The organism is Streptomyces sp. NPDC088554, assembly GCF_044752945.1.
GTDB lineage: Bacteria > Actinomycetota > Actinomycetes > Streptomycetales > Streptomycetaceae > Streptomyces.
Genome location: NZ_JBIVMF010000002.1, coordinates 300,108 through 415,450, shown reverse-complemented (window position 1 = coordinate 415,450; position 115,343 = coordinate 300,108). Strand labels below are relative to the sequence as shown.

Below are 115,343 nucleotides of genomic sequence, written 5' to 3'. Positions count from 1 at the left end.
CCCTCGCACCCCCGCCCTCCCGCGCTGAGCGCAGCGTTCCGTGCGGAAACGGGGCCGATGCGGACGGGGAACAGCCGCCGCCCAGGCTTTCGCCCGGCGCTACAGATCACGGCGTCGTCCGGCAGCGCCTCCGGCCCCAGCGCCTTGAGCGCGCCCGCCGCTTCGAGCACGCGGCAAGGACTTCGGTGTCATCGCCACGGCCACCGGCTGGAACCTGTACGTGGGCGGCGACGGCGGCGCGGACCCGCGCCACGCGGAGCTGCTGGCCCAGGACCTGTCCGACGCCGAACTGGTGCGATTGATTGACCGGTTCTTGATGTTCTCCATACGTACCGCAGACCGGCTGGAGCGCACTTCCGCCTGGCTGGAACACATCGAGGGCGGGCTCGACCACGTACGCGAGGCGGTCGTCCATGACTCCCTGGAGGCTCTGCGCGGAGCTGGAACAGCTGATGGCCGCGCATGTGGACGGATATCGCGACGAGTGGGCGGAGGCCATGAACGACCCCGAACGGCTGCGGCGTTTCGTCTCCTTCGCGAACGCGCCGGACGCGCCGGACCCGTCGGTGAAGTTCGTACCGGAACGCGATCAGGTGAAGCCGGATCTCGCATTCCTCGGCCTGGACAGCCTGGAAGGACGAATTCCCGATGAACGATCCTATGACCGCGCCTATGGGCGAGTCCATGAACCCGTCAATGAACGAGTGGAATGTCCTCGAACTCTGGTTGAACGACCAATGTTCGCGGTCTGTGAGCTGTCCGCGCTCACCCCCGGACGCGGGGTGGCGGCGCCGCTCCCGGACGGCCTGCGGGCCGCGCTGTTCCTGGACCGGTCGGGCCGGGCGTACGCGATCGGCAACCGCGATCCGTTCTCGGGCGCGTACGTCCTCTCGCGCCGGCCGACCGGCAGCCACGAGGAGCGGCCGTTCGTCGCCTCCCCGCTGCTCGGGCAGCGCTTCGACCTGACGACGGACCGGTGCCTGGACGACGACGAGGTCGCCGTCCAGGCGTACGACGTACGGGTACGGGTCCCCGCCGCCGCGTGACCGCCGCAGCCGTCGGCGGTCACGCCGTGGTGCAGGCCGTCCCGTTGAGGGTGAAGGCACTCGGCGCCGTATTGCTGCCGTTCCAGGTTCCGTTGAACCCGAAGGTGGCCGAACCTCCCGCCGGTATCGCCGCGTTGTGACTGGCATTGACGGCGGTGGCCTGCGTACCCGACTGGGTGACCGTGGCGTTCCAGGCCGAGGTCACGCTCTGCCCGGCGGGCCAACTCCACTTCAAGGTCCAGCTGTTGATGGGAGCCGAGCCGGTGTTCCTGACCGTCACCCCGGCGGTGAAGCCGCTGCTCCACTGGCTCTGCACCGCGTAGGTCACGGCACAGGTACCGGTCGGCCCGGGGTTCTCGCCCCCGCTGTCACCACTCCACCCGAGCGCCTCGGCGATACCGTAGTACGCGGGCTTGGGCTGGTAGCCCTCGTTGTACGGCGTGGCCGCGCCCTGCCCGGGGAAGACGTCCGGCACCCAGGACACCGCGTCGCTGAAGCCCCAGACCGTGACGCCCTTGCAGCGGGCGACGGCGAGGCAGACATTGGTGACCGCCTTGAAGTCGGCCTTCTGCTGGGCGAGTTTGGCGTCGGTGGTGGGCAGTGTCATCCGGATGTCGAGTTCGGTGATCGCGACATCGAGACCCAGATCGGCGAAGCGCTGAAGGTTGGCCTGGAAGGTGGACGGCACCTGGCCGATGATGAGGTGCGTCTGGAATCCGACACCGTCGATCGGTACGCCCTGCGCCTTGAGCCGCTGGACCAGGGAGTAGAGACCGTTGCTCTTGGCGCCCGTGGCGTCGGTGTTGTAGTCGTTGATGTACAGCTTGGCGGCGGGGTCGGCGGCGCGGGCGGCCCGGAAGGCGTCGGCGATGTAGGACTCGCCGAGCTGGGTGTAGAACTTGCTGGCCCGCAGCGTCCCGTCCTCGTTGAACGCCTCGTTGACCACGTCCCACTGGTCGATGCGCCCCTTGTAGCGGGCGGTCTGGGTGGTGACGTGGTCGGTCATGATCGTGCGCAGCTCGTCGTTGCCGAAGCTGCCGTTGGCCAGCCAGTTGGGCATCTGGCTGTGCCAGACCAGCGTATGGCCGCGCACCTTCTGCCCGTTGGCCGCGGCGAAGTTCATGATCTGGTCGGCGCCGGTCCAGTTGAAGCTGCCCCTGGTCGGCTCGACCGAGCCCCACTTCATCTCGTTCTCGGCGGTGAGGGAGTCGAACTGGGCCGCGGCGACGGATCCATGGGTCCCGGTCAGCCTCCCGGCGGGGATGGCGGTGCCGTAGTACTTCCCCTTGGCGGCGGCGAGATCCCGCAGGACGGGGTCGGCGGCATGGGCGGGGCTCGCCAGACCGACCACGGCGACGGCCACGGCGGTCAGGGCGGAGACGACTGCCGCGGTTCTGGCGGTCATGGCTCTGGACAAGGTGCGGAGGTGCGCGGCTCTCATGGCGACTCCAGAGGTTTCGGAAATTTCCCTGAAAGTTTCGGAGATGCTGCTCGGAAAATAGAGGCGTGGCCGGCGTACGTCAACGGAATCGGCGCACCTCTCCGGGTACGCCGAGCACAGGCGTACCTCTCCGGGGCGCGGCACAGCCGGGCGTACCTCTCCGGGGCGCGCCCGGCACCGGCGTACCCTCTCCGGCGCGCACAGGAAGAGGCGCTCGACACCCGGCCGGGTGTCGAGCGCCTCGAAGACCGCCACGCGCTACCGCGCCTCGCCCGCCGACGCGTCCGCGTCCGGCACGGATCTCGTCGCCGTCGGGGGCGCCGTGCGCGTCATGCCCGCGCCCGCTCCCGCGAGCACACCCGACGAGCCGCCGCGCAGCAGGGCCGCGCCCAGCGGTGTCAGGGTGTGCAGGACGGCGTTCCCGTACCGCAGAGTGGCGACCAGCCCCGCTTCGCGCAGGACGCAGGCGTGCTGGCTGGCGGAGGCGAGGGACACCTCGGTCCTGCGGGCCAGCTCACTGGTCGTACAGCCGTATTCGATGGCCCGCAGGACGGCCGAGCGGGTGTGGCCGACGAGCCGGCCGAGCGACGGGCCCACCCGCTCCCTGAAGGTGGGGGCGTCCGAGTGCGTGACGGGGTAGACGAGGACGGGCGGCAGCGACGGATCGCGGTAGACGACCGGGGTGGTGCGACAGAAGAAGGACGGCTGGAGCAGCAGCCCCCGGCCATCCAGGCGCAGTTCGCGATCGACCGGGTAGTCGGCCTCCAGCACCGGGCCGCGCCAGCGGAGCATCGGCGGAAGGCTGGCGAGGAGTTCGTCCGCACCGCCGTCCAGCAGGGCCCGGCCGCGCAGCGCGCGCTCCGCCTCGACCCTGGTCCGGACGTAGGGCCAGTACGGCTCGACGGCGGCCCGGTGGTAGGCCCGGAGCGCCTCCACGAGCCGTCCGAGCGTGCCGGGAACACTATCGGCGAGCAGGGCGAGCCGCCTTGCCGGATCGTTTCTCCCGATCCGCCCCGCGCCCTCCGGCCGCCCCGGCCGCTCCTGCCTCCCGGGCCCGCTCGCCCGTTCCTCCCGCTCCGCCTTCTCCGACCGGCCCGACTTCTCCGACCGGTCCGAGCGGTCCGACCGGTCCGACCGGTCCGAGCGGTCCGACCGGTCCGAGCGATCCGACCGGTCCGGACGCGCCCTGCCGACCGCCAACAGGGCCAACTCCGCCCGTACCCGCTCGGGCGCGGTGGCATTCAGCGCCTCAAGTCCCGCTTCCAGACCGGGCCGTCCGGTGGCCGGGGTCAGGAAATCCGGGAAATAACCGTGCTGCGGAACTAGCGCCGAGAGAATATTTGTTTCACTATTCAACCGACTCCGTGCTTCTCTGCGCCATTCCCCATAAGCGAGCGGAGCACGCCGGTCCCTCATTCGATGAAAGCTGAGAATCGTTTCCCACAGCGGATCGGGCCCGGGTGCCATCCGGACCCGTCCAAGGTCCTTCTCCGAGAAATGAATATGCAGCATGAAAAAATCCCCACCTGTTGCATCCGCAAGCGCCCCAGCACTGAGTATGCATGCAATCACCAGCTGTTACCACGGTGTTTCAGCCACACTTGAAAGGCTTCGCGGCAGGCGGCTCCCGGAGTAAATGCTGTACCTCGTCGGGCATGAAACCTGAACGACCGAATAGGCGCAGCGAAGGCCGTGGGGGGCTTCGCTCGCTCGGCGGCGGTCGGCCAGGTGCGGCTCCATGCCCGGCTCGCGTAATGGGGTGCGGTCGACGGGTGGGGATCCGGCGGCCGCACTCCGCCAACTGTCTACTGTCTACCGTTCAATTCCACACGGGCAATGAATCTTTTGGCCTCACGACGGTTGAGCCTCACGAGGGCTTGAGCCTCACGAGGTCGAAGAGACCGCCCCCGGTACGGCGAACGAAGGGGCGGGCACCTCCGCACGAGGTGCCCGCCCGCTCTGTGCCCGGGGCCGTCCGCCGATCCGGTGAGGGTCAGGGCTTGAACCCGCGAACGGCCCCGGTGTCCCAAGTGACCCGCCGCTAGCGCGAGTCGCTGCCCGCCGAGCCCGCCGCCGCGCGCCCCGCCTCCAGGCGCGCCACCGGGATGCGGAACGGCGAGCAGGAGACGTAGTCCAGCCCCACTTCGTGGAAGAAGTGCACCGACTCCGGGTCGCCGCCGTGTTCGCCGCAGATGCCCAGCTTCAGCCCCGGCCGGGTGGCGCGGCCCGCCTCGACGGCGCTGCGGACGAGCGCGCCGACGCCGTCGCGGTCGATGGTCTCGAACGGCGAGACCCCGAAGATGCCCTTCTCCAGGTACGCGGTGAAGAAGCTCGCCTCCACGTCGTCGCGGGAGAAGCCCCAGACGGTCTGGGTGAGGTCGTTCGTACCGAACGAGAAGAACTCGGCGGCCTCCGCGATCTGACCGGCGGTCAGCGCGGCGCGCGGCAGCTCGATCATCGTGCCGAGCGCCAGCCCGAGTTCGACACCGGTGGCCCGCTCGACCTCCGCGATGACCTGCTCGGCCTCGTCGCGGACGATCTCCAGCTCCTGGACCGTGCCGACCAGCGGGATCATGATCTCGGCGCGCGGGTCGCCCTTGGCGTTCTTGCGCTCGGCGGACGCCTCGGCGATGGCCCGTACCTGCATGGCGAAGAGGCCGGGGATGACCAGCCCGAGCCGTACCCCGCGCAGACCGAGCATCGGGTTCTGCTCGTGGAGCTTGTGGACGGCCTGGAGGAGCCGCAGATCGTTCTCGTTGTGGTCCTTGCGGGCCTCCGCGAGGGCCACCCGTACCGACAGTTCGGTGATGTCGGGCAGGAACTCGTGCAGCGGCGGATCGAGGAGCCGGACCGTCACCGGCAGGCCGTCCATCGCCTCGAACAGCTCGATGAAGTCCTTCTTCTGGAGCGGCAGCAGCTCCCCGAGCGCCTGTTCGCGCTCCTCGTCGGTGTCCGCGAGGATCAGCCGCTCGACCATGGTGCGCCGCTCGCCGAGGAACATGTGTTCCGTACGGCAGAGTCCGATGCCCTGGGCCCCGAAGCGGCGGGCGCGCAGGGCGTCCTCGGCGTTGTCGGCGTTGGCGCGCACCCGCAGCCTGCGGCGGCGGTCGGCGTACGCCATCATCCGGTGGACGGCCTCGACGAGTTCGTCGGCCTCCTCGGCGCCCGCGTGCATCCGGCCCTCGAAGTACTCGACGACGGGCGACGGTACGACGGGGACCTCGCCCAGGTAGACCTTGCCGGTCGAGCCGTCGATGGAGAGGACGTCGCCCTCCTCGATGACCCGCGAACCCACCGTCAGCCGGCGCGCCTTGGTGTCGACCTCCAGCTCCTCGGCGCCGCAGACACAGGTCTTGCCCATGCCGCGCGCGACGACGGCGGCGTGCGAGGTCTTGCCGCCGCGCGAGGTCAGGATGGCCTCGGCGGCGATCATGCCGTCCAGGTCGTCGGGGTTGGTCTCGCGGCGGACGAGGATGACCTTCTCGCCGGAGCGGGACCACTTGATCGCGGTGTACGAGTCGAAGACGGCCTTGCCGACGGCGGCGCCCGGCGAGGCGGCGATCCCGCGCCCGAGCAGCTCCCGCTTGGTGTCCTCGTCGAAGCGCGGGAACATCAGCTGGGCGAGCTGGGCGCCGTTGACGCGCTGGAGCGCCTCGGCCTCGTCGATCAGCCCCTGGTCGACGAGTTGCGTGGCGATCCGGAAGGCGGCGCCCGCCGTGCGCTTGCCGACGCGGGTCTGGAGCATCCACAGCCTGCCGCGCTCGATGGTGAACTCGATGTCGCACAGGTCCCGGTAGTGCGTCTCCAGGGTCTCCATGATGCTCAGCAGCTGGTCGTACGACTGCTTGTCGATGCTCTCCAGTTCGGCGAGCGCCACGGTGTTGCGGATGCCCGCGACCACATCCTCGCCCTGCGCGTTCTGGAGGTAGTCGCCGTACACGCCCTGGTGGCCACTGGCGGGGTCGCGGGTGAAGGCGACGCCGGTGCCGGAACCGGGGCCGAGGTTGCCGAAGACCATGGAGCAGATGGTGACGGCCGTACCGAGGTCGCCGGGGATGCGCTCCTGGCGGCGGTAGAGCTTGGCGCGGTCGGTGTTCCACGACTCGAAGACGGAGCGGATCGCGAGATCCATCTGCGCGCGCGGATCCTGCGGGAAGTCGCGGCCCGCCTCCCGGGAGACGATCTTCTTGTACCGCTCGACCAGCTTCTTGAGGTCCGCGACATCGAGGTCCACATCGGTGGCGGCCTTCCGCGCCCGCTTGGCCTCCTCCAACGCGTCCTCGAAGAGGTCCCCGTCGACGCCGAGGACCGTCCTGCCGAACATCTGGATGAGTCTGCGGTACGAGTCCCAGGCGAAGCGTTCGTCACCGGACTGGGTGGCGAGGCCGGCGACGGAGGCGTCGGAGAGCCCGACGTTGAGGACGGTGTCCATCATGCCGGGCATGGAGAACTTGGCGCCGGAACGTACGGAGACGAGCAGCGGGTCGTCCGCCTGGCCGAGCTTCTTGCCCATCCGCTGTTCGAGGGCGTCGAGGTGCGCGCTCACCTCGTCGCGCAGGGCGGCCGGCTCCGTACCGCTGTCGAGGTAGATGTTGCATGCCTCGGTGGTGATCGTGAAGCCCGGGGGAACGGGCAGGCCCAGATTGGTCATCTCCGCGAGGTTGGCACCCTTGCCGCCGAGAAGGTCCTTCAGGTCCTTGTTGCCCTCGGTGAAGTCATAGACGAATTTCACGGCTTCACGCTTCCCGGCCTTCGTGGCCTCCGCGCGCTTCACGGCATTACTCGTCACACCATTTTTTTCCGACACGGGTCTCGACTCCTCGAAGACGCGGTGGCTGCCCTGACGGCCAGGAACATACCCAGATCGAAGGGGCAGCGGTACGGCCACTTGCCTGTCGTACGGCATTCACCACCCGTCCGCCCAGGATCCAAAGCCGCACGTGGCGGGCGGAATGAGCGAGCGGAGACTTCACGCTTCGAAGCGGCCATGACCCGGACATGACCAATGGCGCTCATATGAGCCATGACATCGACGTCTGAGTTCACTACTTGAACAAAGAAGGGGTGGCACCCAGTGCCACCCCTTCCAGAGATGCAGCCGTGTCGCAGCCACTCACGATCCGCTCATCTGAGCCGCACCCACATCAAACGTGGCGAGGATCACGCGCCTCCGGCCCGTCCGCCGCCCGGTGAATCCCCCGCCCGGTGAACCCCCGAGGGCCTCAGCCGCCCGAGGTGTCCAGCTCCGCGTCCGCGCCGATGCCCGCGCAGTCGTACGGGTCCTTCAGCCAGCCGTCCGGCAGCACGACCCGGTTGTTCCCCGACGTACGCCCGCGCGGCCCGTCCGCGCCGTCCGGCCACGGCTGGTCCAGGTCGAGGCCGCCCATCAGCTCGTCCAGCTGGGCGAGCGAGGAGGTGATCGCCAGCTCCTTGCGGAGCGTCGAGCCGACCGCGAAGCCCTTCAGGTACCAGGCCACGTGCTTGCGGAAGTCGATCACCCCGCGCGCCTCGTCGCCGATCCACTCCCCCAGCAGCTGCGCGTGCCGCCGCATCACACCCGCGACCTCGCGCAGGGTGGGCGCCGCCACCGTCCCCGTACCCTCGAAGGCCGCCACCAGATCGCCGAAGAGCCACGGCCTGCCGAGACAGCCGCGCCCGACGACCACGCCGTCGCAGCCGGTCTCGCGCACCATCCGCAGGGCGTCCGCCGCCGACCAGATGTCGCCGTTGCCGAGCACCGGGATCTCCGGGACGTGCTCCTTGAGCCGTGCGATGGCGTCCCAGTCGGCGGTGCCGCCGTAGTGCTGTGCGGCGGTCCTGCCGTGCAGCGCGATGGCGGTCACCCCGGCGTCCACCGCGATCCGTCCGGCGTCCAGATAGGTGAGATGGTCGTCGTCGATGCCCTTGCGCATCTTCATCGTGACCGGCAGCCCCCCGGCGTTCGACACCGCCTCGTGCAGGATCGCCCGCAGCAGCGGCCGCTTGTACGGAAGGGCCGAGCCGCCGCCCCTGCGGGTCACCTTGGGGACCGGGCAGCCGAAGTTCAGGTCGATGTGGTCGGCGAGGTCCTCGTCCACGATCATCCGGACCGCTTTGCCGACGGTGACCGGGTCCACTCCGTACAGCTGGATCGAGCGCGGGGTCTCCGTCGCGTCGAAGTGGATGAGCTGCATGGTCTTCTCGTTGCGCTCGACCAGCGCCCGCGTGGTGATCATCTCGCTGACGAAAAGCCCCTTGCCGCCGCCGGGGGTGTCCGCCGGAGGACGCCCCCCGAACCCCCGGGCCCCCTCGGCGAACTCCCTGCACAGGGTGCGGAAGGGAGCGTTGGTGATCCCGGCCATCGGCGCGAGCACCACCGGCGGCCGGACGGTGTGCGGGCCGATGGTGAGCGGGGTGACGGCCGCGCGAGGGGCGGGCGTGGCGAGCTGAGCGGTCATGCCCCCATTGTCACCTACGGGATTACTTGTTAGTTAGCCGTACTATCCACGTATGCCCGAGCTGACCCAACGGCGGAAAACGCTGGTGCTGGCGATCTGCTGTATGAGTCTGCTGATCGTCAGCCTGGACAACACCATCCTCAATGTCGCGCTGCCCTCCATGCAGAGAGAGCTGCACACCTCTGTCTCCGGGCTCCAGTGGACGATCGACGCCTACACCCTCGTCCTCGCCTCCCTGCTGATGCTCGCGGGCTCGACGGCCGACCGGATCGGTCGTCGCCGGGTCTTCAAGGCGGGTCTCGTCCTCTTCACGCTCGGCTCGCTGCTCTGCTCCCTCGCGCCGAACCTCGAATCGCTCGTCGCCTTCCGCATGATCCAGGCGGTCGGCGGGTCGATGCTCAACCCCGTCGCGATGTCGATCATCACCAACACCTTCACGGGCCCGCGCGAACGCGCCCGCGCCATCGGTGTCTGGGGCGGTGTGGTGGGCATCTCGATGGCGGCGGGCCCGCTGGTCGGCGGGTTGCTGGTGGACTCCGTGGGCTGGCGGTCGATCTTCTGGATCAACCTCCCGATCGGCATCGCCGCCTACCTGCTGACCTGGCGGTACGTCCCCGAATCCCGCGCGCCCGAGCCCCGCCGCCCCGACCCGGTGGGCCAGCTCCTGGTCATCGGCGTACTCGGCGCGCTGACCTACGCGATCATCGAGGCGCCCTCGGCGGGCCTCACCTCGCCGCTGATCCTGTCCTTCGCGACGGTCGCCGCCCTCTGTCTGGCGGGGCTGCTGTGGTACGAACGGAGGCGCCCCGAACCCCTCATCGACCTGCGGTTCTTCCGTAGCGCGCCCTTCAGCGGGGCGACCGTCATCGCGGTGAGCGGCTTCGCCGCGCTCGGCGGGTTCCTCTTCCTGAACACGCTCTACCTGCAGAACGTCCGGGGCCTGTCCGCCCTGCACGCCGGGCTCTACATGCTCCCGATGGCCGCCATGACCTTCGTCTGCGCCCCGCTCTCGGGCCGGCTGGTCGGCAGCCGGGGGCCACGGCTGCCGCTGCTGATCGCCGGGGTCGGGATGACCGCGAGCGGGCTGCTGTTCGCGGTGTTCGACGCGGAGGCCACGAACGCGCTGCTGTTCCCCGGGTACGTGCTCTTCGGCCTCGGCTTCGGCATGGTCAACGCGCCCATCACCAACACCGCCGTCTCCGGCATGCCCCGCTCCCAGGCGGGCGTGGCGGCGGCCGTCGCCTCGACCAGCCGCCAGATCGGCCAGACGCTGGGCGTCGCGGTGATCGGGGCGGTCCTGGCGGGCGGGGTGGCGGGCGCCTCGTACCGGACGGGGTTCACGGACGCGAGCCGGCCCGCCTGGTGGATCATCACCGCCTGCGGTGTGTCGGTGCTGCTGGTGGGCGCGCTGACGAGCGGCGCCTGGGCACGGGAGACGGCCCGGCGGACGGCGGAGCGCCTGGAACCGGCGCCGGACCCGGCCGTTCGGAAGTCACCCGGCAGACGCTGAGGGCGGCCCGGGGAAGCGGCTCACGTAGCGGCGCTGCCAGGGGGTCTCCACGGCGTGCCGGGAGTAGTGCTCGCGTACGTACGCGACGGCTTCGCCGCCGGGGACGCCGTCGAGCACGGCCAGGCAGGCCAGCGCCGTACCGGTCCTGCCCCGGCCACCGCCACAGGCCAGCTCCACGCGCTCGCCGCCCGACCGCTCCAGAGCCTCGCGCAGGGCACCCGCCGCCGCCGCGCGGTCGGACGGCAGCCGGAAATCGGGCCAGCGCACCCAGCGGGCCTCCCACGCGGTCGCGGGCGGTTCCTTGCCCAGCAGATACAACGCGAAGGTCGGCGGCTGCCCCTCGGGAAGGGGGTGGCGCAGCCCCCGTCCGCGTACGAGCCGCCCCGAGGGCAGACGCAGGAGGCCGGGGGTCGCGGGGTCCCAGGAGTTGGTCACGGGGCGACCCTAGGGCGGTCCCGCGGAGGCCGGAATTCCGCCGGGCTCCATGGGCCGGCTCGGGTGTACCGGCTCGGGTGTGCGCCGGATATCCCGCCGAGGTCCACCGCGTCGGCTCGGGTGTGCGCCGGATATCCGCTGGACCGGCCGGATATCCGCTGGTGAAGTGGCCGTCATGACGACGACAACAACGCAACAGGACAGAGCCGCCCTCCTCCGCTCCCTGCACATCCCCGGCACACCCCTCGTCCTGCCCAACGCCTGGGACGGTGCCTCCGCCCGGCTGGCCGCGGACGCCGGAGCTGCCGTCATCGCCACGACCAGCGCGGGGGTGGCCTGGTCCCTGGGGTTCGGGGACGGCGGGCGGCTGGACCGGACCGACGCGCTGGGGGCGGTCGCGCGGATCGTGGGGGCGGTCGGTGTCCCGGTCACCGCCGACATCGAGGGCGGATACGGCTCCACCGCCGAGGACGTGGCCGAGACGGTCCGGGGCGTGCTCGCGGCCGGAGCCGTCGGCGTCAACCTGGAGGACGCGCCGGGACCGGGCGCCGATCCGCTGCGGCCGGTGGCCGAACAGGCCGCCCGGATCACGGCGGCACGGCAGGCCGCCGACGCGGCGGGCGTACCGCTGTTCGTCAACGCCCGGATCGACACGCACCGGCTGCGGGCCGCCCCGGACGTCTGGCTGAAGGAGACCCTGGCCAGGGCCGCCGCCTACGCGCACGCGGGGGCCGACGGTGTGTTCGTCCTCGGCGCCCTGGACCGGGCGGCCGTATCGGCCCTGGTGGACGGCGTGCCGGTGCCCCTGAACGTACAGGCGGAGCCCGGCACGCTGCCCGTGTCCGTACTGGCGGAGCTGGGGGTCGCCCGGATCAGCGCGGGTTCGTCGATCGCCGAGGCGGCGTACGGCCTGGCGGCACGCGGCGCGCGCGAGCTGCTGACCTCCGGTACGACCACGGCGCTCGACGGCAAGCTCGCGTACCGCGCGCTCAACTCGCTGATGACCGGGCCCGCCTGAAGACACCCTGCCTGAGAAACGCCTCGTCCGAGAACGCCTCGTCCGAGAACGCCCGCCGGGTCGGGCCGCCGCGGGTCAGGCCGCCGCGAGTCAGGGCCGCGGGTCAGACCGCCGCCGGGTCAGGGCCGCGGGTCAGGCCGCCGCCGGGTCAGGGCCGCGGGTCAGGCCGCCGCCAGGTCAGGGCCGCGGGTCAGGCCGCCGCCGGGTCAGGGCCGCGGGTCAGGCCGCCGCCAGGTCAGGCCGCCGCCGAACTTCCCCTGACGATCAGCTCGGGCGCCAGCAGTACGTGTTCCGGCTCGGCCTCCGGTGTCTTGATCCGGGCGAGGAGCAGCCGTACACACTCACGGGCCGCCCCGGCCAGCGGCTGGCGCAGGCTGCTCAGGCCGGGCGAGAGCAGCGGGGCGGCGGCGGAGTCGTCGAAGCCGACGACGGCGATGTCCCGGCCGGGCGTCCGGCCGGAGTCCAGCAGCGCGCGGTAGCAGCCGAGGGCGAGGGTGTCGCTGGCCGCGACCACGGCGGTGGCGCCCGCCGGGAGGAGTCCGGCGGCGGCGTCCCGCGCGGCGTCGACGCCGTCGTCCGGGGAGCTACCCCGCAGATTGCGTACGGACAGTCCGTGCCGGCGCATCGCCGCCCGCCAGCCCTCGGCCCGGTCGTCGTCGGCGACGGCTCCCCTGGGCCGGCCGAGGAAGGCGATCCTGCGGTGCCCGAGGGCGACGAGGTGGTCGACGGCCGCCGCCGTGCCGTGCGCGCCGTCGACGTCGACCCAGTCCCCGAGGTCGCGGGCGGACCGGGGACGCCCGAACGACACGAAGGGGATGCCGCGTTCGCGCAGCCAGTCGAAGCGCCGGTCACCACGGTGGGCTCCGCTCAGGACGAAGGCGTCCACCGACCGTTCGCGTAACAGCTCGGCGTAGGACTCCGGTTCGCCCTCGGCCCCGGCGGGCACGGCGAAGAGGAGTATGCGGTACCCGGCCCGGTTGGCCGAGTCGGAGAGCGCGTGCAGGAAGTGGTCCATCACCGGCCCGGAAACCCCCTCGCGCGCGGCCCTGACCCCGTACCCGATCAGCAGGCTCGACTGGGTACGCAGCAGCCGCGCCGCCTGGTGGGGACGGTAGTCCAGCTCGTCGATCGCCCTGCGCACACGCTCCAGGGTCGCCGGGGCCAGCAGCTCGGGCGCGTTGAGCGCGTTGGACACCGTCTGGGGCGACACCCCCGCCCGCTGGGCGACCAGGGCCAGCGTGGCCGGCCTGTCCTTGTGTCCGCCGGCCATGGTCGTACGTGCCATCTGGTCGCCTCCGTCGCGCGCGATTCCGCGTTGTGCAGTGCCGTTGCGTGGTGCCGTTGTGCAGTGCCGTTGCGTGGTGTGCGTTGTGTGGTGTGCCGCCCCCGTTGTCTTTCAAGGAACGATAAGATCATCTCCGCTCGGACGGCGAAGGGATTCCCGGCCGGATCGGCCGAGCGCGCGGACCACTCACAAACACGCTCATGGGCACACAAGAGGGGCCCGGATCATCGATTCACCGATGATCCGGGCCCCTCATTCGCGCGGCTACGCTGCTACGTGCCTGCGCGTCTATGCGTCTATGCGTCTATGCGACGGTTACGCGCCAACTCCTGCGTGTACGCGTCAGCCGCGTATCAGTCCTGCGCGGTGCCGCTCGACTCCGTCGACTGGTCGGCCGACTGGTCCGCGCTGTCGGTGCTGTCCTGCTTATTCCCCTGCCCGGCGGCGCGCTCGCGCATCTTGCGCAGCAGCTCCTGCTTCTGGTCGGCGGACGCCTTGCGATTGGCGTCACGCGCGGGGGCGGCGGACTGCGGGTCGGTACGGGCCAGCTTCGTACGCTGCCCGCCCACACCGAGAAGGTTGTTGCGGCTCTTTGCCACGGGGTTCTCCCGAAGTGATGAGAAGTGATCTGCGGATTCGTCGGTGGGGGGCGGGCTGTCGCCGCCGCGCTCTCACTCGTAGATCTGGAAGAACATGCCCATGACGCTACCACCGGCCGGGACCGGGACGTAACGCGTTTTTCGCGGGGCGGCCGACGGGCGCCGCGCGAGGGTCATGGAGGAGACCCCACGAAAGAGTGAATGACAGATGTTGAAATCTGTCATCCGTCATGCCAACCTTGTCTCATCGGGGCTGCGGCACCCCATATCCATCCCCTCCGCTCCCCCATCCCTCATATCCCCCATATCCCTGGTATCCCTCATATCCCTCTCACCCCGATCGGAGACCTCGCCATGGACCCGACCACACTCCCCGCCCCCGACTTCCCCACCCGCCCCCTCGGCGCCTCGGGGCCGCGCTCCTCCGCGATCGGCCTCGGCTGCATGGGCATGTCCGCGCTGTACGGGGAAGGGGTCGACCGGGCGGAATCCATCGCCACCATCCACGCGGCGCTGGACGCGGGCATCACCCTGCTCGACACCGGCGACTTCTACGGCATGGGGCACAACGAACTGCTGATCAACGAAGCGCTGCGGACGGCCCCCGCCGAGGCCCGCGAGCGCGCCCTCACCAGCGTCAAGTTCGGCGCCCTGCGCGGCCCCGACAACAGCTGGGGAGGGTACGACGGCAGTCCGGCCGCCGTGCGGAACTTCGTCGCGTACTCCCTCCAGCGCCTCGGCACCGACCACATCGACATCTACCGGATCGCCAGGGTCGACCCCGATGTCCCGATCGAGGAGACGGTCGGCGCCATCGCCGAGCTGGTCCGGGCGGGACACGTCCGCCACATCGGCCTCTCCGAGGTCGGCGCGGAGACGATCCGCCGGGCGGCCGCCACCGCCCCGATCTCGGACCTCCAGATCGAGTACTCCCTGATCTCGCGGGGCATCGAGGACGAGATCCTGCCCACCGTCCGCGAGCTGGGCATCGGGATCACGGCGTACGGAGTGCTCTCGCGCGGGCTGATCAGCGGTCACTTCACCAGCGACCGTCAGCTGGCGCCCGGCGACTTCCGGGCGTTCAGCCCCCGCTTCCAGGGCGACAACCTCCAGCACAATCTGGCGCTGGTCGACTCGCTGCGCAAGATCGCCGAGCAGAAGGGGATCACGGTCGCGCAGACCGCCATCGCCTGGGTGCTGTCCCGGGGCGAGGACATCGTGCCGCTCATCGGTGCCCGGCGCCGCGACCGGCTGGCCGAGGCCCTCGGCGCCCTGGAGGTCACGCTCGACGCGGGCGACCTGGCCGCCATCGAGCGCTCCTTCCCGGCCGGGGCCGCTGCCGGGGACCGGTATCCGGCGGCCGCGATGTCGGAGCTGGACAGCGAGCGCTGACCCGGATGGGGCGAAAGGGTGACGGATACTGTCCTCCATCACCCCCGATACTCCATACGGGCCGCTACTCCGTCGTTCCGTACGGGCCGCCGCACCCCCGACGCGCCCGTCGCCGTACGGCCCGCGAGCCAAGAAAGGCCGGACACCGCATGGGCACCGAGCCGCTGACCGCCGAGCGCATCCTCGAAGCCACCGAGGAGGTGCTGCGCCGCTACGGCCCGGCGAAGGCGACCGTCGTCGATGTGGCGCGTGTGCTCGGCGTCAGCCACGGCAGTGTGTACCGGCACTTCGCCACCAAGGCCGCGCTGCGCGAAGCGGTCACCGCGCGCTGGCTGAGCCGTACGGAGACGACCCTGCGGCAGATCATCGACGGACCCGCCGAGCCGGGCCCCGAGAAGCTGCGCCGCTGGCTGCTGGCGCTCTTCGACACCAAGCGGCACAAGGCGGGGGACGACCCGGAGCTGTTCGCCACGTTCACCGTGCTGCTCCAGGACAGCAGCGGTGTGGTCGACGCCCATCTGACGGAGCTGGAGGGACAGCTCACCCGGATCATCGAGGAAGGCACGAGGGAGGGAGAGTTCAGCACGGCGGACCCGGCGGGTTCCGCCGGGGCGGTGTTCGCCGCGACGGCCCGCTTCCACGACCCCGCCTACGCCCCGGAGTGGCAGAAGCCCACGGCGGACGCCGAGTTCACCGCCGTATGCGATCTGCTGCTGCGCGGCCTGCGAGCCTGAGCCCCAGCCACCCCGCCCCCGCCCCCGCCCCGCCCTGCTCTGCTCTGCTCTGCTCTGCTCTGCCGGAAGACTCAGCCCGCCGTCGGGTCCACCGTCGCCTGGTGCGCCTCGGTGAGGTGCCCCTCCGCCTTGAGCCAGGGCAGGAACTGCGCCCCCTTGCTCCAGCCGCAGGTGTCGCAGACCAACGACCGCTGCACACCCGCCTTCTGGACGCGGACGACATGCTCGCGTCCGTGCTGGTCCCATCGGGTGACCTTGCTGGTGGTCGTGGCCGGCATGCTCCGTGTCTCCCCTGGTAGGTCAGCGCCCAGTGTGCCGTACAGACACCGCCGATATCGCCAATCACCTTTCCCCACAGGTGAGTTGTGACCGGAGCACGGGAGAGGCCCCCGGTTCCAGGGGCGGAACCGGGGGCCTCGCTCGTCACTCGGTACGGCGTCAGCAGCCGATCAGCCGACCACCCAGGTAGCTCTGGATCTGGTCGAGCGAGACGCGCTCCTGCTTCATGGTGTCGCGCTCACGCACGGTCACCGCGTTGTCGTCGAGGGTGTCGAAGTCGACGGTGACGCAGAACGGCGTGCCGATCTCGTCCTGACGGCGGTAGCGGCGGCCGATGGCGCCCGCGTCGTCGAACTCGATGTTCCAGTTGCGCCGGAGGTCCGCCGCGAGGCCCTTCGCCTTCGGCGAGAGCTGCGGGTTGCGGGAGAGCGGCAGGACGGCCACCTTGACCGGCGCGAGGCGCGGGTCCAGGCGGAGCACGGTGCGCTTCTCCAGCACGCCCTTCGCGTTGGGCGCCTCGTCCTCGTTGTACGCGTCGAGGAGGAAGGCCAGCATCGCGCGGCCGACACCGGCGGCGGGCTCGATGACGTAGGGGGTCCAGCGCTCGCCGGCCTCCTGGTCGTAGTAGGCCAGGTCGTGGCCGGACGCCTTGGAGTGCGCGGACAGGTCGTAGTCCGTGCGGTTGGCGACGCCCTCCAGCTCGCCCCACTCGCTGCCGCCGAACTGGAAGCGGTACTCGATGTCGGCGGTGCGCTTGGAGTAGTGGGAGAGCTTCTCGGCCGGGTGGTCGTACCAGCGCATGTTCTCCTCACGGAGGCCCAGGTCGCGGTACCAGTTCCAGCGCTGCTCCATCCAGTATTCCTGCCACTGCTCGTCCTCGCCCGGCTTGACGAAGAACTCCATCTCCATCTGCTCGAACTCGCGGGTGCGGAAGATGAAGTTGCCCGGAGTGATCTCGTTCCGGAAGGACTTGCCCATCTGCGCGATGCCGAACGGCGGCTTCTTGCGCGAAGTCTGCTGCACCTGGGCGAAGTTGGTGAAGATGCCCTGCGCGGTCTCGGGACGCAGGTAGGCGACGGAACCGGAGTCCTGCGTGGGGCCGAGGTGGGTGGAGAGCAGTCCGGAGAACTGCTTGGGCTCGGTAAAGGTGCCCTTGTTACCACAGTTGGGGCAGTTGAGCTCGGTGAGGCCGTTCTCGGGGGCCTTGCCGTGCTTCGCCTCGTACGCCTCTTCCAGGTGGTCCGCGCGGAAACGCTTGTGGCAGGAGGTGCACTCGGTGAGCGGGTCGGTGAAGGTCGCGACGTGACCGGACGCTTCCCAGACCTCGGTGGCAAGGATCACCGACGAGTCGATACCGACAACGTCCTCGCGCGAGGTGACCATATAACGCCACCACTGACGCTTGAGGTTCTCCTTCAGCTCGACTCCGAGCGGCCCGTAGTCCCAGGCGGCCCGCTGACCACCGTAGATCTCACTGCACGGGTAGACGAAGCCACGGCGCTTGCTCAGGTTGACGATGCTGTCGATCTTGTCGGCGGCCACGGTGCTCTCTTCATTACGACGACGACGAACGGCGAATGACCCAGATTAGCGGCGGGCGCACCCCTTCGATCAAATCGGTGCTGGGTATCGGACATCCCGCCCGTCCCGCGACCACTTCCCGACCCCTTGTTGACAATCGTTTCCAATTTTGTTGAAAATGACTGTCATGAACGTACGTCGCCTGATACCCACCGCCGCCATCGCCGGAGCTGTCACGCTCGGCATGGTGGCGCTGTCCGCCTGCTCCTCCTCCGACGCCGCCGAGCCGAAGAGCGGCGGCAAGCTCGCGGTGACCGCGTCGTTCTACCCGATGCAGTTCCTGGCCGAGCGAATAGGCGGCGGCCATGTCTCCGTCACGACCCTCACCAGGCCCGGTGTCGAGCCGCACGACCTGGAGCTCAAGCCCCGGCAGACCGCTCGGCTCGGCGAAGCCGATGTGATCCTCTACCTCAAGGGCGTCCAGCCCGCCGTGGACAAGGCCATCGCCCAGTCCGGCGTGGAGAACGTCGTCGACGCGACCACCCTCACCACGATGGAGAAGCACGGCACCGAGGCGGGCGGCCACGGCGGGGACGAGCACTCCGGCGACGACCACACCGCCGAGGAGACCGGCACCGAGGGCAACGACCCGCACATCTGGCTCGACCCCGTGAAGTACGCCGAGGTCGCCAAGGGCGTCGGCGCCGGCCTGGAGAAGGCCGACCCGGCCCACGCCGCCGCGTACAGGAAGAACACCGCCGCGCTGGTCGCGGAGCTGGACGGGCTGAACACCGAGTTCCGGCAGGGTCTCGCGCACACCTCCACCAAGACCTTCATCACCACCCACGCCGCCTTCGGTTATCTCGCCGAGCGCTACGGCCTGGAGCAGGAGGCCATCGCGGGCATCGACCCCGAATCCGAGCCGACCCCCGCCCGGATCAAGGAACTGGAGACCATCGCGGAACGGGACAAGGTCGGCACCATATTCTTCGAGACACTGGCCAGCGACAAGACCGCCAAGACCCTCGCCGGCGACTCGGGACTGAAGACGGACGTCCTGGATCCGCTGGAGGGAATCACGGACAGGTCCAAGGGCGATGACTACCTCGAAGTCATGCGCTCCAACCTCGGCGCGCTGCGGACAGCACTCGGCGCGAAGTGAGCCGGGCGCACACACGCCGGGCGGGCGTGACATGAACCAGCGGACAGCGGTATCGGAGGCGACCGGCATGGCGACGGCGAAGAGCACGACGGACCCGGCCGACCCGGCCCGTACCCCACACCCGAAGAGCGCGCCCGTCATCACCGTGCGCGGCGCCACCGCCACGCTCGGCTCGCGCCCCGTGCTGCGCGGCATCGACCTCACCGTCCGCGCCGGTGAGGTCGTCGCCCTGCTCGGCGCCAACGGCTCGGGCAAGTCCACCGCCGTACGCTCCGTGATCGGACAGGTACCGCTCACCAGTGGCGAGATCTCGCTCTTCGGGACCCCGCTGCGCCGCTTCCGGGACTGGGCCCGCGTCGGTTACGTACCACAGCGCACCACCGCCGCGAGCGGGGTGCCCGCGACCGTGCGCGAGGTCGTCTCGTCCGGCCGGCTCTCCCGTACGAAGCTGAGGTGGCCCTCCAGGGCCGACCGGAACGCCGTTCAGCGTGCCATCGAGCTGGTGGACCTGGCCGACCGCGCCGGGGACTCCGTGGGCGCCCTCTCGGGCGGCCAGCACCAGCGCGTACTGATCGCCAGGGCGCTGGCCTGCCAACCCGAGCTGCTGATCATGGACGAGCCGATGGCGGGCGTCGACCTGGCCAGCCAGAACATCCTCGCCGCGACCCTGCGCGAGCAGGTGGCCGCCGGTACGACGGTCCTGCTGGTCCTGCACGAACTGGGCCCGCTGGAGCCGCTCATCGACCGCGCGGTGGTGCTGCGCGATGGCCGTGTGACCCATGACGGCCCGCCGCCGAAGGCCGTCGGCCGGCACACGCCGCCCGGCCACGACCCCCATCCTTTGACAGATCCGACAGATCCGACAGATCCGAGCTGTCATCCACACGCGGCCGGCGAGCCGCTCCGTACGGGACTGCTGACCTGACCATGGAAATCCTCGAGACCGCGTTCATGCAGCGGGCGCTGATCGCCGCCGTACTGGTCGGCATCACCGCCCCCGCCGTCGGCATCTACCTCGTACAGCGCCGTCAGGCCCTGATGGGCGACGGCATCGGCCATGTCGCGATGACCGGCGTCGGCCTGGGTTTCATGCTCTCCCTCAGCCCCGTGTGGATGGCGACGCTGGTCGCGGTCGCGGGTGCCGTGACGATGGAGCTGATCAGGGCGTACGGCCGCACACGCGGCGATATCGCGCTGGCGATGCTCTTCTACGGCGGTATGGCGGGCGGTGTGCTGCTGATCAATCTCGCGCCGAACGGTTCGAACGCCAACCTCAGTTCGTACCTCTTCGGCTCCCTGTCGACGGTCTCGCCCTCGGACGTGACGGCGATCTCACTGCTCGCCGCTTTTGTGGTGCTGGTCACGGTCGGTCTGCGGCGGCAGCTCTTCGCGGTCAGCCAGGACGAGGAGTTCGCCCGCGTCACCGGGCTGCCCGTGCGCGCGCTGAACCTGCTGATCGCGGTGACGGCCGCCGTGACCGTCACGGTCGCGATGCGGGTGGTGGGGCTGCTGCTGGTCAGCGCGTTGATGGTGGTGCCGGTGGCGGCGGCCCAGCAGATCACCCGGTCGTTCGTGGTGACGTTCGTCCTGGCCGTGGTGATCGGTACGGCCGTGACCCTGGCCGGCACGGTCACCTCGTACTACCAGGACGTACCGCCCGGCGCGACGATCGTGCTGATCGCGATCGGCGTCTTCGTACTTCTGACCGCGCTGTCCACTCCCCTGGCCAGGCGGCGGGCGCGGGCGGCGCGGGCGGCGGAGACGGCCTCCGCCGTACCGGAAGCAGTACCGGAAGCAGTACCGGAAGTGGAGGTTCCGGCTCCGCTGCCGGCCTGACTGCGCGTTTGACCGCGGGCCGACGTCGAGCTGGCAGAATGGCCCGACGTAAGCGCGCAACGCCCGACGGATACGACGGGCAGAGGCAAGGAGGCACCTGTGACGACTGCGCCCAGCAGTGAATCAAGCGCGGCCCCCGTGCGCGGCCGGTCGACCCGCCAGCGTGCCGCGGTGGCGGCGGCGCTCGACGAGGTGGACGAGTTCCGCAGCGCGCAGGAGCTTCACGACATGCTGAAGCACCGCGGCGACTCGGTCGGTCTGACCACGGTCTACCGCACCCTCCAGTCCCTCGCCGACGCGGGCGAGGTCGACGTGCTGCGGACGAACGACGGCGAGTCGGTCTACCGGCGCTGCTCGACCGGCGATCACCATCACCACCTGGTGTGCCGGGTCTGCGGCAAGGCCGTCGAGGTCGAGGGGCCCGCGGTCGAGCAGTGGGCGGAGACCATCGCGGCGCAGCACGGCTATGTGAGTGTGGCGCACACGGTGGAGATCTTCGGCACCTGCGCGGAGTGCGCGGCGAACGCGGCGAAGAACTGACGTCCTTCGCACGCGGCGAACGCGGGCGTCCCTCACGGGCGCCCTTCGCACGGCGCCGGTGTCCCCGGTTCCCCAAGCCCGGACAGGCCGTTCGCGGCCCGTCCGGCGCTTGAGGACCGGTCACCGTCATTCGCTCAGCTCTGGGGCAGCTCCTCCTGCTCCTCTATGTCCATGCTGGACTCCTGGTTCGGCAACGCCCCGCCGAACCGGCGGTCCCGGGACGCGTACTCCAGACAGGCCCGCCACAGATCGCGCCGGTCGAAGTCCGGCCACAGCACGTCCTGGAAGACCATCTCGGCGTAACTGCTCTGCCAGATCAGGTAGTTGGACGTACGCTGCTCGCCGCTCGGACGCAGGAAGAGGTCCACGTCCGGCATGTCGGGGTAGTACAGGTACTTCGCGAACGTCTTCTCATTGACCTTGGACGGGTCGAGCTTGCCGGACGCCACATCGGCCGCGAGCGCCCGCGCCGCGTCCGCGATCTCCGCACGGCCGCCGTAGTTGACGCAGAAGTAGAGCGTCATGGCGTCGTTGTCCTTGGTCTGCTCCTGCGCGACCTGGAGCTCCTGGACGACGGACTTCCACATCTTGGGCATCCGGCCGACCCAGCGGATCCGGATCCCCAGCTCGTCCATCTCGTCGCGGCGGCGCCGGATGACATCACGGTTGAAGTTCATCAGGAAGCGGACCTCGTCGGGCGTGCGCTTCCAGTTCTCGGTCGAGAAGGCGTACAGGGAGAGGTTCTTGACGCCCATCTCCAGACAGCCCTTGAGCACATCGAGGACGACACCCTCGCCGACCTTGTGGCCCTCGGTGCGCGGAAGCCCGCGCTCCTTGGCCCAGCGGCCGTTCCCGTCCATCACGCAGGCCACGTGCTTCGGCACCAGCTCGCTCTGGATCTTCGGCGGAACGGCACCGGAGGGGTGCGGTTCCGGTGTCTTGTACTCGCGGCGGGAACGTCCCAGGATTCCGCGTCGTGCCATGCGCTCTCGTCTCCTCTTTCATCGCTGCGTTTTCCATCGCCGCGTCTCGCCGCGGTCCATTGGCGCCCGAGCGGCCCGGCGGGGGATCCGAACGCCCGCCCCCGGACCGGCCCTTCTCCACGTCCTAGCTCTTCTCCACGTATCTGAGCGAGCGCAGGCCGCGCTCCAAGTGCCAGTGCAGATAGGCGGACACCAGCCCGCCGCCCTCCCTGACGTGCCGCGCCTCGCATGCGTCCGCCGTCGCCCAGTCGCCGGTCAGCAGCGCGCTGAGCAGCCCTACGGCCTCCGCAGAGGGTACGACGCTGCCGGGCACCCGGCAGTCGCCGCACACGACTCCGCCCGCCGCGACGGAGAAGAAACGGTTGGGCCCCTGGAGCCCGCATCGCGCGCAGTCGTCGAAGCTCGGCGCGTATCCGTTGACGGCGAGCGAGCGCAGCAGAAAGGCGTCCAGGATCAGATGGGGCGCGTGCTCCCCGCGCGCGAGCGTGCGCAGCGCGCCCACGAGCAGCAGATACTGCTGGACCGCCGGCTCCCCCTCGTGGTCGGTGAACCGCTCCGCGGTCTCCAGCATGGCCGTGCCCGCGGTGTACCGGGCGTAGTCGGTGACGATCCCGCCACCGTACGGAGCGATGATCTCGCCCTGGGTGCACAGCGGCAGCCCCCGTCCGACGAGTTCACTCCCCCGTGCGAAGAACTGCACATCGACATGGGAGAACGGCTCCAGCCGTGCCCCGAACTTCGACTTCGTACGCCGCACCCCCCGGGCGACGGCGCGGATCCGGCCATGGCCGCGGGTCAGAAGCGTGATGATCCGGTCGGCCTCACCGAGCTTCTGGGTGCGCAGCACGACGCCGTCGTCCCGGAACAGACTCATGAACCTCATTGTCCCGTACCCCGCGATGCCCCCGGCCCGGCGGTACCCCGGCACCACGAAGTGAGCGGAGAGACACTCGGGGTAACGCGCGTGGCGCCAACGCGAAGGGCGACTGGAGCACCCGGGCCGACGAGACGTACAAGACCGCCCGTCTCCACGAGGACCTGCTCACCGACCTGGGAATGCCGGACGGGACGGCGCCCCCGCCGATGTCCACACCTGGTGGGACGAACTGTCACCCACACTCCAGGCCGAGCTGATCGCCGGCCATCCGCAGGTGATCGGCAACCTGGACGGCATCCCCGCCGACGCCCGGGACATGGGGCTACGACACCATCGGCAACGTATGGCCGGGCAGCGCGTCGCCCTGCGCCGAAGATTCCCCCCTGACGTTCCCCGGCGGTACCCCCGGCGGGCCGAAAGGGCTGCCCGATCCCACTCCCGCCACGACTCCCCCTTCCGGTCGTCCACCGAGCCGCTCAGGCCATGGACGGCGCCGGGTCAGGACGGGGTGCCCGAGGCCGCCCGCAGCAGCCGTTCCGTGTCCCCCGCGCGCAGTTGGAGCGCTCCGCCCACCATGCCCAGCACCTCGCGTTCCGCCGGGGTGTAGGCGCCGTCCGCCAGGGCGATTCTGGCGCCCTGGAGCAGGATCGATTCCCGGCCCGCGAGGGCCAGGTGGGGGGACAGGGGCTCCAGTGACTCGTGGAGCTCGATGGCGAGGGCCGCGCCGTACGCGCCCGGCTCGATGACGATCCGTCCGGTGTCGGCCGCGAGCGCCTCGACCATGTCCGTCAGCCGGTCCTCCGTACAGTCCGCGAAGCCGGCCGCCCTGACCGCGAGGACGGCGGCCTCCCTGACCTCCCGGGAGGAGGTGCCGCCCGCCGCGAGGACGGCGAGCGTGACCGTGTGGACGGCGTCGCGCAGCATCGCGGAGAAGCGGAGCGTGGTGGGGTGGTCGAGGATGTCCGTGCCGAAGCGGGCGCGGCAGGCCGCGCATTCGACGATCGGTCCGGCCGGGCCACGCGAGAGCAGCGGGACGCCGAGGAGCATGAACCGGCGACGGCCGGTACGGCGGCGGTAGTTGCGGTCGCCCCCGCAGTCGGGGCAGAAGAACTCCCCGTCCCCGACGGTGCTCCACGACGTGCGAACGCCACAGATCCGCAGTTTTCGGCCGCTCGATCCTTGAGTTGGCAGCACGCCGCGCACCTCCGTAACGCTCCGGCAACATTGCCGCGGTGACGTGATGTTAGCCACATCCGGGAGGTGCCGTCAGCATCACGGCGTGAGATCGCCACGACATGGCCGAACCCCGCCACCCTGTCGGTGTGCGGGGTCCGGTCCGTTTCCGCCGAAAACCACGCCGGGACCGCGCGGGATCCCGTGCGCGCTCGCGTGGGGTCCCTGGGGTCAGCGAGCCGCGCGGTTCACCGCCGAGATGACCGCCTTGAGCGAGGCACGGGTGGTGTTCGCGTCGATCCCGATGCCCCACATCACCTTGCCGTCGATCGCGCACTCGATGTACGAGGCGGCCTGCGCGCTCGCGCCCTCGCTCATGGTGTGCTCCTGGTAGTCCAGCAGCCTGGCGTCCACGCCGACCACCGCCAGAGCCTCGAAGAAGGCCGAAATCGGACCGTTGCCGGTGCCGGTCAGCGTGGTCTCCGTACCGTCCACGACGGCCTGTACGGTCAGCGTGTCCTGGCCGTCGGTGTCGGTCGTGGTCTGGCCGGAACGCAGCTGGAGGCGGCCCCAGGCGTTGTCCGGGTTGGGCAGGTACTCGTCCTGGAAGACCGACCAGATCTGGCCCGGCGTGACCTCGCCGCCCTCGGCGTCGGTCTTGGCCTGGATGATCCGGGAGAACTCGATCTGCATCCGGCGCGGCAGGTCCAGCTTGTGGTCGTTCTTCAGGACGTACGCGATACCGCCCTTGCCGGACTGCGAGTTGACGCGGATGACCGCCTCGTACGACCGGCCGACGTCCTTCGGGTCGATCGGCAGGTACGGCACGGCCCACTCGGTCTCGTCCACCGTCTTGCCCTGCGCGGCGGCGTCGGCCTCACGCGCGTCGAAGCCCTTCTTGATGGCGTCCTGGTGGGAGCCGGAGAAGGACGTGTAGACCAGATCGCCCGCGTAGGGGTGGCGCGGGTGGATCTCCATCTGATTGCAGTACTCGCTGGTACGACGGATCTCGTCGATCTGCGAGAAGTCGATCTGCGGGTCGACGCCCTGCGAGAAGAGGTTCATGCCCAGCGTCACCAGGTCGACGTTGCCGGTGCGCTCGCCCTGCCCGAACAGACAGCCCTCGATACGGTCCGCGCCGGCCATCAGGGCCAGCTCGGCGGCGGCGACGGCCGTACCGCGGTCGTTGTGCGGGTGGACGGAGAGGCAGACGTGCTCACGGCGGGAGAGGTTGCGCGACATCCACTCGAAGCGGTCCGCGTGCGTGGACGGCGTAGAGCGCTCCACGGTGGCGGGCAGATTGAGGATGATCTCGCGGCCCGCCTCGGGCTGCCAGACGTCCATGACGGCCTCGCAGACCTCCAGGGCGAAGTCCAGCTCGGTGTCGGTGAAGATCTCCGGGCTGTACTGGTAGCCGAAGGTGGTCTCGGGGCCGAGCAGCTTCTCCGCGTACTCCATCACCAGCCGGGTGCCGTCCACGGCGATCTGCTTGACCTGCTCCTTCGTCCCCCGGAAGACGACCCGGCGGAAGGTGGGCGCGGTGGCGTTGTAGAGGTGGACGGTGGCGCGGCGGGCGCCGCGCAGCGACTCGACGGTGCGCTCGATCAGCTCTTCGCGCGACTGCGTCAGGACGGAGATCGTCACGTCGTCGGGGATCGCGCCCTCTTCGATGATCGACCGTACGAAGGCGAAGTCGGTCTCGCCGGAGGCGGGGAAGCCGACCTCGATCTCCTTGTAGCCCATACGGACCAGCAGGTCGAACATCTCGCGCTTGCGGGCCGGGGACATCGGGTCGATCAGCGCCTGGTTGCCGTCGCGCAGGTCGGTGGAGAGCCAGCGGGGAGCGGCGGTGACCCGGTTGTCCGGCCAGGTGCGGTCGGGGATCTCGACGGCCTCGTACGGGCCGTACTTGTGGATCGGCATCCCGGAGGGGCGCTGGGTGTGGGTCGCGTTGGTGATGGGCGTGGGGCGACCGACAGAAGGTACGGACATTGCGTGGGGCTCCTCGTGTGTCCTCTGGGACGGACGGCCGACGGGGCGTGATCACCGCAACGCCAGACACCGCGGGGAGGGAGTCGGCCTACGACTACAGGCCCTCGCCGCGGCAGCTAAGGAGAAGCAGCCCGAAACGCATGATGTCCGGCAGCCTAGCCGAGACGGACCGCCCCCGCAGGGCCGTATCAGCATGCGGGACCGCCTCAGCACACAGCGTGGGTGGGCAGTGGCCGAACGGTGACGGATCACTCCATTTCGTCAATCACGGTCGCAATGGGTGACAGGGCCGGGGCGGAGTGCCACATTGCTGTCATGGACGCCATCGCTCCCGTTTTCTGCACCATCGTGCCTCCCCATGTCCTCGACAAGCTCGCACAGGCCGAGGACCCCGCGGTCTCCGAACGCGCCCGCCACACCCTGGAGGCGGACGCCGCCCAGCGCATCCGCCGACTGAACACCCTGGCGGGCATCCCGGCCCCGGCCCCGGTCGACGTCGGCAGCGCCGCGACGGGCACCGGACAGCCGAACCGCACCATCCACGACTGCCAGCACCGTACGAGGCTCCCCGGCCGGAAGGTCCGCGGCGAGGGCGACGCTCCCGGTCAGGACGCCACGGTCAACCGCGCGTACAGCGGGCTCGGCGCCACGTTCCAGCTGCTGCTCGACGCGTACGGCCGCGATTCGCTGGACGGCGCCGGGCTGCCGCTGATCGCCAGCGTGCACTACGACCGGGAGTACGGGAACGCCTTCTGGGACGGCGAGCAGATGGTCTTCGGGGACGGCGACGGCGAGGTCTTCCTCGACTTCACGATCCCGGTCGACGTGATCGGCCACGAGCTGGCCCACGGGCTCACCCAGTACACCGCCAACCTCGCCTACTACGGCCAGCCCGGCGCCCTGAACGAATCCGTGTCGGACGTCTTCGGCACCCTCGTCAAGCAGCACACCCTCGACCAGACCGCCGAGCAGGCCGACTGGCTGATCGGCGAGGGCCTGCTCGCCCCGGGCGTCACCGGCGTCGCCCTGCGCTCCATGAAGGCCCCGGGGACGGCGTACGACGACGACGTCCTCGGCCGGGACCCGCAGCCCGCCGTCATGGCGGACTACGTACGGACGAACAGCGACAACGGCGGGGTCCACATCAACTCCGGCATCCCCAACCACGCGTTCTACCTGCTCGCCACCCAGCTGGGCGGAAAGTCCTGGGAGCGGGCGGGCCAGATCTGGTTCGACGTGCTGACCGGCGGCGAGCTGCGGCTCGACGCGGACTTCGCCGGCTTCGCCCGGCTGACGGTCGCGGCGGCGCGGGCCCGCTACGGCGACGCGGCGGAGCTGGAGGCCGTGACCAAGGCGTGGTCCCAGGTCGGGGTCGCCACGTCCTAGCCGGACGGGGGCGGCGGCTACCGTCGCCGCCCTTCACGTACTAGAACAGGACCATGCGTATCCAAGTACGACGCACGGGCGGTTTCGCCGGCATCGAGCGCAGGTCCGAGGTGGACACCACGGGCCTGCCCGACGCCGAGGCATGGCGGGAGCTGGCCGAGCGCGCGACGCCCGGCGCCCGGGACAACCCGCCCCCGGGTGTGCCGGACGGTTTCAGCTACCGGATCACGATCGACGACCGTACGTTCTACTGCGCGGACCCCTCCCTGACGGACGCGCAGCGCGCGCTGATCTCCCGGGTCCTCAAGGAGGGGGCGTAATACCGACAACCTCGCGGGGTACGTGGCGGCACCTCGCCCGTACGGGCCCGGCTCACCGGGCCCGTACCACCGCCGTCGCCACCGCCGCCGCGTCGGAAGACCGGCGGCCGGCACCCTGCGCTCAGAACCCCAGCTTGCGCAGCTGCTTCGGGTCGCGCTGCCAGTCCTTCGCCACCTTGACGTGCAGGTCCAGGAAGACCGGCGTGCCCAGGAGCGCCTCGATGTGCTTGCGGGACTTCGTCCCGACCTCCTTGAGCCGCTTGCCCTTGGGGCCGATGATGATGCCCTTCTGGCTGGGGCGCTCGATGTAGACGTTCGCGTGGATGTCCAGCAGCGGCCGGTCCGCCGGGCGGTCCTCGCGCGGGATCATCTCCTCGACCACGACCGCGATCGAGTGGGGCAGCTCGTCGCGTACGCCTTCGAGCGCGGCCTCGCGGATCAGCTCGGCCACCATGATCTGCTCGGGCTCGTCCGTGAGGTCGCCCTCCGGGTAGAGCGGCGGGCTCTCCGGGAGCATCGGGATCAGCAGGTCCGCCAGCAGTCCGACCTGCTGATCGCCGACGGCCGAGACCGGGACGATCTGCGCCCACTCCATGCCGATTTCCTTGCCGAGCTGATCGATCGCGATCAGCTGCTCGGCGAGCGTCTTGGAGTCGACGAGGTCCGTCTTGGTGATGACGGCGACCTTCGGGGTCTTCCTGATACCGGCCAGTTCCTTGATGATGAACCGGTCCCCGGGGCCCAGCTTCTCGTTGGCGGGCAGACAGAAACCGATCACGTCGACCTCGGCCCAGGTGGTCCGTACGACATCGTTCAGCCGCTCGCCGAGCAGCGTGCGCGGCTTGTGGAGCCCCGGGGTGTCGACCAGGATCAGCTGCGCCTCGGGGCGGTGCACGATGCCCCGGACGGTGTGCCGCGTGGTCTGCGGCCGGTTCGAGGTGATGGCCACCTTCTGACCGACCAGAGCGTTCGTGAGGGTGGACTTGCCCGCGTTGGGGCGGCCGACGAAACAGGCGAAGCCGGCCCGGTGGGGGGCTCCGGCCGTCTCGGGTGAAGTCTCGGAGGACGAGGTACGAGCGCTCATGGCGCCCATTCTCCCCGATCGTTCACCCACCGCCTACCAGCGCGTCCTGCCCGGCCCCCCACGGCCCGCCCCGTCAGCCCGCCGTGACCGTCGCGCGCAACGTCCCGTCGGGGCCCGCCACCAGGACCGGGGTCGTCGGGCCGCCCAGATCGCGTACCGCGGCGAGGTCCTCGTCCGACGCCCTGTCCGCGGCCGTGACCACGGCCGCCGCCTCCAGCGAGGTGGCGCCGCTGGCCACGGCCATGGCGACCGCGGTGCGCAGCGCGCTGAGCTGGAGGGAGGCCAGCTCCACCGTGCCCGCGACATAGGTACGCCCGGTCTCGTCGCGTACGGCCGCGCCCTCCGGTACGCCGTTACGGGCGCGGGCGCTGCGGGCGAGAGTGATGATCTTGCGATCCTCGGGGTCGAGGTCGATGCCGGGATCGGTGCTCTGAGTCATGTGCCGAGCATAGGGAGCACGGCCGGGGCCCGGCGGAGCAGCCCCGGCCGCCGGGCTACGGCCGGTCCAGCCTGAGGCGCTCCGCCTTGGGCAGACCCGCCACCACCAGGTCGTACGAGTCCTCGATCAGCTCCCGCACCATCCGCGCGGGCAGCTCCCCGACCGTCACCGTGTTCCAGTGGCGCTTGTTGAGGTGCCGGCCGGGGGCGATCGCCGGATGGGCCTCCCGGAGCCGGACGGCCTCCTCGGGGTCGCACTTGAGGGAGACCTTCAGCGGCTCCTCGTCCGGCGCGCAGAACGCGAAGATCTTCCCGGCGACCTTGAAGACCGTCAGCCCGGGGCTGCGGGGGAACGGGACGTCCTCGGACGTCCCGTTCTGCCCGAGGCAGCACGCCTTCAGCTCCCGTACGGTCATCGGCGCGCCGCCCGCTGTCACGGGGCCGTCGCCTCTTCCCGTACCGGCTCGGCCAGGACCGTCACGATCTTGTTGCGGCGGCCCGCCGGGGACTCCGCCGTCAGCCGCAGGCGCCGGCCGTCCGGCAGCTCGACCTCCGCGCTGGCGCCGGCGATCGGGACCCGGCCCAGCGCCTTCGCGAGCAGGCCGCCGACCGTCTCCACGTCCTCGTCGTCGTACTCGTCGAGGCCGAACAGCTCTCCGAGGTCGCCGATGTCCAGCCGGGCCGTGACCCGGTAGGAGCCGTCGCCCAGCTCCTCGACGGGCGGCAGCTCGCGGTCGTACTCGTCGGTGATCTCGCCGACGATCTCCTCAAGGATGTCCTCGATGGTGACGATGCCCGCCGTGCCGCCGTACTCGTCGATGACGACCGCGACATGGCTGCGGTCCTGCTGCATCTCGCGCAGCAGATCGCCCGCGTTCTTCGTGTCGGGGACGAAGGCGGCGGGGCGCATCGCCGTGGAGACGAGGTCGGTCTCGGAGTCCCGGTTGACATGGGTCTTCCTGGCGAGGTCCTTGAGATAGACCATGCCGACGATGTCGTCCTCGTTCTCCCCGGTCACCGGGATACGGGAGAACCCGGAGCGCAGCGCCAGGGTCAGCGCCTGCCGGACGGTCTTGGAGCGCTCGATGGAGACCAGGTCCGTACGCGGCACCATGACCTCGCGGACGAGCGTGTCGCCCAGCTCGAAGACGGAGTGCACCATGCGGCGCTCCTCGTCCTCGATGAGGGACTCCGACTCGGCGAGGTCGACCATCGCCCGCAGCTCGGCCTCGCTGGCGAACGGCCCCTTGCGGAAACCCTTGCCGGGGGTGAGCGCGTTGCCGAGGAGGATCAGCAGCTGCGGGATCGGGCCCATGATCCTGGCCAGCGGCAGCAGGACGTACGCCGAGGCCGTCGCCGTGTTCAGCGGGTGCTGGCGGCCGATGGTGCGGGGCGAGACGCCGACCGCGACATAGGAGACCAGCACCATCACGGCGATGGCGACGAGCAGCGCCGCCCAGGTCTGCCGGAACTCCTCCAGACAGACGTAGGTGACCAGCACCCCGGCCGCCATCTCGCAGGCGACGCGGACCAGCAGGGCCACGTTCAGATAGCGCGTCGGGTCGGCGGCGACCTGTTCGAGCTTCTGCGCGCCCCGCCGTCCCGAGCGCACCGCCTCGGCCGCCCGGAAGCTGGAGATCCGGGCGAGCCCCGCCTCGGCCGACGCCGCCAGCCAGGCGACGACGACCAGGGCGACCGCTCCGACGATCAGTTGCGCGGTCACGAGACGGTCGGCGCGGGAGACGGGCCGGTCAGACCGTGTTCGGCACGCCAGCCGTCCACGATCGCCGCCTGGAGCCCGAACATCTCGGCCTTCTCCTCGGGCACCTCGTGGTCGTACCCCAGCAGGTGCAGCACGCCGTGGACGGTGAGGAGTTGCAGCTCCTCGTCCATGGTGTGCCCCGTCGGGGCCTCCTCGCCCTGCTTCTTCGCCACCTCCGGGCAGAGCACGATGTCACCGAGGAGTCCCTGCGGGGGCTCCTCGTCGTCCTTGGCCGGCGGACGCAGCTCGTCCATCGGGAAGGACATGACATCGGTCGGACCCGGCAGGTCCATCCACTGGATGTGCAGCTGCTCCATGGCGGCCTCGTCCACGACGATCACCGACAGTTCGGAGAGCGGGTGGATACGCATCCGGGTGAGCGCGTAGCGGGCGACGTCGAGGATCGCCTGCTCGTCGACCTCGGTGCCTGACTCGTTGTTGACGTCGATCGACATGATGCGCTGTTGCTCTCCTGCTCAGGTGGTGCGGCCGGCTCAGCTGCCGCCGCTGTCGTACTGCTCGTACGCGTCGACGATACGGCCGACGAGCTTGTGCCGTACGACGTCCTGGGACGTCAGCCGGGAGAAATGGATGTCGTCGAGGCCCTCCAGGATGTGCTGGACCTCGCGCAGCCCGCTCTTGGTGCCGCCCGGCAGGTCGACCTGGGTGACGTCACCGGTGATGACGATCTTCGAGTCGAAGCCGAGCCGCGTCAGGAACATCTTCATCTGCTCGGCACTGGTGTTCTGCGCCTCGTCGAGGATGATGAACGCGTCATTGAGCGTGTTGTGCGTCAGCAGATAATCCTCGGTGACATAGAGCGAGTCGGTCGCGGCGACCTGGATGCACAGCGCTTCCTCACGGCCTGCCGGTTCGATGCTGTCGATGTGACGCATGGGCCGCCCGCCGCCTCCGGCCGCCACATAGATGTCTCTCTTGCGCGCCAGGCGGAAGGGCTCGATGTCCTCAGGCAGCCGGATGTCGATGATGTGCGCGTCGTAACGGTGGATGGCATCCCGGCCTCCTGCTCTGCCTGGTGCACGGCCTTCGGCCGCGCGGCGACGGCTGTAGGCGACACCACCCAGCGACTGGACCAGGGCGACGACATCGTCGCGAAGCAGAATCGATGTCGTCGTGTACTGAATGCGGCACGTCCGGCCGGACCGAGGTACGGGGCCGCCGTCCGCGTCCAGCAGCCCTTGGAGCAGCGCGACGCGGACCTCGGCGCAGTTGTACAAATAGTCGTCCGGCACGAACTTGGAGTGCGACCCGGTGCCGACCAGGTCAAGAGCACGGAGACTCCTCGTCACAGGGTTTTCCAGGGTGACAACATCACCCGGCGCCTTCACTCGGTTCGGGACGTAGTTCACCCCGCCCATCCATCGTGCGCCGACACCCGGAAGCACGTTCTCCACAGCGGAGGCACGTTCCGGATCGTTCGTGGCGAAGGAAGGTGTGGTACTGCCGGTAGGGCAGCCATCGCCGAGGAGCAGGCCCAGCGCGTAGGGGTCTATGGGAACCGCCCGCTCCGGGAGGCATACCGGCGCGGTCAGCATCGGCAATTCGTACCGGCGGGCATGCCCCGCTCGCAGTCTGCCGATCATTTCCTTGGTCTCAAGGACTCGCCACGGCTTGTCACGACGCCGATCGGACGCCGTCCGGACCGTCCACAGGTGCTCGTCACAGCACAGCGTCGAGGAACCGTCCTGGGCAGTGACCCGGTAGATGTCCTTCTCGCCCTGTGGATACACACCGAGAACCGGAGTCGGTTCGCCGTTCGACCCGATGACCAGATCCCCCACCCGGAGATCTCCCATGGGTCGCCAGCCGTCCGGGGTCAGCACCTTGGTGAAGACCGGCTGCGCTCTGCCCCGCATATACGCCAGCGGCGCGACCTCGATCGTGCCCGCCGCCATCAGCCGGGGGATCGAGTCGGGGTCGAGCATGTCGTGCAGCGCGTCGTAGAGCGGGCGCAGATACGGGTCGATCTTCTCGTAGAGCGTGCCCGGCAGGAAGCCGAGCCGCTCGCCCGCCTCGACGGCCGGCCTGGTCAGGATGATGCGGCTGACCTGCTTGGCCTGGAGCGCCTGGACCGCCTTGGCCATGGCGAGATAGGTCTTGCCCGTACCGGCGGGGCCGATGCCGAAGACGATGGTGTGCTTGTCGATCGCGTCGACGTACCGCTTCTGGTTGAGCGTCTTGGGGCGGATCGTGCGGCCACGGCTGGACAGGATGTTCTGGGTGAGCACATCGGCGGGTGTCTCGGGACCGTCCGCGCCACCGCTCTCGCTCGCCCTGAGCATGGCGATCGAACGTTCCACTGCGTCCTCCGTCATCGGCTGACCGGTGCGGAGCACCAGCATCATCTGGTCGAACAGGCTCTGGACCATCGCGACGTCCGCCGCGCTGCCGCTCGCGCTGATCTCGTTTCCCCGGACATGGATATCGGTGCCGGGGAACGCCTTCTCGATCACTCGGAGCAGGGAGTCCCCCGAGCCCAGGACCGTCACCATGGGGTGCTTGGCCGGAACGGTCCACCGGGCGCGTGCCTGCCCCGGTGCGGGGATCTGCCCCGACGCGGGCGTCTGCGCTGTCACGGGCGTCTGCGCTGTCACAGGAGTCCGGGCTGTAGGTGTCTGAGTCATGGGCCGGCGCTGTGGCCTGCGCATACCTCCCGTTGCAGGGTTCTCGCTGCTCGACAACCTCTGGATTACCAGCCTACGACCCCGCACTGACAAGACCCTAGGGCTTTTCCCATCCGGTCCGGGGACATCCGGCCCGGCGGCCTTCGCCTCAGGCCGAGCGGCCGAATCCGATCGTCGGTACGGCCCGGCGCAGCGGCCACGGCCGTGTCGGCGCGGGCAGCAGCTCCCCCAGGAAGGCGTAGCGCCGCAGCGCCGCCGGGTCCTGGTCCGCGCACCGGTGCACATGGCTCCACCAGGCCGCCACCTCGGCCCAGCCGGGCGCGGAGAGCGAGCCGCCGAACTCCTGGACGGAGAGCGCGGCGGTCAGCCCGGCGAACGCCAGCCGGTCGGCGAGCGGCCAGCCCGCGAGCGTACCGGTGACGAAGCCCGCCACGAAGACGTCGCCCGCGCCCGTCGGGTCGAGCGCCTCCACCGCGATGGCCGGGACCTCGGCGGTCTCGCCCGTCGAGCCGTCCACCGCGTACGCGCCCTCGGCACCCAGGGTGACGACGGCGACCGGCACCCGCTCGGCGAGCAGCCGCGCGGCGGCCCTGGGGCATTCCGTACGGGTGTAGCGCATCGCCTCCGCCGCGTTGGGCAGGAACGCCTCGCAGTGCTCCAGGTCGGGCAGTCCTGCCAGGTCCCAGCGGCCGGTGTCGTCCCAGCCGACGTCGGCGAAGATCCGGGTGCCCCGGCGCGCGGAGTCGGCGATCCAGTCGTCCTTGCGGCCCGGCGCGAGCGCGGCGACGGCGGCACGCGCGCGTGGCGGGCACTCCGGCAGGGCGCCCTCCGGCGGCGGCGCCTCGTGGCCGTGCGAGACCATCGTGCGCTCGCCCTCGTACGCCATGGACACGGTGACGGGCGAGTGCCAGTCGGGGACCGTGCGGGAGCGGGACAGGTCGATGCCCTCGCCCTGCTCCAGCGCGTCCCAGCAGTACTCGCCGTAGTGGTCGTCGCCGAAGGCCGCGGAGAGCGAGGTGTGCAGCCCGAGCCGGGCCAGGGCGGTGGCCATGTTGGCGATGCCGCCGGGGCTCGAACCCATCCCGCGCGCCCAGGACTCGGTCCCGCGCACGGGGGCGCTGTCCAGGCCGGTGAAGATGATGTCGAGGAAGACCGTGCCGGTCAGATAGACGTCGCACTCCGGGTCGTCCGGGGCGCGCAGGGCGCCCAGCGGATCGACCTGGGTGGTGGACTCCAGCGGGTCTCCGTTGGGTGTGGTCACGGCGGGCTCCCGGTCGCGTGCGGATGGGCCGACAGTCTGCCCGATGGCGCTGACGGCCGGGTACGCGCGCGGTCCCGCCCGGCCCGGCCACGCCGTGCCTCAGCGGGATCTCCGGGGCAGCGCCACCCGTACGAGATCGGACGCGACCGTCAGTTCGCCCTCGAAACCGGCCGCGCGCGCCTGCCGTTCGAACTCGCCCGGATCGGGATACCGCTGCGAGAAGTGCGTCAGCACCAGTTGACGTACGCCCGCGTCCCTGGCGACGCGGGCCGCCTGTCCCGCGGTGAGATGGCCGTGGTCGGACGCCAGCCGTTCGTCCTCGTCGAGAAAGGTCGACTCGATGACCAGCATGTCGCACCCCTCGGCCAGCGCGTGCACCCCGTCGCAGAGCCTGGTGTCCATGACGAACGCGAACCGCTGCCCCCGGCGTACCTCGCTGACCTCGTCCAGCGTCACACCGTTCAGCACGCCCTCGTGCTGGAGCCGGCCGATGTCCGGCCCCGCGATGCCGTGCGCCGCCAGCCGCCGGGGATCCATCCGCCGTCCGTCCGGCTCGGTGAGGCGGTAGCCGTACGACTCGACGGGGTGGGACAGCCGGTGGGCGTCCAGGGTGTACGCGGGCGTGCGGGCGAGGACGCCGTCGGCGCTCACCGGGGCCTCGGTCAGCTCGACGGACTCGCGGTAGGCCGTGGCGTACCGCAGCCGCTCGAAGAAGTGCTGTCCGCTCGCCGGGTAGTGCGCGGTGATCTCGTGCGGCACCCGGTCCAGGTTGATGCGCTGGATGACCCCGGCCAGGCCGAGGGAGTGGTCGCCGTGGAAGTGCGTGACGCAGATGCGGTGGAGGTCGTGCGCGGCGACCCCGGCGCGCAGCATCTGGCGCTGGGTGCCCTCGCCCGGGTCGAAGAGCAGGCCCTCGCCGTCCCAGCGCAGCAGATAGCCGTTGTGGTTGCGGTGGCGGGTGGGCACCTGGCTGGCGGTGCCCAGCACGACCAATTCGCGGACGGACAAGGCGACTCCCCTATCCGGGAGGCCATTCGAGCCCACGGCCGCCCAGCACATGGGCGTGCGCGTGGAACACGGTCTGGCCCGCGCCCGCACCGGTGTTGAACACGATCCGGTAGCCGCTGCCGTCGACATCGTCCCCGGCCGCGACCTCGGCGGCCTCGCGCAGCACATCGGCGGCGACGGACGGCTCGGCCGCCGCGAGGGCCGCCGCGTCCTGGTAGTGCGCCCTGGGGATGACCAGGACATGCGTGGGGGCCTGCGGGTTGATGTCCCGGAAGGCGACGGTGGTCTCGGTCTTCCGAACAATCGTGGCGGGCACCTCGCCCGTGACGATCTTGCAGAACAGGCAGTCGGCCTGTGCTTCTCCGGCCATGATCCGGGTCTCCTCACTCACCGTTGGTGATCGTTCCGTTGGTGATCTTCTGGATGCGGGCATGCTACCGCTCGGCGGGCGGGCGGTCCTGAAGATCAGCGGATCAGCGGATCAGCGGTCCGGTTCAGAGGACCGGAGGACGGGTTCCGAAGAGCGGGGTCCGGAGGTCCGGGCTCTCAGGACCAGCGGCCGGTGCGGCCGAGCAGCAGCGCCGTGGCAGCCGTGCCCGCCGTGGAGGTGCGCAGTACGCTGCGGCCCAGCCGGTACGGCTCCGCGCCCGCCTCGACGAAGACCGCCAACTCCTCGGGCGAGACGCCCCCTTCGGGCCCCACGACCAGCACGATGGACCCTTCGGACGGCAGTACGGCCGAGGCCAGCGCCCCGCTGTTCACATCCTGGTCCTCGTGGAGGACGGCCGCGAAGTCCGCCGTCGCGAGCAGCGCGGCCACCTGCTTCGTACTCAGGGCGTCCGAGATCTCCGGGAAGCGCGTCCGCCGCGACTGCTTGCCCGCCTCACGGGCCGTGGCCCGCCATTTGGCGAGCGCCTTGGCGCCCCGCTCGCCCCTCCACTGGGTGATGCAGCGCGCGGCGGCCCACGGGACGACGGCGTCGACGCCGGTCTCCGTCATGGTCTCGACGGCGAGTTCACCGCGGTCGCCCTTGGGCAGCGCCTGGACGACCGTGATCCGGGGCGTGGGCTCCGCCTCGGTGCGTACCTCGGTGACGGCGACCTCCAGCCGGTCCTTGCCCTCGACCGCGGCGACCGTCCCGTACGCGCCGTTGCCCGCGCCGTCCGTCAGCACGATCTCCTCGCCGACGCGCAGCCTCCGTACGGAGACGGCGTGCCGCCCCTCGGGGCCGTCGAGCGTGACCGTACCGGTCCTGAGCGCGCCGGGCCCGACGACGAAAACGGGAGCGGTCACGGGGCTTCCTCCGGGACCGGGACCAACGAGGCGCCCGCCTCGGCGAGTTCGGTCCGCAGGATCCCGATCAGCTCGGCGGCGGGCAGCTCGCGGGCCAGCCGGTGACCCTGTCCCGCCCAGAGCGCCATGCCCTGCGCGTCACCGGCCTTCGCGGCGGCCTTGCGCAGCCCGGAGGTGAGGTGGTGGACCTCCGGGTACGCGGCCGGGGCGTACGGGCCGTGCTCGCGCATGAAGCGGTTGACGAGCCCTCGCGCGGGCCGGCCGGAGAAGGCGCGGGTCAGCTCGGTCCGTACGAACAGCGGGTTGGTCATGGCCTGCTTGTGCAGCGCGTTCGCCCCGGACTCCGGGCACACCAGGAACGCCGTACCGAGCTGTGCCGCGTCGGCGCCCGCCGCGAGCACTCCGGCGATCTGGCCGCCGCGCATCAGCCCGCCCGCCGCGATCACCGGCACCTGCACGGTCTCCTTGACCTGGGCCACCAGCGAGAGCAGCCCTATCCCCGTGCCGTCGGTGGCCGGATCGTCGCGGTGCGTGCCCTGGTGGCCGCCCGCCTCGATCCCCTGCACACAGACGGCGTCGGCGCCCGACCACTGAGCGGCCTGGGCCTCCTCGGGGGTCGTCACGGTGACGACGGTGTACGTCCCGGCCTTCGCGAAGGCGTCCAGGGTCGTCCTGGTGGGGCATCCGAACGTGAACGAGACCACCGGCACCGGGTCGTCCAGCAGAATCGCCAGCTTGGCCTCGTAGGCGTCGTCCCGCCCCGAATCGGGGTCGCCGAGCGGGGTCTCGTACCAGGTCGACTCACCGGCGAGCTGGTTGCGGTAGACCTCGACGGCGGCGGGGTCGGCGTAGGGCGGCTGCGGCATGAAGAGGTTGACGCCGAACGGCCGGCCGGTGAGCCCGCGTACCTGCTTGACCTCTTCGTACATCCCGTCGACCGTCTTGTACCCGGCGGCGAGGAACCCGAGCCCACCCGCCTCGGACACGGCCGCGGCGAGCTGGGGGCGGGAGGCGCCGCCGGCCATCGGGGCCTGCACGATCGGATACCGGCAGAGATCGGTCAGTGCGGTGGACATGAACGCATCGTGCCATGTCCGGTGTGGCGGCTCCGCATCGGGACCGCCCTCCGCGGCCGGGCACGCGGCCCGACCACGGAGAACGTACGGCTACCGCCCGCCCGTCGAAGACGTACCTCGGGCAACCACCACCGCCCGTTGAACGCGTCCTTCAAGCAACCGCTACCGCCCGTTGAACGCGTCCTTCAAGCAACCACTACCGCCACCGCTACCGTCCGTTGAACGCGTCCTTCAGCCGCGAGAACAGCCCCTGCTGCCCCGGCTGGAACTGCCCCGTGGGCCGTTCCTCGCCGCGCAGCTTCGCCAGCTCGCGCAGCAGGCGCTCCTGCTCCGGGTCCAGCTTCGACGGGGTCATCACCTCGACGTGCACGATCAGGTCGCCCCGGCCGCCGCCGCGCAGATGCGTGATGCCGCGTCCGTGCAGCGGGATCGACTGGCCCGACTGGGTGCCCGGTCTGACGTCGATGTCCTCCATGCCGTCCAGCGTCTCCAGCGGGCACTTCGTGCCCAGCGCCGCCGCCGTCATGGGGACCGTGACCGTGCAGTGCAGATCGTCCCCGCGCCGCTGGAACATCGCGTGCGCCAGCTCGTGGATCTCGACGTAGAGGTCGCCGGCGGGGCCGCCGCCGGGGCCGACCTCGCCCTCGCCCGCGAGCTGGATCCGGGTGCCGTTGTCGACACCGGCCGGGATCTTGACCGTGAGCGTACGGCGCGACCGGACACGGCCGTCCCCGGCGCACTCGGGACACGGCGTCGGTACGACCGTACCGAAGCCCTGGCACTGCGGGCAGGGCCGCGAGGTCATGACCTGGCCGAGGAACGACCTGGTGACCTGCGAGACCTCGCCGCGACCGCGGCACATGTCACAGGTCTGGGCCGCGGTGCCGGGGGCGGCGCCCTCGCCCGAACAGGTCGTACAGACGATGGCCGTGTCGACCTGGATGTCCTTGGTCGTACCGAAGGCGGCCTCGTTGAGGTCGATCTCCAGCCGGATCATGGCGTCCTGGCCGCGGCGGGTGCGCGAGCGCGGGCCGCGCTGCGACGCCGTGCCGAAGAACGCGTCCATGATGTCGGAGAAGTTGCCGAAGCCACCGGCTCCGAATCCGCCCGCGCCACCTCCCCCGCTGGCCGAGAGGGGGTCGCCGCCGAGGTCGTAGACCTGCTTCTTCTGCGGGTCCGACAACACCTCGTACGCGGCGTTGATCTCCTTGAAGCGCTCCTGCGTCTTGGGATCGGGATTGACATCCGGGTGCAGCTCGCGGGCGAGCCGCCGGAATGCCTTCTTGATCTCGTCCTGAGACGCGTCGCGGCGCACGCCGAGTACGGCGTAGTAGTCCGTGGCCACTTACGACTCCGCCAGGATCTGTCCGACGTAACGTGCCACTGCGCGTACCGCTCCCATCGTTCCGGGGTAGTCCATGCGGGTCGGTCCGACCACGCCGAGTTTTGCGACTGCCTCGTCGCCCGAACCGTAGCCGACCGCGACGACGGACGTGGAGTTGAGGCCCTCATGGGCGTTCTCATGCCCGATACGTACGGTCATGCCCGGGTCCGCCGCCTCACCGAGCAGCTTGAGGAGCACCACGTGCTCCTCAAGTGCCTCCAGCACGGGGCGGATGGTCAGCGGGAAATCGTGTCCGAAGCGGGTGATGTTGGCGGTGCCGCCGATCATCAGCCGCTCCTCGGTCTCCTCGACCAGGGTTTCGAGCAGGACCGCGAGCACCGTGGATACGGTCCCCCGGTCCTCCTGCTCGAACGAGTCGGGCAGTTCCTGCACCAGCTGCGGGACGTCCGCGAAGCGGCGTCCGACGATCCGGCTGTTGAGCCGGGCCCTCAGATCCGCCAGCGAGGTCTCGCCGAAGGGCGCGGGGCAGTCGATCATGCGCTGCTCGACCCGTCCGGTGTCCGTGATCAGGACGAGCATCAGCCGGGCGGGCGCGAGCGCCAGCAGCTCCACATGCCGCACCGTGGAACGGGTCAGCGAGGGGTACTGGACGACGGCGACCTGCCGGGTGAGCTGGGCGAGCAGCCGTACCGTACGTCCCACGACATCGTCGAGGTCGACGGCTCCGTCCAGGAAGTTCTGGATGGCGCGGCGCTCCGGCAGCGACAGGGGCTTGACCCCCGCCAGCCGGTCGACGAAGAGCCGGTAGCCCTTGTCGGTCGGGATGCGCCCGGCACTGGTGTGCGGCTGGGCGATGAAGCCCTCGTCCTCCAGCACCGCCATGTCGTTGCGGACGGTGGCCGGGGAGACGCCGAGCTTGTGGCGCTCGGTGAGCGCCTTGGAGCCGACGGGTTCCTCCGTGCCGACATAGTCCTGGACGATCGCGCGCAGCACCTCAAGCCTGCGTTCGCTGAGCATGTGGCACACCTCCAGCTGTCGTCCGTCGTCATGTCGTCGTTGTGCGCTGCCGCGCGTTGTCGTGCGTCTGTTGCGGTCCGGCTCTGGCACTCACTTGGGGCGAGTGCCAGTACTCCCCGCCAGTGTACGGCTGTGTGCCACACCCCTAGCAAGGGCGGCCGACCACGCTACCTCGCGGATCGGCCCACCTTCCGCCGGGTGACTCCCGTAGCGTCCCGGTATGGACGTCCATTGGGAAGAGCACGGGTGGGAAGAGCTGGCACCCGGTGTGGGCCGACGACGGCTGCCGGGGTGGGACGCGACGGTGGGGCTGGTGGCGGGCGACGACCGGGTGCTGCTCTACGACACGGGTTCATCGGTCCGCGAAGGTGCCGAGCTGCACGCGCAGGTACGGTCGCTGCTCGGCGGCCGCCGCGTGACGCATGTCGCACTGAGCCATCCGCACTTCGATCATGTGCTGGGCTCGGGAGCGTTCGCGGGGGCAGAGTTCTACGGCCCTTCGGGCATGGCGGAGCTGCTGGCCACGGGCGGTACCGAGTTGTACGAGGACGCGGTACGGGAAGGGGCCGGGGCGGCGGAGGCGGCGGCGGCCGTACAGCTGCTGGAGCTGCCGGGGCGGGCGGTGGCCGGGGAGCTGGCGCTGGAGCTGGGCGGCAGACGGGTCCTGCTGGCCAACGCGGGACCCGGCCATACCTCCCACGATCTGGCGATGCTCGTGCCGGGCTACCCCTGTGTCGTCTTCTGCGGCGATCTGGTCGAGGAGTCGGGCGAGCCCCAGGCGGGCCCGGACGCGCTGCCCACGTACTGGCCCGCCGCGCTGGACCGGCTGCTGGCGCTGGGCGGGTCGGACGCGGTGTACGTACCGGGGCACGGGGCGGTGGTCGGCGCGGCGTTCGTACGGGCACAACGCGACGCGCTGGCCGAACGGTTCGGGCGGTCGTAGCCGTACGGGTACGCGCCGCCTATCGTCTTGCGGATGCGCAGCTACAGCCCCGATCTGACCCCGCCGTGGAAGAAGTCCGCCCCCGCGCCGGAGGTTCCCGCCGAACCGGATCTGGTGGTCGAGGAGGTGTCGACGGGGTTCTGCGGTGCGGTGATCCGCTGCGAGAAGACAGCCGAGGGGCCGACGGTCACTCTTGAGGACCGTTTCTCCAAACACCGGGTTTTCCCGCTGGTCCCCGGCGGCTTCCTGCTGGAGGGCCGGGTGGTCACCCTGGTCCGCCCGTCCTCGGCCGCCCCGGCCCGGCCCGCCCGTACGGCGTCGGGTTCGGTCGCCGTGCCCGGTGCACGCGCGCGTGTCGCGCGGGCCGGGCGGATCTATGTGGAGGGCCGGCACGACGCCGAGCTGGTCGAGAAGGTCTGGGGCGACGATCTGCGCGTCGAGGGCGTCGTCGTCGAGTATCTGGGCGGCGTCGACGATCTCCCCGCCGTGGTGGCCGAGTTCGGCCCGGCCCCGGACGCCCGGCTGGGGGTGCTGGTCGACCATCTGGTCCCGGGCTCCAAGGAGTCCCGTATCGCCGCGTCGGTGACGGGCGCGGACGTCCTGGTGGTGGGACACCCGTACATCGACGTCTGGGAGGCCGTGAAGCCCTCCTCGGTGGGTATCCCGGCCTGGCCCGCCGTGCCGAGGGGCGAGGACTGGAAGACGGGCGTGTGCCGGGCCCTGGGCTGGCCGGAGAACACCGGCGCGGCCTGGCAGCACATCCTGTCGCGGGTCCACTCGTTCAGGGACCTGGAACCGGCGCTGCTGGGCCGCGTGGAGGAGCTGATCGACTTCGTCACGGCCGGGACCGACGCCTGACGGGTGAGCGGGTGACCGGTGGCGGTTCGGCCGGGAGCGACGTCCGACGGGTGACGGTACGGCCGGGGCTGACGTCCGACAGTGGCAGTACGGGCAGGAGCGACGTCCGACGGGTGACGGCGCGGGCGGCCGGTTGACGTCGGGGTCAGTCCACCAGGTCCCTGACCACCGCGTCCGCCAGCAGCCGTCCCCGGAGCGTCAGGACCGCGCGGCCCTCGGTGTAAGGACCGGCTTCCAGGAGGCCGTCCCTTACCGCCTGGGCGGCAGCGGCGGCCCCCGCCGGTTTCAGGAGGGTCAGGTCGCAGCCCTCGAAGAGCCTCAGCTCCAGCAGGACGCGTTCCACCCGGCGGTCCTCCGCCGTGAGGAGTTCGCGGCCCGCGCCGGGCGAGCGGCCCTCCGCGAGGGCCTGGGCGTAGGCGCCGGGGTGTTTCACGTTCCACCAGCGGACGCCGCCGACATGGCTGTGGGCGCCGGGGCCGGCGCCCCACCAGTCCGCGCCGCGCCAGTACAGCTCGTTGTGCAGGCAGCGGGCGGCTTCCGAGGTGGCCCAGTTGGACACCTCGTACCAGGAGAAGCCCGCTTCCGCGAGGATCTCGTCGGCGATCAGATAGCGGTCGGCGTGCTCGTCGTCGTCCGTCATCGGGACCTCGCCCCGGCGGATGCGGCGCGCCAGCCCCGTACCCTCCTCGACGATCAGCGCGTACGCGGAGATGTGGTCGGGTCCGGCGCCGACCGCCGCGGCGAGGGTCTCGCGCCAGTCGTCGTCGCTCTCGCCGGGGGTGCCGTAGATCAGGTCGAGGTTGACGTGGTCGAATCCGGCGGCGCGGGCCTCGGCGACACAGGCTTCGGGACGGCCCGGGGTGTGGTTGCGGTCGAGGACCTTCAGGACGTGCTGTTTGGCGCTCTGCATGCCGAAGGAGATCCGGTTGAAGCCGCCCTCGCGCAGGGTCGCCAGATAGGCCGGATCGACGGATTCCGGATTGGCCTCTGTGGTGATCTCGGCGTCGTCAGCGAGCCCGAACTCGTCCCGGATCGTGCCCAGCATCCGTACGAGGTCCCCGGCGGCCAGCAGCGTGGGCGTACCGCCGCCGACGAAGACCGTACGGACCCGGCGGGCGTCGTCGCCGAGCACCTTCCGGGCGAGACGGACCTCGTCGGCGAGGGTGTCTGCGTAGTTGTCGCGGGAGGCGAGCACCCCGCCGGAGCCACGCAGCTCGGTCGCCGTGTAGGTGTTGAAGTCGCAGTAGCCGCAGCGGGTCGCGCAGTACGGAACGTGCAGGTAGAAGCCGAGTGGCCGGTCCGCCGCACCCGCCAGGGCCTGCGGGGGCAGCGCTCCGGTCTCGGGCATGGGGTCACCGTCGGGCAGTGCGGAAGGCATACCCCCAGTGTCGCGTACGCGACGGGCGGGCCGGCCCACGGCGACCCGGACGCCATGGACCGCTCCCGCCGCGTCTCACTCCGCCTGGAGCACCAGCAGCGCCAGATCGTCCCCCGGCGGTACGTCGGAGAAGTCGTGGACCGTCCGCCGTATCCGCTCGGCCACGCCCTGCGCCGTGAGCCCCGCGCACGCGGACAGGGCCCGCGCCAGCCCGTCGCCGTCGTCGAGCATGCGCCGCCCCGAGCGGCGCTCCGTGACACCGTCGGTGACGCACAGGAGCGTGTCCCCGCGCTCCAGGTTGAACGAGCTGCTCTCGTACGCGACGCTGTCGACGACCCCGAGGAGCAGCTGCGGCTCGGCGGCCGTCCGTACCGTACCGTCGGGGCGCAGCAGCAGCGGCAGCGGGTGTCCGGCGCTGGCGAGGGTGCACCGTACGCCGCCCGCCGCGCCCGGGAGCGCCATCAGCTCCCCGTACAGCAGCGACAGGAAGCGGGCCTGGCTGCCCTCGGGCAGGCCGGGGAGCCAGGGCAGTCCCGGCAGGCCGGGGGTCTGCGCGGTGCCGGTGCCCGCCGCGGCGGCGGCCGCGACCATCAGGGACGCGGATTCGGCGGCCTCCGTCGCGTCGTCGAGGAGCAGCCGGTTGAGCCGGTCGAGGACCGCTCCGACGCGGTAGCCCTCGCGGGCCAGGAGCCGCAGCCAGGGGCGGGCCAGGCCGGTGACGACGGCGGCCTCGGGGCCGCTGCCCTGGACGTCGCCGAGCACGAAGCACCAGCGGTCGCCGGGCGGGCAGGGGAAGACGTCGTAGAAGTCGCCGCCCGCGAGCCCCTCGCCGCTCGGCTCGTACACCAGCGCGCTGGCGACGCCCGGGATCCTCGCCACCTGGCTGGGGAGCAGTCCGCGCTGGAGTACGCGGCTGATGGTGAGCTGGCGGCTGTAGCGGCGGGCCGCGCCGATGCCGAGGGCGACGCGCCGCGCGAAGTCCTCGACGAGCGCGGTCACTTCGTCGGGTACGTCCGTCTGTCCCGGTCTCCCGAGGAGCAGCGTGCCGAGGGCGCGCCCGTTGGCGACCAGCCGGCAGGCGAGCGCCACCCCCTCGCGTCCGCCCGGCGCCTCCGGCCACGGCACCTGTACGGGCTCGCCGCGTGGCGGGTCGGAGAGTCTTGGCGGCTCCTTCTCCAGGACGACCCGCAGGGGCTCGATGCGGGACTCGTCGGCGTGCCAGACCCGGGCGAGGCGGGGTGCCTCGGACGGGCAGCCCTCGCCGTCGAGCCAGACGGCGCACCACTGGGCGATGCGGGGGACGAGCAGCTGTCCGGCGAGGGCCGCGACGAGTTCCTCGTCGAGCTGTCCTGCGAGCAGTTCGGACGCCTCGGCGAGGAAGGAGAGGGCGCCCCGGCCCGCCCATTGCTCGTCGTCACGGACGGGCCTCCGGGAGACGGGCGCGAGGATCTCGGCGGCCCGCAGTCCCCGGCGCAGGGCGGGTTCGGTGCCCTGGTCCTGTGCCGTGTCGCGGCCTTCGAGCGGGAGGCGGGCCCAGACGGTCTTGAGGCCCGAGCGGTAGGTGATGCCCCAGCGTTCGGCGAGGGCGGCGACCAGTTGCAGCCCCCGGCCGTACTCGGGGGTGCCCGGCGGGGGCTGGTCGGGCCCGTCGCTCTGTACGGCGCGGGCGGGGTGGTGGTCGGAGACCTCCAGGACGAGGGCCGCGGGTTCCTCGTCGTCCGCGCCGGGCCCCTGGGAGGGGGCTTCGAGACGGCAGACGAGTTCGACGGTGGTCCCCGCGTGCACGACCGCGTTGGTGACGAGTTCGTCGACGATGAGCACCGCGTCGTCCGCGAGCAGGTCGGTGCTGTGTCCGCCCGGGGCGCAGCCGCTGTCCCCCCGGCAGAAGGTGCAGGTGGTGAGCAGCCCCAGGCTGGTCCAGTCCGCGAGCGCCGCGCGTACGAAGCGGCGTGCGGCGGACGGGGCGAGCGGATTTCCGGGCAGGCTGGTACGGGATGTGGACCGCGCGTCCCTGCATAACGGCACCTGGGATGCCGTGAGGTGAAGGGGTTCACGCGGGATCGGAATGGGCCCCACTGCGGCTCCTGATCCGGTTCTGGCGTTGTGCCGCTTACGATCCCGACAGCGTGACAGATGGAGGACGTTCCCACGCGCCGAGTCCTGGAACTGGCGGAGATTGGCCCTGGGGATTGACAAGGGAATGTGCCAGGCGAATCTGTAGTAAGCGATCACTCCGCGGGGGCAGGGTCAAACCAGAGGAACGGCGTGCGGAACCGCTCCGAACAGAGCATTCTTGCCTGCCTGGCCGAAACACAGGGGCCGGACGAGGAGTACGGAATGAGCAGGACGACAGCCACCACGGACCGCGCGAGCATCCTGCTCGTCGACGACATGGAAGACAACCTCGTCGCTCTCGAAGCGGTGCTGGCCTCGCTGGACGAGCCGCTCGTCCGGGCCCGTTCGGGCGAGGAAGCGGTACGGGCGCTGCTGGTCCAGTCGTTCGCGGTGGTCCTGCTGGATGTCCGGATGCCCGGCATGGACGGCTTCGAGACCGCGTCCCGGATCAAGCGGCTCGACGGGGCCCGGGACATTCCGATCATCTTCCTGAACGGGCCGGAATCCGACAGCGGCTATGCCTTCCGGGGGTACGCGACGGGCGCGGCGGACTTCCTGACCAAGCCCTTCGACCCCTGGATGCTGCGGGCCAAGGTGAGTGTCTTCCTCGATCTGCACCGCAAGAACCGCCAGTTGGAGCGGGCGCTGACGCGCGAGCAGGAGCATCTGGGGGAGATCTCGGTCCGGCTGGCCTCGATCGAGGACGAGCTGCGCAGCGCCGCCCCGAACGATCTGGCCGCGCTGGGGCCGCAGCTGGCGCGGATCGCGGACACCCTGGGCGAGCTGCGGCGCGGCCGGGACGCGTAGGGGCGGCCGGGGCCCCGGAGAGCGGCGGGGCGGCGTGCGGCGGGGTGCCCTCCGGCCTGCGGTCCCGCTCCCGGCCCCGCGTCCCCCGTCCCCCGCAAGAAGCGCGACCCGGCCGAAGGTCACCACACCGGCTCCCAGAACACCGGCTCTCAGACTTCCCGGGATCCCGCGTACATGTCGTCGATCAGATGCTTGTACTCCCGCTCCACGACCGGCCTCTTGAGCTTGAGGCTGGGCGTCAGCTCGCCGTGCTCGATGTCCAGATCGCGCGGCAGCAGCCGGAACTTCTTGATGGTCTGCCAGCGCTGGAGCCCCTCGTTGAGCCGCTGCACATAGCCGTCGATGAGCCGCTCGGCCGCCTTGGAGGCGACCACCTCGGCGTACGGCCTGCCCGCCATGCCGTTGTCGGCGGCCCAGCCGAGGATGGCCGGTTCGTCGAGCGCGATCAGCGCCGTACAGAAGTTGCGGTCCGCTCCGTGCACCAGGATGTTCGAGACGTACGGGCAGACCGCCTTGAACCGACCCTCCACCTCGGCCGGCGAGATGTACTTGCCACCGGAGGTCTTGATCAGGTCCTTCTTGCGGTCGGTGATCCGCAGATAGCCGTCGGGGGACAGCTCGCCGATGTCGCCGGTGTGGAACCAGCCGTCGGGCTCCAGGACCTCCGCGGTCTTCTCCGGCAGTCCGTGGTATCCGGCCATGATCGCCGGTCCGCGCAACAGGATCTCGCCGTCGTCCGCGATGCGCACCTCGGTGCCGGGGAGCGGCTTGCCGACCGTGCCCGTGCGGTAGGACTCGCCCGGGTTGACCAGGCTGGCGGCGCTGGACTCGGTCAGTCCGTACCCCTCCAGGATGTGGATGCCCGCACCGGAGAAGAAGAAGCCGATGTCGGGCGCGAGCGCGGCGGAACCGGAGATCGCGGCGCGCAGTCGGCCGCCGAACGCCTCGCGGAGCTTGGCGTAGACGAGCGCGTCGGCGATCCGGTGCTGCGCCCCGAGGGCGAACGGCACGGACTTGGTGCCCGTACGGCGGAAGTTGTCCTGGGAGACCTTGGCGTACTCGCGGGCGACCCCGGAGGCCCACTTGAAGATCTTGTACTTGGCCGGGCCGCCCGCCCGCGCCTTGGCCGCGACGCCGTTGTAGACCTTCTCGAATATCCGCGGCACGCCCGCCATATAGGTCGGCCGGACCACCGGGAGGTTCTCGATGATCTTGTCGATGCGCCCGTCCACGGCGGTGACATGGCCGACCTGGATCTGGCCCGAGGTGAGCGCCTTGCCGAAGACATGGGCGAGGGGCAGCCACAGGTACTGGACGTCGTCCTTGGTGATCAGGCCGGTGGCGGCCATCGCCCTGGCCATGTACGACCAGTTGTCGTGCGCCAGCCGGACGCCCTTGGGCCGGCCGGTGGTGCCCGAGGTGTAGATCAGGGTGGCGAGCTGGTCCGAGGTGATCTCCCCGGCCCGTTCCTCGACCGCCTCGGGGTGCTCGGCCAGATACGCGGCGCCGCGCGCCTCCAGCTCCGCGAGCGAGAGCACCCAGTCCTCCGGGTCGCCCTCGGCGGAGAGCGCGTCGGCCTCCTCGATGACGACGACATGGGCGAGGTGCGGCAGCTCCTCCCGGTGCTCCCGCGCCTTGGCGAGCTGTACGGCGTCCTCCGCGATCAGCACCCGGCTGTCCGAGTCGGCCAGGATGAACGCGGACTCCTGGGCGTTGGTCGAGGGGTAGACCGTGGTGGTCGCGGCGCCCGCGCACATCACCCCGAGGTCGACGAGGATCCACTCGATACGGGTGGCGGCGGCGAGCGCGACCCGCTCCTCGAGCCGTACACCCAGCGCGATCAGGCCGGCGGCGACGGCGTACACCCGCTCCGACGCCTGGCCCCAGCTCAGCGAGCGCCAGTCGTCGGGTCCCCGGCCGGAGGTCGGTGGCACGGGGTAGCGGTACGCCTCCGCGTCGGGCGTGGCCGTCACGCGCTCAATGAAGAGGGTCGCCACGGAGGACGGCCGGGTCTCGATCAAGTTCTGTGTGTCGCTCACGACATCCTCCGGGCCCACGGCAGCGCTGCCTGACTGGTTGGTTGGTTGTGTGTATGACCATGTGTACGGCTGGCGGGTACGGACCGCCGGATGATCGGCAGGCCAGTGACTAACCGGCGAGTAACTCCCACTTCGCGATCAGCGTAGAGGGCACCGGGCCGGTACGTAAGGGGCAACCGGGCTCCGCTTCCCACCAACCTCATACCCGGACGGGCCCCCACGCCGCAGCATGGGGGCCCGTCCGGGTATACGCGGCACCAGGGTACGGATCCGGCCGTTTCCGCCGCTCCGCTTCCCCGGCGCCGTTCCGCTCTTCTTCGGCGTCCTGCCGCTTCTTCGGCTTCTTCCGCCCTGCTACTTCTCGGCGTCCTGCCGCTTCTTCGGCTCCGCCCTGCTACTTCTTCGCCTTGCCGCCGGACTCGTCGCTGGACAGCACCGCGATGAAGGCTTCCTGCGGGACCTCCACGCTGCCGACCATCTTCATCCGCTTCTTGCCTTCCTTCTGCTTCTCCAGCAGCTTCCGCTTCCGGGAGATGTCACCGCCGTAGCACTTGGCGAGGACGTCCTTGCGGATGGCGCGGATCGTCTCACGGGCGATGACCCGCGATCCGATGGCCGCCTGGATGGGCACCTCGAAGGCCTGGCGCGGAATCAGCCCGCGCAGGGTGGCGACGAGCCGCACACCGTACGCGTACGCCTGGTCCCGGTGGGTGATCGCCGAGAAGGCGTCGACCTTGTCGCCGTGCAGCAGGATGTCGACCTTGACCAGATTGGCGGTCTGCTCGCCGGTGGGCTCGTAGTCCAGCGAGGCGTAGCCCCGGGTCTTGGACTTGAGCTGGTCGAAGAAGTCGAAGACGATCTCCGCGAGCGGCAGCGTGTAGCGGATCTCGACCCGGTCCTCGGAGAGGTAGTCCATGCCGAGCAGCGTGCCCCGGCGGGCCTGGCACAGCTCCATGATCGAGCCGATGAACTCGCTCGGGGCGAGGATCGTGGCCCGGACGACCGGCTCGTGCACCGAGTCGATCTTGCCCTCGGGGAACTCGCTCGGGTTGGTGACCGTGTGCTCGCTGCCGTCCTCCATGAGGACGCGGTAGACCACGTTGGGGGCGGTGGCGATCAGTTCGAGGCCGAACTCGCGCTCCAGCCGCTCCCGGATCACGTCGAGGTGCAGCAGCCCGAGGAAGCCGACGCGGAAACCGAAGCCGAGAGCCGCCGAGGTCTCCGGCTCGTAGACCAGGGCCGCGTCGTTGAGCTGCAGCTTGTCGAGGGCGTCGCGCAGCTCGGGGTAGTCCGAGCCGTCCAGCGGATAGAGGCCGGAGAACACCATCGGCTTGGGGTCCTTGTAGCCGCCGAGCGCCTCGGTCGCCCCCTTGTTCAGGGTGGTGATCGTGTCGCCGACCTTCGACTGACGGACGTCCTTCACGCCGGTGATGATGTAGCCCACCTCACCGACGCCGATGCCGTCGGCGGGGGTCATCTCCGGGGACGAGACCCCGATCTCCAGCAGCTCGTGGGTGGCGCCCGTGGACATCATCCGGATGCGCTCGCGCTTGTTGAGGCTGCCGTCGATGACACGTACGTACGTGACGACGCCCCGGTAGGAGTCGTAGACGGAGTCGAAGATCATCGCGCGGGCGGGGGCGTCCGCGTCGCCGACCGGCGCCGGTACGTCCCGTACCACCCGGTTGAGCAGCGCGTCCACGCCGACCCCGGTCTTCGCCGAGACCCGCAGGACGTCCTCCGGCTGGCAGCCGATGAGGTTCGCCAGCTCCTCGGCGAACTTCTCCGGCTGCGCGGCCGGCAGGTCGATCTTGTTGAGCACCGGGACGATGGTGAGGTCGTTCTCCATCGCCAGATAGAGGTTGGCGAGGGTCTGCGCCTCGATGCCCTGAGCGGCGTCGACCAGCAGGACCGTACCCTCACAGGCCGCGAGCGAACGGGACACCTCGTACGTGAAGTCCACGTGGCCGGGCGTGTCGATCATGTTGAGGACATGGGTCCTCCCCTGGTCCTCGCCCTCGGTCGGGGCCCAGGGCAGCCGGACCGCCTGGGACTTGATCGTGATGCCGCGCTCGCGCTCGATATCCATCCGGTCGAGGTACTGAGCGCGCATCTGCCGCTGATCGACCACACCGGTCAGCTGGAGCATCCGGTCGGCGAGCGTCGACTTGCCGTGGTCGATGTGCGCGATGATGCAGAAGTTACGGAGCAGCGCCGGGTCCGTACGGCTCGGCTCGGGCACGTGGGTAGGGGTCGCGGGCACGCAGGGTCCTGATTCTTGAGACGCGCGGCGTCTCGTCTCGGGTCGACTCGGATCGATACGTAGCCACCATGGTCCCACGGGTACGGGACTGCGCCCGGTTTGGGCCGGTCGGGCGGTCGCTGGTAGCCTGAACAGCTGTGTCTCGTGCCCGCAGGGCGCGGGGCCGGGCTCAGTCAGCAGTTTTTTTCGAAGATTTCGAAGAACCGAACCTGAAAAGGCTCTTAACGTGGCGAACATCAAGTCCCAGATCAAGCGGAACAAGACCAACGAGAAGGCACGCCTGCGCAACAAGGCTGTCAAGTCGTCGCTCAAGACCGCGATCCGCAAGGCCCGTGAGGCTTCCGCCGCCGGTGACGTCGAGAAGGCCACCGCGGCCACTCGCGAGGCGTCCCGCCAGCTCGACAAGGCTGTCTCGAAGGGTGTCATCCACAAGAACGCCGCCGCCAACAAGAAGTCGGCGCTGGCCGCCAAGGTTGCCTCCCTCCAGGGCTGAGCGCTCTCTTGATCTGATCGCCGGAAGGGACTCAGCGGGCCCTCTCTACCGCTCCTGACCGCGATCTCCCGAGCTCGCACGCGACTGCGTTCGCCACGCGGGTGCGAGTTCACCGAGCTCATGCGCTTGTACGAAGGCCCCGGCCCGTCCTCCCAGGACGGGCCGGGGCCTTCGCGCATGACCGGACCTTCGCGCACCGCTGGGCCTTCACACACGGCCGACGGCTTCACGCACCGCTGGGCCTTCGCGCATGACCGGACCTTCACGCACCGCTGGGCCTTCACACACGGCCGACGGCTTCACGCACCGCTGGGCCTTCGCGCACGGCCGACGGCTTCGCGCATGGCCGGCCCCTCGCGCACGGCCGACGGCTTGTCCGCTGCCGGCCGGGGGCGGTGGGCGGTCTCAGCGGCTGCCCGAACGGGCCGCGCGGGCGACCGCGACGACCGCCTTCTCCAGCGCGTACTCCGGGTCGTCACCGCCGCCCTTGACCCCCGCGTCGGCCGCGGCGACCGCCCGCAGCGCCGTCGCCACCCCGTCCGGGGTCCAGCCACGCATCTGCTGGCGCACCCGGTCGATCTTCCACGGCGGCATGCCCAGCTCACGGGCGAGATCGGCGGGCCTGCCGCCCCGGGCGGACGAGAGCTTGCCGATGGCCCGTACGCCCTGGGCAAGGGCGCTGGTGATCAGGACGGGCGCCACCCCGGTCGACAGCGACCAGCGCAGCGCCTCCAGGGCCTCGGCCGCCCGGCCCTCCACGGCGCGGTCGGCAACATTGAAGCTGGACGCCTCGGCCCGGCCCGTGTAGTACCGCCCGACGACCGTCTCGTCGATCGTGCCCTCGACATCGGCGGCGAGCTGGGAGACCGCGCTCGCCAGCTCCCGCAGATCGCTGCCGATGGCGTCCACCAGGGCCTGGCATGCCTCGGGGGTGGCGGAGCGGCTCAGGGCGCGGAACTCCGACCGTACGAAAGTGAGCCGCTCGGCGGGCTTGGTCGTCTTGGGGCAGGCGACCTCGCGGGCCCCCGCCTTGCGGGCCGCGTCGAGCAGCCCCTTGCCCTTGGCCCCGCCCGCGTGCAGCAGGACGAGAGTGATCTCCTCGGCGGGCGCGTCGAGGTACGCCTTGACGTCCTTGATCGTGTCGGCGGAGAGGTCGTGCGCGTTCCGCACGATGACGACCTTGCGCTCGGCGAAGAGCGAGGGGCTGGTCAGCTCGGCGAGGGTGCCCGGCTGGAGCTGGTCGGAGCTGAGGTCGCGTACGTCCGTGTCCGCGTCGGAGGCTCGGGCTGCCGCCACCACCTGCTGCACGGCGCGGTCGAGCAGCAGGTCCTCCTGGCCCACGGCGAGCGTGAGCGGGGCGAGCGGATCGTCGGTGGAAGCTTTTCTGGTGGCCATCGGGGTCCACGATCTCATGGCCCACCGACAACCGGCCGCCCCGCTCCGGGCCCGTCCCGCGGCTAGGGCGCTTCCCGCCAGCCGTCCCAGTCGGCCACGAACGCGTCCAGCGCGGCGCCGTCCATCCGCCCCTCCGGGTCCTCGACGACCACCAGCCACTGGGCGTCCTCGGCGTCGTCCTCCCCGGCCAGGGCGTCCCGTACCAGCTGGGGTTCCTCGCTCACCGCGAACCGCTCACCGAGCGCCTGCGCCACCTCCTCGGCCGCGTCGCGGTCGGGCAGCACCAGCACATGTCTCACATCGCTCACGCCCGCATTGTCCCAGCCCGGTACGGGTACCGGACCGCCGGGCCCGAGGCCGGGGTGTAAAGCCGGGGCGCAAGGCCGGGGCGCGGCCGGGATCAGGGTTTCGGGACGATCTGGATATCCATATCGATCTTGATGCTGGAGCCGACGACCGCGATGCCGCGGGCCAGCATGGACTGCCAGTTGACGGTGTAGTCCTCGCGGTGCAGCTCGGTGCTGGCGCGGACGGCCGCGCGGGTCTCGCCCGCCATGCCGTTGCCGATGCCGAGGTACTGGGCGTCGAGGGTGATCGTGCGGGTGACACCGTGGAGTGTGAGGGCGCCGTGGATCCCCCAGTTGTTGCCGCCCCGGTGCACGAGGCGGTCGCTGTAGAACTCCAGCGTCGGGTAGTTGACCACGTCGAGGAAGTCGGCGGAACGCAGATGATCGTCGCGCATCTTCACACTGGTGTCGATCGACGCGGCTCCGATGACGACGTGCAGCGCCGACTGCTCCATGGTCCGGCCGATCCTGATCGCCCCGGCGAAGTTGTCGAAGCGGCCGTGGACCCGGGCGAGCCCGATATGGCGGGCGATGAAGCCGATCCGGGAGTGCGCGGGCTCGATCTCCCAGTCCCCGGGGGTGGGCAGCGGGAGCGACGGGGCTATCTGGAGGGTGATGTCCCCGAGGCCGCCGTACTCCCCGCCCTCCGTGATCCGGGCGCTGCCCCGGTACGGGGTGAAGCTGTCGGCGGATATCGCCAGCCGGTACTCCCCGAAGGGAACCATCGCCACCAGCATCCCGAAGGGGTCGGTCTCCCCGCTCACGATCTTGCGGCCGTTGCTGTCGCTCACCGTGAACTCGGCCTGTCCGATAGGGGTGTTGACGGGATCCAGCACCCGGCAGGTGAGCAGCCCGGCACCGGTCGGCACGGAGAGTCCGGCGAGTGGGTTGTTTCTCTGATGAGCGGCCGTCCGTCGGCCGAGAAGGCGGCTGATCATGATCTACGTACCCCTGTGCGGTAGGGCTCTGCTGAAGGCCGCGCGCGGCGGAAACATCGCCTGCCGGGGCGGCGGCCCATGACGAAAAGGCATTCGATCACCCTTGGGCAGGTCGAGGCAAACATACCGACGGGTTCGAACCCAGCTGTTACACGCCGTCCCGGAACCATGGCCGGAATACCGGAAACCGTAATACACCGGGCGAACCGATCATGACAGCCGTCATGGCGGCCGACCGGGGCCCCTTTCCCGTGGCACCGCGCGCAGCCCCGCCCCGGCCCCGGCCACCGCGATCGCCCCGTCCCGGTCCGTACGGAGCACCGCCGCCCCCTGGTCGCGGAGCGCGTCGACGGTGAGGGGCGAGGGATGGCCGTACGTGTTGTCCCCGCCCACGGAGATCAGGGCGAGCCGGGGCCGGACGGCCCGCAGCAGGCCCGGGTGCTGATGACGGGAGCCGTGGTGGGCCACCTTGAGCACATCCACCGGGGGCAGCCCCGGATGGTCGCGCAACAGCCCCCGCTGCGCGGGCGGTTCGAGATCACCGAGGAGCAGCAGCGTCGGCCCCCGGGCCACCCGCACGAGCAGGGCGACGCTGGAGTCGTTCGGCCCGTCGCCCGCCTGGGCGCCCCCGGGTCCCGGCCACAGCACCCGCCAGCTGAGCGGCCCCGCCCGCCGCCGCTCCCCCGGCTCCGCCCGTACGACGGGAACCCGCGCCGCCGCCGCTGCCCTGCGGACGAACGCCGCCTGGTCGGCGGGCTCCTCCGGCTCCGTCGTCTGGATCACGCCGACCGCCCTGCCGCGCAGCACCCCCGGCAGCCCGGCGACATGATCCGCGTGGAAGTGGGTGAGCAACAGCAGCGGTACGCGGGTGACGCCGAGGTCCCGCAGACAGCGGTCGACGAGCACCGGGTCCGGGCCCGCGTCCACGACGACGGCCGTCCCGTCACCCGCCGCCAGTACGGTCGCGTCGCCCTGCCCGACATCGCACATCGCGTACGACCAGCCGGGCGGCGGCCAGCCGGTGACGAACCGGATGACCGGCGACGGCCGCACGACCGCGAGCAGCAGAAGCACCGCGCACCCGGCCGCCGCCCAGGGACCGCGCACCACCCGGCGGGCGGCGAGCAGGACGAGAACCGTCAGTACGGCCAGCAGCAGCCCGCCCCACCAGCCGCCCGGCCAGGCGACCTCGGCGCCGGGCAACGCGGCCCCACCGCGGGCGACGGAGGCGATCCACCCTGCGGGCCAGCCCGCGACCCGCGCCAGCACCTCGGCCACCGGCATGCAGACGGGCGCCAGACCCAGCGCGACGAAGCCCAGGACCGTGGCGGGGGCGACCGCCAGCTCGGCGAAGAGATTGCACGGGACGGCCACCAAGCTGACCCGGGCCGCGAACACGGCGACCACGGGCGCGCACACGGCCTGCGCCGCCCCGGACGCCGCCAGCGCCTCCGCGAGCCTCGGCGGCACCCCGCGCCGTATCAGCGCGGCGCTCCAGCGCGGCCCGATCGTGAGCAGGGCACCGGTGGCCAGCACGGAGAGCAGAAAGCCGTAACTACGGGCCAGCCAGGGGTCGTAGAGCACCAGCAGCAGCACGGCGGCGGCCAGCGCGGGAATCAGCGTCCTGCGGCGGCCCGTACCGATGGCCAGAAGCGTGATCAGCCCGCAGGCGGCGGCCCGCAGCACACTGGCCTCCGGCCGGCAGACCACCACGAAGGCCAGCGTCAGCGCCCCGCCGAGCAGCGCGGTCGACCGTAGCGAGATCCCCAGGCGCGGGGCGAGCCCGCGCCGCTCGGCCCTCATGGCCAGTCCGGGCGGCCCGATCAGCAGGGCCAGGACAATCGTCAGATTGGATCCCGAAACAGCCATGAGGTGGAGGAGATCCGTCGCCGCGAACGCGTCGTGCAGCTCGGGCCCCACCCGTGAGGTGTCGCCGACGACCAGCCCCGGCAGCAGGGCGCGGGCATCGGCGGGCAGCCCCTCGGTCGCCTCGCGCAACCCGGCCCGCAGCCCGCCCGCCACCCGCTGAACACGGGTCGGCGGTCCGGTGACCAGAGGCGGCCCCTTCCCCTCGGCCCGCAGCGCGGCCGCGTAGCGGTCGGCCCCGTACGACGGGGGCGAGAGCCGCCCCGCCAGCCGCAGCCGGGTGGAGGGCAGCAGCCGCTGCCAGTGGTCGGCGTGGCCACCGGGCGGGACGATCACCAGGACCGGTGTCAGGACCGTGGTGATCCTCCCGCCGGACTCCGTGACCCGGGTGATGTCCGCGTCCAGCGCGAACCCTCCGCCGGCCGACCGGTCCCCCGGCCCTCTCGGCCGCACGGGCCGGGGGTCGGAGGTGACCGTCAGCTCCGTCGTGACCCTGGCGTACCGCTCCGCGAGGCCGGGGACCGGCCCCCGGCGCAGATCCGCGCCGTACAGCCCGGCGGACGCCGCCCCGGCCGCCGCGCACAGCAACACCCCTGCGGCCGCCACCCCGTTGAGCCGGTGGCGCCGCCGCCCTCCCCTGCCGGAAGCAGAAGCGGAGCCGAAACCAAAGCCGAACCGCGCCAGCAGCAGCCCGGCCACGGCGAGGCAGCCGAGCACCCCTGCCGTGGTCCACCGTCCCGGGGCGCCCAGCGCCAGAGCCGCGGCGGCCCAGGCCGCCAGGGCGAGCGGGACCAGCCGGAGGTCCGCCGGGGCCTCCTGCTCGGGGTTGGCGGATCCCAGCCGGTGCCCGGCCGCCGCGTGGACCTCGGCCCTGGTCATGGGCTCACGAGCGGCTGAAGGTCGGCGAACCTGCGCTCGCCGATGCCGCTCACCTCGCGGAGTTCGTCCACGGACCGGAAGCCGCCGTTCCTGGTGCGGTAGTCGAGGATGCGCCGGGCCAGTACGGGCCCGACCCCGGGGAGCGTGTCGAACTGCTCCAGGGTCGCGGTGTTGAGACTCACCGGCGCCGCCCCGGCCCCCGCCCCGCCCGCCCCGCTCACCGCGCCGCCACCGGCCGTCTCCCCACCGGGTGGGGGCGCCACGTCCACCAGCAGTTGTTCGCCGTCCAGCAGCACGCGCGCCCGGTTCAGCCCCGTCAGCTCCGCGCCGGGCTCGGCGCCCCCGGCCGCCTCCAGCGCGTCGGCCACCCGCGACCCGGAGGGCAGCCGCAGCACCCCCGGCCTGCGGACCTTGCCGCCCACGTCGACGACGACACGGGCCGCCCCGGCGGCGGGCGGTGGCTTCGCCCCGGCGCTCCCCGTCTCCGGAACGCCGCCCGGAGGAGCCTCCGCGACCGGGACCCCCGCACTGATCGTCTCGGGCGCCCCGACGGACCGCGGCCGCGCCGTCCAGAAGTGCTGAGCGGCGAGCACCGCCGCCACCACGAGGACCACCGCGAGCGCGGCCAGCGTCCGGGGCTCCAGCCCGCATCGGAGCTGGACCCACAGCGGCAGCCGGTCGCGCAGCGCCGCCACCTTCCCCGCGCCCCCGGCCGCTCCGCCTTCGGCCTCCCGGCCCCCGGTCTCCGCGACGGCCGGAGCTTCCAGCGAAGCCCCGGCCGTCCCAGCGGCCCCGGTCCGGTCCACCGACGCGGCGGCGAACAGCGCGTCCGCCCGTTGCCTCGGAGACCCGGAGGGACCAGAGGAACCGGAAGCCGCGGAAGACGCGGAAGGCACGAGGGACCCGTCACGGCGAGCCCTGTCGCGACGAACCCCGTCACGACGGACCTGATCGCGACGGATCCGGGCCGGGCGGACCCTGCCATGACGGGCACGGCAGTCGGAGCCCGGGACGCGGCCCGGACCGCTGGTTGCGGAGCGTGATCGAAGAGCCATGCCACAGGACGGTAGGCATATCCGCCCGACCTCGCTGAACAGCCCGGATTTCCGTGGACAGAGCGCCAGTTGTGGATAACTCGGTCACCCGAACGAGCGGTCGAGCAGCCGATCCATAGAGCGGTCGAGCAGTCGAGCCGCCGATCCCTGGAGCGGCCGAACAGTCGAGCCGCCGAGCAGTCGCTCCGGAGAACTCCCGCCCCCAGCCCCCATCAGCGCAGCGAGATCACAGCCCCCAGCAGCCCCGGTCCCGTATGCGCGCCGATCACCGCGCCCACCTCGCTCACATGCAGATCCACCAGCCCCGGCACCCGCTCGCGCAGCCGCTCGGCGAGCGCCACGGCCCGTTCCGGCGCCGCCAGATGGTGCACGGCGATGTCCACCCGGCTCGTACCCGCCCGCTCGACGGCGATCTCCTCCAGCCGGGCGATGGCCTTCGACGCCGTACGCACCTTCTCCAGCAGTTCGATACGCCCGTCGTCGAGCTGGAGCAGCGGCTTCACCGCGAGCGCCGAGCCGAACAGCGCCTGGGCGGTGCCGATACGGCCGCCCCGGCGCAGATAGTCCAGGGTGTCGACATAGAAGTACGCGGACGTGCCCTCGGCCCGCTTCTCGGCGGCGGCCACCACCTCGGCCGACGTACCACCCTCCGCCGCGGCCTCGGCGGCGGCCAGCGCGCAGAATCCCAGCGCCATCGCGACCATCCCGGTGTCCACCACCCGCACCGGCACCGGAGCGTCCTTGGCCGCGAGTACGGCGGCGTCGTACGTCCCGGAGAACTCGGCCGAAAGATGCAGCGAGACGATGCCCTCCGCACCGGCGTCAGCCGCCGCGCGGTACACGGCGGCGAAGACATCGGGGCCCGGCCGCGAGGTGGTCACGGAACGTCGCTTCTGCAGAGCGAGCGCCAGCGAACGGGCCGAGATCTCGCTGCCCTCCTCCAGCGCGCGGTCGCCGAGCACCACGGTCAGGGGCACCGCGGTGATGCCGTGCCGCTCCATCGCCTGCGGCGGCAGGTAGGCCGTGGAATCGGTGACGATCGCGACATGGCGGGACATGAGCGGGAGGTTACCCGTCGTCGTACGGGACCGGCAGGCCGCCCCCGTCACAATGATCGATTATCCGGTCGAATCAGCGATCGATTCCGGCCGGGGCTCACAGGGCAGTCGCAGACCCGATCAGGTCGTGGTCTCGGGCCTGGTGTGTCCCGCGGGCTTCTGCCAGGGGTACGTGGTCTGCCGCCGGGGATCGGGCGGCTCGATGGCCCGGTCCCGGGCCGGTCCCGGCGCCGCCCCCGGCGCCTCAGCCGATGCCGACGCAGACGCAGACGCAGACGCAGACGCAGACGCAGACGCAGAATCCGACATCGAATCCGACGACGACCAGTGCCGCAGCGCCCCCGACTCCATGTCGATCTGCGTGCTCAGCGACGACAGGTCGTCCTCCGCGAACTTCCGCGCCCGGTCCCGCGCCGCCCAGCGCAGCGAATCCGCCGAGTGCGTGATCCGCTCCGTGCGCTCCCGCAACTCCACCAGCCGCTCGGCGACCCTCGCCCGGTCCGGGTCCCGCTCCAGCTGCCGCAGCTCGTCGTCCAGCTCCCGGCCGTGCACGCTCAGCCGCTCGAAGAGCCCGATCGACTCCGCCAGCGAGGCGTCCTCGGCCACGCCCGCGTGCAGCGCCTCCTGGGTGGCCCTCATCGACGTACGCAGCCGCAGCCTCAGCTGGGCCAGCTCGCCCGCCACGCCGCCCTGTCCGAGGCTCCTGGCCCGCAGGGTGGTGTCCTCCACCGTCCTGCGCGCCTGCGAGATCGTCCGGTCGACACCGCGCTTGGCCGCGCCGATCGCCTTGACGCTCGCGTACGCCCCCAGCGCCATGAGGGCGACGAAGAGAAGCGCCATGATCGTGATCGTCATCCCGACGTCCATGGGCGCCCCTTAGCGTTGGTCACATCACCTCGTGGCCGGGGTGTCCGCGCCACCCCTCCACCGTAAACCGAACGGGCAGGCCGTGGGTCCCGTCGGAACCCCCAACCTGCCCGTAGGGGAAAGCCCTGGGTCGTACGCCCGAGCCGTATGCCCGAGCCGCGCGCCCGCCGCGATTACGGCGGTAACGCGGGGCACGTTTACGCGGGGAGCGCGTTTTACGCCGGGAGCGCGTTTACACGGTAACGATGTTCACCAGCTTCGGCGCCCGCACGATCACCTTCCGGATCCCGCCGCCGCCCAGCGCCGCGACCACCCCCGCGTCACCCAGGGCCAGCGCCTCCAGCTCCGCGTCCGAGATCGACGGGGAGACCTCAAGCCGCGCCTTGACCTTGCCCTTGATCTGCACCACGCAGGTCACGGTCTCGTCCACGACGTACGCCGGGTCCGCGACCGGGAAGTCCTGGTGCACGACCGAGTCGGTGTGGCCCAGCCTGCGCCACAGCTCCTCGGCGATGTGCGGGGCCAGCGGCGCGATCAGCAGCACCAGCGACTCGGCGACCGACCGGGAGACCGGGCCGCCCGTCTTGGTCAGGTGGTTGTTCAGCTCGGTGACCTTGGCGATGGCCGTGTTGAAGCGCAGCGCCGCCATGTCCTGGCCGACCCCGTCGATCGCCTTGTGCAGGGCGCGCAGCGTCGCCTCGTCCGGCTCGGCGTCCGTGACGGTGAGTTCGCCGGTGGTCTCGTCGACCACATTGCGCCACAGCCGCTGGAGCAGCCGGTACTGGCCCACCACCGCGCGTGTGTCCCAGGGCCGCGAGACGTCCAGCGGGCCCATCGCCATCTCGTACAGCCGCAGGGTGTCCGCGCCGTACTCGACGAAGATCTCGTCCGGGGTGACCGCGTTCTTCAGGGACTTGCCCATCTTGCCCAGGACGCGGCTGACCTGCTCGCCGGCGTACCAGTACGTGCCGTCGCGCTCCTCGACCTCGGTCGCGGGGACCGCGATACCCCGGCTGTCGCGGTAGACGAAGGCCTGGATCATGCCCTGGTTGTACAGCTTGTGGAACGGCTCGACCGAAGAGATGTGCCCCAGGTCGTACAGCACCTTGGACCAGAACCGCGCGTACAGCAGGTGCAGTACGGCCTGTTCGGCACCGCCCACGTACAGGTCGACGCCGCCGTGCGGCTGGCCCTCGCGGGGGCCCATCCAGTACTGCTCGATGGCCGGGTCGACCAGCTTCTCGCTGTTGTGCGGGTCCAGGTAACGCAGCTCGTACCAGCACGAACCGGCCCAGTTCGGCATGGTGTTGGTCTCGCGGCGGTAGCGCTTGACGCCCTCGCCGCGGCCCAGGTCCAGATCGACGTGGACCCACTCCTCGTTCCGCGACAGCGGCGTCTCGGGCTGGGTGTCGGCGTCGTCCGGGTCGAAGGTGCGCGGCGAGTAGTCGTCGACCTCCGGCAGCTCCAGCGGCAGCATCGACTCGGGCAGCGCGTGCGCGGTGCCGTTCTCGTCGTAGACGATCGGGAAGGGCTCGCCCCAGTAGCGCTGCCGGCTGAACAGCCAGTCGCGCAGCCGGAAGTTGACCGTGCCCTCGCCGATGCCCTGCTCGGTCAGCCAGCCGACCATCCTCGCCTTGGCCTCGGACACGCCCAGACCGTTCAGGCTGACGTCCGGACGGGCCGAGTTGACCATGGTGCCGTCGTTCGAGGAGAACACGTCCTCCCACGTCGACGGGTCCGCGTCCCGGCCGTCCGTCGGCTCGATGACGGAGCGGATCGGCAGCTCGAAGGCGCGCGCGAACGCGAAGTCACGGCCGTCGTGCGCCGGTACGGCCATGATCGCGCCGGTGCCGTACCCCATCAGGACGTAGTCGGAGATGAAGACGGGGATCTCTTCGCCGCTGACCGGGTTGGTCGCGTACGCGCCGGTGAAGACGCCGGTCTTGGTCTTGGCCTCGGCCTGCCGCTCGACATCGGACTTGGCCGCGGCCTGCTTGCGGTACGCGTCGACGGCCTCGGCGGGCGTCGCGTGACCGCCCGTCCACACCTCGTGCGTGCCCTCGGGCCAGGCGTCGGGGACGACCTTCCCGACCAGCTCGTGTTCCGGCGCCAGCACCATGTACGTGGCGCCGAACAGGGTGTCCTGACGGGTCGTGAAGACGGTGATCGGATCGGCTCCCGCGACCGGGAAGTCGACGCGCGCGCCCTCGCTGCGGCCGATCCAGTTGCGCTGCTGGAGCTTGATGGAGTCGGGCCAGTCCAGCGCGTCCAGGTCGTTCAGCAGCCGGTCGGCGTAGGCGGTGATGCGCATGTTCCACTGGCGCAGCTTCGCCTTGAACACCGGGAAGTTGCCGCGCTCGGAGCGGCCGTCCGCGGTGACTTCCTCGTTGGCCAGTACGGTGCCCAGCCCGGGGGCCCAGTTGACGGGGGCGTCGGAGGCGTACGCCAGCCGGTACCCGCCCAGGACGTCGGCGCGCTCGGCGGCGCTCAGCTCACTCCAGGGGCGCCCGTCCGGTGTCGCGCGCTCCCCGCTCTCGAACTGGGCGGCCAGCGTCTCGATCGGGCGGGCCCGGTCGGCGTCCGTGTCGTACCAGGAATTGAAGATCTGTACGAAGATCCACTGGGTCCACTTGTAGTAGTCCGGGTCGATCGTGGCGAACGAGCGGCGCCGGTCGTGGCCCAGGCCCAGCCTGCGCAGCTGGACCTTCATGTTCTCCATGTTGGCCTCGGTGGAGACCCGCGGATGCGTGCCGGACTGCACCGCGAACTGCTCGGCGGGCAGGCCGAAGGCGTCGAACCCCAGCGTGTGCAGGACGTTGTGGCCGGTCATCCGCTGGTGGCGGGCGAACACATCCGTGGCGATGTAGCCCAGCGGGTGGCCGACATGGAGACCGCTGCCCGACGGGTAGGGGAACATGTCCATGATGAACTTCTTCGGCCGCGCGGCCAGCTCCGGATCGCCGGCCAGCTCACCGGTCGGGTTCGGCGCCTCGTACGTGCCCTCGGCGTCCCAGAAACCCTGCCAGCGCGCCTCGATGTCGGCGGCCATGGCGGCCGTGTAGCGGTGCGGCGCCAGCGGCTCGGGCATAGCGGGATTCGTCTCGCTCATGATTCTCTGAAGCTCCATCGATCGTCTCTGCCTGCGGATTCGACCGTGCCCGTCAGCGCCATCGAGTGGACGGCCGTGCCGGTCGGTGAACGAAAAAGACCCCTCGCACAGGAGGGGAAGCCACGCTGATTCCGACCGGATCTCTCATCCGTCGGGACTGATCAGCGCGGCCCGCTCAGCAGAAGGCGTACGGCACACATGCCCCCAGGGTACCGCAGCGTACGACCCGGACCACACGGCGAGGATGGCCGGAAGCGTACGGCGGAGAATGTCGCGTCCACGCCGAAACGTCGAAGCGTGCCGCGGAGCCCGAGGAGCGCCGCGTCCGCACGGCCGGATCGTGCCCGAACGGCCCCCCGGCCGAACGGGGGGAGGACGGAAGCGGGGAGAGGATGAGGAGAGAATGAGGAGAGTCCGGGCCAGGAAGGGTCAAGAGGTTGACAGATGCTGTTGACAGGAGTGCGCCGATGGGCATATCAGGACGCAGGCCGGGGGGCGGAGCAACCCCCTTACTCCGCGAATCCCCCCTATCCGGGCAACTCGAGAGTCGGATAACTCACCTTCACCTGGTTAAACCTTCAAACCGAGTGCTGCCTGGTATGGCTCCACTTAGCATGCCGCAACGGGACCGCTTTCCCGAGCCCTTCGGAGTTGCCCCCCTATGAACCCTCTTAGCTCGCTTGGCACGTCATCCGATCCGGAAACCAGCAGGGTCCGGCAGATCTCGGGTGTGGCGACCCTCGCCGCCCTGGTACTGATTCCCGTCGCCGCCGTCACCGGAGGCGACGCCTTCCGCGCCTTCATCGACTTCGGTGCGGGGGTGCTGTCACTGCTGTCCCTGTCCGGCGCCGTCGTCTGGGGTCTGATAGCCACCGACAGACTGCTGCTCGCCCCGCGCCAGCGCCTGATAGCTCAAGGAATTCACCGGGCCACGGCGGTCGCCTCGGTCGGCTTCCTGCTGCTGCACGTGAGCATCAAGATCTCACTCGGCAAAGTCGCCCTGATCGGCGCCCTGTTGCCGTTCGGCCTCGGGATCACCGGCACGAGCGGCCTCATCGGCTTCGGTTCGCTCGGCGGACTCCTCATGATCGTCGCAGCCACCACCGGCGCGGCCCGCAGCGTCTTCTCGCTGCCCGGCAAATACGCGTACAAGTGGCGGGCGATGCATATGCTCGCCTACCCGGCCTGGTGTTTCGCCATGGTGCACGGGCTCTTCACGGGCCGTCCCGCCGCCACCTATGTCACCGTCATGTACTCGGTGGTCATGGTCGGGGTGGCCGGGGTCGTCTCCCTGCGGCTCCTCCCGCGCGAGTCCCAGAGCCGGATCGCCGAGGGGATCGTGGCGGTTCTCGGCTCCGCCGGCGACAAGCGGGCGGCCCAGGAGGCCCCCCGTGACCTCTTCTCGATGCCCGGCGGCTCGATCCCCGGCGGCGGGACCATGCCGATGCAGCGGGAATACCAGCCGCGCCCCCAGCGCGAGCAGCCCGCGCAGTCCCCGATCGAGGCCCCGCGCAAACCGCAGCCGCGGCTCCCCGCCCCGTCCCCCCAGCTGTACGAGGCGACACGGCCCATGGCCGACCCGATGGCCGAGACCTTTGTCGCGCCGCGCGGCGGTGACGCCTTCGCGGGCTTCGGCTCGGAGGGCCTGCAGGAGTCCGGTACGGGGCTGTCGGCCGGCTACCGCGCGATGTCGCAGTCCGGCGGCGCCGACGCGACCGCCCGGATGCCGATGCCTCCGCAGCAACAGCAGCAGTCCCCGCCCAACGCGGACATCCCGCTCGCCGAGCGCGTCCTCATGACCGACGAGATCCCGGTCATCCAGGACGCGCCCACGGGCCGGGGAGGCTGGGGCGCGCCGATGCCGCCGCCGCCCGGCGAGGCCGCCTTCACACAGCCCTCGCAGGCCCAGCCCGTCCCGTACAACACGGGCGCGGTCCCGCAGCAGTACGACACGGGCGCCACGCCCCAGTACCCCGGCGCGGCGGCGGCGCAGCCGCCCGCGTTCGATCCCGGCGCGATGGGCGGGAACCAGCCGTACGACCGGGGCAGGCCGCCCCCGTACGACCCGGACGCGCCGCAGTACGACACGGGCAGCATCCCGACGTACAACACGGGTGCCGCCCCGCAGTTCAACCCCGGCGCGCCCGCTTCCCCGTACGGGCCCGACGGTGCTTCTCCCTACGGCACCACCGGCCCCGCGCCCTCGTACGACACCGGCTCCCTGCCCCCGTACAACGCGGGTGCCGCCTCGCCGTACACCACCGGTGCCGTCCCCGCGTACGACGCCAGGGCCTACGGCGGGCAGGCTCCGGCCACGCCCGATCCGTACGCGCAACCGCCCGCATCCAACGGAAACCCGGCCAACAATCCCCTGTATCCGCCCCCGGCCGGGGAACCCTGGAACGCACCCGCAGGAGAGCGACCGTGAATCGCCCCACCCCGATCGTCGATGTCCCCGAAGTCCGTGTCGTCGGCCTCCCCGTCCTGACGCAGGGGTTCGACCTGGTCGAGCGCCTCGATCTGCCCATGCACCTCAAAGTGCACGGGCCGCTGGAGGCGATGACCGGTGAGCGGCTGGCGCAGCTCGCCGAGAACATATCCCTGACCGGCCGCGGCGGAGCGGGGTTCCCGTTCCACAAGAAGCTGCGGGCGGTCGCCAAATCCGCGATCAGACGTGGCGTACGGCCCGTCGTGGTGGTCAACGGCAGTGAGGGCGAGCCTCCTTGCCGCAAGGACACCGTGATGCTCAACCGTGCCCCGCACCTGATCCTCGACGGCGCGCTGCTGGCCGCCGAGGCGCTCGGCGCGCGCACGCTGATCGTCGTCGTCACCCGTAACTCCACCGAGGTGTCCGTCCGCGCGGCCCTCGCCGAGCGCGGGCTCACCGACCGGCGCGGCGCCGCGCTCCGCGCCAAGGTGGTCCGTACGCCGGAGCGCATGGTCTCGGGCGAGGCATCGTCCGTGATCCGCGCCATTGGCGGCGGCCCCGCCAAGCCGCCGGGGCGCCGTGAGCGCGCCGCCGAGTCCGGTGTCGCCGGTCTGCCGACGCTGCTGTCCAACGCCGAGACCTTCGCCCAGCTCGCCGCCAGCGCCAGGATCGGCGCCCGGCGCTACTGCGGTACGGGACTGGAGGACGAGCCCGGTACGGTCATGCTGACCCTCTCCGGTGCGGTGGCCCGTCCCATGGTCATCGAGGCGCCCACGGGCGTGCCGCTGCGGTACATCCTCCAGATGGCCGGTGCCCCGCCGATGCCCCAGGGCGTGCTGACCGGCGGCTACCACGGTGACTGGATGGACGCCGTGTCCGCCCATGAGGCCGTCATCTCGAAGAAGTCCTTCAAGTCCCTCGGCGGGGCGCTCGGCGCGGGCGCGATCCTGCCCATCGGCCCCGAGACCTGCCCGCTGGGCGAGGCGCTGCGGGTCGCCAACTGGCTGGCGGCCGAGACCGCCGGCCAGTGCGGTCCGTGCAAGCTCGGGCTGCCCGCGGCGGCGGGCGGGCTCTCCGATGTGATCAACGGCGGCGGGCAGGCCGCCCTGGAGGCGCTGCGCGCCGTGATCCAGGCCGTCAAGGCCCGGGGGGCGTGCCAGCACCCCGACGGCTCCGCGCGGTTCTTCTCCTCGACGCTGGCGGCGTTCACGGACGACCTCGCCGCGCATGTGCTGAACGGCGGCTGCGGGCGCGAGACGACCGGTGTGCTGCCGCTGCCCGAGGACGGCTACCAGGAAGCCGTCGAGTCCATCCCGAGCGGCGGCAGGCTGGCGATCGACTGGACGCTCTGCCAGGGCCACGGCCTGTGCGCCGACATCCTCCCGGAGCTGTTCCGGATGAGCCCGGACGGCTTCCCGACCCCGGCGAAGACGGACGTCCCGACGCACCTCCAGGGCGCCGCCCAGCGCGCGGTGCGCCGGTGCCCGGCGCTCGCGCTCCGCTTCGAGCAGACGGCGCCCCCGGCACCCAAGAAGGCCGCCCCCTCCCGGGCGGAGCTGCCGGCCGGCAACGGCGGTCGCCGCAAGGCGCTGGGCCCCGGCCGGGGCTGAGGCCGAGGCCGCGTGCCGCTGAGCCGCACGCACGTCGACGGAGGCGGGTCCCGTTCCCCGGGGCCCGCCTCTCCGCGTACAGGAGCCGCACGAAGCCGTACAAGCCCCGCGGGAACCGCCAGGAGCCGCGCAGGAGCCCCGTGCAGGACGCCCCACAGGAGAAGCCCGTACAAGACCGGCTCGCGCAGGACGACTCGCACAGGGACCGGCCCGTACAGGGACCGGCCCGTACAGGGGCATACGAAAGAAGCGGGCCATCCGGTTTCGGATGACCCGCTTCTTCTCATCTACGGTGGAGCTAAGGAGAATTGAACTCCTGACCTCCTGCATGCCATGCAGGCGCTCTACCAACTGAGCTATAGCCCCTCGTGGATGCCGCCCGGGTTTCCCCCGGCGACATCGCCAACTTTAACGGTCTCTCCGCCCACCACCAAATCGATTCCGTTCGGCGGCCACGGGTCACGCCGTCGCGAACGAGTAGAACCGTTTGAGCGTGCAGTGTTCCTCAAGGAGACGCCCGTAGATCGGCTCACCCTCAAGCTCCCGGTAGGTCTCGATGGGGTCGCCTTTTATGATCAGCGCCCGCGCGCACTCCTCGCACCAGTACTGGTACTCGGTGTTGAGCGGGTCCATATCCCTGACGATCGGCGTACCACTGCCGCACCAGTCGCATTTACGCCTGTGGGCACCCATCAATCAGCTCGCGCACTCCCTCCCGGTCCGGCCCTTCGCCCCCCTCCGGTCGTCCGATTCTGCCATGACCAGGGGCGGCGGTCAGCCTGAACTGGCCTGCCTGTAGGGGCTCATACCGGACGCCATCCGACGGAAGAGCCCTGATCACACCGAGGGGACCGGCCGCCGGCAGCCCGCCGCCCAAGATCGCGTAGCCCATGCCCCCCGGCGGGACCCGGCGACCCCGGCGGGTACACACACCACCGGGTCCGGACAAACGGAAAATCCCGCCCCCTGTGGGAACGGGATCCGATGCGCGGTATCGATGACACCGATCGCGCTGATTGTGGAGCTAAGGAGAATTGAACTCCTGACCTCCTGCATGCCATGCAGGCGCTCTACCAACTGAGCTATAGCCCCTTGTGTTCTCGCGCTGTGCGCTGCGAACAAGAAGAACTTTAGCCTGTGACCTGCCGGAAAGTGAAATCCGGTCCGGTCCCCGCCCGAGGCGGGTCAGTCGTCGTCACCGAGGACCGGCTCCGGGAGGGTGCCGGCGTTGTGTTCCAGGAGGCGCCAGCCGCGCGCGCCCTCGCCGAGGACCGACCAGCAGCAGTTGGAGAGCCCGCCGAGCCCTTCCCAGTGGTACGCGTCCAGGCCCAGCAGCCGGCCGATGGCCGTACGGATCGCGCCGCCGTGGCTGACCACGACGAGGGTGCCCTCGTCGGGCAGCTCCTCCGCGTGGCGCAGGACCACCGGAGCGGCCCGGTCGGCGACCTCGGTCTCCAACTCGCCGCCGCCGCGCCGCACGGGCTCGCCGCGCTTCCAGGCCGCGTACTGCTCGCCGAACCGCCCGATGATCTCCTCGTGGGTGAGGCCCTGCCAGGCGCCCGCGAAGGTCTCGCGGAGCCCGGCGTCGTACGCGACGGGGAGCCCGGTCACCGCGGACAGCTCCGCGGCCGTGGCGGCGGCCCGCCGGAGGTCGGAGGCGATGATCGCGTCCGGCTTCAGGGAGGCCAGCAGCCGGGCGGCCCTGCGGGCCTGCCCGACGCCCTCGGCGGTCAGCTCGATGTCCGTGGAGCCCTGGAAGCGGCGCTCCAGGTTCCACGCCGTCTGACCGTGGCGCCACAGGACGACGCGGCGGCCCCTGCCGCCCTTGCCGCCGCTCAGCTCAGCTCACCGTCCGCGTCGCCGGCGTTCCCGGTGACGTCGGCGTGCTCCTTGGCCTTGCCGCGGGTCTTGACGGCGTCCTCGGGCAGCGACAGCTCGGGGCAGTCCTTCCAGAGCCGCTCCAGGGCGTAGAAGACGCGCTCCTCGCTGTGCTGGACGTGGATGACGATGTCGACGTAGTCCAGCAGGATCCAGCGGGCGTCACGGTCGCCCTCGCGCCGTACGGGCTTGGCGCCCAGCTCCTTCTGGAGACGCTCCTCGATCTCGTCGACGATCGACTTGACCTGGCGGTCGTTGGGCGCGGAGGCGAGCAGGAAGGCGTCCGTGATCGACAGCACGTCGCTGACGTCGTACGCGATGATGTCGTGCGCGAGCCGGTCCGCGGCGGCCTGGGCGGCGGCGTTGACAAGCGCGATGGAACGATCAGTAGCGGTCACTGGCAGGCTTTCGTCGGTGGTCGTGGCGAACGGCGGTGAAACCGCTCGTGCAAAACCCCAGGGTCTCACGGACCACCGACAGCCGGGACAGCTGTGCCGTACGGGACGGAGGCGAGCACCGGACGGCGGCAGCGGCGAGGGCCGGGGCAGTGCGGGGACGGACACCCACCGGACGCTCCGGCGAACGCCTCGGCGGGACACCCACCGGCACCCGCCGAAAGCCCCGCCCCTGCCCTGCTCCCCGCTTCCGCCCCCGCCCCGCCGACCGCGTACGCCCGGCTAGTCGATCTTGTAGTCCTCGCCGAGTACGACGGAGACATCGGCGTTCGTCGCCGCCTTGCCCCGCTGCACCGATCCGTCCGGCAGCCCGAGCGTCTTGGCCACCTCTTCCGCCCGGCCCTTGTTCGCCGCGTCGCCGTAGACGACACGGGAGGAGGGCACCGCCTCGGCCGTCCCCGCGTCCACGAAGCTGTAGCCGCCGTTGACCAGCTTGATCCTGGCGGACTCCGCCGCGTCCTGGCTCCCGCTCGCGTTCTTCACCCCGACCCGGGCCGCCGCGCCCTCCTCGGGCGCGCTGACCGAACCGCCCAGGATGTCCTTGACCACGGTCTCTGCGGTCCGCTCGCTGAGGGTGCCGTTCTCCTCGACGGGCAGGAGCGTCGTCCGGTAGTCGCCCACCTTGGCGTGCTCGGCCAGCTTGGCCAGCGAGGCGCCGAGGTCCTTCTCCGGCAGCGAGGGGTCGAGGATCTGGCCCAGGGTCTCGACGGTGAGCGTCGCGCTCTCCGGGTCGTCGGAGATCTTCCTCAGGATCCCCTGGAGGACCTGGCCGAACCGCTGGAGCTGCTTGGCCTCGGGCTCGTCCGGTGCGCGATAGGTGGCGTACGCCACGGCCGCCCGTCCGTCGAGCGTCTCCCTCTCGCCCTTCGCGACCAGCGGGTCGTCGCCCTTCTTCGCGCCGGGCACCTCGGTGTCGGTGGTCACCTCGATGCCGCCCACCAGCTCGACGAGATTGTCGAGATAGGGGGTGTCCAGCCGCCAGGTACCGGAGATCTCGGTGCCGAGCAGGGTGCCGATGGCATCACGGGTGCCGTCCGAGCCGTCCTCGTCCACGGACTTGCCGAGCGTGGTCGAGACGCCGTCGTCGTCCGCGACGGAGAGCGAGTTGGGCAGGAGTACGGTGCTGCCCCTGCCGGTCGTGGAGTTGTTGACCAGCAGCGCCGTGGAGGTGCCCTTCGCCTTCGTGTTGTGCAGATGCACCACGATCACATCGCGCTTCTGCGGCCCCGAGGCGGTGGCGCGTTCGGTGTCCCCGGAGGACATCCCGGGCAGCAGCCCCGCGTACGCGAGGTAGCCGACGCCTCCGACGACCACCAGGGCGAGGACGACGGCGAGGATCACCACCCGGCTGCGGCCCCGCCGCTTGGCCTCCTCGCGGCGCTCCGAGCGGCTCTCGGTGAACTTGAGCCAGTCGATGACGTCCTCGGAGGACTCGCTCGGCTCCTCTATGAAGGAGAACTGCTCCGTCTTGTAGTCCTTGTTGCCGCGCTCCTCCCCCTCGGGCCGCCGCTGTCCGGGCACGGCCGGCTGTTCGGGCACGGGGGAGCGCTCGGGTACGACGGGCTTCGCGGGCGCCGCCGGTTCCACGGGCGGGACGGGCGCGGGCGGCTGCTCCTGGAGAGGCGTTTCGACGGCGACAGGCTGCTGTTGCTGCCCGTACGTGCCGCCGTAACCGTCGTAGCCGTACCCCTGTGGGGGCTGCTGCTGCGCCTGCTGCTGCGTGTAAGGGTCGTAGTACCGCTGCTGTTGCTGGGGCTGTTGGGGCTGCCCGTACAGGTCGTACTGCTGCTGCGGTTGATGTTGCTGGGGCTGCTGGGGCTGCTGATACACCGGCTGCCCGTACTCGTCGTAACCGACGAGCTGGGGCTGCGCGTAATACGGGTCGTACGGGTCGTACGGCTGCTGCTGGTCGTTCACCGGTGCCCCTCTCCGTGGCTCATTCGCCGCGGTACAACTGCCGCTTGTCGATGTAGCGCACGACACCGTCCGGCACCAGATACCAGACCGGATCGCCCTTTCCGACCCTCCCCCGGCAGTCGGTCGACGAGATCGCCAGCGCGGGCACCTCCACCAGGGAGACACCGCCCTTGGGCAGCCCGTCGTCCGTCAGATCGTGGCCGGGCCGGGTGACGCCGATGAAGTGGGCGAGCGAGAACAGCTCCTCGTGGTCGCGCCAGCTCAGGATCTGGGACAGCGCGTCCGCGCCGGTGATGAAGAAGAGGTCCGCGTCGTCGTTGAGCGTCCGCAGGTCCCGGAGCGTGTCAATCGTGTACGTGGCGCCACCGCGGTCGATGTCGATACGGCTGACCGAGAACTGCGGGTTGGACGCCGTCGCGATGACCGTCATCAAGTAACGGTCCTCTGCCGGGGACACCGCGCGGTCGCTCTTCTGCCAAGGTTCCCCGGTCGGTACGAAGACCACCTCGTCGAGATGGAACAGGGCGGCCACTTCACTGGCCGCCACGAGGTGTCCATGGTGGATCGGGTCGAAGGTCCCGCCCATCACGCCGAGTCGGCGCTTGCCACTGCCTGATCCGGAGTGGGGAACGGGAACGGGACCAGGACCGCTAGACGCTTGCTGTTCTCCCATAGGCGCAGAGCCTACTGGCACCGGATGACGGCTCCGCCTCAGCGGTCGCGGTTGAAGCGGGTGGTGATCCACAGCAGCAGAAGGAGCGCGAAGAGCGCGCCGCCGCCGATGAGCGCGGGGTTGAGGCTTTCGTGATTGCCACCGCCCTCGGCGAGCGTGACCAGGTTGGCTGCGGTGCCGGTGAGGCTCATCTTCTGCGGGCCCTTTTCGTCGGGGAGTCGGAGAGGTCGGAAGACCGGACCGGAGCCGGACCGGTCGGAGACCGGACCGGGAGACCGGAGGGAGACTTCGCCCACATCGTATGCGGGGGCGCCGGGCACGCCCACGCCGACTCAGTCGTTGTGATCGTTGTCGCGGTATCCGCGCAGCAGGACCCAGGCGAGCAGAGCGGCTCCGACCAGCGAGACGCCCAGCACGACCCGCAGCGTATAGCCCGGTCCCTGCTGATCCGATACGGCGGCGAGCAGGGTCGTGGTGTGCGGCATGTCGGTTGCGCTCCTCGGTCTTTTCCGGTCGGACCCGGGTTCTTTCCCCCGGAATCCGGCCATAGGTCCCCCGGCACACGGTAGTCCCAGCGCCTAGGCTGGAACCCGTCAGGGGGGACGAGCCTTGGACTCGTACGAACAGGGGATATCCATGACAGATGACCGTCACGAGGCAGCCGGGCACGAGGCGGCCGATCACACGAACGTGCCGAGCAGGCAGCGCAAGCGCTTCCCCGGCATCTCGTCGCGGGCGTACGAACACCCGGCGGACCGCTCGGCGCTGGTGGCCCTGCGCAAGCTGAGCGGCTTCGACACGGTGTTCAAGGCCCTCAGCGGACTGCTGCCCGAGCGCAGTCTGCGGCTGCTCTTCCTCTCGGACTCCGTGCGGGTGAGCGACGCCCAGTTCGCGCATCTGCACGCCATGCTGCTGGACGCCTGCTACATCCTGGACCTGGAGAAGGTCCCCACGATGTACGTGGCGCAGGACCCGAAGCCCAACGCCATGTGCATCGGCCTGGACGAGCCGATCATCGTGGTCACCACCGGGCTGGTGGAGCTGCTCGACGAGGAGGAGATGCGGGCGGTCGTGGGCCACGAGGTGGGCCACGCGCTCTCCGGTCACTCCGTCTACCGCACGATCCTGCTCTTCCTCACCGATCTCGCGCTGAAGGTCGCCTGGATCCCGCTGGGCAATGTCGCGATCATGGCGATCGTGACGGCGCTGCGCGAGTGGTTCCGCAAGTCCGAGCTGTCGGCGGACCGGGCCGGGCTGCTGGTCGGCCAGGACATCCAGGCGTCGATGCGCGGTCTGATGAAGATCGCCGGTGGTAACCATCTGCACGAGATGAACGTGGACGCGTTCCTGGCGCAGGCCGAGGAGTACGAGGCGGGCGGCGACCTGCGCGACTCCGTACTGAAGATCCTCAATGTGCTGCCGCGTTCGCACCCCTTCACCACGGTGCGCGCCGCCGAGCTGAAGAAGTGGTCCGAGAGCCGCGACTTCCAGCGGATCATGGACGGCCACTACCCGCGCCGGGAGAGCGACAAGGACGCCTCCGTCACGGACTCCTTCCGCGACTCGGCCGCGCACTACGCGCAGACGGTACGCGGCAGCAAGGACCCGCTGATGAAGCTGGTCGGCGACATCGCGGGCGGCGCGGGCGATCTGGGCGGCAAGCTGCGCGACAAGTTCACCGGCGGCGGCGCCTCCCACAACGGCGGCTCTGCCGACAACCGCGGCTCCAGCGGCAGCGGTTCCAACGGCAGCGGTTCCAACGGCAGCGGTTCCAACGGCGACAAGGGCTGAGAGCGCGGCATCCGGCCCGGCCGCCTCTCGGAGCCCGACAGGATCAGGCGGCCGGGCCCGGCTCCGCCCGTGGGGACAGGACCCCGCACAGCGCGGGCCCTTCCGTCCCCGTCGCGTACGGATCGGTGGCGGCCGGATCGCGCGCCTTCGCCCGCTCGCCCGCCAGCAGCGGGAGCAGCGTCCGGTGCGCCCCGGCCGGGCAGGACTGCGGCCCGGCCTGGACCTCGCTGGTCAGCAACTCCACCTGCCGCCGGGGCAGATCGTCCACGGTGAACCGCAGGCGCAGCTCCCTGCGTACGGTGAACAGCGAGGCGTCCCGTACCGGCAGCGCGGTGGCCCCGGCCGGGCGCAGCGGGTAGACGAAGACATGGTCGGTGGTCACCTCCAGGGTGCCGGGCGCCGTCTCCCGGTACTCCATCGCGCCGTGCACCCGTATCCCGTCGGCGGCGGGCGCCACCCGTGCCGGGTCGAAGCGCACCAGCCAGCCGATCGGGTCGTGGTGTCCGTCGGCGGCCGGATCGGTGAGGCTGCGGTCGAACTGGCCGAGCTGGTCCGGGTCGAGCAGGATCCGTACCGCCCGCTCCGAGCGGCCCGCGAGGACGTCCGGGTCGAGCGAGGACGCCACCAGATAGTCCTTGACGATGGTCAGCGCGGCCACCACCTGGGCCTCCGCGAAGCCCCCGGTCGCGCGGGCCGGGGGCAGCGTGATGCCGGCCGCCCCCTCCCGGAACGCGGCGGCGGGGCTGCGCGCCAGCAGCTCGTCCGGGGCCCCGCCCGGGACGGAGCCCTCGGGGACGAGCGGGACCACCGCGGTCCGTACCTGCTCGGTGGTCCGGGTGGCCTGTGGCCGGTAGGGGTTGCGCAGACCCAGGTAGACCGCCGTGCCGAAGGCCGTGACCAGCACCAGGAGCAGCAGCACGAGCTGTTTCGGCCCGCTTCCGAAGCTCCGCCGCTCCGGCGGGGGGCGGGTCGGCGGGACGGCCGGCGGGATCTTCCGTACGGCGGGGGCGTGGTCGGTCATGCGTTCGCGCGCGGAGAACTCCTGAAGGCGGGCTGCCCGGACGAACGACTCGTCGAAGACGATGGAGCGGTACTCGTCGTCCTCGTCGCCGGGGAGCCCCTCGGGTCGCCCTTCGGGTGGGTCTCCGTGCCCTGCCATATTTTGAGAGTAGGTCGAAAGGCACGAACGTAAACGCCGGGCCGAGCGGGAAGTTCCGGTCGGGCCGCGTTCAGCCGTTCGGGTAACGCCGCTGGTTGTACCGGGCGTCGTACCCGCTCGTGCGGGACGGTCCGGCCGGGGTCACGGGGTGGCGCGCGGCAGCGCGGAGGCCGCCGAGTGGGTCGCCCCGGCCGGGGGTACCACCGAGGGGCCCGCCGGGCCCGGTTTGCCCATGCCGGTGGTGGCGGGCTGCGGGATCCGGTCGTCGCGGCTGTTGGCGGCGCCCCGGTAGACCGCGGTGAAGGCGAGGACGACCATGCCGATGCCCATCACCAGGGCGAGCAGCCAGGCGACGGGCCGGTGCCAGCGTGCGCTGCCCCGGTAGGGCCGCAGGGTGCCGCCGTGGCGTCCGTACGGGCCGGCGTCCCCGTCGGGGTCGTCCGGGTCGTAATCGCCGCCGTAGGCGTGCTCGGGGCCGTACGCGCCGTCCCTGCCGTACAGCCCGTCGTGGGAGTCGTCGTCGTGCGGGCCGCCGCGGGGGCGCGGGCGGGCCGCCTCGGCCTCGGCGCGCGCCTGGGCCGCGGCGAGCAGCCGCTCCACCGCGGAGGGTTCGTGGATGGTGGCGGAGCTGACGAAATCCTCGTCGAACACCACGTCGGCGAAGTCCTTTTCCACGCCTCCGCGGTCGTCGTCAGGCTCCCGGCCGTCCGGAAACGGCCTGCCCCCCACGTCGTCCGGCACGTCTTCAGAGTAGACCGCGCACGGCGCTTTGGGCAGGCGGAGTCCGAACTCTCCGGGCTTGGTCTTCGTCACACGGGAGTGCCCGGAGAGTTCACGGCGGCGATCCGCTGCCCATCCGTCACCGGGGGCCCGTACGTCCCGGTGTTACCGGAGGTGGCCGTCGCCGGTGACGATGTACTTCGTCGACGTCAGCTCGGGCAGCCCCATCGGGCCGCGCGCGTGCAACTTCTGCGTGGAGATCCCGATCTCGGCGCCGAAGCCGAACTGCCCCCCGTCGGTGAACCGCGTGGACGCGTTCACGGTGACCGTCGTCGAATCGACCAACTGGGTGAACCTGCGGGCGGCGGCCTGCGACGTGGTGACGATCGCCTCCGTGTGCCCGGAGGACCAGAGCCGGATGTGGGCGACGGCCGCGTCCAGCGAGTCCACGACGGCGGCGGCGATGTCGTACGACAGGTACTCGGTCTCCCAGTCCTCCTCCGTCGCCGCGACGACCGTGGCCTTCGTCCCGGCGGCGTACGCGAGCACCCGCTCGTCGGCGTGGACCGTGACCCCCGCCTCGGCGAGGGCGTCGAGCGCGCGCGGCAGGAACTCGGCGGCGATGTCCTGGTGGACGAGCAGGGTCTCGGCGGCGTTGCAGACGCTGGGGCGCTGCGCCTTGGAGTTGATGAGGATGGAGACGGCCATGTCGAGGTCCGTGTCGGCGTCGACGTACACATGGCAGTTGCCGGTGCCGGTCTCGATGACGGGCACCGTGGATCCCTCGACGACGGTACGGATCAGGGAGGCCCCGCCGCGCGGGATCAGCACGTCGACCAGACCGCGCGCCCGCATCAGCTCCTGTACGCCCTCCCGGCCTTCTCCGGGGACGAGTTGTACGGCGTCGGCGGGGAGCCCGGCGCCGCCGACCGCGTCGCGCAGCACCCGGACGAGCGCGGTGTTGGAGGAGAGGGCGGAGGAGGAGCCGCGCAGCAGGACGGCGTTGCCCGACTTCAGGCAGAGCGCGGCGGCGTCCACGGTGACGTTGGGGCGGGCCTCGTAGATGATCCCGACCACGCCGAGCGGCACCCGCACCTGGCGCAGGTCGATCCCGTTGGGCAGGGTCGAGCCGCGGACGACCTCGCCGACCGGGTCGGGGAGCGCCGCCACGTCCCGTACGTCGGCGGCGATGGCCCGGACCCGCTCCGGGGTCAGGGTCAGCCGGTCGATGACCGACTCGCCGGTCCCGGCCTCCCGGGCACGCGCGACGTCCTCCGCGTTGGCGGTGACGATCTCGTGGGTACGGACCTCCAGCGCGTCGGCGATGGCCAGCAGCGCGTCGTCCTTGGCCGCGCGCGGCAGTGGCGCGATATCGGCGGCCGCGGCGCGGGACCGGTAGGCGGCCCTGGCGACCGGGGTGAGGTTGTCGTACGGAGAGAGCGAGGTCATGCCCGCAGGGTAATGCGCGCCCTGCGGGCATTCCGCACGTATTCCGCACTCCGAGACGGCCCGGGTGCCGGGGATGGACGGCCGGTCAGAAGGGGTGGACGCCCAACCCGGCCGCCGGAGGCGGGCCGTACCCCTCGGCGATGCGCTGGTGGTACGTCTCGCGGTCGATGACCTCCAGGCCGACGATCTTCCACGGCGGGAGCTTCGCGCTGGAGCGGTGCTCGCCCCACAGACGCAGCGCCACCGCGGCGGCGTCGTGCAGGTCCCGGGCCTCTTCCCAGTAGCGGATCTCCGCGTGGTCATGGGCGTATCTGCTGGTCAGCAGGAAGGGATGGTCATGGGCGAGCTGTTCGAGACCGCGCCGGACCTCGGTCAGCGGGGCCTGGGCGCCCGAGACGCTGAGCGTGATGTGCCAGAGCTTGGAGAGCGGACGCTCCGCCCCGCGTGTCTCCGTCGCCGCTCCCGCCTCCCGCTGTTGCTCCGTGTCGAAGTCCTCACCCGCGTCGACGCTGGTCAGGGCTCTTTCCTCCCCCGTGACCCGCCGGGCGTGAACGCTTCCCCCGGCCCCTCGGGGCATCGCCCCCGGGCGCGCTCGTCTCACCAGCGGCCTCCTGTATTGATGCGTTGCTGCGTTGACTTCGGCGAGGCGGCGGGCCTGCGTGTACCGCGCCTGCGCCTCTGGGACAAAGTTGACCAGCCCCGGGCAGAAGATGGGGCGGTTTTGGTAAAGGTTGCCCGTGCGGGGGCCGGGGTTTCGGCCGTTCCCGGGAGCGGCCGGGCCGGATCGCGTCGGATCGCCTCCGGCCGGTCCGACCGGGTCCCGTCGGGGCGGGTCCGGTCAGGGTTTCAGTACGACCAGATCGTCGCGGTGCACGACCTCGCGCTCGTACGCGGGCCCCAGCTCGCGCGCCAGCTCCCTGGTCGAGCGGCCGAGCAGCTGGGGGATCTCCCGGGCGTCGAAGTTGACGAGGCCACGGGCGACGGCGCGTCCCTCCGTGTCCCTCAGCTCGACCGGGTCGCCCGCGCTGAACTCGCCCTCGACGGCGGCGATCCCGGCGGGCAGCAGCGAGGTACGGCGCTGGACCACGGCTCGCACCGCCCCGTCGTCCAGGGTGAGGAAGCCCTGCGGGGTGGAGGCGTGCGCGAGCCACAGCAGCCGCCCGGCGGAGCGGCGTCCGGTGGCGTGGAAGTACGTACCGGTGTCCCGGCCCGCGAGCCCGTCGACGGCGTGGCTGGCGGAGGTGAGCACGACGGGGATCCCGGCCTCGGCGGCGATCCCGGCGGCCTCGACCTTGGTGACCATGCCGCCGGTGCCGAGTCCGGCCTTGCCCGTACTGCCGATGGAGACCCCGGCCAGATCGGCGGGGCCGCGCACCTCGGCGATCCGGGAGGTGCCGGGCCTGCTGGGGTCGCCGTCGTACAGCCCGTCGATGTCGGAGAGCAGGACGAGCAGGTCGGCGCGGACGAGATGGGCGACGAGGGCGGCCAGCCGGTCGTTGTCGCCGAAGCGGATCTCGTCCGTGGCGACGGTGTCGTTCTCGTTGACGACGGGGACGGCGCCCATGCCCAGCAGCTGGTCGAGGGTGCGGTAGGCGTTGCGGTACGAGGCCCGGCGGCTGGTGTCGTCCGTGGTCAGCAGCACCTGGCCGACCCGGACCCCGTACCGGGCGAAGGAGGCGGTGTAGCGGGCGACCAGCAGCCCCTGTCCGACGCTGGCGGCGGCCTGCTGGCGGGCCAGGTCCCGGGGGCGGCGGGCCAGCCCCAGCGGGGCGAGCCCGGCGGCGATGGCGCCGCTGGAGACCAGCACGATCTCCTTCTCGCCGGTGGCCGTCTGCCGGCCCCGGACGGTGGCGAGCGCGTCGACCAGGGCGTCGACCCGGTCGGCGTCGAGCCCGCCCGCGGCGGTGGTGAGCGACGAGGAACCGACCTTGACGACGATTCTGCGGGCCTGTGCCACCGTGTCCTGCCGTGCCGCTGCCACGTGCCCCGCCTCTGTTCTCGCGCTCTTGCCGTACGGCGGGTCAGCGTACGCGGGCCGGGCCCCCCGAGGTCGGGATATTCCACGGGCTGGGATCCCCGTCCCGGCGAGTGGTACATCGGCTGGAAGCCGAACCCGCACGCCGGACCGCCCGGGTCAAAACCGCGTCAACAACACAACCAAACCCTTGCCGCCGCCGTCTCACAAGCATGCCAACAGCCGCTGTCGGGTGTAACAACGGTCGGGAAAGATCGTTCCCCGGGCAGCGATACGCTGGTTGTCATGGCGTCCGCGCACTTCGCCGATAAACGTCGGCTCCCTCCGCTCGAAGCCCCCGCTACCACACAGAGATGGGCCATCAGTTAATGCCAGTAAAAGTGAGCGTCGTCATTCCGGTATACAACCCGGGCAAGTACATCGACCCCTGCGTCAATTCACTGCTGGCCCAGACGCTACCGGCCGACGAATTCGAAGTCCTTTTCGTCGATGACGGCTCCACTGACGACACCCCGGAACGCCTGGATAAACTGGCGGCCGAGCACACACATTTCCGGGTCATTCACATCCCGAACTCGGGCTGGCCCGGAAAGCCCCGCAACATCGGGGTCGACGAGGCGAAGGGCGAGTACGTCCAGTTCGTCGACCAGGACGACCACCTGGCCTCCGACGCCCTGCGACGGCTGTACGAGATGGGCCACCGCAACGGCTCCGACATCGTCATCGGCAAGGTCGCCTCGAACTTCCGCGGTGTCCCGCACGGCGTTTTCCGCGTCTCCCGCGAGAAGTGCGACCTGACCAACGCCCCGCTGTACGACAGCCTCACCCCGCACAAGATGTTCCGTACGGAATTTCTGCGCGAGAACGGCATCGCGTACCCCGAGGGCAAACGTCGCCTTGAGGACCAGCTGTACATGATGCAGGCGTATTTCCCCGCCAAAATCGTGTCGATCCTGGGCAATTACACCTGCTATTACTACTCGAAGCGGGACGACGGCCAGAACGCGGGCTCCGCCCGGATCGTGCCGTCCGGGTACTACGGCAACCTCCGCGAGGTCCTCGACGTCGTTGTGGAGAACACTGAACCGGGTGAATTCCGGGACCTGCTGCTGCGCCGCTTCTACCGGGTCGAGATGCTCGGCCGGCTGAGCGAGCCGGGCGTCCTCGGCCTCACCCCCGAGTTCCTCGACGAGATGGTCGACGCCATCCGCCCGATCGCCCTCGACTTCATGCACGACGGGGTGCACGACGGACTGGGCGGGCTGACCCGGCTCCGCTCGACCCTGCTGCGCGCCGACGACCGCGAGGGACTGCTGAAGATCGCCCGCTTCGGCAAGTCGGTGGTGGGCACGGCCCGGCTGGAGGAGTTCGCCTGGGACGCGGACGGCAGGGCCGCGCTCGCCGTGACCGCCCGGCTGGCCCACGGCGACGACAGGAAGCCGCTGCTCCTGGTCCGCAAGGGCGACCGCTACTTCCTCCACCCCGACCTCGTCGCGGGCCTGCTGCCCGAGGGCGAATTCCTCGACGTCACCGACGACATGGACGGCTTCAAGGGCGAGATCTCGCTGCGCAACCGCGAGACGGCCGTGGAGTGGCCGTGCCCGGCCGAGTTCACCGTCAAGCCCACCAAGGTCGACGACGACACCGCCGGCGCCCCCGGCGAGAGCGGCAAGAAGGACGGTACGTACGAGATCGTCCTGCACGGCACCGGCCATGTCACCAGCGAGGCGGTCAAGGGCCGCGGCCGGGTCTCCAAGGGCCTCTGGGACGTCTGGGTGCCGCTGCGCGGTCTCGGTCTCGTACGCAAGGCCCGGCTCGGCGCCGACCGGGCGCCGGGGGTGGACGCCAACTGCCGCCCGGCGCTGCTCGGTTCGCCCGCCCGGCCGGTCATCCCGTACTTCACCGACCCGCACGGCAACCTCACCCTCGATGTCGCGGGCCGCGCCAAGAAGCTGGCGACCTATCTGGCGGACCGCCCCACCCAGCGGATGCCCGGCGCCCGGCCCGAGCTGCGCTTCGACGTGTTCACCGGTACCGCGTCCGGCTCCCGCGCCGTCGAGCTGATCCTCACCGGCTCGGACGGCACCACGAAGACGGCCCCGGCCACGCTGCGCCCCGACAACGGCCGCGCGCACATCACCGTGCCGGTCCGGGTCCCCGGCCTGCCCGCCGGGCCCGCGCGCCTCTCCGTGCGGCTGGACGGCCCGAGCGGCCCCGAGCTGGCCCTCGGCGAGGTGCCGGTGGGCGGCGGCGGTCAGCTCAGGCTGGACCAGAGCGATCTGGCCCCGGCCGACCCGCTGCTCGTACGCATGGTGAAGGTGCAGCGGCGCAGGGCCACGGCGCGCCGGATGCTCCGCTCGGTGGGCGGCCCGATCGTGCGCAGGCTGCCTGCGTCCGCGCGCAAGAAGGTGCGCCGGCTCGCGGCCCGGTTCTGACCGGCCACCGGTTTCCCGACCGGCCCCGATCCGCCCCGGTACACAACAGCTCAAGAGAAACAAGGATGTGATGACGTGCGACCGCTCTCCATAGAAGGAGCCTGGGTGCATGAGCCGAAGATCTTCCCGGACAGCCGTGGCAGCTTCCACGAGTGGTTCGGCGCCGAGGTCTTCACCAGGACGGCGGGCCACCCGCTGAACCTCGCGCAGGCCAACTGCTCGGTCTCCAGCCGTGGTTCCCTGCGGGGCATCCACTACGCCGATGTGCCGCCGAGCCAGGCGAAGTACGTCAAGTGCGTGCGCGGCGCGGTGCTCGACGTCGTGGTGGACATCCGGGTCGGATCCCCGACGTACGGGCGGTGGGAGGCCGTGCGCCTCGATGACGTCGAGCACCGTTCGCTCTATCTCGCCGAGGGTCTCGGCCACAGCTTCATGGCGCTGACCGATGACGCGACGGTGATCTACCTCTGCTCCGAGGGGTACGCCCCCCGGCGCGAGCACGGCATCAACCCGCTGGACCCGGCGCTCGGCATCGAGTGGCCCGCGGACATCCCGCCGCTGCTGTCCGACAAGGACGCGGCGGCCCCGACGCTCGCCGAGGCGGCGGAGCAGGGTCTGCTGCCCTCGTACGAGGACTGCCGGGCGTACTACGCGGAGCTGGCCGCCCGCGGCTGATCCGTACCCACGCGGGAGGGGCCCGAGCGATCGAATCGCTCGGGCCCCTCCCGTTGTGCCGTCGTGCGTCAGCCGGTGACTGCTTCGATCTGCCGGCGCAGCGGTACGAAGGCGGAGCGCGGGCGGCGCAGATTGCGGGCCCTGTTCAGCGCCGGCCAGAAGCCGGCCCGCAGGAGCGCCTCGGGCTGGACCGCGTTCTTGCGGACCAGCACCTCCTCGGGCACGTCCTGCGGGTCGGGGACGACGTACTCCTCGATGATCTTGTCGTACGCGTTCTTCAGGACGGTGCTCTCGGGGTTGGCGCCGAAGATGGCGACCACCCCCGTCGGCGCGGTGTCGACGTCGACGACCAGCAGGTCCGGGCGGTACCGCCGCAGCACCTGGGCCACCTTGTAGACGTCACCGGCCCAGAACTTGGTGTGCCGGTCCCGGGCCGCCTCGTCGACATCGCGCGGCAGCATGTCGTCGAGGATGATCACGCTGGACCAGCGGGAGTGCTTCTCGACGTTCATGAAATCGCGCAGCGCGTACTCGAACAGATGCATACCGTCGATGAACGACAGCTCCAGCTTCGGGTCCCCGCCCAGAAGATTGACCGGATCGCGCCGGGCCAGCGCACGGAACGGGTTGCGTCCGTTACGCAGATGGATCAGTGGATCCTTACGGGCGAAGAAGTCGTCGCTGGTGGCTCTGACGAGGTGAACATCGCAGCTGATGTCCGTGACCACTCGGAAAGCCGGGTCGACGGCGACCGAGGGGACACGCGACAGCGCCAGACTGCGCCCGTCATTGACCCCGATTTCCAAGTAGGTACGGGGTTTGTAGACGCGGTGCAGGTGGCGCAGGAAACCGTGGCGATCCACGTGAGGGCCCTTCACTGAGAATCAAACAAAAACGAAGGATTGAATCTCAGTGAACTTAGTAGCCGTACGAAGCCGCGTAAACATCTACTGGCCAGTAACACTCTTTTGACGCTCGACTTTCAGCAATACGGGGAACGACTCCGCGAGCGCCTCCCGCCAGTCCCGGATCGGATCGATCCCGGCGCGCTTCCATCCGTCGTGCCCCAGCACGCTGTACGAGGGCCGGGGAGCCGGTCGTACGAATGCCTCGCTGGTCGTCGGACGGACCCGCTCCGGGTCCGCGCCGAGCAGCCGGAAGATCTCCCGGGTGAAGCCGCACCAGGTCGTCCCGCCGCCGCTGGTGCCGTGGTAGATCCCGGGCGGCGCCGTCCCGGCCAGCGCGCCGAGACCGAGCCGGACCAGCCGGTCCGCGAGATCGCCGGTCCAGGTGGGCTGGCCCTGCTGGTCGTCCACCACGTCCAGGGTGTCCTTGACCGACTCCAGCTTGATCATCGTACGGACGAAGTTGGGACCGCCCGCTCCGTACAGCCAGGCCGTACGGACCACGTAACCGGCCTCGGGGAGCGTGTCGAGCACCGCGCGCTCCCCCACCAGCTTGGTGCGCCCGTAGGCGCTGTGCGGGCCCGTGGGGGCGTCCTCGGCGTACGGCGTCCGCGCGTCGCCGGGGAAGACGTAGTCCGTGGAGACCTGGATCAGGACGGCGCCCGCCGCCGCGCACGCCTCGGCGAGGACCCGGGGGCCCGTGCCGTTGACCGCGAGCGCCTGGTCCTCCTCGGCCTCGGCGTCGTCCACGGCTGTCCAGGCGGCGCAGTTGACCACCACGGCGGGCGCGTGGGCCGCGAGGACCGCGCGCACCGCGCCGGGGTCGGTGATGTCGAGCGCGGCCCGGTCCAGACCGGCCGCGCCCTGTCCGGCGGCGGCGAGCCGGGCCAGCAGATCCTGGCCGAGCATGCCGCCGGAGCCGGTGACGAGCCAGCCGCCCGTGGTACGGCTCACAGCGCGGCCCGCGCCTTCAGCGGCTCCCACCAGGCGCGGTTCTCGCGGTACCACTCCACCGTCTCGGCGAGGCCGGTGGAGAAGTCCTTGCGCGGCTCGTACCCCAGCTCGTCGCGGATCTTGGAGCAGTCCACCGAGTAACGCCGGTCGTGGCCCTTGCGGTCGGTGACGTACTCGACGCTGGTGTCCCAGTCGGCCCCGCACGCCTCCAGCAGCAGCCCGGTCAGCTCCTTGTTGGACAGCTCCGTGCCGCCGCCGATGTTGTAGACCTCGCCGGCCCGGCCCTTCGTGCGGACCAGCTCGATGCCCTGGACATGGTCGTCGATGTGCAGCCAGTCGCGGATGTTGCCGCCGTCGCCGTACAACGGGACCTTCGCGCCGTCCAGCAGGTTGGTGATGAAGAGCGGGATGACCTTCTCGGGGAAGTGGTGGTGCCCGTAGTTGTTGGAGCAGCGGGTCACCCGCACGTCCAGCCCGTGGGTCCGGTGGTACGACAGGGCGATCAGATCGCTGGACGCCTTCGCCGACGAGTAGGGCGAGTTGGGCTCCAGCGGGTGCGTCTCGGGCCAGGAGCCCTCGTCGATCGAGCCGTAGACCTCGTCGGTGGAGATGTGCACGAAGGTCTTCACGCCCGCGCGGTGGGCGGCGTCGATCAGAGTGTGGGTGCCGACCACGTTCGTACGGACGAACTCGGCGCCGCCGTCGATGGAGCGGTCGACATGCGACTCGGCGGCGAAGTGCACCACCTGGTCGTGCGCGGCCATCAGCTCGGCGACCAGGACGGGGTCGCAGATGTCGCCCTCGACGAAGGCGAATCCGGGGTGGTCGCGCACCTCGTCGAGGTTGGCCGGATTTCCCGCGTAGGTGAGCTTGTCGAGCACCGTGACCGAGATGTCTCCGGGCCCCTGCGGGCCGAGCACCGTACGGACATAGTGCGAGCCGATGAAGCCGGCACCGCCGGTCACCAGGATCTTGTGCGTCATGAGGAGATCTGTACCTTGCTGTGGTCGCCGAGGACGAGTCGGTGGGCGGACGGGGTACGGGGAGCGGGCGTGATCTCGACGTCACGGCCGATCAGCGACGCGTGGATCCGGCGTACACCGGTGATCGAGGAACCCCGCAGGACAATGGAGTACTCGATCTCGCTGTCCTCGATCGCGCACCCCTCGGAGACCGAGGTGAAGGGGCCGATGTAGGCGTCGCTGACCACCGTGTCCGCGCCGATGATCGCGGGTCCGACGATACGGCTGCCGGTGACCCGCGCGCCCGCCTCGATCCTGACCCGCCCTATGATCTGGGTCTCCTCGTCGACGCTTCCGTCACGGCAGGGCTCCACGGTCTCCAGGACCGAGCGGTTGACCTCCAGCATGTCGGTGACATTGCCGGTGTCCTTCCAGTACCCGGAGATCGTCGTGGAGCGGACGTCGCGCTTCTGGTCGATCAGCCACTGGATGGCGTGGGTGATCTCCAGCTCGCCGCGCCAGGACGGCTCGATGGAGCGCACGGCCTCGTGGACGGCCGGGGTGAAGAGGTAGACACCGACGAGCGCGAGATCGCTCTTGGGCTGCTTCGGCTTCTCCTCCAGCGCCACCACCCTGCCGTCGGCGTCGAGTTCGGCGACACCGAAGGAGGTCGGGTTGGGGACCTTCGTCAGCAGGATCTGCGCGTCGGGCCGCTCCTCGCGGAAGCCGTCCACCAGACCGGTGATGCCGCCGACGATGAAGTTGTCCCCGAGGTACATCACGAAGTCGTCGTCGCCGAGGAACTCACGGGCGATCAGAACGGCGTGCGCCAGACCGAGCGGGCTGTCCTGCTGGAGGTAGGTGACCTCCAGCCCGAACTGCGACCCGTCGCCGACCGCCTCGCGGATCTCCGCCGCGGTGTCCCCGACGATGACACCCACCTCGGTGATGCCCGCCTCGGCGATGGCTTCGAGCCCGTAGAAGAGCACGGGCTTGTTCGCCACCGGGACAAGCTGTTTCGCGGAGGTGTGTGTGATCGGGCGCAAGCGGGTACCCGCCCCCCCGGACAGTACGAGTGCCTTCACGATCCCCATCCCAAACGATGTTCCAAATGCTGCCCGGCTCGTCGCCCGACAGTCCGATTTTACCTATGTTCTCCGGTAAGAACCGCTGCTGGTCGCCTTGTGTGGATGAACCGGGGGCGTACAGGGGCGTTATCAGGAGTGCACGCACGCGGGCGAGCGCCGGTTCCACACGACCGTGATCTTCTCCGTTTCCGATACGAGCCCCGCCCCCGCTCCCGTACGCCCCTACGCGGCCCGGTTCCTGAGCAGCGCGAACGTACGGGCCTTGCTGCGCACCCTGCGCACCACCCTGCGCGCCAGCGACTTGCGCCGGCGTACGGCCTTCGGCGCCTCGATACGCCGCACCCCCGGCTTGCCGACCCAGTCGGGCACCGTCACCTCGAACGACGCGTCCTTGAGGCCCGAGCGCCGGTCGCCGAAGTGCGGGAAGGCGAGATACGGCGTGCGGTCCCGGCCCCGGTGGACCACTTCGGGCGCGGTTCCGGCCTTGACGAAGGCCAGCATCTCCGCGAGCAGGTCCATCCTGCCGAGGGCCACGCACTCCAGCCGCAGCCGCTCGTTGACCTTGATCCGGGCGGCCACACCAGGGGTCCAGTACCGCTTCATCAGCGGTGCGGCCAGCGCCACCTTGGTCCGCCGGATCTCCTCGGACTGGGTCAGCACCCCGTGTCCGAACTGCTGGATCAGCCCGACCGTGAAGGGTCTGACCATCAGCCGGTCGCGCTTGGGACCGGCCGGTACGAGTTCGTGGATGAGCGCCATGAGGGCGCCCGCCGCCTCGAACCGGAGCGTGTAACTGCCGCTCTTGGTGACGTGTTTGCCGTCGTCACGGCCGACCAGGTAGTAGCAGGTGTAGTCGGCGACCACGGAGACCCCGCGCCCCCGTATGTACGCCTCCATGGTGAAGAGCGCGTCCTCGCCGGTCTTGAGCTTCTCGTCGAACCGCAGGTTCAGCCGTTCGACGAGCTCCCGCCGGAAGAGCTTCTGCGCGCTCAGCGTGAAGATCACCTGCGAGTCGTAGATGTCGACGCGGTCGGCGTTACGACGCCACATCGACCCGGGAGCGCCCCTGTTCACGCCCTCGACCTTGCCCAGCACCACGTCCGTACCGGCGCGGTCGGCCACGGTGACCATGCGCTCCAGCGCTTCCTCGGCGAAGTAGTCGTCCGCGTCGAGGAAGAACACGTACCGTCCGCGGGCCATACCGATGCCCACGTTGCGCGGCCCGCTGGGGCCGCCCGAATTTTCCTGCCGCACCACCCTCATCGGGATGGCGGTACGTGCTGCGAACTCCTCCAGATATTCCCCCGTGCCGTCGGTCGAGCCGTCGTCGATGGCGACGATCTCGATGCGGTCGGCGCCCAGCGTCTGGGCCTCGACCGATTCCAGGCAGCGGATCAGGTAGGGCATGGCTTCATACGCCCCTACGATCACACTTACATCAGGAACAGACATTTCATTCATCAGAAAACAAGACAAGATGTAGAGAATGTTGGTTGTCTCGACATGACCATCATTATGTGTGATGGGCATCACAATCGCCTGTCGTACCTGATGACCCCGCTCCGGGTACGCGAAAACCCGGCGGGACACCCCTTCCGAGGCGTCCCGCCGGGCCGGTCGTACCGTCGCCGCCGTCGTGCGATCAGCCGCGCACGGGCGAATCCAGATCGTTGCTCTCGGGCTCGGCGTCCGTGTCGGCGTCCGCGTCCGTGTTCACCTCGGCGTCCGGGTCCGTCCGCGCGGACGGCGCGGAGTCGTCCGGCGGGGCCGCGCCCTCCGGCTCGGCGAGCCGCTGCTCGACGCCCGCGTTGCGGGCCCGGGACTTCTCGGCCAGCGCCCGCGTCGCCGCGTTGAACTGCTCCATCGAGGTCGGCTCGTCGGGGCCGAGCAGATAGCGCTTCAGCTCGTTACGGGCGTCCGCCAACCGGTCGGCGGACGGGTCCGCGACCGCGGCGAGCAGCTCGTCCAGCTCCCGCGCGCTGTTGGAGAGGATCACCGCGGCCCGTACGGCGGTGTTCTGCCGCTTGAACTCCTCCACCCCCAGCTCGGCTGAGTCGGTGACCGCGTACGGCTTGCCGCTCGCGATGAAGTCCGAGACCACGCTGGAGATGTCGGAGACCATGGCGTCCGACTGGTTGAAGCAGTCGTACAGCCGGGGCTCCGCGCCGGTGACGACGCGGTGCTCCCACCAGCCGAAGGAGCGCCAGTAGGCGTCGTTCCACTCGGCGCGCAGCCGCTTGGCCTCGTCCAGCCGGTGCTGGTCGATGAGGCCGGCCCGCGACTTCTCGGCCTCGTCGCCGCCCACCCGGGCCGGCTCGGCCAGCTCCCGGAGCCGCGCGTCGAGCCGCGCCAGCTCGACGCGCGCCACGCCCTGACCGTCCTTGGCGGACGCGGCGGCCTCGACCCAGCGGGGCTCGATGGCGCGCGCGGCCGTCGCGGCGCTCAGCGTCGCCGTGATCCGCTCGTGCACGGCCTTGGCCTTCGGGTCGCGGATCCCGGTGAACGGGTGCGGCTTGTAGATGACCCGGACCGGCCGTTCGGCCTCCAGCAGCCGGCGGACGATGTTCTCCCCGGCCAGCAGCAGCGAGGTGTTGCCGGGGTTGTCGTCCCAGCCCTCCCAGGTGGGGGCGTACAGGACGGTCGGGATCGGGTTCCCGGCCTTACCGGTCCAGGACTGGATGGGGGCCAGCTGCGGGCGCCCCACCTCGGCGATGTCCTCGTCGCGCACGCCCACATCGGCCAGCGCGTACCGGTCGCGGCCCGCCCGTCCGGCGGTCCACACCTCGTCGTACACCTTGCTGTACGGGTTGACGCTGGCCAGCTTGTCGCTGTCGCCGTGGCCGATGAAGACGTGCTTGATCGTGGGGACGCGCAGCAGGTGGATGTTCTTGCCGACGTTGGCCGCGTAGAGCGCGACCCGGACCGAGGAGAGGTCCATGTTCATCAGATGCGTACCGCCGGGAACACAGATCACCGGCACCGCGGTCGGGTTGAGCTGGGACAGGATGCCGCGCTCGCGGAGGATGATCAGCGGTCGCCCGTCGATCTGCTCCATCGTCTCCAGCCACATGTTGACCTGGTACGCGGACGCCTTGGAGCCGGAGAAGTAGAGCACCACGGTCGGCCGGTAGTCGCGCAGCCAGTCGTCGACCGTCTCCAGGACGACCGCGGCGGCGGGCACCCGACGGCCCCTGCGCAGATACAGCCCCAGGGCGAAGAGATAGACCAGACCGAGGCCGATCGTGAGCCCCACCCCGATGTAGCCGTAGAGGTAGTCGCCGGTCCCCGCGGCGACGAGCACACCGGCCACCGCCGCCAGGTCCAGGTGCAGCATCTTCTCGCCGGCCCGGCGCATCAGCACGGTCGGCGGGGCGTCCGGGATCCGGATGGCGCCGAGGTCGACGCCCCGGGTCGCGACCGGCATCGTACGGCGCAGCCTGATCAGGGCGGCGAGAGCGCCCTGGGTGACCTGGAGGCCGTAGAAGACCAGGAAGCCGCCGAGCATGACGTAGAAGATGACCCGGTCCGCGAGATCGAGTCGGGCGACCAGCAGTATCAGCAGCAGCTGGCGGACCAGAAAGCGGATCGACAGGCCGGCCCGTACTTTCTGGAGCCGGTTGACCAGATAGCTGCCCCGCATATGCAGATAGCGGTCCGCCGCATAGGTCGCGGCCGCTGCCACGGCGAAGAAGCCGAGGTTCGGAATCAGGGCGGCGAGCAGAACGGAGGGATAACCCAGTCCCAGCAGAACGGCTGCGGCCAGCTCGGACCGGCTGCCCACACGGGCCAGTCGAATGGCGGTCGAAATCACGAAGAACCTGCTCCAGAGGGGTGCCGGTTTATTTCACAGATGGCGGAATTGCGAAGGTGACGCTTCACGCACTCGGGCCCCCCTGATCAGCCATAAGGCGATCAAAGAGGCCCGAAACATGCAAGTTTTGGAGAATTATTACACATCTTCCTGACGGTCCAGCACGGCGGCCAGGGCCTGTTCGAAATCGGATGCCTCGGAGGCTCCGCGCGTCGGGTCCTGCTGCCGTACGTCGATCACATGGCCGGTCAGCTCGGAGAGCAGCACGTCCAGCGAGGTCCTGGCGACCGCCTCGGAGGAGAGCAGGCTCCCCTCGGGCTCCTGGCCGAACGCCTTGGTGCGCATGGGTGTCGCGGTGCGCTCGGGGTTGACGCAGTTGACGCGGATGCCGTCGCCCGCCCACTCGTCGGAGAGCGCCTGGGTGAGGTTGACCATGGCGGCCTTGGTCGACGAGTAGAGGCTGTACTCGGCACGGCCCCGGGTGTAGCTGCTGGAGGTGTAGAGCAGCAGCTGGCCCTTGGTCTCCGCCAGGTACTTGTACGAGGCGCGCGCGATCTGCACCGGGGCCAGGTAGTTGACGTTCAGCGCTTCCTGGATGGTGGTGTTGTCCGTCTCGGCCAGCTTGCCGATGCGCAGCACGCCCGCGGTGTTGATCACGTAGTCGATACGGCCGGTCTCGCCGTACGCGCGGGACAGCGCGTCGTCGACGTGCTCGGGGTTCTCCACGTGCGTACCGGTGGTGGAGCGGCCGAGCGCGTACACCGTGGCGCCGAAGCCCTCGGCGAGCTGGGCGATGTCCGCGCCGATGCCGTACGAACCGCCGAAGACGACCAGGGTCCTGCCGGTCAGCAGCTCACGGTAGGAGTCGTCGGAGGACTGCTGGGGGGCGGAGGCGGAGGCGAGCTGGAAGAGCTTGTCGGTGATGAAGACATCGACCGGCTGCGTCACCTTCATGTTGTACTCGTCGCCCGCCACGACGTAGATCGGCACGTCCGGCAGGTACTTGAGCACGACGGAGCAGTCGTCGGTGGCCTGGAAGTTGGGGTCGCCCGCGGCCACCTCGTACGCCCTGCGGATGGTGGAGAGCTTGAACGCCTGCGGGGTCTGGCCGCGCCGCAGCCGGGAGCGGTCGGGCACGTCCGTGATGAACTCGCCGTCGCCGCCGTGGGTCCGGGTCACGATGATCGTGTCGGCGGACGGGATCGCCACGTCCACGGCCAGATAGCGGCCGAGCGCGTCCACGCAGTCCTTGATCACACGCTGGGAGAGCAGCGGGCGTACGGCGTCGTGGAACAGGACGTTGCGGTCCTCCCCCTCGGCCAGCCCCTCGCCGAGGGCGGCGATGGCCCGCTCGGTGGTCTCGTTCCGCGTCGAGCCGCCCTCGATGATCCGGGTGACCTTGGTCAGTCCGGCCTTCGCGACGATCTTCTCCACATCGGACACATAGCCCGGCGCCATCAGCACGATCACATCGTCGATCGAGTCGCTCTGCTCGAAGATCGACAGCGTGTGCTCGATGACGGCCTTCCCCGCGATCTTCAGCAGCTGCTTCGGGATCGACAGCCCCACACGCTGACCGGTACCACCCGCCAGGACGACGGCGGTGGTGCGGGGCTTCGCGGGTGACGCGGAAGTTGCAGACACAGTGACTGACCTACCTTGAGGGCTCAGAGGATGAGGCGATGGTCCCACCCGTGGCAATCCTCCCGCAAGGCGGACCACAGCCGGGCTCCACCGGTACGCAACCCCTGATTCACCTGCGAAAACCGGTACTCCACCGACGCCCGGGAGGGGTCCGCCGGTGAAGGACACCACATAAGTTTCACGTACGAGCGGCTGTCCACCCACATGAGAGGTGACCCAGCGCAACACCGCGGTGACCTGCGGCGATACAGCGGCAGTGGTACGGGAACGGCGGGGTGTCCGCGTACCGCCCCGTACCACTGCGCCTTCCTGCCCCGAGGGACTCAGAAGGGCTTGAACTCGTCGTACTCCTTCTGCGCCTCGTCGCGCTCGGCGTCCCGGTCCCGGCGGCGCTGGGCGGCCGGGCGGGGCTCCTCCAGGCGGTGGTCCTCACCGCGGCGGCCGAGCATCTCGGCGCCCGCCATCATCGTGGGCTCCCAGTCGAAGACGACCGCGTCGTCCTCGGCGCCGATGGCCACGCCGTCGCCCGCGCGCGCGCCGGCCTTCATCAGCTTGGCCTCGACACCGAGGCGGCTCAGCCGGTCGGCGAGGTAGCCGACGGCCTCGTCGTTGCTGAAGTCGGTCTGGCGGACCCAGCGTTCGGGCTTCTCGCCGCGTACGCGGTAGATCCCGTCCTCCTCCAGCGTGACGGAGAAGCCCGCGTCGTCGACGGCCTTCGGGCGGATGACGATCCGGGTCGCCTCCTCCTTCGGCTTGTCCGCGCGGGACTTGGCCACGATCTCGGCGAGCACGAACGACAGTTCCTTGAGCCCGATATGGGCCACGGCCGAGACCTCCAGCACCCGGTAGCCACGCTTCTCCAGGTCCGGGCGGATCATCTCGGCGAGATCCTTGCCGTCCGGGATGTCGATCTTGTTGAGGACGACCAGGCGCGGCCGGTCACCGAGACCGCCGTACTGCGCCAGCTCCTCCTCGATCACATCGAGGTCGGTCAGCGGGTCACGGTCGGACTCCAGCGTGGCCGTGTCCAGGATGTGTACGAGTACGGAGCAGCGCTCGACATGGCGCAGGAACTCCAGGCCGAGCCCGCGGCCCTGGCTGGCGCCGGGGATCAGACCGGGGACGTCCGCGATGGTGTAGACGGTGGAGCCGGCGGTGACCACGCCCAGGTTGGGCACGAGCGTGGTGAACGGGTAGTCCGCGATCTTGGGCTTGGCCGCGGAGAGCACGGAGATCAGCGAGGACTTGCCGGCGCTCGGGTAGCCGACGAGCGCGACATCCGCGACCGTCTTCAGCTCCAGGACCACGTCCCCGCCCCGGCCCGGCTCACCGAGCAGCGCGAAGCCGGGCGCCTTGCGGCGGGCGGAGGCCAGCGCGGCGTTGCCGAGGCCGCCGCGACCGCCCTCGGCGGCGACGTAGGTGGTGCCCTCGCCGACCAGGTCGGCCAGGATGTTGCCGCTCTTGTCGAGGACGACGGTCCCGTCCGGCACCGGCAGGATCAGGTCCGTACCGTCCTTGCCGGAACGGTTGGCGCCCTCGCCGGGCTTGCCGTTGGTGGCCTTGCGGTGCGGCGAGTGGTGGTAGTCGAGGAGCGTCGTCACCGACTGGTCGACGACCAGGATGACATCGCCGCCACGGCCGCCGTTGCCGCCGTCGGGGCCGCCGAGCGGCTTGAACTTCTCACGGTGTACGGAGGCGCAGCCGTGGCCTCCGTTACCCGCGGCGACATGCAGCTCGACGCGGTCCACGAAGGTGGTCATGGGGGTTGCCTCCAGTACGTACGGAAATGTCTCACTTGTAACGCGCGAAAGGCGGACCCGCTTCCCGTCTCCGGGAAGTGAGGTCCGCCCTCGCGAAGAAACCGCTCTACAGCTGCCCTATGTCGTGATGACTAGGCGACCGGAACGATGTTCACAACCTTGCGGCCACGGCTGGTGCCGAACTCCACCGCACCGGCGTTCAGCGCGAACAGCGTGTCGTCGCCGCCACGGCCGACGCCGGAACCCGGGTGGAAGTGCGTGCCGCGCTGGCGGACCAGGATCTCACCGGCGTTGACGACCTGACCGCCGAAGCGCTTCACGCCGAGCCGCTGAGCATTGGAATCGCGCCCGTTCCGAGTGGACGATGCGCCCTTCTTATGTGCCATGTCTCCTCAGTCCCTTACTTCGCAGCCGTGGGGATACCGGTGACCTTGATCGCCGTGTACTGCTGGCGGTGACCCTGGCGACGGCGGTAGCCCGTCTTGTTCTTGTAGCGAAGGATGTCGATCTTCACGCCCTTGTGGTGGTCCACAATCTCGGCCGTGACCTTGACACCGTCCAGCACCCACGGGTCGCTGGTCACGGCGTCGCCGTCGACCAGGAGCAGGGTCGAGAGCTCGACCGTGTCGCCAACCTTGGCGGTGGGAATCTTGTCAACCTCAACGATGTCGCCGACAGCAACCTTGTGCTGGCGACCACCGCTGCGCACGATGGCGTACACGCGGATCTCACTCTCGCTCGGAACGGAAGCCCCTGATGCCAGCCGCTCACACGGCCCGGGGGCCGTAATGATCCGGATCAAGGACGAGCGGCCTCTTCCAACCGCGCCGAAAGGCGCTGGGAAGGTAGGTGCTCAGGGGCAGGCGCGCATACAAACACGCCGACGCTCAACACTACGGGCCACTCTCCGGAGAATCAAACCGGGCCCCGGAGAGCGACCCGTCACACACGGCCGGCGGACGCGCAACGGCACCCATGAGGCAACGTCGGCCCTCCAGGACCACGATCAGGTCTCGGAGGGCCGACGCCACAACACGCCCCGGACGGGGCCCGTCGTGTTCAGCCTGCAGTCAGCGGCGTTCAGTCCTCCGTGGGCGCCGAGACGCCACGCGGTGTCTGCTGTTCCGCCGCCGCGGTCTTCTTCGTCGCCGACTTGGCCGTCGTCTTCTTGGCCGTCGTCTTCTTCGCCACCGCCTTCTTGGCGACGGTCTTCTTCGCCACCGCCTTCTTCGCGGGGGCCTTCTTGGCGGGAGCCTTCTTCACCGTCGTCTTGGCGGTCTTGCGCACCGCCTTCTTGACCGGGGCCGCTTCCTCTGTTTCGGCCGCTTCCGCGACCTCCTCCGCGACTGCCCCGACGGAAACGGAATCGCCCGACCCGGAATCCGTTACGGGCTCCGCCGGTACGGGCTCCGCCCGCCTGGCCGACTCCACGACGACGATCGCCGCGTCCTCACCGCCCGAGGGCGAACCCGCCGGGGCGGTCGCCTTACGGGTCGCCCGGCGACGCGCCCGCGGAGGTGCCGCCACGGGCGCCTCCTCGGCGGGCGCCTCCACGACCGGAGCCGGTACGACGGGCGCTTCCACGACCACCGTCTCGGCCACCGGCTCCACCACGGGCTCGGCCACCGGCTCGACGGCGACCGGGGCCGACGCCTTACGGGTCGCCCGGCGACGCGTACGCCCCTTGGGCGCCGCATCGTCCACCACAGGCGCCTCGGCAACCTCGGGTACCTCGACAACCTCGGGTACCTCGGCAACCTCCGGCGTCACAGAGACTGCAGGGGCCTCCGGAGCCACCGGGGCCACCGCCTCAACCACCGGCGCCTCGTCCCGTACCACCGGCTCGACGCCACGCGGCTCCGCGCTCCGCGGCGAACCCGCCGGGGCCGACGCCTTGCGCGACGCCCGGCGGCGCGAACGGCCGCGTACCGCGGCCTCCGCCTCCGCCACGCTGCTGAACAGCTCCTCGTCCAGGGCGAACTCGGGCTCGGGCAGCGCGGCCGGAGCCGCCGCCTCCGCCGCGACCTCGGCCTCGGACTCCGTCTCGACGACTGCGTCGTCGGGACCGAAGTCCTGGCCCGAGTCCTGGCCGAAGTCCTGGCCGTGGTCGTGCTCCGCGCCCGAGGCACCGCCGCGTCCGCGCTTCTTCGCGCGCTTGCCGTTGCCGCCGCCACCGACAGCCGTGGGCTGCTCCATGTGGACGATCACGCCACGGCCGTTGCAGTGGACACAGGTCTCGGAGAACGACTCCAGCAGCCCCTGGCCGACCCGCTTGCGCGTCATCTGGACCAGACCCAGCGAGGTCACCTCGGCGACCTGGTGCTTCGTACGGTCCCGGCCCAGGCACTCCAGCAGTCGCCGCAGCACCAGGTCCCGGTTGGACTCCAGCACCATGTCGATGAAGTCGATGACGACGATGCCGCCCAGGTCGCGCAGGCGCAGCTGGCGCACGATCTCCTCGGCCGCCTCCAGGTTGTTCCTGGTGACGGTCTCCTCCAGGTTGCCGCCCTGGCCGGTGAACTTCCCGGTGTTGACGTCGACCACGATCATGGCCTCGGTCTTGTCGATCACCAGCGAGCCACCGCTCGGCAGCCAGACCTTGCGGTCCAGCGCCTTCATCAGCTGCTCGTCGATGCGGTACGTCGCGAAGACGTCGACCTCGCTCGTCCAGCGCGACAGCCGGTCGGACAGGTCCGGCGCGACATGCGTGACATAGCCGTGGATGGTCCGCCACGCCTCGTCACCACTGACGATGACCTTCGAGAAGTCCTCGTTGAAGATGTCGCGGACGACCCGGACGGTCATGTCGGGCTCACCGTAGAGAAGGGTCGGCGCGTTACCGCTCTTCGCCTTCTTCTTGATGTCCTCCCACTGCGCCTGGAGCCTCTCGACATCGCGGCGCAGCTCGTCCTCGCTGGCGCCCTCGGCGGCCGTACGGACGATGACGCCCGCGTCCTCGGGGACGATCTTCTTGAGGATGGTCTTCAGCCGGGCCCGCTCGGTGTCGGGCAGCTTGCGGCTGATGCCGGTCATCGAACCCTCGGGCACGTAGACCAGATAGCGGCCGGGCAGCGACACCTGGCTGGTCAGACGCGCGCCCTTGTGGCCGATCGGATCCTTCGTCACCTGGACGAGGACCGACTGACCTGACTTGAGGGCGGTTTCGATACGGCGCGGCCCGTTGGCCATGCCCAACGCCTCGAAGTTGACCTCACCGGCGTACAGGACGGCGTTGCGTCCCTTGCCGATGTCGACGAAGGCGGCCTCCATGGACGGCAGTACGTTCTGCACCTTGCCCAGGTAGACGTTGCCGACGTAGCTGGTGGCCTGCTCCTTGTTGACGTAGTGCTCGACGAGCACGTTGTCCTCGAGGACGCCGATCTGGGTGCGCTCGCCGTTCTGGCGGACGACCATCACGCGCTCGACGGCCTCACGGCGGGCGAGGAACTCCGCCTCCGTGATGATCGGGACCCTGCGACGGCCCTGCTCGCGGCCCTCGCGGCGGCGCTGCTTCTTGGCTTCGAGACGGGTCGAGCCCTTGATGGACTGCACCTCGTCCGAGCCCGCGCCGGCCTCGCGCTCGCGCTCGGCGAACTCCTTGACGCGCCGCTCGCGCGGCTCACGGACCTTGACGACCGTACGCTCCGGGTCGTCGCCGCCCGTCACCACGCCCGAATCGGCCTCGGCCGCGCTGTCACCGCTGCGACGACGCCTGCGGCGGCGACGGCGGCTGCTGGAGGAGCCGCCCCCGGCGGACGCCTCGATGTCGTCCTGCTCGTCCCGGTCGTCCTGCTCGTCGTCCTCGGCCTCGACGGCGTCGCGCTCGGACCTGCCGGATACGGCACCGGCCTCGGCGGACTCCTCGTGCCGGTCCTGCTGCTCGTCCATGGCCTCGTCGGCCTCGGCGGACTCGCCCCGGCGGCGGCGACGGCCACCCCGGCGGCGGCGCCGCGACGGGCGGTCCTCGAACTCGTCGTCGGCCTCGGTCTCGTCGGCGGTCTCGTCGACGCTGTCCTCCGGTGCCTCCTCGGCAACGGCCTGCGGCACCACGACGGCCTGCGGGGCCTCGGCGGGCACCTCACCGCGACGGCGGCGACGGCGACGGCCCGAGGGCTCGGTCGCTGCGACGGGCTCGGGCAGGGTCACGGGCTCCGCCGTGATCTCGTCCTCCTCCTCGTCGACCTCGTCCACGTGCGCCCCGGCGGCGGCCATGGCGGCGGCCGTCTCCGGGGTCTGGAACATCGGCTCGGTGAAGACGGGCGCCTGGAACACGGCCACGGCCGGACGCGCCGAACGCCGGCGCGACCGCTCGGGGGCCCTGGTCTCCCGTACCGGCTCACGAACCGGCTCTCGTACGGGTTCCCGAACCGGTTCCCGTACGGGCTCGGGCTCGGTCACCGGAGCCGCGGCGGCGGGCGCGGCCTCCGGCGCGGTGGCCCTGCGGCGGCCCCGGCCGCGGGTGGCGGCCTTCTCCGCGGCCTGAACCCGCTCGCCGTCCTCGGCGATCCGCGCGACGGTGTCCTGCGGCAGGTCCTCACCGGCCGGGGCGACGGCCGGGACGGTGGCCGTCACGATCTCGGCGGCCTCCGGCGCACCCGCGGGCGCGGTGGCCCTCCGGGTGGCGCGACGACGCGGCCGGCCGGTGGGCGCGGCCTCCTCGGCGGGGGCCTCCGCGACAGGAGCGGCCTCCGCGACAGGGGCCTCGACGACCGGCGTCGGCTCGACGATGACCTCGGCGGCCTCGGCCGCGACGGTCTCGGGAGCGGCGGTCCTGCGGGTGGCGCGACGGCGCGCACGCGGCGGCGCCGCGACGGGCTCCTCCACGACAACGGCCGCAGCGGGCTCGACGGCGACAGCGACCTCGGAGACGGCATCCGCCGGCTCCACCGTCGTCTGCGGCGCCGCGACCTTACGGGTGGCCCGACGACGCGCACGCGGCGGCGCCGCGACGGGCTCCTCCGGTACGACGGCGTCCGGGGCCGCGTCCGCTTCCGGAGCGACGACAGCGGTGACAGCTGCGGTGGCCGGCGCGTCGGCCGTGGCCGTCACCGGCGCGGTGGCCTTGCGGGTCGCACGGCGGCGCGGGGTGCGCGCCGGAGCGGCGGCGGGCGCCTCATCCGGCACAGCGGGCGCAACGGCCCCGGCGGCCGGCGCGATGGTCTCGGTGACACTCGCGGCGCCCTTGACCTCGGCCGCCGCGGTGGGCGGTCCCGCCGGACGGGACGCGGCGCGGCGCCTACGGCGCGGCGGCAGCGTATCGCTCGGCGAGTTGTTCTCTTCGTTGGCGTTGGTGTCCCCGGTGTTACCGGGTTCGGTGGACTCAAGCATGCGGGCGGTTCTCCCGTCACGCTCCCGGGCGCCACGCCTGATTCCGGTCCGGCCGCGGCCCGCGCAGTGCGCGAATGCCGCCGTCCGGGGCGCGGGCGCCGCACGGGAGCTGTTATGTCTGGCTCGCCGGTTCCCTACGCGATGTACGCACGGCCTGGCGAAAGTCTTCTGGTCAGTGCGGAGCCCGGCCTCGGTGGGACCGAGTCCTGTGGCAGCGCTACAACGACCGCCTTACGCGGAACCTGCACCTTCCGGCACCTTCGCGGCGGCGGGTCCGGCGGCCTTGGATGGGGCGGGCCGGACTGCCTCGCGGTCGGGCGCGAGCGGGTCGGTCACCGTGCCGGACTCCTCGTCGAAGAGCCCCTGCGCCAGCCTGGTCACCGCTGCGGGGACCGGCGGCGCCAGGTCGGCCACAGCTCGGAGACCGGACAGGACGTCGTCGGGCCGTACGGCAGGTGTCACGTGCCGAACAACCAGCCGCAGTATCGCACAGGGCCCGTCCCCCGGCCTATCAGGCCGCGAGCGGTCCGCGTCACGCTCCACGTCGAGCGCGACCACGGCACCCCGTGCGTCGAAGGTCCGCAGACCGTTCTTGCCCCGGCGTTCGACCTCCACCGACTCGGCGGCGAGGAACGCGGACACGGCGTGTCCGGCCTCTTCCGGGTCGACGCCTTCCAGCCTCAGCTCCCATACGGAAGCGGTCAGCCGGTCGGCGAGTCCCGAGGTACGGGCCTCGACGGCGTCGATGATGTCGAGGCCCGTGGGCAGCGACTCGTCGAGCAGCTCGCGCAGCCTGTCCGGGTCGCACTCCCGCACCAGGGCGATCTCCAGGAACTCGGCCTCGCTGCCCGTGCCGGTGGGTGCGGCATTGGCGTACGACACCTTGGGGTGCGGGGTGAACCCCGCCGAGTACGCCATCGGCACCTCGGCGCGGCGCAGCGCCCGCTCGAAAGCACGCTGGAAATCACGGTGGCTGGTGAACCGGAGGCGGCCGCGCTTGGTGTAGCGCAGTCGGATGCGCTGCACCGCCGGTGCGGGCGGCGGGCCTTCGGGCTGTCGCTTGCCCAGTGGTTCTTCTCCTCGGTGCGGGCGGTACGCGGTGACGCGCCGCCCTCGGACGTGGGGCCCCGGGTCCCGGCTCACCCGCTTCCGCGGGGAATCCTCAGGTGCGGGGTCCGCGCCGGGACGATCGTTGTACTACCCAGAGTACGCGCCCGCTCCTCTCCCGGTTCCTCAGCCTCGGGCGAACGTGGTACGACACCGGTCCGAGCCCCTCGGAGCCATCAGACCCCGGAGCCCGCCCCCGTCCCGATCCAGAAGCGCAGCTTCCCCCCACGCTCGTCCTCCAGCGCCCCGCCCGCCGCCTCGATCACCTTCCGTGAGGCGGTGTTCGTGGTGTCGCAGGTGACCAGGACGGAGGCGATGCCCAGCCCCCGGGCGACCGGCAGCGCCCCGGTGAGCATGGCGGTCGCGTATCCGCGCCGGCGGGCGGTGGGGCGTACGGCATAGCCGATATGGCCCCCCAGCTCGTGCAGGAACGGGTTGAGCCGGTGCCGGATGGCGAGGCGGCCCAGAAACGTATCCCCTTCGACGTACCAGAGGGTGGTGCACGGCACCCAGCCCTCGATGCGCGGGGTCTCCTCCAGCGGTTCGGCGTTCAGCCGGTCCACATAGACGGCGAACACGTCGGGCCGGTGCCAGGTCGCGGCGAACTCCTCCATCTCGTGAAGGAGCAGCGACCGCTCGGCCATGCCCTCTTCGACGAACTCCCTCATCGCGTCGAGGAAGGAGGCGTGGACCCGGACGTCCGGTGCGACGAGCTGCGGCATCGGACCATTGTGCGCCTGCCCGCGCCCGGATGCCGTTACGCGCGGACCCGGCCGCGACGTGCCGCGGCCGGGTCCGTACAACAAGCGCGTCCGTACAACAACGCGTTCCTACAGCGACGCGTCCCTGCGACAACGCGGGAGCGCCCTACTTCATCACCGTCAGCGGCAGCAGCTTCTTGCCCGTCGGGCCGATCTGAATCTCCGTGGCCAACTGCGGGCAGACAGAGACGGGCACGCGAGCTTCGGCCCGGGGAAGCTGGCCGCCCTGCTGGGCGAGAACGGCAAGGCCCTGTCCAAGCAGAGCGCGAACGCTGCGGTGAAGCGCGCCAAGGATCTCGACCTCGTCTCACCCCGGTCCGGTGTGCCGTGCCTTGTCCTGCCCGGCCACCTGTTTCAGAAGAGGAGCGGTGCCCCCGCGCCGTGCCGTATCCACACGGACCGGTGAGTACATCCCGCGCTTGTACCCAGTAAACGTCTGACGCCTACCGACATGGCCGCTGACCTGGGGAAACGTTCGTGTCTTCTCTATCTTGTTACCCCCTTCGGGGGAGCAGCGGCGAAGAGAAGAAAGGAATCAAGGCCCTGCCCAAGACGTAAGGCAGGAAGCGACTGTGCGGCCTTCGGCCGCCACCACGTAAGGAGACAACTCACTCTTGAGCAAGACCGAGACCAGCACAGACCATCGCCGTTGCGCTCACTGTGCCGACGTGCTGGCGGGCAAGCGCCCGCAGGCCCGCTACTGCGACTCGCGATGCAGGGACCAGGCGCGTCGACAGAGGGACCGTGAGGCGGGGCGTTCCTTGTACGTCCGCAAGGGCTACCCGAAGACCCGGCCGAACCGGCAGGTCTACAAGCCGGGGCACCGCTTCAACGAACTCGTACTCATCGAGCGGCGCGGCATCGTCAACGGCACTGAACGCGTCCTCTGCCGGTGCGACTGCGGCACCGAGCGGGAGTACAGCCTGAGCAACCTGGCCAACGGGGTAACGGTGCGCTGCTCGGATCGAAGCCAGCACGTCGACCCTCGGTACAAGGGAGACGACATCACGTACGACGGCGCACACAACCGCACCAAGGGACGGCGGGGCAGTGCCAGCCTGTACCGGTGCTGGAAGTGCGGAGCGCAAGCACAGGACTGGGCGTACTCCTACACGGACCCGAACGAGAAGCGCATGAGCCACGGCAGGGACGCGGGCAGGCCGTACACCACGGACCCGACTCGGAACCTGCCCCTGTGCCGCGCCTGTCACAAGCTGTTCGACTCGACCACCGCGCCACGCATGGTGGCCAGTGGGGTTGCGACGACCGCTAGAACTGAAGCATCACGTCGGGGGCCTCTGTCATGCGCGGGCATGGGCTCTCGCAGGAGAGGCCCGGACGGCCCCAGCCGGCCAGCTCTGCGAGAGAGGCCAGCACAGGGCTACGGGCGGTCAAGCGAGTGCAGGTTCCGAGTCCGGAACGGATTCCGCGGGAGTCCCTCTGAGCTCGGCGACGGTCGAGCGCTCGCCGTGAACAGCCAGGCCGAGCGCGGCAAAGCCGAGCAGGTGAAGCGCAGCCCAGCTCGCGGTAAGCACCGTGCCGAGTCGGTCACGGTCCGGGGGTGCCGCATGTCGGGCCGCCATCAAGCCGCCTCCCTCGTGGACACGAGCGTGGTGGCCCACTCCAGAGCCGTCGCGATGTGCTCGGGCTGGATGCCTACGTGCGGGGCGGGCTCGATGAGCAGGGTCGGGTTTCCGAACGTGGTCCGGTCGGCCGCCCACTGGTGGTCGAGGTGGGTGAAGTCGTCGTCGATCCACACGGCCGGAGCCGTGGCGAGCCAGTCTGCGACGTGGTTCCGCTTCCACAGGTAGCCGTCGGGGTGACTGGTCGTGATCGGCAGGTTGGGCAGCTCGATGTGTTCGAAGTCGGGCAGGCCCATGAGCGGGGCGATGACGCGGCGGGCATCCGCCCGCCAGCTCGTGCACCACACGGGCCGGACCAGTCCGGTGCCGATGGCGTCGGTGATGAGCTTGCCGTGGTCCGGGTTGAGCCAGACATCGAACGGCTTGGCCACGTCGTCAGTGGTGACCGTGTGGCGGGGATGAGTAGCAGGGGTAGCGCCGTCCGGCCCAGGGAACGGGATGAAGACGCCGTCTACGTCCAACAGTAAAAATGGGGCGTGGTGCATCGGGTGCCTCCCGGGTTCGGTCGGGTGTCAGGGCTTCCGTGCGGTGATGAGCAAGGTGGTCGGCCAGCGAGCGTCAGCCGGGGCGAAGAGGTTGTGCACTCCGGTGATCAGCAGTCCGGCGCGGTTGACCGCCCGCACCCAAGCGGCCGGGTCGATCTCCCACCGGTCAACCGTCGTGGCGGTTCCGTCCGACAGCGTCATGCGTTGACGGGTTCGGGGAGTGGCGGGGATGGTGCCGGTTCGCTGGGGGTGCGGGACGGAGAAGGCGAGCACGCCCTTGCGTCCGAGGCGGCGGGAGCAAGCGCCAAGCAACCTGGCCGGTTCGGCCAAGCCGATCGCTCCGAAGACCGAGACGATGGCATCCAGGCGTTCGCTCTCACGGGTGAGGTAGCCCAGAGCTCGGGAGTGGACGAACTCAGTTCCGTGGTGTCCGTAGTGGGCGCAGGCCCGTTGAACCTGCCCCTTGGATCGGTCCACTCCGGTGACCTTCGCGCCGAGGCTGGTCAGATGGGCGGCGTTGTGGCCGGGGCCGCACCCCAGTTCCACCACGCGCCGCCCTGCCAGGTCCTCGCCGAGGATCTCCACGCCGGGGCCGATGCCGGGGCGCTGCGTCCACTCCATCCGAGCGGGCGGTTCGAGGGGGCGCAGCGGGCCGTCTGCCAGGCGCTGGGCGGCGTGAGCGTCCCACACGTCCACGTCACGCCTCCAGCAGCCTGACGGCCGCGAGGAGGTGCTTGCGGACGACCCTGATGTAGACCGGGTCATCCTCGGGGTTGTTGACCCAGCGGAGCGCCTGCTCCATGAACCACTCACTCGCCCACACCCGATGCCAGCCCAGCGCCCACCGTTCGGCAGGCAGGCCGCCGCGCTCGGCAAGCGCGTCCTTGTCACCGCCAGCGTTCACGTACGCCTCGATGAAGGCGCGCAGCCTGGCCGGGTCAGGGTCGCCGGTGGTGCCGTGCCAGGACGCGAGGTCGAGGAGGCCGGGGCCGGTGAACGCACGGGCGAAGTCGAGCAACCGCCAACCGTCCTCGCCGATGTGCAGGCTGGTCGGGTGGAACTCGGAGTGCACCCACCCGAACGGGGCCAGCCCAGCACCGGTCGCCCGCTTCTCCGCCGACGCAGCGAGGGAGCCAAGCGCAAACGACAGTTCGGCGGTGTCCTCGTCCCAGCGGCCGGCATCCCGCAGGCGGCGCAGATGGCCGAGCGCCAACTCGGGCAGGGCGGCAAGCGCGTCCTCGTCCATCTCCCGGAGCGACGGGGCGGCGGGTGCCTGGTGCAGGGCGACAGCGGCCACGATGCCATCCGTGTCCTGCGCCTCTCGGACATCTTCGCCCAGGTCCTCGATGACCATGCCGAGGATGCCGTCTCGGACGATGGAGCCGATGACCTCCGGCACGGGGATGCCGGACAGGAGAGCGGCTCGAAGGATCTCGTCCTCCGTGGCGAACGGTTCGACGGCGTACTTGTAGATCGCGGTGCGCGTGTGCGGGGGAAAGCGCAAGCGCTCGACACCCGACATGTCCCACACCCGCATCTCTTCGCGAGTGGGGAGCGGCTGGCCGGTGCGGGCGCAGATGTCGGCGAGGATGGCGGCGGTGAGCTTGCTGTCCACGGGGGCGCTTCCGTTCCTTTGGGGGTCGGTCAGGGGGCCAGGCCCGGGGCGACAGCGCGCTTGCCACCCCGGGCCGGGATCAACGCTGGGATCAGGCGGCGGTCACCCGGTAGGACTCGACCTGCCCGATCCACTCGGCCTTCATCTCGGTGAGCTCCTTGCCGAACGTGGCCATCGACGCGCCGTAGGGGGCGACGACGCCGCCGGTCTGGTCGGGCTTGGACTGGCAGCCGTGAACCAGCCGACCGCCGAGCGCGGCGTGGGCCTTGATGCCCTCGATCCGGCGGTGCTCGTTGAACCACCCGCCGTGGTAGACCTCGTCCAGCATCTGGCCGCCCTCGTCGGAGAGGTCGAAGACCACGCCGGTCGCGGACGGGAAGAACCAGCACGGGCCCACGTTGGAGATGTGGCCGTCGAGCTCGACCTTGTTCAGGGCCATGAAGGTGGCCGCCTCGCGGAGCATCTTCAGGTGCTCGGCCGTGACGTCGGGCAGGCCGAGCGAGGCGAGGTGCTCGTCTCGGAACAGGTACGAGTACACCTGGTAGGCGATGGCCAGGACCTCGCCCGCGTCGCTGGTCGATCGGCCATGGGCCTTCACGAACTCCAGCGCCATCTGTTCGACGGTGGCGGTCTCGGTCTCGTCCGCGCTCAGCAGGCCGTCCGTCACGGTCTGCCAGTCGATGACGAGCCAGGTGTTCGCCTCGAACCGGAAGAAGTACTCGGCCGGGTCGAGGGTGATCTTCTTGCCGTCCACGGTGATACCGGGCAGGCGGTTCCAGCGCGGGTCGAACGCGTCGGGCAGTTCGACCGTAATCGTCGCGGTGTCGACGTTGGTCACCTGTGTCTCCGTTCCGGGCGGGGCGCAGCTCCGCTACGCCTGTCGGCTTGGCCGGCCACTCGGAGCGGGGGAGCTACTTGTCATCGCCCCGAGTGGCACGACCCTGAGTCAACAGGTGTGCGCTGGCCGTGAACATGGAAGGAGCCGGGCGGTACCTTGAAACCCTTGAAACCTGGCCCAGGGGGGCGGCCTCATGGCAGCACGCGAACGCACGCCGAACCACAAGCTCGCCGCTCTGTACGCCGAGACCCGCTGGAACCTCGGCGAGTTCGCACGTGCGGTCAACCGAGTCGGAACCGAGACCGGCCGCCGGTTGAAGTACGACGAGTCCGCCGTCTCCCACTGGTTATCCGGCACACGCCCCATGACCAAGTACCGGCCCGCCGTGCTGGAAGCCCTCACCCGCAAACTCGGCAGGCAGGTAACCGAGTTCGAAGCTGGCTTCGCCGATCAGCCCGACATCAAGCCCGAGGCGACGGATACCGTTGCAGGACTGATCGATCTCGGGAGCATGGACATGGACCCGTCTCGAAGGGGCGTACTCGCTGCGGGCCTGTACTCAGTCGCACTGACCATCCCCGGCTGGCCCGACGTACTCTCACGCTTCGAACAGATCAAGACCAACCCGCACGCCCGGATCGGCATGGCCGATGTCGAGTCCGTGGTAGCCATGACCGAGCGGATCAGTGAACTGGATGACCAGTTCGGCGGGCGCACCGCCCGGCCCATGGCCGCCGCTTTCATGGTGAACAACATCGCCCCGTACCTACAGGCCACAGCCTCCGACCCCGTACGCAAGGCCATGCTCTCGGCCGCTGCCGATCACCTCTACCTGACCGGGTACATGGCCGTAGACGAGCGCTTGGACATGCTCGGCCAGAGCTACTACACAAAGGCTCTGGAGTTGGCCGGCGCAGCCGGGGACCACCTCACGTACTGCACCACGCTGCGCGGCATGAGCGTGCAAGCGGTCGAACTCGGCCACGGCGCGGCGGCCTTGCGGTACGCAGACGCAGCGTCGGCCGCCTCCCCCGAAGCCGGACCGAGGATGCGGGCGTTCCTTGCCGGACAGCAGGCGCACGCCGCCGCACAGACCGGCGACCGGCGCGGGGCGTGGGCGATGCTCCGCGAGGCAGAGGTAGCCATGGAGAAGGCAGAGGCCAAGGCCAAGGCCCACGGCTCCTACGACCCCGCGTCCCTGAGCTACCACGTCTCCCAGGTCAGCTACGAACTCGGCGACCGCGAGGGTGCCATCCGTGCCCTTGAACAGTCCGAGAAGGTCAGGCCCACCGTGTACCGGCGGGCCAAGGTCCGGCACCGCTCGATGCTGGCCGAGTGGAAGCTACAGGCTGGTCGACTGGAGGAAGCAGTCCAGACCTGGCACCTGGCTCTCGACGACTACCCCCACGTCCAGTCCGGCCGTGCCGACGACCGGTTCCGCGCGATGCTCTCCGTCCTCCGCCCACACGCACGAAACCCGCACGTCCGTGAGCTGACCGAGCGCGCCCGCCCCTTGGCCACTGCACGTCGGACCTGAGCTTTAACCCGGCTGAGGCCGCACGCGGGCCTGTACCGCCCTGCGACGGCGCAGCGCCACCCCGGGGGCCAGCGAGGACCTAGAAGCGCCGCAGATGCACGGCGAGAGGCGTCCAGCGTTGTCGCTACCCGGACGCCTCTCGTCACCTGCCTACACCCACTCCACGTTCGGATCTCGGCGAGGAGCAGGGAGCGGCGTACGCCGCGCAGGACGAGACGCCTGCTCCCGCTCCCTCGTTCCGAGCCCTCGAAGGATCTCGGCGCGCTCTACCTCTGTCATTCCGGCGAGGGACTCAGCCATCCGCCGGGCGGCATCGCCGCTGGTCACGGCTACTTCTTGACCGTCAGCGGGAGCAGCTTCTTACCGCTCTCACTCAGTTGTGGCCATGTGTCGAACTGCGGGCAGACCCCGCAGTCGAAGCACGGCGTCCAGCGGCAGTCCTCGACCTCGGTCTCGTCGAGCGAGTCCTGCCAGTCCTCCCAGAGCCAGTCCTTGTCGAGGCCCGAGTCCAGGTGGTCCCAGGGCAGGACCTCTTCGTACGTCCGCTCGCGCGTCGTGTACCAGTCGACGTCCACGCCGAACTCGGGCAGCGCCTTCTCCGCGCTCGCCATCCAGCGGTCGTACGAGAAGTGTTCGCGCCAGCCGTCGAACCGGCCGCCGTCCTCGTACACCGCGCGGATGACCGCGCCGATCCGGCGGTCGCCGCGTGAGAGGAGGCCCTCGACGATGCCGGGCTTGCCGTCGTGGTAGCGGAAGCCGATGGAGCGGCCGTACTTCTTGTCGCCGCGGATCTTGTCGCGCAGCTTGACCAGCCGGGCGTCGGTCTCCTCGGCGCTCAGCTGGGGCGCCCACTGGAACGGGGTGTGCGGCTTGGGGACGAATCCGCCGATCGAGACCGTGCAGCGGATGTCGTTCTGGCCGGAGACCTTGCGGCCCTCGGCGATGACCTTGACCGCCATGTCACCGATCTGGAGGACGTCCTCGTCGGTTTCGGTGGGCAGGCCGCACATGAAGTACAGCTTCACCTGGCGCCAGCCGTTGCCGTACGCGGTGGAGACCGTACGGATCAGGTCCTCCTCCGAGACCATCTTGTTGATGACCTTGCGCAGCCGCTCGGAGCCGCCCTCGGGGGCGAAGGTCAGCCCCGACCTGCGGCCGTTGCGCGTCAGCTCGTTGGCGAGGTCGACGTTGAAGGCGTCGACGCGGGTGGACGGCAGCGAGAGCCCGATCTTGTCCGCTTCGTACCGGTCCGCGAGCCCCTTGGCGACGTCGGCGATCTCGGTGTGGTCGGCGGAGGACAGCGAGAGCAGCCCGACCTCCTCGAAGCCGGTCGCCTTGAGCCCCTTCTCGACCATCTCGCCGATGCCGGTGATGCTTCGCTCCCGCACGGGGCGCGTGATCATGCCGGCCTGGCAGAAACGGCAGCCGCGGGTACAGCCGCGGAAGATCTCCACGGACATCCGCTCGTGGACGGTCTCGGCGAGCGGGACGAGCGGCTGCTTGGGGTAGGGCCATTCGTCCAGGTCCATGACGGTGTGCTTGGACACCCGCCACGGCACGCCCGAGCGGTTGGGCACGACGCGGGAGATCCGGCCGTCCGCGAGGTACTCGACGTCGTAGAAGCCCGGCACGTAGACGCCACCGGTCCGGGCCAGCCGGAAGAGGACCTCCTCGCGCCCGCCGGGACGGCCCTCCGCCTTCCAGGCGCGGACGATCTCGGTGATCTCCAGGACCGCCTGTTCGCCGTCGCCGATGACCGCGCAGTCGATGAACTCCGCGATCGGCTCGGGGTTGAAGGCCGCGTGCCCGCCCGCGAGGACGATCGGGTGGTCGACGGTACGGTCCCGGGCGGCCAGCGGGATGCCCGCGAGGTCGAGCGCGGTGAGCATGTTCGTGTAGCCCAGCTCGGTGGAGAAGCTCAGCCCGAAGACGTCGAACGCGCCGACCGGCCGGTGGCTGTCCACGGTGAACTGCGGGACCTTGTGCTCGCGCATCAGCGCTTCGAGGTCGGGCCAGACGCTGTACGTGCGCTCCGCGAGGACGCCCTCGCGTTCGTTCAGTACCTCGTACAGGATCATGACGCCCTGGTTGGGCAGCCCGACCTCGTACGCGTCGGGGTACATCAGCGCCCAGCGCACGTCGGTGGAGTCCCACGGCTTGACCGTGGAGTTCAGCTCACCACCGACGTATTGGATCGGCTTCTGCACATGCGGGAGCAGGGCTTCGAGCTGCGGGAAGACCGATTCGGCAGACATCTCGCACTTCCATCGGCTGACAGGGATGACCATCCAGCGTACCCCGGCGGTCAGCCCTTCAGCGCCGCCCGGAGCCCCGGCTCCGATGCCCGCGCCCAGACCTCCGGCAGCTCCCGCTCCCGGCGTTCGGCCCGGGCGGCCTCCTGTCCGTACAGCAGCCCCCAGGTGAAGGCGGACTCCCCCGCGCCCTGTGCCTGCCCGCCGAGGGCCTTCAGGGCCTCGCGGGCGACCACGCTGTCCTGGTGGTCGCCGAGGACGGTCTGGATGTCCTTCATCCGTTCGGCGAACCGTTTGGCGGGCGCGCCGAGGACGGGCCGGGCCGCCTCGGCCGCGTACCGGGCGCGCTTGGCGGACTTGCGGGCGTTGTGGAAGGCCTCGTCGCGCCGCTCGCCGGGGGACAGCGCCAGCGCGTACCCGACCCGGTCCGCCAGCCGCCGGTAGTCCTTGAGGACGGCCCGCTCGAACACCTTCCGGGGGTCCGAGGCCGCGGCGGGCCGCAGCGGCGGGGCGGCGAGCAGCGCGTCGAGCCTGTCCAGCAGGGCGAGATAGCGCGCGCTGTCCAGCACGGCGACGGATCGGCTCCGCCCGCCCGTACGTCCCTGAGCGGCCCACTTCCCGGCGCGGCGGCGCACCGGTCCGAGGACCAGCGCCTCGGGCAGCGCGTCGATCCGGGCGCCGATCCGCTCGGCCAGCACCTCGTGGTCCCGGTCGACGCCCAGCTCCGCGGCGAGCCACTTCAGCTCCTCGCCGACCGGGTCGGTGACGGTCCGGTCGAGGACCTTCCCGTACGTACGGAACGCGGAGCGCAGCCTGCGGGTGGCGACCCGCAGCTGGTGCACGGAGTCCGGCAGGTCGCGGCGGACGGCGGGGTCCTGGTCGACGATCGCGGCGGTCTGGGTCCGCAGATAGGCCAGCACCCGGTCCCCGGCACTGGCCTGCCCCGGCTTCGGCTTCGGCTTCGGCTTCGGAGGAGGGACGCGGCCGGTCTCCGCCAACGCCCGGCCCAGCTTCGACGCCGCCGCCGCGGGCCGCAGCCCGGCCGCGTACAGCACCGTCTCCACCGCGTCGAGCAGCCCGGTGTCCTCGCCGGTGACCTGCTCCACCTCGACCTCGGTCCAGGAGGCGTCGGGGCCGTCGGGCAGCCGCCGGGCCCGGACGGCGTCCACGCTCACCTCGGCGAGCGGCTCGCCGCCCGCGCCGAGCAGGACCGACAGGTCGCGGGAGGAGCGCAGCCGTACGACGGGGAACAGCCCCGCGTCGCGGGTGCGGGAGCGGAGCAGCCCGGCCAGCTCGGGCGGGAGGGTGTCGGCGAGCGGCGCCCTGATCTCGTCGCGGATGCCGGTGGCGACGGGGAACTTGAGGTGCCAGCCCTCGTCGGCGCCGCCGGTCCTTCTGCGCAGGGTCAGCGCGTCGGCGGCCAGCCGCAGCCCGGCGGTGTCGTAGTAGACGGCGTCCAGCTCCACGACGCCCTCGGCGCGGACGGCGGACACGCCCTCGACGCCGGTCAGGTCGGGCACCCCGATGGCTTCTGCGGGCAGCTCGTACTTCCGCTCGATCTCCCGAACGGTGCCGACGCCGGTGTCTGACATACACCGAATGTACCGGGCGGGGCCGCTCCTGTGCAGTCCCCGCCCGCCATCAGGCGGTCAGCGGTCGCTGCACCCTGATCGACTGGAGCAGCCCGATCGCGATCCAGACCGCGAACATGGAGGTGCCGCCGTACGAGACGAACGGCAGGGGCAGCCCGGCCACCGGCATGATGCCGAGCGTCATCCCGATGTTCTCGAACGACTGGAACGCGAACCACGCGATGATCCCGGCGGCCACGACCGTCCCGTACAGCTCGGTCGTCTCACGGGCGATCCGGCAGGCGCGCCACATGATCACCCCGAGCAGCACCAGGATCAGCCCGGCGCCGAGGAAGCCCAGCTCCTCGCCCGCGACGGTGAAGACGAAGTCGGTCTGCTGCTCGGGCACGAACTGGCCGGTGGTCTGCGAGCCGTGGAAGAGCCCGGTGCCGGTGAGCCCGCCGGAGCCGATGGCGATCCTGGCCTGGTTGGTGTTGTAACCGACGCCCGCCGGGTCGAGGTTGGGGTTGGCGAAGGCCGCGAAGCGGTTGATCTGGTACTCGTCGAGCACCCCGAGCGCCGCGACCGCGACCGCGCCCGCCACACCCGCGCCGACCAGCCCGAAGATCCAGCGGTTGGAGGCGCCGGACGCGAGCAGCGCGCCGAGCACGATGACCGCCATGACCATGACCGAGCCGAGGTCCGGCATCAGCATGACGATGCCCATCGGGATGACCGCGAGGACCAGGGACTTGGCGACCGTGCGGTGATCGGGATGGAGCTGGTCGCCCGCGTCGACCCGGGCCGCCAGCACCATCGCCATCCCGAGGATGATCGTGATCTTGACGAACTCCGAGGGCTGGATGGTGAAGCCGCCGCCGACCACGATCCAGGAGTGCGCGCCGTTGATGGTCGCGCCGAGCGGGGTGAGCACGGCCAGGATCAGCAGGACGGAGAAGCCGTACAGCACCGGGACCGCGCTGCGCAGGGTGCGGTGGCCCAGCCAGATCGTGGCGGCCATCAGCGCGAAGCCGATGCCGGTGTTGAGGAGGTGGCGGAAGAGGAAGTAGTACGGGTCGCCCTGGTTCAGCTGGGTGCGGTTGCGGGTCGCCGACCAGACCAGCAGCGAGCCCAGGACCGACAGCGCCAGCGCCGAGAACAGCAACGGCCAGTCGAGCCTGCGCACCATCGAGTCACGGGCGGTGAGCCTGGCCCACGTACCGCGCTCGGGGCCGTAGCCGGAGACGGAGAAAGAACTTGTGCCGGCCATCGGCTCAGTCCCTCCGTCCGGTGGCGGCGGGCGCGCCCGCGAGGCCCTGCTCGCCCGCCGGGACTTCCTTCACCGGCTCGTACGGCCTGATCTTCGGGGCGTCGATCGACCCGTCCGGCTGGATCGTGGGCAGCGCCACGCGCGGGGTGGGCATCAGCGCCTTCTTCACGTCCTGCTTGCCCTCCTTGTCGAGCCCGTACATCGCCTCGTAGATCTTGCGGACCGCGGGCCCGGAGGCGCCGGATCCCGTACCGCCCTGGGAGATCGTCATGACGATCGTGTAGTCCTTGGTGTACGAGGCGAACCACGAGGTCGTCTGCTTGCCGTAGACCTCGGCGGTGCCCGTCTTGGCGTGCATCGGGATCTTGTCCTGCGGCCAGCCGCCGAATCGCCAGGCGGCCGAGCCGCGGGTGGCGACACCCGCGAGGGCTTCGTCTATCTCGTCGCGCGTGGCCTTGTTCATGGGGAGCTTGCCGTGCGACTTGGGCGCGATCTCCTGGATCCGCTTGCCGTCGGCGCTGATGACGGCCTTGCCGACGGTGGGGTTGTAGAGGGTGCCGCCGTTGGCGATGGCCGAGTAGATGGTGGCCATCTGGATCGGGGTGACGAGGGTGTCGCCCTGGCCGATCGAGTAGTTGACGGAGTCACCGGCGCGCATCAGATTGCCTTCGAGGCAGCCCTCGTAGGCGAGCTGCTCGACGTAGGTGCCGCCCTTCTTCCCCTGCTTGCACCAGCCGGCCTTGTTGGCCTCCCAGAAGTTCTGCTTCCACTGACGGTCCGGGACGCGTCCGCTGACCTCGTTGGGGAGGTCGATGCCGGTCTCCTTGCCGAGGCCGAACTGATGGGCGGTCGTGTAGAACCAGTTGTGGGCGGCCTTCTTGGGCTTGGTGCCGCCGTCCTTCTGCCACTCCTTGTGCGCGAGACCGTAGAACACGGTGTCGCAGGAGACTTCGAGGGCCTTGCCGAGCGTGATGGAGCCGTAGCCCTTGGACTCGAAGTTCTTGAAGACCTGACTGCCGACGCTGTACGAACTGGGGCAGGGGTAGTTGCCGTTGAACGGGTATCCGGCGTTGACGGCGGCGGTCGACGAGACGACCTTGAAGATCGAGCCGGGGGCCGCCTGGCCCTGGATGGCCCGGTTGAGCAGCGGGAAGTTGGACTTCTTGCCGGTGAGCCTGGCGTAGTCCTTGGCGGAGATCCCGCCGACCCAGGAGTTGGGGTCGTAGGTCGGCTGGGAGGCCATCGCGACGACCCGGCCGGTCCTGGTCTCCATGACGACGACGGCTCCGGAGTCCGCCTTGTAGTTCTCGTTGGTGTTGCGGTCCATCTCCTTGCGGGCGGCCTTCATGGCCTCGTTCAGCTCGTACTCGCTGACGGCCTGCACACGCGCGTCGATGGAGGTGACGACATTGGCGCCGGGCTCGGCCTTGTCGCTCTTGGCCTCGCCGATGACCCGGCCCAGGTTGTCGACCTCGTACCGGGTGACCCCGGCCTTGCCGCGCAGCTGCTTGTCGTACGTACGCTCAAGGCCGGAGCGTCCCACCTGGTCCGAGCGGAGGTACGGCGACTCGGTGTCCTGCGCCTTGGTGATCTCGTCGTCGGTGACGGGCGAGAGATAGCCGAGCACCTGGGCGGTGTTGGCCAGTCCGGGTGCGGTGTAGCGGCGTACGGCGGTGGGCTCGGCGGTGATCCCGGGGAAGTCCTCGGCACGCTCGCGGATCTGCAGGGCCTGCTGGGTGGTGGCCTCGTCGGTGACGGGGATCGGCTGGTAGGGCGAACCGTTCCAGCAGGGCTTGGGGGTCTGGGAGTCGCAGAGCCTCACCTTGTTGATGACCTCGTCGGGCTTCATCCCGAGAACATCGGCGAGCCGGGTCAGTACGGCCCTGCCGTCGTCCTTCATCTTTATGAGGTCGGTACGGCTGGCGGAGACGACGAGCCGCGTCTCGTTGTCGGCGAGCGGGACGCCCCGCGTGTCGAGGATCGAGCCGCGCACGGCCGGCTGGACGACCTGCTGGACGTGGTTGTTCTTGGCCTCGTCGGTGTACTCCTGGCCGTTGCGGACCTGGAGGTACCAGAGGCGCCCGCCGAGGGTGAGGAGCAGGGAGAAGACCAGGACCTGGATGACGACGAGCCGGATCTGGACCCGGGGGGTCCGCCCGGTCTCGGGAATATTGCTCATGAGTGCGAAGCGCCCCTCGTGGGAAGGGTGGTGGCGGGCGGCGGGAGGGGGCTCACAGACGCTTGACCCCCTTGATGCGTCCGGCTCTGTTCGCGCGGTTCCTGGCGGCCTTGACGCGCAGTCCGCCGCGCTGGTCGCCGATGCGCAGACCGGTGCCCCCGGCGATCCAGCCGGCGGCGACATCGCCCGCGCCGCCGTCCCTGGAGTCGGCGAGCGGGTCGTTGTCGGCGCGTCTGGCCAGCCACATGATCAGCGGGACGGTGAACGGCGCGAGCAGCAGGTCGTAGACCGCGGCGGTCAGCATCAGCCCGGAGAGGCCCACATGGCGGGCGGCGGTGTCACCGACGAGGGCGCCCACCCCCGCGTACAGCAGGGTCGAGCCGACCGCCGCGGCGACCACCGCGGTCATCGGCACGATCGCCGATCTGATCTGCCCGTTCTCGGGGCGGACCAGGCCCGCCAGATAGCCGATCAGACAGAGCACCAGGGCGTAGCGTCCGGCGGCGTGGTCGGCGGGCGGCGCCAGGTCGGCCAGCAGTCCGGCGCCGAAGCCGATGAGCGCGCCGCTGACATGGCCGTACACGAAGGCCAGCGCCAGGACGACGAGGAGCATCAGATCGGGGACGGCACCGGGCAGCTGGAGCCGGGCGAGAACGGACACCTGGATGACCAGGGCTGCCACGACCAGTGTGGCGGAGAGCAGAATCCGGTTGAAGCGCATGGGGATCAGCCCTACTCCTGCTCGTCTGCTGGGCCGTTGGCGGCGCCGTTTCCGTTGCCGTCGGCGTTTCCGTTGCCGTCGGCGTTTCCGTTGGCGTTCCCGTTGGCGTTTCCGTTGACGTTGGCGTTGGGATCGGCGTTTACGTCGGGAGAGGCACCGGCGTCGGCGTTGGCATTGGCATTGGGGACCGCATTGGGATCGGCGTTGGGGACTGCGTTGCCATTGGCGGTACCGGCCGCGTCGCCGAGGGCGTTCGGGTCGGCCTGGCCGTTGACCGCGAGGTTCTCATCGACGTTGGGCGACGGGGTGACCGTGACGGTAACGGTCGGTGTCGGTACGGGCTTCGGCTTGGGCGGCAGCACGGTGTCCCGGGGGTCCTCCCGGGGCGCCTCGACGACGACGCCGACGATGTCGAGCTTGGTGAAGCCGACGAAGGGCCGTA

Annotated in this window: 94 protein-coding genes, 2 tRNA genes and 1 pseudogene (1 of these 97 only partly in view); 22 read left to right on the top strand and 75 right to left on the bottom strand. The window is 70.6% G+C overall.

Annotated features, from left to right (window positions below; translation table 11 throughout):
* Window positions 1-148: 148 nt before the first annotated feature.
* Window positions 149-617, top strand: a pseudogene (locus ACIP8W_RS03805) (nitrite reductase (NAD(P)H)); the annotation flags it as partial.
* A gap of 120 nt (window positions 618-737) precedes the next feature.
* Complete coding sequence (locus ACIP8W_RS03800; RefSeq protein WP_402201844.1) at window positions 738-1,046, top strand: nitrite reductase (NAD(P)H) small subunit; 309 nt, start codon at window positions 738-740, stop codon at window positions 1,044-1,046.
* A gap of 19 nt (window positions 1,047-1,065) precedes the next feature.
* On the opposite strand, the gene ACIP8W_RS03795 is transcribed toward ACIP8W_RS03800, so the two are convergent.
* The 4 genes from ACIP8W_RS03795 to dusB all read right to left on the bottom strand — a co-directional run bounded on the left by ACIP8W_RS03795 (window position 1,066) and on the right by dusB (window position 8,924).
* Window positions 1,066-2,451: an endo-1,4-beta-xylanase gene (locus tag ACIP8W_RS03795; RefSeq protein WP_402152986.1), complete on the bottom strand. Its 1,386-nt coding sequence runs from the start codon at window positions 2,449-2,451 to the stop codon at window positions 1,066-1,068.
* Window positions 2,452-2,745: 294 nt separating this feature from the next.
* Window positions 2,746-3,903 carry an ArsR/SmtB family transcription factor gene (locus ACIP8W_RS03790; RefSeq protein ID WP_402201824.1) on the bottom strand — a complete coding sequence of 386 codons (1,158 nt, stop codon included), beginning with the start codon at window positions 3,901-3,903 and terminating at the stop codon, window positions 2,746-2,748.
* A gap of 625 nt (window positions 3,904-4,528) precedes the next feature.
* On the bottom strand, window positions 4,529-7,276 hold the full coding sequence (gene ppdK, locus ACIP8W_RS03785) for a pyruvate, phosphate dikinase (RefSeq protein ID WP_402201822.1): 2,748 nt from the start codon (window positions 7,274-7,276) through the stop codon (window positions 4,529-4,531).
* 433 nt (window positions 7,277-7,709) lie between these two features.
* The gene (gene dusB, locus ACIP8W_RS03780; RefSeq protein ID WP_401955772.1) at window positions 7,710-8,924 is read right to left on the bottom strand and encodes a tRNA dihydrouridine synthase DusB; all 1,215 of its coding nucleotides are present in this window, start codon (window positions 8,922-8,924) and stop codon (window positions 7,710-7,712) included.
* A 52-nt stretch (window positions 8,925-8,976) separates the two neighbouring features.
* Here dusB and ACIP8W_RS03775 point away from each other — a divergent pair, with 52 nt between their 5' ends.
* Window positions 8,977-10,434 (top strand): MFS transporter, encoded by a 1,458-nt coding sequence (locus tag ACIP8W_RS03775; RefSeq protein WP_402152484.1) that lies wholly within the window; start codon window positions 8,977-8,979, stop codon window positions 10,432-10,434.
* Here ACIP8W_RS03775 and ACIP8W_RS03770 read toward each other — a convergent pair.
* Window positions 10,417-10,869, bottom strand: a complete 453-nt coding sequence (locus tag ACIP8W_RS03770) for a protein phosphatase (RefSeq protein ID WP_401955770.1) — start codon at window positions 10,867-10,869, stop codon at window positions 10,417-10,419. The two genes, ACIP8W_RS03775 and ACIP8W_RS03770, sit on opposite strands and share 18 nt — an antisense overlap.
* Window positions 10,870-11,044: 175 nt before the next feature.
* On the opposite strand from ACIP8W_RS03770, the gene ACIP8W_RS03765 reads away from it, so the two are divergent.
* Window positions 11,045-11,887, top strand: coding sequence for an isocitrate lyase/phosphoenolpyruvate mutase family protein (locus ACIP8W_RS03765; RefSeq protein ID WP_402201819.1), 843 nt, complete (start codon window positions 11,045-11,047; stop codon window positions 11,885-11,887).
* A gap of 235 nt (window positions 11,888-12,122) precedes the next feature.
* Here the strand turns inward: ACIP8W_RS03765 and ACIP8W_RS03760 are convergent, their stop codons facing one another.
* Both ACIP8W_RS03760 and ACIP8W_RS03755 read right to left on the bottom strand, forming a co-directional pair.
* Entirely contained in the window at window positions 12,123-13,172 is a 1,050-nt protein-coding gene (locus ACIP8W_RS03760) for a LacI family DNA-binding transcriptional regulator (protein ID WP_401955768.1), read from the bottom strand.
* Between the two features lie 353 nt (window positions 13,173-13,525).
* Window positions 13,526-13,771 carry a DUF6243 family protein gene (locus ACIP8W_RS03755; RefSeq protein WP_401955767.1) on the bottom strand — a complete coding sequence of 82 codons (246 nt, stop codon included), beginning with the start codon at window positions 13,769-13,771 and terminating at the stop codon, window positions 13,526-13,528.
* 354 nt (window positions 13,772-14,125) lie between these two features.
* Between ACIP8W_RS03755 and ACIP8W_RS03750 the strand changes: the two genes are divergently transcribed.
* Both ACIP8W_RS03750 and ACIP8W_RS03745 read left to right on the top strand, forming a co-directional pair.
* Window positions 14,126-15,163 (top strand): aldo/keto reductase, encoded by a 1,038-nt coding sequence (locus ACIP8W_RS03750; protein ID WP_402201817.1) that lies wholly within the window; start codon window positions 14,126-14,128, stop codon window positions 15,161-15,163.
* Window positions 15,164-15,312: 149 nt separating this feature from the next.
* The gene (locus ACIP8W_RS03745; protein WP_401955765.1) at window positions 15,313-15,897 is read left to right on the top strand and encodes a TetR family transcriptional regulator; all 585 of its coding nucleotides are present in this window, start codon (window positions 15,313-15,315) and stop codon (window positions 15,895-15,897) included.
* 71 nt (window positions 15,898-15,968) lie between these two features.
* Here the strand turns inward: ACIP8W_RS03745 and ACIP8W_RS03740 are convergent, their stop codons facing one another.
* Together ACIP8W_RS03740 and ACIP8W_RS03735 are read right to left on the bottom strand one after the other, a co-directional pair.
* Complete coding sequence (locus ACIP8W_RS03740) at window positions 15,969-16,175, bottom strand: hypothetical protein (protein WP_401955764.1); 207 nt, start codon at window positions 16,173-16,175, stop codon at window positions 15,969-15,971.
* 160 nt (window positions 16,176-16,335) lie between these two features.
* Complete coding sequence (locus ACIP8W_RS03735) at window positions 16,336-17,718, bottom strand: glycine--tRNA ligase (protein WP_401955763.1); 1,383 nt, start codon at window positions 17,716-17,718, stop codon at window positions 16,336-16,338.
* A gap of 166 nt (window positions 17,719-17,884) precedes the next feature.
* Here ACIP8W_RS03735 and ACIP8W_RS03730 point away from each other — a divergent pair, with 166 nt between their 5' ends.
* From ACIP8W_RS03730 to ACIP8W_RS03715, 4 genes are all read left to right on the top strand, one after another.
* On the top strand, window positions 17,885-18,859 hold the full coding sequence (locus ACIP8W_RS03730; protein WP_402201814.1) for a metal ABC transporter substrate-binding protein: 975 nt from the start codon (window positions 17,885-17,887) through the stop codon (window positions 18,857-18,859).
* A gap of 67 nt (window positions 18,860-18,926) precedes the next feature.
* Window positions 18,927-19,784 (top strand): metal ABC transporter ATP-binding protein, encoded by an 858-nt coding sequence (locus ACIP8W_RS03725; protein ID WP_402201842.1) that lies wholly within the window; start codon window positions 18,927-18,929, stop codon window positions 19,782-19,784.
* A gap of 2 nt (window positions 19,785-19,786) precedes the next feature.
* Entirely contained in the window at window positions 19,787-20,695 is a 909-nt protein-coding gene (locus ACIP8W_RS03720; RefSeq protein WP_402201812.1) for a metal ABC transporter permease, read from the top strand.
* A 99-nt stretch (window positions 20,696-20,794) separates the two neighbouring features.
* On the top strand, window positions 20,795-21,235 hold the full coding sequence (locus ACIP8W_RS03715; protein WP_402152420.1) for a Fur family transcriptional regulator: 441 nt from the start codon (window positions 20,795-20,797) through the stop codon (window positions 21,233-21,235).
* Between the two features lie 134 nt (window positions 21,236-21,369).
* Here the strand turns inward: ACIP8W_RS03715 and ACIP8W_RS03710 are convergent, their stop codons facing one another.
* The 4 genes from ACIP8W_RS03710 to leuA form a co-directional block, all read right to left on the bottom strand.
* Window positions 21,370-22,218, bottom strand: coding sequence for an isoprenyl transferase (locus tag ACIP8W_RS03710; protein WP_402152422.1), 849 nt, complete (start codon window positions 22,216-22,218; stop codon window positions 21,370-21,372).
* Between the two features lie 124 nt (window positions 22,219-22,342).
* Window positions 22,343-23,092: a DNA repair protein RecO gene (recO, locus tag ACIP8W_RS03705; RefSeq protein WP_401955758.1), complete on the bottom strand. Its 750-nt coding sequence runs from the start codon at window positions 23,090-23,092 to the stop codon at window positions 22,343-22,345.
* A gap of 501 nt (window positions 23,093-23,593) precedes the next feature.
* Window positions 23,594-24,289 (bottom strand): TerB family tellurite resistance protein, encoded by a 696-nt coding sequence (locus tag ACIP8W_RS03700; RefSeq protein WP_401955757.1) that lies wholly within the window; start codon window positions 24,287-24,289, stop codon window positions 23,594-23,596.
* Window positions 24,290-24,499: 210 nt separating this feature from the next.
* Entirely contained in the window at window positions 24,500-26,260 is a 1,761-nt protein-coding gene (leuA, locus tag ACIP8W_RS03695; protein ID WP_401955756.1) for a 2-isopropylmalate synthase, read from the bottom strand.
* Between the two features lie 315 nt (window positions 26,261-26,575).
* Here leuA and ACIP8W_RS03690 point away from each other — a divergent pair, with 315 nt between their 5' ends.
* Both ACIP8W_RS03690 and ACIP8W_RS03685 read left to right on the top strand, forming a co-directional pair.
* Window positions 26,576-27,646, top strand: a complete 1,071-nt coding sequence (locus ACIP8W_RS03690) for a M4 family metallopeptidase (protein WP_401955755.1) — start codon at window positions 26,576-26,578, stop codon at window positions 27,644-27,646.
* 53 nt (window positions 27,647-27,699) lie between these two features.
* Entirely contained in the window at window positions 27,700-27,966 is a 267-nt protein-coding gene (locus ACIP8W_RS03685; protein ID WP_401955754.1) for a protealysin inhibitor emfourin, read from the top strand.
* Window positions 27,967-28,087: 121 nt separating this feature from the next.
* On the opposite strand, the gene era is transcribed toward ACIP8W_RS03685, so the two are convergent.
* The 13 genes from era to hrcA form a co-directional block, all read right to left on the bottom strand.
* The gene (era, locus tag ACIP8W_RS03680; RefSeq protein WP_401955753.1) at window positions 28,088-29,059 is read right to left on the bottom strand and encodes a GTPase Era; all 972 of its coding nucleotides are present in this window, start codon (window positions 29,057-29,059) and stop codon (window positions 28,088-28,090) included.
* A 64-nt stretch (window positions 29,060-29,123) separates the two neighbouring features.
* Window positions 29,124-29,489, bottom strand: coding sequence for a cytidine deaminase (locus ACIP8W_RS03675; RefSeq protein ID WP_401955752.1), 366 nt, complete (start codon window positions 29,487-29,489; stop codon window positions 29,124-29,126).
* Between the two features lie 55 nt (window positions 29,490-29,544).
* On the bottom strand, window positions 29,545-29,904 hold the full coding sequence (locus ACIP8W_RS03670) for an MmcQ/YjbR family DNA-binding protein (protein WP_401955778.1): 360 nt from the start codon (window positions 29,902-29,904) through the stop codon (window positions 29,545-29,547).
* Window positions 29,905-29,921: 17 nt separating this feature from the next.
* Window positions 29,922-31,211, bottom strand: coding sequence for a hemolysin family protein (locus ACIP8W_RS03665; RefSeq protein ID WP_401955751.1), 1,290 nt, complete (start codon window positions 31,209-31,211; stop codon window positions 29,922-29,924).
* On the bottom strand, window positions 31,208-31,705 hold the full coding sequence (gene ybeY, locus ACIP8W_RS03660) for an rRNA maturation RNase YbeY (RefSeq protein WP_401955750.1): 498 nt from the start codon (window positions 31,703-31,705) through the stop codon (window positions 31,208-31,210). The genes ACIP8W_RS03665 and ybeY overlap by 4 nt, the downstream gene beginning before the upstream one ends.
* A 39-nt stretch (window positions 31,706-31,744) precedes the next feature.
* On the bottom strand, window positions 31,745-33,763 hold the full coding sequence (locus ACIP8W_RS03655; RefSeq protein WP_402153689.1) for a PhoH family protein: 2,019 nt from the start codon (window positions 33,761-33,763) through the stop codon (window positions 31,745-31,747).
* Window positions 33,764-34,043: 280 nt separating this feature from the next.
* Entirely contained in the window at window positions 34,044-35,156 is a 1,113-nt protein-coding gene (locus tag ACIP8W_RS03650) for a carbohydrate kinase family protein (protein ID WP_401955749.1), read from the bottom strand.
* Between the two features lie 99 nt (window positions 35,157-35,255).
* Entirely contained in the window at window positions 35,256-36,164 is a 909-nt protein-coding gene (locus ACIP8W_RS03645; RefSeq protein WP_401955748.1) for a ribonuclease Z, read from the bottom strand.
* Between the two features lie 10 nt (window positions 36,165-36,174).
* Window positions 36,175-36,534 (bottom strand): histidine triad nucleotide-binding protein, encoded by a 360-nt coding sequence (locus ACIP8W_RS03640; RefSeq protein WP_401955747.1) that lies wholly within the window; start codon window positions 36,532-36,534, stop codon window positions 36,175-36,177.
* Between the two features lie 176 nt (window positions 36,535-36,710).
* Complete coding sequence (locus ACIP8W_RS03635) at window positions 36,711-37,457, bottom strand: 16S rRNA (uracil(1498)-N(3))-methyltransferase (RefSeq protein WP_401955746.1); 747 nt, start codon at window positions 37,455-37,457, stop codon at window positions 36,711-36,713.
* A complete protein-coding gene (locus ACIP8W_RS03630; protein WP_401955745.1) occupies window positions 37,454-38,533 on the bottom strand; it encodes a nitronate monooxygenase in 1,080 nt (359 codons plus the stop codon). The genes ACIP8W_RS03635 and ACIP8W_RS03630 overlap by 4 nt, the downstream gene beginning before the upstream one ends.
* Window positions 38,534-38,741: 208 nt before the next feature.
* Window positions 38,742-39,878 carry a molecular chaperone DnaJ gene (gene dnaJ, locus ACIP8W_RS03625; protein WP_401955744.1) on the bottom strand — a complete coding sequence of 379 codons (1,137 nt, stop codon included), beginning with the start codon at window positions 39,876-39,878 and terminating at the stop codon, window positions 38,742-38,744.
* A complete protein-coding gene (gene hrcA / locus ACIP8W_RS03620; protein WP_401955743.1) occupies window positions 39,879-40,895 on the bottom strand; it encodes a heat-inducible transcriptional repressor HrcA in 1,017 nt (338 codons plus the stop codon).
* Between the two features lie 220 nt (window positions 40,896-41,115).
* Between hrcA and ACIP8W_RS03615 the strand changes: the two genes are divergently transcribed.
* Both ACIP8W_RS03615 and ACIP8W_RS03610 read left to right on the top strand, forming a co-directional pair.
* The gene (locus tag ACIP8W_RS03615; protein ID WP_401955742.1) at window positions 41,116-41,838 is read left to right on the top strand and encodes an MBL fold metallo-hydrolase; all 723 of its coding nucleotides are present in this window, start codon (window positions 41,116-41,118) and stop codon (window positions 41,836-41,838) included.
* Between the two features lie 33 nt (window positions 41,839-41,871).
* Entirely contained in the window at window positions 41,872-42,696 is an 825-nt protein-coding gene (locus ACIP8W_RS03610; protein ID WP_401955741.1) for a DUF3097 domain-containing protein, read from the top strand.
* Window positions 42,697-42,841: 145 nt separating this feature from the next.
* Here ACIP8W_RS03610 and hemW read toward each other — a convergent pair whose 3' ends face one another.
* A complete protein-coding gene (gene hemW, locus ACIP8W_RS03605) occupies window positions 42,842-44,074 on the bottom strand; it encodes a radical SAM family heme chaperone HemW (protein WP_401955740.1) in 1,233 nt (410 codons plus the stop codon).
* Between the two features lie 75 nt (window positions 44,075-44,149).
* A complete protein-coding gene (locus tag ACIP8W_RS03600) occupies window positions 44,150-46,099 on the bottom strand; it encodes a SpoIIE family protein phosphatase (RefSeq protein ID WP_401955739.1) in 1,950 nt (649 codons plus the stop codon).
* A gap of 312 nt (window positions 46,100-46,411) precedes the next feature.
* On the opposite strand from ACIP8W_RS03600, the gene ACIP8W_RS03595 reads away from it, so the two are divergent.
* Window positions 46,412-46,996: a two-component system response regulator gene (locus ACIP8W_RS03595; protein WP_401955738.1), complete on the top strand. Its 585-nt coding sequence runs from the start codon at window positions 46,412-46,414 to the stop codon at window positions 46,994-46,996.
* A 149-nt stretch (window positions 46,997-47,145) separates the two neighbouring features.
* Here the strand turns inward: ACIP8W_RS03595 and ACIP8W_RS03590 are convergent, their stop codons facing one another.
* Window positions 47,146-49,035, bottom strand: coding sequence for an AMP-dependent synthetase/ligase (locus ACIP8W_RS03590; RefSeq protein ID WP_402201804.1), 1,890 nt, complete (start codon window positions 49,033-49,035; stop codon window positions 47,146-47,148).
* A gap of 394 nt (window positions 49,036-49,429) precedes the next feature.
* On the bottom strand, window positions 49,430-51,298 hold the full coding sequence (gene lepA, locus ACIP8W_RS03585) for a translation elongation factor 4 (RefSeq protein WP_401955736.1): 1,869 nt from the start codon (window positions 51,296-51,298) through the stop codon (window positions 49,430-49,432).
* A gap of 226 nt (window positions 51,299-51,524) precedes the next feature.
* On the opposite strand from lepA, the gene rpsT reads away from it, so the two are divergent.
* Complete coding sequence (gene rpsT / locus ACIP8W_RS03580) at window positions 51,525-51,791, top strand: 30S ribosomal protein S20 (RefSeq protein WP_401955735.1); 267 nt, start codon at window positions 51,525-51,527, stop codon at window positions 51,789-51,791.
* A 405-nt stretch (window positions 51,792-52,196) separates the two neighbouring features.
* Here the strand turns inward: rpsT and holA are convergent, their stop codons facing one another.
* The 8 genes from holA to leuS all read right to left on the bottom strand — a co-directional run bounded on the left by holA (window position 52,197) and on the right by leuS (window position 63,305).
* Window positions 52,197-53,186 (bottom strand): DNA polymerase III subunit delta, encoded by a 990-nt coding sequence (gene holA / locus ACIP8W_RS03575; protein ID WP_401955734.1) that lies wholly within the window; start codon window positions 53,184-53,186, stop codon window positions 52,197-52,199.
* 62 nt (window positions 53,187-53,248) lie between these two features.
* Window positions 53,249-53,494, bottom strand: coding sequence for a hypothetical protein (locus ACIP8W_RS03570; protein ID WP_401955733.1), 246 nt, complete (start codon window positions 53,492-53,494; stop codon window positions 53,249-53,251).
* Between the two features lie 92 nt (window positions 53,495-53,586).
* The gene (locus tag ACIP8W_RS03565) at window positions 53,587-54,471 is read right to left on the bottom strand and encodes a YceI family protein (RefSeq protein ID WP_401955732.1); all 885 of its coding nucleotides are present in this window, start codon (window positions 54,469-54,471) and stop codon (window positions 53,587-53,589) included.
* Window positions 54,472-54,693: 222 nt separating this feature from the next.
* Window positions 54,694-57,216, bottom strand: a complete 2,523-nt coding sequence (locus tag ACIP8W_RS03560) for a ComEC/Rec2 family competence protein (protein ID WP_402201800.1) — start codon at window positions 57,214-57,216, stop codon at window positions 54,694-54,696.
* Window positions 57,213-58,112 (bottom strand): helix-hairpin-helix domain-containing protein, encoded by a 900-nt coding sequence (locus ACIP8W_RS03555; protein ID WP_402201798.1) that lies wholly within the window; start codon window positions 58,110-58,112, stop codon window positions 57,213-57,215. Before ACIP8W_RS03555 ends, ACIP8W_RS03560 begins: the two co-directional genes overlap by 4 nt.
* Window positions 58,113-58,483: 371 nt before the next feature.
* On the bottom strand, window positions 58,484-59,329 hold the full coding sequence (locus tag ACIP8W_RS03550; RefSeq protein ID WP_401955729.1) for a DegV family protein: 846 nt from the start codon (window positions 59,327-59,329) through the stop codon (window positions 58,484-58,486).
* Between the two features lie 120 nt (window positions 59,330-59,449).
* Window positions 59,450-60,184 carry a hypothetical protein gene (locus ACIP8W_RS03545; RefSeq protein WP_402201796.1) on the bottom strand — a complete coding sequence of 245 codons (735 nt, stop codon included), beginning with the start codon at window positions 60,182-60,184 and terminating at the stop codon, window positions 59,450-59,452.
* A 244-nt stretch (window positions 60,185-60,428) separates the two neighbouring features.
* The gene (leuS, locus tag ACIP8W_RS03540) at window positions 60,429-63,305 is read right to left on the bottom strand and encodes a leucine--tRNA ligase (RefSeq protein ID WP_402201794.1); all 2,877 of its coding nucleotides are present in this window, start codon (window positions 63,303-63,305) and stop codon (window positions 60,429-60,431) included.
* A 730-nt stretch (window positions 63,306-64,035) separates the two neighbouring features.
* Between leuS and ACIP8W_RS03535 the strand changes: the two genes are divergently transcribed.
* Together ACIP8W_RS03535 and ACIP8W_RS03530 are read left to right on the top strand one after the other, a co-directional pair.
* Window positions 64,036-65,733, top strand: a complete 1,698-nt coding sequence (locus tag ACIP8W_RS03535) for a hypothetical protein (protein ID WP_401955726.1) — start codon at window positions 64,036-64,038, stop codon at window positions 65,731-65,733.
* Window positions 65,730-67,343 carry a ferredoxin gene (locus ACIP8W_RS03530; protein ID WP_401955725.1) on the top strand — a complete coding sequence of 538 codons (1,614 nt, stop codon included), beginning with the start codon at window positions 65,730-65,732 and terminating at the stop codon, window positions 67,341-67,343. The genes ACIP8W_RS03535 and ACIP8W_RS03530 overlap by 4 nt, the downstream gene beginning before the upstream one ends.
* A gap of 293 nt (window positions 67,344-67,636) precedes the next feature.
* Here ACIP8W_RS03530 and ACIP8W_RS03525 read toward each other — a convergent pair.
* From ACIP8W_RS03525 to ACIP8W_RS03485, 9 genes are all read right to left on the bottom strand, one after another.
* Window positions 67,637-67,709, bottom strand: a tRNA-Ala gene (locus tag ACIP8W_RS03525).
* Window positions 67,710-67,802: 93 nt separating this feature from the next.
* Window positions 67,803-68,036, bottom strand: coding sequence for a hypothetical protein (locus ACIP8W_RS03520; protein WP_384923676.1), 234 nt, complete (start codon window positions 68,034-68,036; stop codon window positions 67,803-67,805).
* Window positions 68,037-68,362: 326 nt separating this feature from the next.
* Window positions 68,363-68,435 (bottom strand) — tRNA-Ala (locus ACIP8W_RS03515).
* 93 nt (window positions 68,436-68,528) lie between these two features.
* Complete coding sequence (locus ACIP8W_RS03510) at window positions 68,529-69,182, bottom strand: histidine phosphatase family protein (RefSeq protein WP_401955776.1); 654 nt, start codon at window positions 69,180-69,182, stop codon at window positions 68,529-68,531.
* Entirely contained in the window at window positions 69,179-69,619 is a 441-nt protein-coding gene (gene rsfS / locus ACIP8W_RS03505; RefSeq protein ID WP_401955724.1) for a ribosome silencing factor, read from the bottom strand. The genes ACIP8W_RS03510 and rsfS overlap by 4 nt, the downstream gene beginning before the upstream one ends.
* A gap of 279 nt (window positions 69,620-69,898) precedes the next feature.
* Window positions 69,899-71,593, bottom strand: coding sequence for an LCP family protein (locus ACIP8W_RS03500; protein WP_402201791.1), 1,695 nt, complete (start codon window positions 71,591-71,593; stop codon window positions 69,899-69,901).
* 19 nt (window positions 71,594-71,612) lie between these two features.
* Window positions 71,613-72,266 carry a nicotinate-nucleotide adenylyltransferase gene (gene nadD / locus ACIP8W_RS03495; RefSeq protein WP_401955722.1) on the bottom strand — a complete coding sequence of 218 codons (654 nt, stop codon included), beginning with the start codon at window positions 72,264-72,266 and terminating at the stop codon, window positions 71,613-71,615.
* A 38-nt stretch (window positions 72,267-72,304) separates the two neighbouring features.
* Window positions 72,305-72,457 carry a hypothetical protein gene (locus ACIP8W_RS03490; RefSeq protein WP_401955721.1) on the bottom strand — a complete coding sequence of 51 codons (153 nt, stop codon included), beginning with the start codon at window positions 72,455-72,457 and terminating at the stop codon, window positions 72,305-72,307.
* Between the two features lie 141 nt (window positions 72,458-72,598).
* The gene (locus tag ACIP8W_RS03485) at window positions 72,599-72,751 is read right to left on the bottom strand and encodes a hypothetical protein (protein WP_401955720.1); all 153 of its coding nucleotides are present in this window, start codon (window positions 72,749-72,751) and stop codon (window positions 72,599-72,601) included.
* A gap of 151 nt (window positions 72,752-72,902) precedes the next feature.
* Between ACIP8W_RS03485 and ACIP8W_RS03480 the strand changes: the two genes are divergently transcribed.
* On the top strand, window positions 72,903-74,057 hold the full coding sequence (locus ACIP8W_RS03480; protein WP_402201788.1) for a M48 family metallopeptidase: 1,155 nt from the start codon (window positions 72,903-72,905) through the stop codon (window positions 74,055-74,057).
* A 43-nt stretch (window positions 74,058-74,100) separates the two neighbouring features.
* Here ACIP8W_RS03480 and ACIP8W_RS03475 read toward each other — a convergent pair whose 3' ends face one another.
* The 5 genes from ACIP8W_RS03475 to proB form a co-directional block, all read right to left on the bottom strand.
* Window positions 74,101-75,216, bottom strand: a complete 1,116-nt coding sequence (locus tag ACIP8W_RS03475) for a hypothetical protein (protein ID WP_401955718.1) — start codon at window positions 75,214-75,216, stop codon at window positions 74,101-74,103.
* Window positions 75,217-75,357: 141 nt separating this feature from the next.
* The gene (locus ACIP8W_RS03470) at window positions 75,358-75,957 is read right to left on the bottom strand and encodes a hypothetical protein (RefSeq protein WP_401955717.1); all 600 of its coding nucleotides are present in this window, start codon (window positions 75,955-75,957) and stop codon (window positions 75,358-75,360) included.
* 144 nt (window positions 75,958-76,101) lie between these two features.
* Window positions 76,102-77,385 (bottom strand): glutamate-5-semialdehyde dehydrogenase, encoded by a 1,284-nt coding sequence (locus ACIP8W_RS03465; protein ID WP_401955716.1) that lies wholly within the window; start codon window positions 77,383-77,385, stop codon window positions 76,102-76,104.
* An 85-nt stretch (window positions 77,386-77,470) separates the two neighbouring features.
* Complete coding sequence (locus tag ACIP8W_RS03460; protein ID WP_401955715.1) at window positions 77,471-77,986, bottom strand: hypothetical protein; 516 nt, start codon at window positions 77,984-77,986, stop codon at window positions 77,471-77,473.
* Window positions 77,987-78,223: 237 nt separating this feature from the next.
* Window positions 78,224-79,366, bottom strand: coding sequence for a glutamate 5-kinase (gene proB / locus ACIP8W_RS03455; RefSeq protein WP_401955714.1), 1,143 nt, complete (start codon window positions 79,364-79,366; stop codon window positions 78,224-78,226).
* Between the two features lie 374 nt (window positions 79,367-79,740).
* Here proB and ACIP8W_RS03450 point away from each other — a divergent pair, with 374 nt between their 5' ends.
* A complete protein-coding gene (locus ACIP8W_RS03450) occupies window positions 79,741-81,795 on the top strand; it encodes a glycosyltransferase family 2 protein (RefSeq protein WP_402150572.1) in 2,055 nt (684 codons plus the stop codon).
* Between the two features lie 75 nt (window positions 81,796-81,870).
* A complete protein-coding gene (gene rfbC, locus ACIP8W_RS03445) occupies window positions 81,871-82,470 on the top strand; it encodes a dTDP-4-dehydrorhamnose 3,5-epimerase (RefSeq protein WP_401955712.1) in 600 nt (199 codons plus the stop codon).
* Between the two features lie 68 nt (window positions 82,471-82,538).
* Here the strand turns inward: rfbC and ACIP8W_RS03440 are convergent, their stop codons facing one another.
* From ACIP8W_RS03440 to ACIP8W_RS03360, 17 genes are all read right to left on the bottom strand, one after another.
* A complete protein-coding gene (locus ACIP8W_RS03440; RefSeq protein ID WP_401955711.1) occupies window positions 82,539-83,333 on the bottom strand; it encodes a class I SAM-dependent methyltransferase in 795 nt (264 codons plus the stop codon).
* An 84-nt stretch (window positions 83,334-83,417) separates the two neighbouring features.
* Complete coding sequence (gene rfbD, locus ACIP8W_RS03435; RefSeq protein ID WP_402201783.1) at window positions 83,418-84,329, bottom strand: dTDP-4-dehydrorhamnose reductase; 912 nt, start codon at window positions 84,327-84,329, stop codon at window positions 83,418-83,420.
* A complete protein-coding gene (gene rfbB / locus ACIP8W_RS03430) occupies window positions 84,326-85,312 on the bottom strand; it encodes a dTDP-glucose 4,6-dehydratase (protein ID WP_402201782.1) in 987 nt (328 codons plus the stop codon). The genes rfbD and rfbB overlap by 4 nt, the downstream gene beginning before the upstream one ends.
* Window positions 85,309-86,376: a glucose-1-phosphate thymidylyltransferase gene (locus tag ACIP8W_RS03425; RefSeq protein ID WP_401955708.1), complete on the bottom strand. Its 1,068-nt coding sequence runs from the start codon at window positions 86,374-86,376 to the stop codon at window positions 85,309-85,311. Before ACIP8W_RS03425 ends, rfbB begins: the two co-directional genes overlap by 4 nt.
* Before the next feature lie 225 nt (window positions 86,377-86,601).
* Window positions 86,602-87,840 carry a glycosyltransferase family 2 protein gene (locus ACIP8W_RS03420; RefSeq protein WP_401955707.1) on the bottom strand — a complete coding sequence of 413 codons (1,239 nt, stop codon included), beginning with the start codon at window positions 87,838-87,840 and terminating at the stop codon, window positions 86,602-86,604.
* A 181-nt stretch (window positions 87,841-88,021) separates the two neighbouring features.
* A complete protein-coding gene (locus tag ACIP8W_RS03415) occupies window positions 88,022-90,160 on the bottom strand; it encodes a hypothetical protein (protein ID WP_401955706.1) in 2,139 nt (712 codons plus the stop codon).
* A 168-nt stretch (window positions 90,161-90,328) separates the two neighbouring features.
* Window positions 90,329-91,834, bottom strand: a complete 1,506-nt coding sequence (locus ACIP8W_RS03410) for an SDR family NAD(P)-dependent oxidoreductase (RefSeq protein ID WP_401955705.1) — start codon at window positions 91,832-91,834, stop codon at window positions 90,329-90,331.
* A gap of 323 nt (window positions 91,835-92,157) precedes the next feature.
* Window positions 92,158-93,594, bottom strand: a complete 1,437-nt coding sequence (obgE, locus tag ACIP8W_RS03405) for a GTPase ObgE (RefSeq protein WP_401955704.1) — start codon at window positions 93,592-93,594, stop codon at window positions 92,158-92,160.
* A 131-nt stretch (window positions 93,595-93,725) separates the two neighbouring features.
* Entirely contained in the window at window positions 93,726-93,980 is a 255-nt protein-coding gene (gene rpmA, locus ACIP8W_RS03400; protein ID WP_030352365.1) for a 50S ribosomal protein L27, read from the bottom strand.
* 14 nt (window positions 93,981-93,994) lie between these two features.
* On the bottom strand, window positions 93,995-94,315 hold the full coding sequence (rplU, locus tag ACIP8W_RS03395; protein ID WP_401955703.1) for a 50S ribosomal protein L21: 321 nt from the start codon (window positions 94,313-94,315) through the stop codon (window positions 93,995-93,997).
* 359 nt (window positions 94,316-94,674) lie between these two features.
* Complete coding sequence (locus ACIP8W_RS03390) at window positions 94,675-98,922, bottom strand: Rne/Rng family ribonuclease (protein WP_402201778.1); 4,248 nt, start codon at window positions 98,920-98,922, stop codon at window positions 94,675-94,677.
* A gap of 231 nt (window positions 98,923-99,153) precedes the next feature.
* The gene (locus ACIP8W_RS03385; protein WP_401955701.1) at window positions 99,154-99,948 is read right to left on the bottom strand and encodes a TIGR03936 family radical SAM-associated protein; all 795 of its coding nucleotides are present in this window, start codon (window positions 99,946-99,948) and stop codon (window positions 99,154-99,156) included.
* 257 nt (window positions 99,949-100,205) lie between these two features.
* On the bottom strand, window positions 100,206-100,751 hold the full coding sequence (locus tag ACIP8W_RS03380; RefSeq protein ID WP_401955700.1) for a GNAT family N-acetyltransferase: 546 nt from the start codon (window positions 100,749-100,751) through the stop codon (window positions 100,206-100,208).
* 1,621 nt (window positions 100,752-102,372) lie between these two features.
* Window positions 102,373-102,918, bottom strand: coding sequence for an HAD domain-containing protein (locus ACIP8W_RS03375; RefSeq protein WP_402149531.1), 546 nt, complete (start codon window positions 102,916-102,918; stop codon window positions 102,373-102,375).
* A 27-nt stretch (window positions 102,919-102,945) separates the two neighbouring features.
* Complete coding sequence (locus ACIP8W_RS03370) at window positions 102,946-103,614, bottom strand: class I SAM-dependent methyltransferase (RefSeq protein ID WP_402149529.1); 669 nt, start codon at window positions 103,612-103,614, stop codon at window positions 102,946-102,948.
* Window position 103,615: 1 nt separating this feature from the next.
* Window positions 103,616-104,533: an aminoglycoside phosphotransferase family protein gene (locus ACIP8W_RS03365; protein WP_402201775.1), complete on the bottom strand. Its 918-nt coding sequence runs from the start codon at window positions 104,531-104,533 to the stop codon at window positions 103,616-103,618.
* A gap of 91 nt (window positions 104,534-104,624) precedes the next feature.
* The gene (locus ACIP8W_RS03360) at window positions 104,625-105,371 is read right to left on the bottom strand and encodes a hypothetical protein (RefSeq protein ID WP_402201773.1); all 747 of its coding nucleotides are present in this window, start codon (window positions 105,369-105,371) and stop codon (window positions 104,625-104,627) included.
* A 193-nt stretch (window positions 105,372-105,564) separates the two neighbouring features.
* On the opposite strand from ACIP8W_RS03360, the gene ACIP8W_RS03355 reads away from it, so the two are divergent.
* Window positions 105,565-106,908, top strand: a complete 1,344-nt coding sequence (locus tag ACIP8W_RS03355) for a tetratricopeptide repeat protein (protein WP_401955695.1) — start codon at window positions 105,565-105,567, stop codon at window positions 106,906-106,908.
* A gap of 329 nt (window positions 106,909-107,237) precedes the next feature.
* Here the strand turns inward: ACIP8W_RS03355 and ACIP8W_RS03350 are convergent, their stop codons facing one another.
* The 6 genes in view from ACIP8W_RS03350 to mreC are tightly spaced (at most 52 nt apart) and all read right to left on the bottom strand, a layout consistent with a single transcriptional unit that may run on beyond the window.
* Entirely contained in the window at window positions 107,238-109,163 is a 1,926-nt protein-coding gene (locus ACIP8W_RS03350) for a TIGR03960 family B12-binding radical SAM protein (protein ID WP_402201771.1), read from the bottom strand.
* A 50-nt stretch (window positions 109,164-109,213) separates the two neighbouring features.
* A complete protein-coding gene (locus ACIP8W_RS03345) occupies window positions 109,214-110,752 on the bottom strand; it encodes a CHAD domain-containing protein (protein WP_401955693.1) in 1,539 nt (512 codons plus the stop codon).
* A gap of 49 nt (window positions 110,753-110,801) precedes the next feature.
* The gene (gene rodA, locus ACIP8W_RS03340; protein WP_401955692.1) at window positions 110,802-112,001 is read right to left on the bottom strand and encodes a rod shape-determining protein RodA; all 1,200 of its coding nucleotides are present in this window, start codon (window positions 111,999-112,001) and stop codon (window positions 110,802-110,804) included.
* A 4-nt stretch (window positions 112,002-112,005) separates the two neighbouring features.
* The gene (mrdA, locus tag ACIP8W_RS03335; protein WP_401955691.1) at window positions 112,006-114,180 is read right to left on the bottom strand and encodes a penicillin-binding protein 2; all 2,175 of its coding nucleotides are present in this window, start codon (window positions 114,178-114,180) and stop codon (window positions 112,006-112,008) included.
* 52 nt (window positions 114,181-114,232) lie between these two features.
* The gene (gene mreD, locus ACIP8W_RS03330) at window positions 114,233-114,901 is read right to left on the bottom strand and encodes a rod shape-determining protein MreD (RefSeq protein ID WP_401955690.1); all 669 of its coding nucleotides are present in this window, start codon (window positions 114,899-114,901) and stop codon (window positions 114,233-114,235) included.
* 11 nt (window positions 114,902-114,912) lie between these two features.
* Window positions 114,913-115,343, bottom strand: the 3' portion of a protein-coding gene (mreC, locus tag ACIP8W_RS03325; protein ID WP_402201768.1) for a rod shape-determining protein MreC. 763 nt of this gene lie beyond the right edge of the window; the window shows 431 of its 1,194 coding nt (coding positions 764-1,194); the start codon falls outside the window, past its right edge; the stop codon is at window positions 114,913-114,915.

What these genes read in the sequence shown, in the direction of transcription:
- ACIP8W_RS03595 (WP_401955738.1), top strand. Translation starts at nt 46,412, where the DNA reads ATGAGCAGGACGACAGCCACCACGGACCGCGCGAGCATCCTGCTCGTC.
- ybeY (WP_401955750.1), bottom strand. Translation starts at nt 31,705, where the DNA reads ATGTCGATCGACGTCAACAACGAGTCAGGCACCGAGGTCGACGAGCAG.
- ACIP8W_RS03745 (WP_401955765.1), top strand. Translation starts at nt 15,313, where the DNA reads ATGGGCACCGAGCCGCTGACCGCCGAGCGCATCCTCGAAGCCACCGAG.
- ACIP8W_RS03640 (WP_401955747.1), bottom strand. Translation starts at nt 36,534, where the DNA reads ATGGCCGGAGAAGCACAGGCCGACTGCCTGTTCTGCAAGATCGTCACG.
- ACIP8W_RS03750 (WP_402201817.1), top strand. Translation starts at nt 14,126, where the DNA reads ATGGACCCGACCACACTCCCCGCCCCCGACTTCCCCACCCGCCCCCTC.
- ACIP8W_RS03475 (WP_401955718.1), bottom strand. Translation starts at nt 75,216, where the DNA reads ATGGCAGGGCACGGAGACCCACCCGAAGGGCGACCCGAGGGGCTCCCC.
- ACIP8W_RS03485 (WP_401955720.1), bottom strand. Translation starts at nt 72,751, where the DNA reads ATGCCGCACACCACGACCCTGCTCGCCGCCGTATCGGATCAGCAGGGA.
- mrdA (WP_401955691.1), bottom strand. Translation starts at nt 114,180, where the DNA reads ATGAGCAATATTCCCGAGACCGGGCGGACCCCCCGGGTCCAGATCCGG.
- ACIP8W_RS03690 (WP_401955755.1), top strand. Translation starts at nt 26,576, where the DNA reads ATGGACGCCATCGCTCCCGTTTTCTGCACCATCGTGCCTCCCCATGTC.
- ACIP8W_RS03420 (WP_401955707.1), bottom strand. Translation starts at nt 87,840, where the DNA reads ATGAATGAAATGTCTGTTCCTGATGTAAGTGTGATCGTAGGGGCGTAT.
- ACIP8W_RS03465 (WP_401955716.1), bottom strand. Translation starts at nt 77,385, where the DNA reads ATGACCTCGCTCTCTCCGTACGACAACCTCACCCCGGTCGCCAGGGCC.
- ACIP8W_RS03355 (WP_401955695.1), top strand. Translation starts at nt 105,565, where the DNA reads ATGGCAGCACGCGAACGCACGCCGAACCACAAGCTCGCCGCTCTGTAC.
- ACIP8W_RS03800 (WP_402201844.1), top strand. Translation starts at nt 738, where the DNA reads ATGTTCGCGGTCTGTGAGCTGTCCGCGCTCACCCCCGGACGCGGGGTG.
- ACIP8W_RS03685 (WP_401955754.1), top strand. Translation starts at nt 27,700, where the DNA reads ATGCGTATCCAAGTACGACGCACGGGCGGTTTCGCCGGCATCGAGCGC.
- rpmA (WP_030352365.1), bottom strand. Translation starts at nt 93,980, where the DNA reads ATGGCACATAAGAAGGGCGCATCGTCCACTCGGAACGGGCGCGATTCC.
- ACIP8W_RS03795 (WP_402152986.1), bottom strand. Translation starts at nt 2,451, where the DNA reads ATGACCGCCAGAACCGCGGCAGTCGTCTCCGCCCTGACCGCCGTGGCC.
- ACIP8W_RS03725 (WP_402201842.1), top strand. Translation starts at nt 18,927, where the DNA reads ATGGCGACGGCGAAGAGCACGACGGACCCGGCCGACCCGGCCCGTACC.
- ACIP8W_RS03670 (WP_401955778.1), bottom strand. Translation starts at nt 29,904, where the DNA reads ATGACCGTACGGGAGCTGAAGGCGTGCTGCCTCGGGCAGAACGGGACG.
- ACIP8W_RS03730 (WP_402201814.1), top strand. Translation starts at nt 17,885, where the DNA reads ATGAACGTACGTCGCCTGATACCCACCGCCGCCATCGCCGGAGCTGTC.
- ACIP8W_RS03760 (WP_401955768.1), bottom strand. Translation starts at nt 13,172, where the DNA reads ATGGCACGTACGACCATGGCCGGCGGACACAAGGACAGGCCGGCCACG.
- ACIP8W_RS03390 (WP_402201778.1), bottom strand. Translation starts at nt 98,922, where the DNA reads ATGCTTGAGTCCACCGAACCCGGTAACACCGGGGACACCAACGCCAAC.
- obgE (WP_401955704.1), bottom strand. Translation starts at nt 93,594, where the DNA reads ATGACCACCTTCGTGGACCGCGTCGAGCTGCATGTCGCCGCGGGTAAC.
- ACIP8W_RS03375 (WP_402149531.1), bottom strand. Translation starts at nt 102,918, where the DNA reads ATGCACCACGCCCCATTTTTACTGTTGGACGTAGACGGCGTCTTCATC.
- leuA (WP_401955756.1), bottom strand. Translation starts at nt 26,260, where the DNA reads ATGTCCGTACCTTCTGTCGGTCGCCCCACGCCCATCACCAACGCGACC.
- ACIP8W_RS03545 (WP_402201796.1), bottom strand. Translation starts at nt 60,184, where the DNA reads ATGACGATCACGATCATGGCGCTTCTCTTCGTCGCCCTCATGGCGCTG.
- ACIP8W_RS03610 (WP_401955741.1), top strand. Translation starts at nt 41,872, where the DNA reads ATGCGCAGCTACAGCCCCGATCTGACCCCGCCGTGGAAGAAGTCCGCC.
- recO (WP_401955758.1), bottom strand. Translation starts at nt 23,092, where the DNA reads ATGAGTCTGTTCCGGGACGACGGCGTCGTGCTGCGCACCCAGAAGCTC.
- ACIP8W_RS03565 (WP_401955732.1), bottom strand. Translation starts at nt 54,471, where the DNA reads ATGATCAGCCGCCTTCTCGGCCGACGGACGGCCGCTCATCAGAGAAAC.
- era (WP_401955753.1), bottom strand. Translation starts at nt 29,059, where the DNA reads ATGGGCGCCATGAGCGCTCGTACCTCGTCCTCCGAGACTTCACCCGAG.
- hrcA (WP_401955743.1), bottom strand. Translation starts at nt 40,895, where the DNA reads ATGCTCAGCGAACGCAGGCTTGAGGTGCTGCGCGCGATCGTCCAGGAC.
- ACIP8W_RS03720 (WP_402201812.1), top strand. Translation starts at nt 19,787, where the DNA reads ATGGAAATCCTCGAGACCGCGTTCATGCAGCGGGCGCTGATCGCCGCC.
- ACIP8W_RS03710 (WP_402152422.1), bottom strand. Translation starts at nt 22,218, where the DNA reads ATGGCACGACGCGGAATCCTGGGACGTTCCCGCCGCGAGTACAAGACA.
- hemW (WP_401955740.1), bottom strand. Translation starts at nt 44,074, where the DNA reads ATGCCTTCCGCACTGCCCGACGGTGACCCCATGCCCGAGACCGGAGCG.
- dusB (WP_401955772.1), bottom strand. Translation starts at nt 8,924, where the DNA reads ATGACCGCTCAGCTCGCCACGCCCGCCCCTCGCGCGGCCGTCACCCCG.
- ACIP8W_RS03480 (WP_402201788.1), top strand. Translation starts at nt 72,903, where the DNA reads ATGACAGATGACCGTCACGAGGCAGCCGGGCACGAGGCGGCCGATCAC.
- rfbB (WP_402201782.1), bottom strand. Translation starts at nt 85,312, where the DNA reads ATGACGCACAAGATCCTGGTGACCGGCGGTGCCGGCTTCATCGGCTCG.
- ACIP8W_RS03765 (WP_402201819.1), top strand. Translation starts at nt 11,045, where the DNA reads ATGACGACGACAACAACGCAACAGGACAGAGCCGCCCTCCTCCGCTCC.
- ACIP8W_RS03775 (WP_402152484.1), top strand. Translation starts at nt 8,977, where the DNA reads ATGCCCGAGCTGACCCAACGGCGGAAAACGCTGGTGCTGGCGATCTGC.
- ACIP8W_RS03655 (WP_402153689.1), bottom strand. Translation starts at nt 33,763, where the DNA reads ATGGTGACGGTCCTGGGCTCGGGGGACTCCCTGCTCCGAGTGATCGAG.
- ACIP8W_RS03550 (WP_401955729.1), bottom strand. Translation starts at nt 59,329, where the DNA reads ATGTCCCGCCATGTCGCGATCGTCACCGATTCCACGGCCTACCTGCCG.
- nadD (WP_401955722.1), bottom strand. Translation starts at nt 72,266, where the DNA reads ATGGGAGAACAGCAAGCGTCTAGCGGTCCTGGTCCCGTTCCCGTTCCC.
- ACIP8W_RS03560 (WP_402201800.1), bottom strand. Translation starts at nt 57,216, where the DNA reads ATGACCAGGGCCGAGGTCCACGCGGCGGCCGGGCACCGGCTGGGATCC.
- leuS (WP_402201794.1), bottom strand. Translation starts at nt 63,305, where the DNA reads ATGAGCGAGACGAATCCCGCTATGCCCGAGCCGCTGGCGCCGCACCGC.
- ACIP8W_RS03520 (WP_384923676.1), bottom strand. Translation starts at nt 68,036, where the DNA reads ATGGGTGCCCACAGGCGTAAATGCGACTGGTGCGGCAGTGGTACGCCG.
- ACIP8W_RS03350 (WP_402201771.1), bottom strand. Translation starts at nt 109,163, where the DNA reads ATGTCTGCCGAATCGGTCTTCCCGCAGCTCGAAGCCCTGCTCCCGCAT.
- ACIP8W_RS03615 (WP_401955742.1), top strand. Translation starts at nt 41,116, where the DNA reads ATGGACGTCCATTGGGAAGAGCACGGGTGGGAAGAGCTGGCACCCGGT.
- rodA (WP_401955692.1), bottom strand. Translation starts at nt 112,001, where the DNA reads ATGGCCGGCACAAGTTCTTTCTCCGTCTCCGGCTACGGCCCCGAGCGC.
- ACIP8W_RS03345 (WP_401955693.1), bottom strand. Translation starts at nt 110,752, where the DNA reads ATGTCAGACACCGGCGTCGGCACCGTTCGGGAGATCGAGCGGAAGTAC.
- ACIP8W_RS03380 (WP_401955700.1), bottom strand. Translation starts at nt 100,751, where the DNA reads ATGCCGCAGCTCGTCGCACCGGACGTCCGGGTCCACGCCTCCTTCCTC.
- holA (WP_401955734.1), bottom strand. Translation starts at nt 53,186, where the DNA reads ATGGCCACCAGAAAAGCTTCCACCGACGATCCGCTCGCCCCGCTCACG.
- ACIP8W_RS03490 (WP_401955721.1), bottom strand. Translation starts at nt 72,457, where the DNA reads ATGAGCCTCACCGGCACCGCAGCCAACCTGGTCACGCTCGCCGAGGGC.
- ACIP8W_RS03630 (WP_401955745.1), bottom strand. Translation starts at nt 38,533, where the DNA reads ATGTCCACCGCACTGACCGATCTCTGCCGGTATCCGATCGTGCAGGCC.
- ACIP8W_RS03675 (WP_401955752.1), bottom strand. Translation starts at nt 29,489, where the DNA reads ATGACTCAGAGCACCGATCCCGGCATCGACCTCGACCCCGAGGATCGC.
- mreD (WP_401955690.1), bottom strand. Translation starts at nt 114,901, where the DNA reads ATGCGCTTCAACCGGATTCTGCTCTCCGCCACACTGGTCGTGGCAGCC.
- ACIP8W_RS03740 (WP_401955764.1), bottom strand. Translation starts at nt 16,175, where the DNA reads ATGCCGGCCACGACCACCAGCAAGGTCACCCGATGGGACCAGCACGGA.
- ACIP8W_RS03790 (WP_402201824.1), bottom strand. Translation starts at nt 3,903, where the DNA reads ATGAGGGACCGGCGTGCTCCGCTCGCTTATGGGGAATGGCGCAGAGAA.